The organism is Pseudonocardia sp. HH130630-07, from assembly GCF_001698125.1.
Classification (GTDB): domain Bacteria; phylum Actinomycetota; class Actinomycetes; order Mycobacteriales; family Pseudonocardiaceae; genus Pseudonocardia.
The window spans coordinates 173014-288356 of the sequence record NZ_CP013855.1 but is presented as its reverse complement, the minus strand read 5'-3'; the positions used below and the strand labels follow the sequence as shown (position 1 = coordinate 288356).

General features: G+C 72.0%; 96 protein-coding genes and 7 pseudogenes (2 of these 103 only partly in view). 45 read left to right on the top strand and 58 right to left on the bottom strand.

Annotated features, from left to right (window positions below; genetic code table 11):
- Window positions 1-80: the end of a hypothetical protein gene (locus AFB00_RS30155; RefSeq protein ID WP_068800919.1), read on the top strand. It extends 148 nt beyond the left edge of the window; the window shows 80 of its 228 coding nt (coding positions 149-228); its start codon lies beyond the left edge, outside the window; it ends in the stop codon at window positions 78-80.
- A gap of 5 nt (window positions 81-85) precedes the next feature.
- Entirely contained in the window at window positions 86-475 is a 390-nt protein-coding gene (locus AFB00_RS30150) for an NUDIX hydrolase (RefSeq protein ID WP_068800918.1), read from the top strand.
- Window positions 476-538: 63 nt separating this feature from the next.
- On the opposite strand, the gene AFB00_RS30145 is transcribed toward AFB00_RS30150, so the two are convergent.
- Both AFB00_RS30145 and AFB00_RS35320 read right to left on the bottom strand, forming a co-directional pair.
- Window positions 539-730, bottom strand: coding sequence for a hypothetical protein (locus AFB00_RS30145; protein ID WP_156819913.1), 192 nt, complete (start codon window positions 728-730; stop codon window positions 539-541).
- A 65-nt stretch (window positions 731-795) separates the two neighbouring features.
- Entirely contained in the window at window positions 796-1197 is a 402-nt protein-coding gene (locus AFB00_RS35320) for a DUF6283 family protein (RefSeq protein ID WP_231974548.1), read from the bottom strand.
- A gap of 364 nt (window positions 1198-1561) precedes the next feature.
- On the opposite strand from AFB00_RS35320, the gene AFB00_RS30135 reads away from it, so the two are divergent.
- The 6 genes from AFB00_RS30135 to AFB00_RS30120 all read left to right on the top strand — a co-directional run bounded on the left by AFB00_RS30135 (window position 1562) and on the right by AFB00_RS30120 (window position 9840).
- Window positions 1562-1909, top strand: a complete 348-nt coding sequence (locus AFB00_RS30135; protein WP_068800916.1) for a hypothetical protein — start codon at window positions 1562-1564, stop codon at window positions 1907-1909.
- Window positions 1910-3059: 1150 nt separating this feature from the next.
- Window positions 3060-4061, top strand: a complete 1002-nt coding sequence (locus tag AFB00_RS32680; RefSeq protein WP_231974546.1) for a hypothetical protein — start codon at window positions 3060-3062, stop codon at window positions 4059-4061.
- Between the two features lie 685 nt (window positions 4062-4746).
- Window positions 4747-5703, top strand: coding sequence for a ParA family protein (locus tag AFB00_RS30130; protein WP_068800976.1), 957 nt, complete (start codon window positions 4747-4749; stop codon window positions 5701-5703).
- A 131-nt stretch (window positions 5704-5834) separates the two neighbouring features.
- A complete protein-coding gene (locus AFB00_RS30125; protein ID WP_068800915.1) occupies window positions 5835-6377 on the top strand; it encodes a hypothetical protein in 543 nt (180 codons plus the stop codon).
- Window positions 6378-7565: 1188 nt separating this feature from the next.
- Complete coding sequence (locus tag AFB00_RS32675; RefSeq protein WP_197520020.1) at window positions 7566-8510, top strand: replication protein RepA; 945 nt, start codon at window positions 7566-7568, stop codon at window positions 8508-8510.
- 432 nt (window positions 8511-8942) lie between these two features.
- Window positions 8943-9840 (top strand): IS5 family transposase gene (locus AFB00_RS30120; protein WP_442965888.1). Its coding sequence is split into 2 segments (ribosomal slippage): window positions 8943-9338 and window positions 9340-9840, totalling 897 coding nucleotides; the frame shifts between segments, so codons are not numbered across the junction.
- Between the two features lie 169 nt (window positions 9841-10009).
- Here the strand turns inward: AFB00_RS30120 and AFB00_RS30115 are convergent.
- From AFB00_RS30115 to AFB00_RS30105, 3 genes are all read right to left on the bottom strand, one after another.
- Window positions 10010-11419, bottom strand: coding sequence for an IS1380 family transposase (locus tag AFB00_RS30115; protein WP_068798138.1), 1410 nt, complete (start codon window positions 11417-11419; stop codon window positions 10010-10012).
- Between the two features lie 231 nt (window positions 11420-11650).
- A complete protein-coding gene (locus AFB00_RS30110; protein WP_068796312.1) occupies window positions 11651-13084 on the bottom strand; it encodes an IS1380 family transposase in 1434 nt (477 codons plus the stop codon).
- A 199-nt stretch (window positions 13085-13283) separates the two neighbouring features.
- Window positions 13284-13490 carry a hypothetical protein gene (locus tag AFB00_RS30105; RefSeq protein ID WP_082375956.1) on the bottom strand — a complete coding sequence of 69 codons (207 nt, stop codon included), beginning with the start codon at window positions 13488-13490 and terminating at the stop codon, window positions 13284-13286.
- On the opposite strand from AFB00_RS30105, the gene AFB00_RS36510 reads away from it, so the two are divergent.
- From AFB00_RS36510 to AFB00_RS30080, 5 genes are all read left to right on the top strand, one after another.
- Window positions 13484-14116 (top strand): GntR family transcriptional regulator, encoded by a 633-nt coding sequence (locus AFB00_RS36510; RefSeq protein WP_083276226.1) that lies wholly within the window; start codon window positions 13484-13486, stop codon window positions 14114-14116. The two genes, AFB00_RS30105 and AFB00_RS36510, sit on opposite strands and share 7 nt — an antisense overlap.
- Window positions 14107-14598: an RrF2 family transcriptional regulator gene (locus AFB00_RS30095; protein ID WP_068800913.1), complete on the top strand. Its 492-nt coding sequence runs from the start codon at window positions 14107-14109 to the stop codon at window positions 14596-14598. The genes AFB00_RS36510 and AFB00_RS30095 overlap by 10 nt, the downstream gene beginning before the upstream one ends.
- A 57-nt stretch (window positions 14599-14655) precedes the next feature.
- Complete coding sequence (locus tag AFB00_RS30090; RefSeq protein ID WP_060715142.1) at window positions 14656-15879, top strand: NAD(P)/FAD-dependent oxidoreductase; 1224 nt, start codon at window positions 14656-14658, stop codon at window positions 15877-15879.
- 29 nt (window positions 15880-15908) lie between these two features.
- On the top strand, window positions 15909-16241 hold the full coding sequence (locus tag AFB00_RS32665) for a cupin domain-containing protein (protein ID WP_231974544.1): 333 nt from the start codon (window positions 15909-15911) through the stop codon (window positions 16239-16241).
- Window positions 16242-16692: 451 nt separating this feature from the next.
- Window positions 16693-17493, top strand: a complete 801-nt coding sequence (locus AFB00_RS30080) for an HARBI1 family protein (protein ID WP_197520031.1) — start codon at window positions 16693-16695, stop codon at window positions 17491-17493.
- 71 nt (window positions 17494-17564) lie between these two features.
- Here the strand turns inward: AFB00_RS30080 and AFB00_RS32660 are convergent, their stop codons facing one another.
- Window positions 17565-18104: an IS630 family transposase gene (locus tag AFB00_RS32660; RefSeq protein WP_083276202.1), complete on the bottom strand. Its 540-nt coding sequence runs from the start codon at window positions 18102-18104 to the stop codon at window positions 17565-17567.
- Entirely contained in the window at window positions 18076-18711 is a 636-nt protein-coding gene (locus AFB00_RS32655) for a winged helix-turn-helix domain-containing protein (protein ID WP_197520019.1), read from the bottom strand. Before AFB00_RS32655 ends, AFB00_RS32660 begins: the two co-directional genes overlap by 29 nt.
- An 86-nt stretch (window positions 18712-18797) precedes the next feature.
- On the opposite strand from AFB00_RS32655, the gene AFB00_RS30070 reads away from it, so the two are divergent.
- On the top strand, window positions 18798-19592 hold the full coding sequence (locus tag AFB00_RS30070; protein ID WP_083276224.1) for an ISAs1 family transposase: 795 nt from the start codon (window positions 18798-18800) through the stop codon (window positions 19590-19592).
- A gap of 28 nt (window positions 19593-19620) precedes the next feature.
- Here AFB00_RS30070 and AFB00_RS30065 read toward each other — a convergent pair whose 3' ends face one another.
- Window positions 19621-20904 (bottom strand): IS256 family transposase, encoded by a 1284-nt coding sequence (locus tag AFB00_RS30065; protein ID WP_068796251.1) that lies wholly within the window; start codon window positions 20902-20904, stop codon window positions 19621-19623.
- 93 nt (window positions 20905-20997) lie between these two features.
- Between AFB00_RS30065 and AFB00_RS30060 the strand changes: the two are divergent.
- From AFB00_RS30060 to AFB00_RS30045, 4 genes and pseudogenes are all read left to right on the top strand, one after another.
- Window positions 20998-22032 (top strand): annotated as a pseudogene (locus AFB00_RS30060) (IS1380 family transposase); the annotation flags it as partial.
- Window positions 22033-22495: 463 nt separating this feature from the next.
- On the top strand, window positions 22496-23188 hold the full coding sequence (locus AFB00_RS30055; RefSeq protein ID WP_068800975.1) for a response regulator transcription factor: 693 nt from the start codon (window positions 22496-22498) through the stop codon (window positions 23186-23188).
- A complete protein-coding gene (locus AFB00_RS30050) occupies window positions 23178-24770 on the top strand; it encodes a sensor histidine kinase (protein ID WP_068800908.1) in 1593 nt (530 codons plus the stop codon). Before AFB00_RS30055 ends, AFB00_RS30050 begins: the two co-directional genes overlap by 11 nt.
- A gap of 106 nt (window positions 24771-24876) precedes the next feature.
- On the top strand, window positions 24877-26127 hold the full coding sequence (locus tag AFB00_RS30045; RefSeq protein ID WP_083276222.1) for a DUF418 domain-containing protein: 1251 nt from the start codon (window positions 24877-24879) through the stop codon (window positions 26125-26127).
- 149 nt (window positions 26128-26276) lie between these two features.
- On the opposite strand, the gene AFB00_RS30040 is transcribed toward AFB00_RS30045, so the two are convergent.
- Window positions 26277-26483, bottom strand: coding sequence for a hypothetical protein (locus AFB00_RS30040; protein WP_083276221.1), 207 nt, complete (start codon window positions 26481-26483; stop codon window positions 26277-26279).
- Between the two features lie 282 nt (window positions 26484-26765).
- On the opposite strand from AFB00_RS30040, the gene AFB00_RS30035 reads away from it, so the two are divergent.
- Complete coding sequence (locus AFB00_RS30035) at window positions 26766-27596, top strand: HARBI1 family protein (RefSeq protein WP_068796054.1); 831 nt, start codon at window positions 26766-26768, stop codon at window positions 27594-27596.
- Between the two features lie 282 nt (window positions 27597-27878).
- Here AFB00_RS30035 and AFB00_RS30025 read toward each other — a convergent pair whose 3' ends face one another.
- Window positions 27879-28226 carry a transposase gene (locus AFB00_RS30025; RefSeq protein WP_156819911.1) on the bottom strand — a complete coding sequence of 116 codons (348 nt, stop codon included), beginning with the start codon at window positions 28224-28226 and terminating at the stop codon, window positions 27879-27881.
- On the opposite strand from AFB00_RS30025, the pseudogene AFB00_RS30020 reads away from it, so the two are divergent.
- Window positions 28207-28952, top strand: a pseudogene (locus AFB00_RS30020) (IS5 family transposase); the annotation flags it as partial. The gene AFB00_RS30025 and the pseudogene AFB00_RS30020 overlap by 20 nt on opposite strands.
- Here AFB00_RS30020 and AFB00_RS30015 read toward each other — a convergent pair.
- Window positions 28950-29570, bottom strand: a pseudogene (locus AFB00_RS30015) (ABC transporter ATP-binding protein); the annotation flags it as partial. The pseudogenes AFB00_RS30020 and AFB00_RS30015 sit on opposite strands and share 3 nt — an antisense overlap.
- Window positions 29571-29682: 112 nt before the next feature.
- Here AFB00_RS30015 and AFB00_RS30010 point away from each other — a divergent pair.
- Together AFB00_RS30010 and AFB00_RS30005 are read left to right on the top strand one after the other, a co-directional pair.
- A complete protein-coding gene (locus AFB00_RS30010) occupies window positions 29683-30378 on the top strand; it encodes a TetR/AcrR family transcriptional regulator C-terminal domain-containing protein (RefSeq protein ID WP_068800902.1) in 696 nt (231 codons plus the stop codon).
- 63 nt (window positions 30379-30441) lie between these two features.
- Window positions 30442-31035, top strand: coding sequence for a plasmid pRiA4b ORF-3 family protein (locus AFB00_RS30005; protein ID WP_060713948.1), 594 nt, complete (start codon window positions 30442-30444; stop codon window positions 31033-31035).
- 18 nt (window positions 31036-31053) lie between these two features.
- Here the strand turns inward: AFB00_RS30005 and AFB00_RS30000 are convergent, their stop codons facing one another.
- The 5 genes from AFB00_RS30000 to AFB00_RS29980 all read right to left on the bottom strand — a co-directional run bounded on the left by AFB00_RS30000 (window position 31054) and on the right by AFB00_RS29980 (window position 33982).
- Window positions 31054-31881, bottom strand: coding sequence for an IS5 family transposase (locus tag AFB00_RS30000; RefSeq protein WP_060713947.1), 828 nt, complete (start codon window positions 31879-31881; stop codon window positions 31054-31056).
- Window positions 31882-32178: 297 nt separating this feature from the next.
- Entirely contained in the window at window positions 32179-32409 is a 231-nt protein-coding gene (locus AFB00_RS29995) for a hypothetical protein (RefSeq protein ID WP_156819910.1), read from the bottom strand.
- A 104-nt stretch (window positions 32410-32513) separates the two neighbouring features.
- Window positions 32514-32906: a helix-turn-helix domain-containing protein gene (locus AFB00_RS29990; RefSeq protein WP_156819909.1), complete on the bottom strand. Its 393-nt coding sequence runs from the start codon at window positions 32904-32906 to the stop codon at window positions 32514-32516.
- A gap of 23 nt (window positions 32907-32929) precedes the next feature.
- Window positions 32930-33385, bottom strand: a complete 456-nt coding sequence (locus AFB00_RS29985) for a ChbG/HpnK family deacetylase (protein WP_231974543.1) — start codon at window positions 33383-33385, stop codon at window positions 32930-32932.
- Window positions 33386-33535: 150 nt separating this feature from the next.
- Complete coding sequence (locus AFB00_RS29980) at window positions 33536-33982, bottom strand: ChbG/HpnK family deacetylase (protein WP_068800899.1); 447 nt, start codon at window positions 33980-33982, stop codon at window positions 33536-33538.
- A 254-nt stretch (window positions 33983-34236) separates the two neighbouring features.
- On the opposite strand from AFB00_RS29980, the gene AFB00_RS29975 reads away from it, so the two are divergent.
- The gene (locus AFB00_RS29975; protein WP_060713947.1) at window positions 34237-35064 is read left to right on the top strand and encodes an IS5 family transposase; all 828 of its coding nucleotides are present in this window, start codon (window positions 34237-34239) and stop codon (window positions 35062-35064) included.
- 18 nt (window positions 35065-35082) lie between these two features.
- On the opposite strand, the gene AFB00_RS33715 is transcribed toward AFB00_RS29975, so the two are convergent.
- From AFB00_RS33715 to AFB00_RS33710, 3 genes are read right to left on the bottom strand one after another with little or no spacing between them, the layout of a single operon-like run.
- Window positions 35083-35934, bottom strand: coding sequence for a plasmid pRiA4b ORF-3 family protein (locus AFB00_RS33715; protein ID WP_197520018.1), 852 nt, complete (start codon window positions 35932-35934; stop codon window positions 35083-35085).
- The gene (locus tag AFB00_RS29965; RefSeq protein ID WP_068798736.1) at window positions 35931-37193 is read right to left on the bottom strand and encodes a cytochrome P450 family protein; all 1263 of its coding nucleotides are present in this window, start codon (window positions 37191-37193) and stop codon (window positions 35931-35933) included. The genes AFB00_RS33715 and AFB00_RS29965 overlap by 4 nt, the downstream gene beginning before the upstream one ends.
- A gap of 11 nt (window positions 37194-37204) precedes the next feature.
- Window positions 37205-37528: an asparagine synthase-related protein gene (locus AFB00_RS33710; protein WP_156819906.1), complete on the bottom strand. Its 324-nt coding sequence runs from the start codon at window positions 37526-37528 to the stop codon at window positions 37205-37207.
- Between AFB00_RS33710 and AFB00_RS29955 the strand changes: the two genes are divergently transcribed.
- Together AFB00_RS29955 and vph are read left to right on the top strand one after the other, a co-directional pair.
- Window positions 37521-38797, top strand: a protein-coding gene (locus AFB00_RS29955) for an IS3 family transposase (protein WP_156819905.1) whose coding sequence is annotated in 2 segments (ribosomal slippage) — window positions 37521-37794 and window positions 37794-38797 — 1278 coding nt in all. Because the reading frame shifts where the segments join, the coding sequence is not laid out codon by codon here. The two genes, AFB00_RS33710 and AFB00_RS29955, sit on opposite strands and share 8 nt — an antisense overlap.
- Before the next feature lie 79 nt (window positions 38798-38876).
- Window positions 38877-39728 (top strand): viomycin phosphotransferase, encoded by an 852-nt coding sequence (gene vph, locus AFB00_RS29950; RefSeq protein WP_068800897.1) that lies wholly within the window; start codon window positions 38877-38879, stop codon window positions 39726-39728.
- A 161-nt stretch (window positions 39729-39889) separates the two neighbouring features.
- Here vph and AFB00_RS29945 read toward each other — a convergent pair whose 3' ends face one another.
- From AFB00_RS29945 to AFB00_RS29900, 11 genes are all read right to left on the bottom strand, one after another.
- The gene (locus tag AFB00_RS29945; RefSeq protein WP_068800896.1) at window positions 39890-40093 is read right to left on the bottom strand and encodes a hypothetical protein; all 204 of its coding nucleotides are present in this window, start codon (window positions 40091-40093) and stop codon (window positions 39890-39892) included.
- A gap of 104 nt (window positions 40094-40197) precedes the next feature.
- Entirely contained in the window at window positions 40198-40473 is a 276-nt protein-coding gene (locus AFB00_RS35310; RefSeq protein ID WP_068800895.1) for a hypothetical protein, read from the bottom strand.
- Window positions 40365-40745, bottom strand: coding sequence for a GmrSD restriction endonuclease domain-containing protein (locus AFB00_RS32645; protein WP_083276248.1), 381 nt, complete (start codon window positions 40743-40745; stop codon window positions 40365-40367). The genes AFB00_RS35310 and AFB00_RS32645 overlap by 109 nt, the downstream gene beginning before the upstream one ends.
- A gap of 75 nt (window positions 40746-40820) precedes the next feature.
- A complete protein-coding gene (locus AFB00_RS29935) occupies window positions 40821-41477 on the bottom strand; it encodes a response regulator transcription factor (protein WP_068800894.1) in 657 nt (218 codons plus the stop codon).
- Window positions 41474-42676, bottom strand: a complete 1203-nt coding sequence (locus tag AFB00_RS29930) for a sensor histidine kinase (protein WP_156819904.1) — start codon at window positions 42674-42676, stop codon at window positions 41474-41476. Before AFB00_RS29930 ends, AFB00_RS29935 begins: the two co-directional genes overlap by 4 nt.
- Window positions 42677-42715: 39 nt before the next feature.
- Window positions 42716-43009: a hypothetical protein gene (locus AFB00_RS29925; protein WP_156819903.1), complete on the bottom strand. Its 294-nt coding sequence runs from the start codon at window positions 43007-43009 to the stop codon at window positions 42716-42718.
- Between the two features lie 274 nt (window positions 43010-43283).
- The gene (locus AFB00_RS29920; protein ID WP_068800891.1) at window positions 43284-44381 is read right to left on the bottom strand and encodes a nucleoside hydrolase; all 1098 of its coding nucleotides are present in this window, start codon (window positions 44379-44381) and stop codon (window positions 43284-43286) included.
- 100 nt (window positions 44382-44481) lie between these two features.
- Entirely contained in the window at window positions 44482-44667 is a 186-nt protein-coding gene (locus tag AFB00_RS29915) for a hypothetical protein (protein ID WP_068800890.1), read from the bottom strand.
- Between the two features lie 13 nt (window positions 44668-44680).
- Complete coding sequence (locus tag AFB00_RS29910) at window positions 44681-44977, bottom strand: hypothetical protein (protein WP_068800889.1); 297 nt, start codon at window positions 44975-44977, stop codon at window positions 44681-44683.
- Window positions 44978-45025: 48 nt separating this feature from the next.
- Window positions 45026-45349, bottom strand: a complete 324-nt coding sequence (locus tag AFB00_RS29905; RefSeq protein ID WP_068800888.1) for a ribbon-helix-helix protein, CopG family — start codon at window positions 45347-45349, stop codon at window positions 45026-45028.
- Complete coding sequence (locus AFB00_RS29900) at window positions 45346-45648, bottom strand: hypothetical protein (RefSeq protein WP_068800887.1); 303 nt, start codon at window positions 45646-45648, stop codon at window positions 45346-45348. Before AFB00_RS29900 ends, AFB00_RS29905 begins: the two co-directional genes overlap by 4 nt.
- A gap of 302 nt (window positions 45649-45950) precedes the next feature.
- Between AFB00_RS29900 and AFB00_RS29895 the strand changes: the two genes are divergently transcribed.
- Window positions 45951-47252, top strand: a complete 1302-nt coding sequence (locus AFB00_RS29895) for a tyrosine-type recombinase/integrase (protein ID WP_156819902.1) — start codon at window positions 45951-45953, stop codon at window positions 47250-47252.
- 827 nt (window positions 47253-48079) lie between these two features.
- Here the strand turns inward: AFB00_RS29895 and AFB00_RS36505 are convergent.
- Both AFB00_RS36505 and AFB00_RS36500 read right to left on the bottom strand, forming a co-directional pair.
- Window positions 48080-48880: a transposase gene (locus AFB00_RS36505; protein WP_442965887.1), complete on the bottom strand. Its 801-nt coding sequence runs from the start codon at window positions 48878-48880 to the stop codon at window positions 48080-48082.
- 86 nt (window positions 48881-48966) lie between these two features.
- Window positions 48967-49158, bottom strand: a pseudogene (locus AFB00_RS36500) (transposase); the annotation flags it as partial.
- Window positions 49159-49245: 87 nt separating this feature from the next.
- Here AFB00_RS36500 and AFB00_RS29880 point away from each other — a divergent pair.
- The 4 genes from AFB00_RS29880 (at window position 49246) to AFB00_RS29865 (ending at window position 52634) form a co-directional block, all read left to right on the top strand.
- Window positions 49246-50619, top strand: a complete 1374-nt coding sequence (locus tag AFB00_RS29880) for a hypothetical protein (RefSeq protein ID WP_068800885.1) — start codon at window positions 49246-49248, stop codon at window positions 50617-50619.
- Between the two features lie 496 nt (window positions 50620-51115).
- The gene (locus AFB00_RS29875) at window positions 51116-51340 is read left to right on the top strand and encodes a hypothetical protein (RefSeq protein ID WP_068800884.1); all 225 of its coding nucleotides are present in this window, start codon (window positions 51116-51118) and stop codon (window positions 51338-51340) included.
- A gap of 287 nt (window positions 51341-51627) precedes the next feature.
- A complete protein-coding gene (locus tag AFB00_RS29870) occupies window positions 51628-52209 on the top strand; it encodes a hypothetical protein (protein ID WP_068800883.1) in 582 nt (193 codons plus the stop codon).
- A 74-nt stretch (window positions 52210-52283) separates the two neighbouring features.
- Entirely contained in the window at window positions 52284-52634 is a 351-nt protein-coding gene (locus AFB00_RS29865) for a hypothetical protein (RefSeq protein WP_156819901.1), read from the top strand.
- A gap of 170 nt (window positions 52635-52804) precedes the next feature.
- On the opposite strand, the gene AFB00_RS33705 is transcribed toward AFB00_RS29865, so the two are convergent.
- From AFB00_RS33705 to AFB00_RS29790, 16 genes are all read right to left on the bottom strand, one after another.
- Window positions 52805-52969: a hypothetical protein gene (locus tag AFB00_RS33705; protein ID WP_156819900.1), complete on the bottom strand. Its 165-nt coding sequence runs from the start codon at window positions 52967-52969 to the stop codon at window positions 52805-52807.
- Window positions 52966-53442: a hypothetical protein gene (locus AFB00_RS29860; RefSeq protein WP_231974542.1), complete on the bottom strand. Its 477-nt coding sequence runs from the start codon at window positions 53440-53442 to the stop codon at window positions 52966-52968. Before AFB00_RS29860 ends, AFB00_RS33705 begins: the two co-directional genes overlap by 4 nt.
- 74 nt (window positions 53443-53516) lie before the next feature.
- Complete coding sequence (locus AFB00_RS29855) at window positions 53517-53720, bottom strand: hypothetical protein (protein WP_068800881.1); 204 nt, start codon at window positions 53718-53720, stop codon at window positions 53517-53519.
- Window positions 53721-53824: 104 nt separating this feature from the next.
- Window positions 53825-54748, bottom strand: a complete 924-nt coding sequence (locus AFB00_RS29850; protein ID WP_068800880.1) for an HNH endonuclease family protein — start codon at window positions 54746-54748, stop codon at window positions 53825-53827.
- Between the two features lie 90 nt (window positions 54749-54838).
- Window positions 54839-55060: a hypothetical protein gene (locus AFB00_RS29845; RefSeq protein ID WP_068800879.1), complete on the bottom strand. Its 222-nt coding sequence runs from the start codon at window positions 55058-55060 to the stop codon at window positions 54839-54841.
- On the bottom strand, window positions 55060-55533 hold the full coding sequence (locus tag AFB00_RS29840) for a hypothetical protein (protein ID WP_068800878.1): 474 nt from the start codon (window positions 55531-55533) through the stop codon (window positions 55060-55062). The genes AFB00_RS29845 and AFB00_RS29840 overlap by 1 nt, the downstream gene beginning before the upstream one ends.
- A 107-nt stretch (window positions 55534-55640) precedes the next feature.
- Entirely contained in the window at window positions 55641-56048 is a 408-nt protein-coding gene (locus tag AFB00_RS29835; protein WP_442965886.1) for an RRQRL motif-containing zinc-binding protein, read from the bottom strand.
- Window positions 56045-58207 carry a hypothetical protein gene (locus AFB00_RS29830; protein WP_068800877.1) on the bottom strand — a complete coding sequence of 721 codons (2163 nt, stop codon included), beginning with the start codon at window positions 58205-58207 and terminating at the stop codon, window positions 56045-56047. Before AFB00_RS29830 ends, AFB00_RS29835 begins: the two co-directional genes overlap by 4 nt.
- Window positions 58208-58404: 197 nt before the next feature.
- Window positions 58405-59796 (bottom strand): hypothetical protein, encoded by a 1392-nt coding sequence (locus AFB00_RS29825; protein ID WP_068800876.1) that lies wholly within the window; start codon window positions 59794-59796, stop codon window positions 58405-58407.
- A 6-nt stretch (window positions 59797-59802) separates the two neighbouring features.
- Window positions 59803-60234, bottom strand: coding sequence for a hypothetical protein (locus AFB00_RS29820; protein ID WP_068800875.1), 432 nt, complete (start codon window positions 60232-60234; stop codon window positions 59803-59805).
- Between the two features lie 27 nt (window positions 60235-60261).
- Window positions 60262-60864 carry a hypothetical protein gene (locus AFB00_RS29815; protein ID WP_068800874.1) on the bottom strand — a complete coding sequence of 201 codons (603 nt, stop codon included), beginning with the start codon at window positions 60862-60864 and terminating at the stop codon, window positions 60262-60264.
- Window positions 60861-61151: a hypothetical protein gene (locus AFB00_RS29810; protein ID WP_068800873.1), complete on the bottom strand. Its 291-nt coding sequence runs from the start codon at window positions 61149-61151 to the stop codon at window positions 60861-60863. The genes AFB00_RS29815 and AFB00_RS29810 overlap by 4 nt, the downstream gene beginning before the upstream one ends.
- Window positions 61148-62443 carry a hypothetical protein gene (locus AFB00_RS29805; RefSeq protein WP_068800872.1) on the bottom strand — a complete coding sequence of 432 codons (1296 nt, stop codon included), beginning with the start codon at window positions 62441-62443 and terminating at the stop codon, window positions 61148-61150. The genes AFB00_RS29810 and AFB00_RS29805 overlap by 4 nt, the downstream gene beginning before the upstream one ends.
- Window positions 62444-62448: 5 nt before the next feature.
- A complete protein-coding gene (locus AFB00_RS29800; protein ID WP_068800871.1) occupies window positions 62449-62820 on the bottom strand; it encodes a hypothetical protein in 372 nt (123 codons plus the stop codon).
- Complete coding sequence (locus AFB00_RS29795) at window positions 62817-63020, bottom strand: hypothetical protein (protein ID WP_068800870.1); 204 nt, start codon at window positions 63018-63020, stop codon at window positions 62817-62819. Before AFB00_RS29795 ends, AFB00_RS29800 begins: the two co-directional genes overlap by 4 nt.
- Window positions 63017-63334, bottom strand: coding sequence for a WhiB family transcriptional regulator (locus AFB00_RS29790; protein WP_083276216.1), 318 nt, complete (start codon window positions 63332-63334; stop codon window positions 63017-63019). Before AFB00_RS29790 ends, AFB00_RS29795 begins: the two co-directional genes overlap by 4 nt.
- Window positions 63335-63522: 188 nt before the next feature.
- Between AFB00_RS29790 and AFB00_RS29785 the strand changes: the two genes are divergently transcribed.
- The 4 genes from AFB00_RS29785 (at window position 63523) to AFB00_RS29760 (ending at window position 67593) form a co-directional block, all read left to right on the top strand.
- Window positions 63523-63723, top strand: a complete 201-nt coding sequence (locus AFB00_RS29785) for a hypothetical protein (RefSeq protein ID WP_068800869.1) — start codon at window positions 63523-63525, stop codon at window positions 63721-63723.
- A 111-nt stretch (window positions 63724-63834) separates the two neighbouring features.
- Window positions 63835-64887, top strand: a complete 1053-nt coding sequence (locus AFB00_RS35305; protein ID WP_068800868.1) for a helix-turn-helix domain-containing protein — start codon at window positions 63835-63837, stop codon at window positions 64885-64887.
- A 7-nt stretch (window positions 64888-64894) separates the two neighbouring features.
- Entirely contained in the window at window positions 64895-65503 is a 609-nt protein-coding gene (locus AFB00_RS29775) for an HD domain-containing protein (RefSeq protein ID WP_231974540.1), read from the top strand.
- A 1496-nt stretch (window positions 65504-66999) separates the two neighbouring features.
- A complete protein-coding gene (locus AFB00_RS29760) occupies window positions 67000-67593 on the top strand; it encodes a hypothetical protein (RefSeq protein ID WP_068800864.1) in 594 nt (197 codons plus the stop codon).
- A 394-nt stretch (window positions 67594-67987) separates the two neighbouring features.
- On the opposite strand, the gene AFB00_RS29755 is transcribed toward AFB00_RS29760, so the two are convergent.
- The 3 genes from AFB00_RS29755 to AFB00_RS29745 form a co-directional block, all read right to left on the bottom strand.
- On the bottom strand, window positions 67988-68212 hold the full coding sequence (locus AFB00_RS29755; protein ID WP_068800863.1) for a hypothetical protein: 225 nt from the start codon (window positions 68210-68212) through the stop codon (window positions 67988-67990).
- 326 nt (window positions 68213-68538) lie between these two features.
- A complete protein-coding gene (locus AFB00_RS33700) occupies window positions 68539-69093 on the bottom strand; it encodes a hypothetical protein (RefSeq protein WP_156819898.1) in 555 nt (184 codons plus the stop codon).
- Window positions 69093-70001 carry a ParA family protein gene (locus tag AFB00_RS29745; RefSeq protein WP_197520017.1) on the bottom strand — a complete coding sequence of 303 codons (909 nt, stop codon included), beginning with the start codon at window positions 69999-70001 and terminating at the stop codon, window positions 69093-69095. Before AFB00_RS29745 ends, AFB00_RS33700 begins: the two co-directional genes overlap by 1 nt.
- A 151-nt stretch (window positions 70002-70152) precedes the next feature.
- Between AFB00_RS29745 and AFB00_RS29740 the strand changes: the two genes are divergently transcribed.
- The 3 genes and pseudogenes from AFB00_RS29740 to AFB00_RS32630 form a co-directional block, all read left to right on the top strand.
- On the top strand, window positions 70153-70512 hold the full coding sequence (locus AFB00_RS29740; protein ID WP_068800860.1) for a hypothetical protein: 360 nt from the start codon (window positions 70153-70155) through the stop codon (window positions 70510-70512).
- Window positions 70513-70755: 243 nt separating this feature from the next.
- Complete coding sequence (locus AFB00_RS29735; RefSeq protein WP_060710840.1) at window positions 70756-71046, top strand: transposase; 291 nt, start codon at window positions 70756-70758, stop codon at window positions 71044-71046.
- A pseudogene (locus tag AFB00_RS32630) lies at window positions 71043-71678 on the top strand (IS3 family transposase); the annotation flags it as partial. The gene AFB00_RS29735 and the pseudogene AFB00_RS32630, both read left to right, overlap by 4 nt.
- A gap of 318 nt (window positions 71679-71996) precedes the next feature.
- Here the strand turns inward: AFB00_RS32630 and AFB00_RS36495 are convergent.
- Window positions 71997-72509: pseudogene (locus tag AFB00_RS36495) on the bottom strand (glycosyltransferase family 39 protein); the annotation flags it as partial.
- Between the two features lie 391 nt (window positions 72510-72900).
- Here AFB00_RS36495 and AFB00_RS29730 point away from each other — a divergent pair.
- Both AFB00_RS29730 and AFB00_RS29725 read left to right on the top strand, forming a co-directional pair.
- Window positions 72901-74145, top strand: coding sequence for a cytochrome P450 family protein (locus AFB00_RS29730; RefSeq protein WP_231974017.1), 1245 nt, complete (start codon window positions 72901-72903; stop codon window positions 74143-74145).
- Between the two features lie 41 nt (window positions 74146-74186).
- Complete coding sequence (locus tag AFB00_RS29725; protein WP_083275734.1) at window positions 74187-74642, top strand: SRPBCC family protein; 456 nt, start codon at window positions 74187-74189, stop codon at window positions 74640-74642.
- 85 nt (window positions 74643-74727) lie between these two features.
- Here AFB00_RS29725 and AFB00_RS29720 read toward each other — a convergent pair whose 3' ends face one another.
- The 3 genes and pseudogenes from AFB00_RS29720 to AFB00_RS29710 form a co-directional block, all read right to left on the bottom strand.
- Window positions 74728-76605 (bottom strand): VWA domain-containing protein, encoded by a 1878-nt coding sequence (locus tag AFB00_RS29720; RefSeq protein ID WP_156819675.1) that lies wholly within the window; start codon window positions 76603-76605, stop codon window positions 74728-74730.
- 79 nt (window positions 76606-76684) lie between these two features.
- Window positions 76685-77890 (bottom strand): macrolide family glycosyltransferase, encoded by a 1206-nt coding sequence (locus AFB00_RS29715; RefSeq protein ID WP_068798737.1) that lies wholly within the window; start codon window positions 77888-77890, stop codon window positions 76685-76687.
- Window positions 77891-77956: 66 nt separating this feature from the next.
- Window positions 77957-78676 (bottom strand): annotated as a pseudogene (locus AFB00_RS29710) (L-tyrosine/L-tryptophan isonitrile synthase family protein); the annotation flags it as partial.
- A gap of 68 nt (window positions 78677-78744) precedes the next feature.
- Here AFB00_RS29710 and AFB00_RS29705 point away from each other — a divergent pair.
- Complete coding sequence (locus AFB00_RS29705) at window positions 78745-79572, top strand: IS5 family transposase (protein ID WP_060713947.1); 828 nt, start codon at window positions 78745-78747, stop codon at window positions 79570-79572.
- 18 nt (window positions 79573-79590) lie between these two features.
- Here AFB00_RS29705 and AFB00_RS29700 read toward each other — a convergent pair whose 3' ends face one another.
- Together AFB00_RS29700 and AFB00_RS32620 are read right to left on the bottom strand one after the other, a co-directional pair.
- A complete protein-coding gene (locus AFB00_RS29700; RefSeq protein ID WP_060713948.1) occupies window positions 79591-80184 on the bottom strand; it encodes a plasmid pRiA4b ORF-3 family protein in 594 nt (197 codons plus the stop codon).
- Window positions 80185-80809: 625 nt separating this feature from the next.
- Window positions 80810-81707, bottom strand: a protein-coding gene (locus AFB00_RS32620) for an IS5 family transposase (RefSeq protein ID WP_156819897.1) whose coding sequence is annotated in 2 segments (ribosomal slippage) — window positions 80810-81355 and window positions 81357-81707 — 897 coding nt in all. Because the reading frame shifts where the segments join, the coding sequence is not laid out codon by codon here.
- Between the two features lie 115 nt (window positions 81708-81822).
- Between AFB00_RS32620 and AFB00_RS29685 the strand changes: the two genes are divergently transcribed.
- Window positions 81823-82692 (top strand): IS5 family transposase, encoded by an 870-nt coding sequence (locus tag AFB00_RS29685; protein ID WP_068796711.1) that lies wholly within the window; start codon window positions 81823-81825, stop codon window positions 82690-82692.
- Between the two features lie 62 nt (window positions 82693-82754).
- Here AFB00_RS29685 and AFB00_RS29680 read toward each other — a convergent pair whose 3' ends face one another.
- On the bottom strand, window positions 82755-83552 hold the full coding sequence (locus AFB00_RS29680) for a transposase family protein (protein ID WP_068796246.1): 798 nt from the start codon (window positions 83550-83552) through the stop codon (window positions 82755-82757).
- Window positions 83553-84166: 614 nt separating this feature from the next.
- Between AFB00_RS29680 and AFB00_RS29675 the strand changes: the two genes are divergently transcribed.
- The 4 genes from AFB00_RS29675 to AFB00_RS29660 form a co-directional block, all read left to right on the top strand.
- Window positions 84167-84949: a thioesterase II family protein gene (locus tag AFB00_RS29675; RefSeq protein ID WP_068800858.1), complete on the top strand. Its 783-nt coding sequence runs from the start codon at window positions 84167-84169 to the stop codon at window positions 84947-84949.
- Window positions 84950-85177: 228 nt separating this feature from the next.
- Window positions 85178-86209, top strand: a complete 1032-nt coding sequence (locus AFB00_RS29670; protein WP_068800857.1) for a GDP-mannose 4,6-dehydratase — start codon at window positions 85178-85180, stop codon at window positions 86207-86209.
- 89 nt (window positions 86210-86298) lie between these two features.
- Entirely contained in the window at window positions 86299-114609 is a 28311-nt protein-coding gene (locus tag AFB00_RS29665) for a type I polyketide synthase (protein ID WP_083276246.1), read from the top strand.
- A gap of 17 nt (window positions 114610-114626) precedes the next feature.
- Window positions 114627-115343: the 5' portion of a type I polyketide synthase gene (locus AFB00_RS29660; protein ID WP_442965895.1), read on the top strand. It continues 5700 nt past the right edge of the window; only the first 717 of its 6417 coding nucleotides appear in the window; its start codon is at window positions 114627-114629; the stop codon falls past the right edge of the window.

Genomic DNA, 115343 nt, shown 5'->3' with positions numbered 1-115343 from the left:
ACGACGTCCCCGTCGTGCACTCCGACGTCCCCAGCCCGATGTTGGCGCACTGGGTCCGTCGCCAGGGCGACGCCCGCTGACCCCGGTGGCGACACCTGCGGTCGCGGTCGCGGTGGTGCACGGCCCCGGCGGGATCCTCCTCGGCCGACGCGCTGACGGGCGGCCGCCGTGGACGTTCCCCGGCGGGAAGATCGAGCCCGGCGAGACCCCTGAGCGCGCGGCCGAGCGGGAGGCGTTCGAGGAGACCGGGATCGTGGTCGTCGCACGGTCGGAGATCGCGCGGCGGGTCCACCCGGTCACTGGCCGGGACATGATCTACCTCGACTGCCCCACCACCACCGCAGCCACAGCCGCCGCAACCGCGGCGGTGTCGGCGCGGGAACTGGTCGACGTGCGCTGGGTCGACCTCGACGAGCTCGACGAGCTGATGCCCGACCTGCACGCACCGGTCCGCACCCACCTACGGAACCGCTGACCGGCGCCGGCCCCAGACCCCCACCGATCGACCGGCCGGACCACCGGGGGAGGTGCCCGCCGATCAGCCGGCGGCGTCCTCGACCGGCGGCAGCAGCCGCAGCCCCCGCCTGGCGGTGCTCGTTTCCTGCTCCGAGGGTGGGCGGGTCAGCTGCCGGCGCCAGATCGCGTGGACGGTGGCGACGTCGGCGGCGTGGGCCGGGTCGGTCGGGTCGAGCCCGAGGGCTCGCAGCGCACCGTCGACGTCGGGAACCATCTCCCCAGCCTGCCGCCCAGCCGGCTCGGCCGTGGCCGAACCGGTCGAGCGGTTCGCGACAGCGATCACCACCCCACGTCAGGCTCGCCGGGTGGGGTCTTCGCCGCCAGTAGTTCCGCCCACGACCCGTAGAGGGCCGGGCCGTCCGGGTCCGGCTGTAGGGCCTCGGCCGGGAGCCGTCCCTGGGCGATGGCCAGCCGCGCCCCGAGGTGATCGGCACCCACCGCGGCCAACCAGCCGGCGCAGGCCTGCTCGCGGCCCTCGCCGCTCTGGTGACACGCGAACAACGGCGCCCCGACCGGCGCCTCGGCGCCGCGCTCGCCGGTGGTGGCGTGCATGTTCTGCCACTGCTCGGTGCTCCACTCGCCCGGGTCGGAGTCCCGCCGCCACGGGCAGTTCGCGCACGGCCCGCTCTCCCGGCACCGCACACGAGCAGGCCCGGCCTGAGCAGTACGAGATCGAGTCACCCGCACGATCCTAGGAACACCGAACCTGCTGCCCACTGGCCTGAACACCACCCCGCACCTCTCGCGGCCGTCCGTCCGGATCCGGCCCGCGCCGGCGGCGACTCGGAGTCCGGTGCCATGCCCGCCGCGGCAGCCGGGCGGGGACGCTAGAGGCCCAGGGGCCACTGCACGGGTCGCTGGCGCTCCCGGCTGCCGCGCGATCACTGCGCTGGCACTGCGTGATCGCTTGCCCTCGGACCCGAGCTGGGCACGCGGGCGGGCTGTACCCGGCAGGTGTGGTCCGGTCACGACGTCGGTAACTGTCGGTGGTCCGTGCGAGCCTGGGCTTTGACCTGCGAGTCGGAGCTACACCCGGAGGGCTGTCGTGGTCGCACCGCTGGAGCTGATCCCCCGCGCCCGGCTCGATCCCGCCAGCTACGCCCGCGCCCAAGCGGCCGCGTTCGCCGGGCACCGTCTGCGGATCGGACACTCCCGCGTCGTGCACGACGTGACCTGGCGCGATTGGCTCGGCGACCTACAGCTGCCCGTACCCGCCTGCCACCAGAGCTGGTCCGGGCTGGCCACCACCGGTGATCTCAGCGCCACCACCGACCCGGCGAACTGCCGCAAGTGCACCGCCCGAAACCCCGCCACCACCACCGCGGTGGCGGGCCAGACCACCCTGTTCGAGCCCCCCGCACCTCGACCGACCAGCACCTCCGAGACGCCCTAACCGCGACCGAAGAATGTCCGAGTTGCTGTCAGTGAAAATCTGACACGGGCCATGGCCCATCTGGACGCCCCGGCACATCTTCGCCCGCGGGGGTCGCGAGCGATCGCAAAACTGCAGGTCAAGCCGATGATACTGGCCGCGCGGACGGAGATGTCGGACGGGAGGTGGCCGACCGACGGCGCACAGTTGACCACGCGCTCCCGGCCGGAGGCTGCGATCTGGTTGCTCCGCGGAGCAACGGTCGACGCAGAGAAACACGTACCCGGTACGGATTCGGCGTGGCGGCCACTCGTCTGACCGGAGCATCCGGTAGAAAGTGCACATGCCGCAGCCGCACCGAGGAGATCGGGTATCGACCAACGTCCGACTTCCGCGCGTGATGCGGGACCGGGCCGAGGCCATCGCAGCTCGCGATGGCATCTCCATCGGAGACGCCGTCGTGCAGGTGTTCGGCGAGGCGACCGGTCTGCCGGTCCCGGCCTACTGCCTACCCCGGCCTGAGCTTCGCGAGCAGGCGCAGGAGGCGCTGCCTCTCGACAAAGCCTCGTAACGAGAACGAGGCGACCCCCCTGCCAGGGGGCCGCCCTCGTTCGTTCCCACACCAGCCGGATCTGCGGTTCCGCTGATGTCGTAGCCCCGGCGAACCGGGGCCCACTCCCCACCTGTCGAGAAGGGGCGCTTTCGCGTGTCCAGGATACATCCTGGACCGGAGACCAGCCAGCACGGACACGGGGCGACTTTGTCGTGCCCGGATCCAGGTCGCTCACCTGCAGCGACCACAGGATGGTGTGTCCCGTGCTACGAGCACGGTCACTTCACGCTGGCCTCGTCCTCCGGTCCCATCCACGAGCTCTGCCTGATCCACCAGACCCAGCTCACCGACCAGCCACCCGCCACCGGCGGCTTCGGTATCCGCGCCACGCACGTACGACGTCGGACGCCCCGCGGCCGCAACGCTCGAACACCCGGACCCACCAACGGACCCGGCCGCGTCATCCGCACACGCGAGCCCAGCGCCCGCGTCCTAGCTCGCGGCCGCGCCCGTGCCGCGGCACGTCTCGGGCGCGGTTTCGAGCCCCACCCCGGGTGGCGCAACTTCGTCGCCCTGGACCATCGGGTCCTCACCTCCCAGCAAGAGGCCCTGCGCCTGGTGGCCCGGCTCGTCGACAACGAGGACTGGCGCACCGACAAGCGCCACGCCTGGACCGCGATGCTGCACCGCATCATCTGGCACATGGACTGGGACACCGGCCTCATCACCGGACTCCCCCACACCCAGATCGCCGCCGCCGCCGACCGCGCGACCCGCACCGTCTCCCGCCTCATCGCCTGGGCCCGCCAAGCCGGCCTGCTCGTCGTCGTCGAACCCGGCGCCAACGCCGACTTCCTCGCCACCACCACCAACCGCACACCCACCTACGCCCTCGTCATCCACGCACCCGCACCCCTGCTCACCCCAGCCACCGCCACCCTCATCGACACCGCAGGTCACACCCCTGTGGAAGAAACTGGCGACCTCTCCCAACGTTCCGTTGGTCTTCAACCCTTGTCTGCGACAGAACGGCGACGACTCACGATCCACAGCTCGTGGCACTTCTACGACGTCCCCGACACTCCCGGTGACAGACGAGCAGCCACACGCACCTTCATTGCACTTCTCGGCCTAGGAGGCCGACAACGGAGCAAGATCGAACTCTGGCGCGCCTGCGCCATGCTCAAACCCCACTGGGACGCCGGAGCCACCATCAGCGGACTCCGCCACGCCCTCGAACACCACCCCGACCACGGACCCACCCGCCGCGGACCCGTCACCACCAACGCCCACGACCCACTCCGCATCATCGGCTGGCGCCTACGCCCCTGGACCAACCGACACCACGAAATTCGCGCCAACCAAATCGGCCAACTCCGCCGCACCACACCCACAGCAACACCACGACCGGCTGCATCCGCAGCACTCGGCTCGGCACCCGTCGTCATCCTCGACCGAGTGCTCCTTGACCGACCTGCCGGTCGCGCCGGCGCGGCAGCTGCGCGAGAAGCCCTCAGCGAGCACCTTCGGCAGCTGCGCGAGACCCGTCACCATCACCGGCCTGCCACAACATCGGCTCGACGGCTCCGGCGTATCCGCGTGCGGCGTCCCTCAATCTGATTGGGGACTCGTCTGTCAGCGTGCAGCTCGGCTTTGGCCCGCCAGCGTGACACATAAGCCCAGCTCAGATGCCTCGTAAGTGATAGTACGCCTGATAGTAGTAGCACTAGCCCGCGCAAGTGTCTGGCTTCGTACAGCTGCGCTGGCTCCGACAACAGCAGTGGCAATTACAGTTGCAGCCCTTACTGTCAAGGCGAGTGACATGCCATTGATCACCGTGGTTAGCAGTGCTCGGAAAACTAGAAGTCACCACGCGACGATCCTTGTCTCCACAAGTCTATCGCTCAGTGTCTCTAAGTATGTGTGCAAGCTGCCTCTTTAAGGCGTGTCTGACCCTGCATGTAACGCACCTAACATTGCAGCTCGCTGCAATGTGTCATCCGTTTTATCCGCGCATCCTATACTTCCAGTAGTCGTGCAGAGCCGGTCGCAGGCTTGATTTTTCGCTATGTTGTTCCATGCACCGTTCCGCTACCAGCTCACTGGTTACACCAGGTAACCATTACTCTGACGACAGAGTCGTTATCTCGTGTTACTTCGAAACAGCGGGTGCGATCCACGCGGTGTGTCACCTGGAGTGGCGTCGGAGGGGAGCGGTAGACTCCTGCAGAGAGCGGAGCCGTACTGCCGTCTCCATGGGTGGCGAAGAGAGGTCGTAGTAGTGACAACCCCAGCCGGAGTGTCGATGCCAGACCATGCCAAGCGTATCGCTCGAGACGAGGCACTAGCTCGAACTGTTGCGCTGGTCAACGACAAAGGCGGCGTGGGTAAGACTACGATCGCGGTCAACCTCGCCGGGCAGCTTGCCGGCGCAGGGTTCTCCGTCTTGCTTGTCGACCTCAACCGTCAGGCCAACGTCGCACGTGATCTCGGCTACCGAAACTCGGACGTCGACGACCACGGGCGCAACCTGTTCGACGCGATCACTGGACGCGACAGTCTGAAGCCAGCACATGGGGTACGTGACGGCCTTGACGTTGCCCCCGGCGGGATCGAGCTGGACGAGCTCCTGGCGTGGACGGTCACACAGATGAGCCGACGAGGGCCCGCCGTGAACATGGCCCTCGGTGACGCCCTGGCTCCTGTCGCCCCGAACTACGACTTCGTGCTGATCGACTCGCCGCCGGAAGCGACCTTCCTCGTCGACCTGTGTCTCTACGCCGCACGATGGATCCTCATCCCCACTCGTAGCGACGGGGCGGGCCTCGACGGCATGTCCAACGTCGCTCAGCGGTTCACCGTTGCGCAGCAATACAACCCGAGCTTGAGCCTGCTCGGGGCTGTCCTGTTCGGGACGGGTGTGCGGTCGACCAGCATCCACGACGAGGTGCGCAACCAGATCAGCGAAGCGTTCGGGGGTCAGTCACCCCTGTTCTCCGCTCTCATCCGTTTCAGCGAGAAGACTGCACAAGACGGCCGACGCCTGGGCCGGCTCGCCCACGAGCTGGAGGAGGACCTCGCCGGTCAGCCCGCGTGGTGGACAGAGCTGCGCGAGGGCAAGCGCTCAGGCCCGAGGATCTCCGCAACTGCTGCCTCTGTCGCCGGGGACTACCGAGATCTAGCCCTCGAAGTACTGGCAGTGCTTCGTCACGCAGAAGAACCCGAGCCGGCAGGCGAGGCGTCCGAAGGAGTTGCCCAGTGAATAGTCTTGCTGACTCGTTCGGTCCGTCGGCCCGCGGCCTGGTTAAGCCAGGGAAGCGCCCAAACCGGCCAGAAGCCGCTCCGGTCGAAGAGCCGACTCGCGTAGACACAGCGCACGAGCCCCAGTCCGAGGTGAAGCACGAGCCCCAGCCGGTCAAGGTCGAACAGGCGCGTCAGTCCGAGCCGGCTGCTGACAGCTCGCCGCCTCCGACCATCCCGCCCGAGCCCAGCTCACTCAAGCAACGCCCCGCTCCCCGAGTAAGCGCCGACGACGTCAAGGACGAAGCCGACACCACGGCGACCTCTCAGGCGATCGTCTACGTGTCACCCTCGGTTCGTAAGGCGCTGGAGGCAGCACGGAGGCGAGACCGGCAGACCAACGCTGAACTGGTCTTTGACGCCGTGGACCGCACGAAGGACCAACTGGCCGACCTCGTCGCCGACCAGAACCGCCAGGAGCGGCCAGCCGACAGCCTGTTCGCAAGCCGTCTCACCCGGACCCGCCGACGTGCAGCCTCACCCTCTGAACGTCTCGTGCCGTTCTCCTTCCGCGCCACCGAATCCGAGTACAACGTCCTCGACTGGCTGGTCACAGACACGAGTGCCACGTCACGAAGCGCGCTCGTCTCCGTGGCGCTCGAAGCCGTGTACGGGCAACGACGACGGCGCCGTTAGGACCCACCCCACCCAAGGGCAGTCGCGCTGCAGGTCTCGGCATCCGGAGACGGGGCCCCAACACGCTGGCGGACGAAGGTTCTCCAGTCGCCCATGTCCAAGCCCATCCGGTCCACGCTCCGGAGCGACGGCTGCGGACAGTCCACGCATACCTTGCCGACCCACGCTGTTCGTCTACGCATAACCAGCCGACTCTCGCGAGAGTGACTGCCGCCTGACAGGAACTCGTCCACGCATAACAAGCCGACCGTAGCCCGTCACGCGTCAGATCAAGCTGCATAGCGTTCCTCTAGCAGGATCTCGCTCGTCGAACTGCCACGGTGCCCAGTCCGAGATCATCTGACCAGGTCGGTGCCGGTCAGCGAGCCACGGGCACGTTGACAACACAGTTAGAAACAGCTCAACTCATATTTCGGCCGGTTGCCGACCACTGAAGTGGCGAAAGCCGCGCATACCTTGCCGACCATGAAGACGCGGCGCGGCGCATAACTTGCCGATCCGGCCCAGGCCACGCTGGGTGTGAGGCGTGTGGAGCGTCCGCCGCCGACAAGCGAGTCGCCGTGCCGTCACTCGAGACCACGGTCGTCACGACCTGCTGAAGCTATGCGTCGCCCGGCACAGCCGTCAGCCGCGACGTCGAGAGTCGTGATCGGCGGGTCGACATCCACCGCCTCGCAGTCCACGCATAGATCGCCGACCGTACGTTCAAGATCCAGGAGCCACGTTAGGGAGCAAGTATCATAAAAGTTGTCGCTGCGCATGGCTTGCCGACCGACGACACTGACACACGCATGACTTGCCGACCCTTCGCGCATATCTTGCCGACTGACACCCTGAATAACAGCTGGTAGACCCCTGATTTCCAGCAACCCTGTAGTTTCTCCTGTTGGTAAAGATCTCCTGTAGTGGCTGCCGACCATGTCGTGCGCTACGCACCTTGAACGTCCACCGCGCTCCGAGCTCGGACTGTGGTCGGCAACTTATGCGTGTGTCACGCCCTCGACGATCCTCGGTCGGACCTGCACCCCAGCTCCCACGTGACTCCTGGCTTCGTGAAAGCCAGAGGTACGTGGTGTTTGGGTCGGCAAGTTATGCGCAACAGGGGAGCGGTCGGCGATCTATGCGTGGACGACACGCCAAAGACCCCAGTCACACACCTTCGCGGGGCGCCATGGCATGCTTCGCGTCATGGCGGATGCGCCCAGTCGGGATCTGCGGCTCCTACGTGCAGCGGCGCAGCTGTGGGATCAGGACGAGCAAGAAATCGGATTCCTCGCCCGGCTGTTCACCCAGACCTCCCTACCGTACCGAGACCCAGGGGACAAGCCCCGTTGGGAACGACGCAATGGTGACCTGACTCTGAGTGTGCGACCAGGATCGACCGGCTACCCGTACGGGGCCATGCCGAGACTCTTGCTGAACTGGCTCTCCACTGAGGCGTTGCGAACCAAGAGCCGCGATCTAATTTTAGGACGCAACCTCAGTGACTTCATGAGACAGCTGGGATTGAGCCCCACCGGGGGCAAGAACGGCACCATCACTCGGCTCATGAAGCAAAGCGATCGCTTGTTCCAGGCGTCCCTGGCCGTTCGCTGGGAAGGAGAAAATCGAGTTGCGGGCGGTCAGATGAACGTGGCAAGTGAATATAATCTGTGGTCGCGACCGAGCGACGATCCCGACGCTCATACTCTGTTCCCGTCCGTCGTGCGCTTGTCAGGTGACTTCTTCGATGAAGTCACCAACCATCCCGTTCCGATTGACCTCGGAGCTCTCCGAGCTCTCAGGGGCAGTGCCCTACGTCTCGACATATACTGCTGGCTGACGTACCGCATGAGTTACCTCAGACGTCCGTCGACGGTTTCCTGGGAAATACTTCGTGCTCAGTTCGGATCCGAGCTTGCCGACACCAAGCAAGGGCGTTCCCAGTTCCGGCGCGACTTCTCGAAGCACCTCCGTGAGGTTCTTCTGGTCTACCGCGAGGCGAATGTCGAGACTACCGCAGCAGGCGTACAGCTCTCGCCCAGTCAGACTCACGTCCCCTTCAGAGGAATGAAAAGTTTGGCGCGGGCGTCGAACTCCCACTTCCCCGAATCTGTTGACTCATTGCTCATTACGAGCCGCGGAACTGGCTGATCTGGGTATCCGCTCGATTGCTGGTACTCGCCGTAAACGGGAAGAGTCTCGGCGGCAGGCGCCGCCGGCCGCTCATCGAGGAGTGCGTTTCGTGTCCCGAGCGGCGGACCGAGTGGGCCCAGCAATGTCAAGCGTGACCGCGCCACACGCGCTGCTGAGTCCCGCGCCCCGGCGGTGCTCGTCAACGCCGGCATGCTCAGCGAAACAGCCTGTGCCCTGGAGCGTGCGGCTGCGACGCCTACGACGACCCGTGGGAAGAGATGGCCGAGGAGCCGGAGACCTTCGTAGATGACCTCCCTGCCGGCTACTGGATCGCCGAACACATGTTCTGGCGCCGCTTCCCCTGATGGGGTCACCCTGGAGACCTTTTGGCCTGACAGGACTAGGGCGTGTCTCCCAGATAGGCGGAGCGGGGTGCGCGATGCTTGATCGGTGCCGCGTACCGCTGTCCTGACTGATGTCCAGTGGGCCCGTCTGGCGCCGCTGTTGCCCTCCTCCGAGGGTCGTCGCGGGTGCCCGTTCCGCGATGACCGCCGGGTGCTCGAGGGGATCATCTACCGGTATCGGTGCGGGCTTCCCTGGCGCGACGTCCCAGCCGAGTTCGGGCCGTGGCAGACGTTGTGGAAGCGGCACCGCCGCTACAGCGGCGACGGCACCTGGGACCACATCCTGGCTGCTCTTCTGGTCGAGGCCGACGCCGCCGAGGTGCTCGGGTGGGCGGTCAGCGTGGACTCCACGATCATCCGTGCCCACCAGCACGCCGCGACCCTCAAGCGCGACACAGGGGGCCGGATCGAACTACACGAATCTGCTCGCCGAACCAGCAGATCACGCGCTGGGACGGTCCCGCGGAGGGCTGTCGACGAAGATCCACCAGCTCGTTGACGGGCACGGCCGCCCGCTGGTGGTCCTCCTCGGCCCCGGCCAGGGCGGCGACTCGCCAATGTTTCCGCACCTGATGGCGCACCTGAGCATCGCCCGACCGGGCCCGGGACGACCCCGGACCCGGCCCGAACGCGTGCGCGCGGACAAGGCCTACTCCTCACGCGCGATCCGCCGGCACCTGCGCGAGCGCCGGATCATCGCTGTCATTCCGGAGCCCTCTGACCAGCAGGGACACCGCAAACGACGGGGCTCACGCGGCGGCCGACCGCCCGCATTCGATCCGGTCGACTACCGAAACCGCAACGTCGTCGAGTGCGGGTTCTGCCACGTCAAGCAGTGGCGCGGGCTGGCCACCCGTTACGACAAGCTCGCCCTGACCTTCCGCGGCGGCGCCGTCCTGAAGGCAATCGTCACCTGGCTCCGCGCATTGGGAGACACACCCTAACCCGGATCTTTCGTCGGGCAGTCCCGGCTTGATCGACACCGGTGCTCGTCGGTGTGGTGGCGCTGATTCTGCCTGGCGGGTGTGACAGTTCAGCCGAGGTCGCTCGGGTGGGCGCCGGTTTCCACTGGTCCGGTCGGGGTCCTGGGTCGTCGTGACGGCGGGGTCGGGCTCAGCCGGGGACGGCGAGTGCGCGCAGCCGGGCGAGGCCTTCGCAGAGCAGCCTGGCCCAGGGTGCGTGGGCGGGCAGGTGCAGGACGGTTCGGCGGGCGTGCCGGGCTCGCTGTGCGGGCTGGGAGAACAGCCGCAGCCGGAGTCGTTTCGGTTCCCAGCGCCGCGCCGGGTGGTCGGTGTAGGCGAGCATCTGCGCCCAGGCGGTGACCTCGCAGGCGAGCGCGACAACGGCCTGCCAGATCCGGTTCTGGTCGAGCTCGTGCAAGGGCAGGTTGGTCAGCCCGGTGTCCTTCGCCGCCCGGATGCGGTCCTCGGCGCGGGCCCGGCGGCGGTGTCGTAGCTCGAGGTCGGCGAGTTGGCGGCCCGCTCCACCGGGGTGTGTGTTGGTGGCGAATGCGGTGTAGCGCAACCCGTCCGGGTCGGTGATCCGTAGCTGCGCGCCGGGGTGCGGGCGCTCGCGGCGGACGATCACCCGCATCCCTTTCGGCCAGGAGGTCAAGTTCATCAGGCCGGTCGCCTCGATGACCCAGGCTCCGGGACGGGGCTCGCGGTCGGCATCGAGCGCGGTCTGCCAGTCCGTGGCCGGGAGCGCGGCGAGCTGGTCGACCAGAGCCTGGGACAGCCCGAAGCCGACTGAATAGGACAGACGCTGCCCGGCCAGCCAGTCGAGGAGCTCATGCGAGGCACCTGCGCCGTCGACCCGGATCAGAACTTTGCGGCCGGGACGGTTGCCCGGGCGGTGGTCGGGGAGCTGGCGCAGCGCCGCCCGGATGACGGTGACGTGGTCGGTGGCGGTGTTCGACCCGGCGTTCCCGGGGCGTAGCAGCGCCGCGAGAGGCTCACCGGTCCCGGCCGCGCCGTGGTCGCAGAACGCCCACAACGGATGGTGCCCGAAGCCCTTCTTGAACGTCGGTGCGGCGCCCTGCTTGTCCGAGTGGGCGGTGATCAGGGTGGCATCCACGTCGATGACCAGCGGGTTCGCCGCGTCCGTCTGGTGGTCGGGAGCGGCGGAACCGGCCAGCGCCCACACCTTCGCCCGAGCCGTGGCGCGGGCGGCATCGATCGCCGCCAACACCGCGGTCGAGTCGGCGGCGAGGCGATCTACCGTGCGGGAGACCGTCGGGTCTGAGGCCACCGGACCGAACAGAGCGGGCTCCGCACGCAACAGCGCGATGTCGGACAGGCAGTCCCCGCCGGCGGCCAGCGTCAACGCGAGATCGAGCAGGACCTTCGCCGGGTCGTGCACCGCCAACCGCGGCCGCCACGGTTCCAACGCCTGCGACAGAGCGTGGTCGAGCCCGACCTTGCCGATGGTCTCGGTCAGCAGCCTCGTCCCGGCATGCGACACCACCGCTGTCGCGGCCGTGTCGATGTCCGGGCACGAGTAGAACCCGATAGCCTTCTTCACCTGGAGGGTGCTCCTGATTCGCGCGGATACGGGACCTCAGCAATCCCCATCCTTGCTGGTCAGTGGCACCCTCCAGCCTTCTGACCCGAATCCGCGAGTAGGTTATGAGCTGATCTTGGTCGGCCAAAGTTGATGTTGCTTGGGTCGGGAGTTGGGTGGTGGGCAAGCGGGCGGCCCGAGTGTCGCCTCGGGTGGCGGGTTCCTGTGCTGGTCGGGGCCGGTGCGGCCGGGTCAGGACGGAGCGGGCAGGGCGCGGACGCGGGCGAGGACCTCGGCGAGTAGGTGCTCGCCGGGTGGTAGGCGCAGGGTGAGGCCGCGGGCGTGGCGCACGAGGCGGGCGGGGATGGTGATCAGCCGCCGGCGCAGGGTGGCGATCATGGCCTGGCCGCCGCGGACGCCGTGCCCGACCAGGCGCCCGTCGCGGGTGCGGGCGGTGAGGTGGTGCAGCCACCCGCTGGTGGTGGCGGCCAGGAGTGCGCCCCACATCCAGGCTCGGTTCACCGCGAGGTGTCCGGAGGGGAGGTGGCGCAGCGCGGCGCCGTGCTTGGTGTCGCGGAACAGGTTCTCCACCTTCGTGCGGTGGCGGTACCAGTACTCGGCCTGCGCGGCTGCGGCAGGTGTGGAGACGTCGAGGTTGGTCACGATGAACGAGTAGGCGAACACCCCGTCGACCTTGGCCACCGTAGCGAGGTCGTCGAGCGGGAGCGCCCGCTGGGCGGGGTGCAGGGTGCGTCGGCGCCGCGCTCGCGGGTCACCGGAGACCTGGCCGTGGTCCAGGTCGAGCCGGACCCGACGGATCAGCAGCTGGGTCGCTGCGGGCCACCAGTTCGGGCAATAGTCGGCCACCGCGACCTGCGCGCCGGTCATGTCGATCGCGTCGGTCCACCCGTCGGCCGCGACGCCGTCGAGGATGCGCCACAGCGGCGCGATGCGTCGGGCGCCGATGGCGAACTCCACGCCGACGAACAGGGCTGCGCGGGCGAGCTGCCCGGCGAAGTAGCCCGCGTCCGCACGCACGCGGACTCGCCCCGCCCGCGCCTGCGCGGGGAGCGCGGCCAGCGCCCGGTGGAACAGCTCGGCGCTGGTGGCGCGGGGGTCATCCCGGCCCGAACCGAGGTCAGCGGCCAGCACCACCGCGGTGTCGGCCCAGGTCGCGACGTGCGGGCGGGCGACCCGCTGGCCTTGGTGGTTGAACGCCACGCCCTGCTTGAGCCGGCCGTAAACCTCGACATCGGTGGTGTCCAGATCGATCGTCACGTCCGCCGTCAGCTGCTCGGCCCGGTCCGGGTCGACCTGGGCGAGCAGGTCCAGCGCGGTGGTGTGCACGTCACCGAGCCCGGTCTCCACCGCCGCCCACTGCCCCTCGATGAACTTGCGCGCGAGCCCGGCGGCGGTCGTGGACGCCAACCCCGGCACCGGCGTGAGTGCCTGCCCGGCGGTGTCGGCGCGGTGCCGGTCCAGCCCGACCAGGAAGTCCTCCCCGCACAGCTGCGCCGCCGACATGCCGACCAGCATCTGCCCGGCGCTGCACCCGCGGTCGCGGTCCTTGATGGGCCCGACCGCGGCGTCGAGCTTGTCGATGATCCCGAGCCGGTCGATCAGCTCGGTCACCGCGGCCAGCCCGGAGAACCTGGTCAGCGCCGCGTCCGGCGCGCCGAGACGCACCCGCGCACACCGCGGGCGTCGCTTGCGTACTGTTCGCACCTGATAGGTGTCCTCTCAACCCGCAATGTCGTGTCGTCGCAAACACGATCATCGCAGGTCAGCGGGCACCTATCGCCATCTCCCCAGTCCGGCCACCAGCGCAACTCGCGGATTCGGGTCTGACACGCCCCGCTCGGCGAACCGCGATGAAAGCCCCGGGTTAAGCGTGGATCACCTCCCGCGCGTACTGCGGCTTCGCCGCGTACATCGCAGCCGCCTCGGCAGCGCTGCAGCCCTGTACCGAGGCCAGCACGATCCCGGCGCGGCGCAGGCGAACACGATCGCGCGCCGTCCTAGTGATCGTGACCAGAAGCTGGGCCTCGTCAGGGTCGAGCGCGCGGGTGAACACCTCGGGCTGACGTGGCATCACCCACCTCCGCCTGCCAACTGGTCGACGAGTTCGGGGTCGGCCGCTCCTCGGCCCGCGAGGTCGTCCAGCAGCTTGCGTGTGACGGCCTGGTCGAGGTCCGGCATGGCCACGGCATCTTCGCTGCCGACCCCGGGCCCGGCCGACGAGCGGTCGCTGAGCGTCCACGACGGCATTTGCCGCGCCCGGATCACCGGGGTCTTCGAGGTCCACCGCGCGGTCGAGGCCGCCCGGCTCGCCGCGGTCCGCACCGCCCCGGAGGGGCTCGTCGCCTGCGCACGATGCTGTCCGAGCGGCGCTCGCTCCTCGGCCGGAGACGCCTGCGCCTTCGTCACCACCGACGTGCGGTTCCACCGGGCCGTCGTCGCCTCGGCCAGGACCGCCCGCAGGGCGACGTGCTCATCGAGCTCCTGGACGACCCGTCGTTGCCCGACACGACCGGCGATCACGAGGCGCTGGTCGCGGCGCTCGAGGTGCGGGACGCCGACGCCGCGGCACTGGCCACCACGCCGCACTTCGACCTGATCCTCCGCGTGCTCCGGACATGTGGTGCAGCACGCCGGTATGTCAACACCCAAACCTTGACATTAAGTATCCGGATTGTACGGTATAGGCCATGCGGATGAGCCAGGGCGTCGAGTGGACCCTTCACATCGTCCTAACATTGGCCTGGCTGGACGACGACCAGCCGGTCTCGGTCGGAAAGCTGGCCGCGGGACACGACCTGCCGGCGCCCTACCTCAACAAGCAGCTCCAGGTGCTGGCCAAGGCGGAGATCCTGGAGTCGGTCCCGGGATCGCGCGGCGGATTCCGGCTCGCCCGGGCCGCGTCCTCGATCACGCTGATGGACGTCGTCGCGGCCATCGAGGGCCCCCAGGAGGCCTTCCGCTGCGCGGAGATCCGCCAGCACGGTGTCGGCGCTGCTCTCCCGCGCTCCGCGTTCGGCGCACCGTGTGCGATCAGCATCTCGATGCGCCGAGCGGAGATGGCGTGGCGCCGCGAGCTCGCGAGCCGCACGATCGCCGACATCCGTGCCGAAGTCGACGAGAACGCACCTGACGCCCAGCGCCTCACCCGCAGCGCCTACGACCGTCAGCCCACCGGCTGACCGTCCCACCTGTTTCCCTGAAGTGCGCACCTGCGCCGGCGAGGATGGAGAATCTAGATGTCAAGTATATTGGTTATCGGCGGTGGTTTCGCCGGGGTCTGGGCCGCGGCCGGGGCGATCCGGGCCCGGCAGGAGGCCGGCGCAGCCGAGGACGCCGTGACCGTGACCCTGATCGGCGCCGCAGACGACCTGGCGATCCGCCCGCGGCTCTACGAGGACGACCCGCAGGGCAAGCGGGTGGCACTCGACCGCGTTCTCGGGCCGATCGGGGTGCGGCGGATCCCCGGCATCGTCACCGGCATCGACACCGAGGCCCGCACGGTCAGCGCGCTCGGCCGTGACGGCTCGGCGCTGGAGCTGAGCTACGACCGCCTGGTCCTGGCCTCAGGCAGCCGGGTGCTGACCCCCCTGGTCGAGGGCGCCGAGCACCTGTTCGACGTCGACACCCTGCCGGCCGCTGCCGCGCTGGAGTCGCACGTGAGCAGGCTCGGCACGGTAGCCGGCGGCGACGAGCGCTTCACCGCCGTTGTGATTGGTGCCGGGTTCACCGGCCTCGAGGTCGTGACCGAGCTGCCGGCCCGGCTCCGCGCGGTCGCCGGCGACCGGCCCGTGCGGGTCGTCCTGGTCGAGCGTGCCGACACGGTCGGCCCCGAGCTCGGCCCCGGGCCCCGCCCGGAGATCCTTGCAGCGCTGGAACACGCCGGGGTCGAGCTGGCGCTCAACGTCTCCCTACAGTCGGTCGATCGCGAGCGGGCCGTCCTGTCCGACGGCACCGTGATCCCCACCCGCACCGTGGTCTGGACCGCCGGGATGCGGGCCAGCGCACTGACCGAGCTGATCCCCGGCACCCGGGACGCGATCGGCAGGCTCGAGGTCGACGAGCACCTGCGGGTTGTCGGGGTGGACGGCGTCTACGCCGCGGGCGACACCGCCGCCGCCGTCGCCGAGGGCGGACACGTGGTGATGCAGAGCTGCCAGCACGCCGTCCCCCAGGGGAAGCTGGCCGGGGCGAACGTCGGAGCCGACGTGCTCGGGCTGCCGCTGGTCCCGTTCGCCCCCAACCCGTACGTCACCTGCCTGAGCCTCGGGCCGTACGGGGCCGTGCTCACCACCGGCTGGGACCGCACCGTGGCCCAGACCGGCGACGAGGCCAAGAAGCTCAAGCACACCATCAACAGCGAGTGGATCTACCCGCCGATCGACGACGCCGGCGCGATCCTCACCCTCGCCGACCACCGCACGACCTGGCCGACCGAGGCGGTCCAGAGCGTCTCGGCCTGACCGTCCCGTAGCGACACCCAGGAGGCACCGTGATCGAACTCAACGGCACGACGATCCAGACACTCGACGAGCACCCAATGACCGAGCTGCCCGCAGGCGGCCATCTCATGACGGTCGTCGTATCAGTCGAACCGAACAATCCCGGTACACCGGCCCACCGCCACCCCGGACCGGTCTACGGCTACGTCCTCGAAGGCGAGATGATCGTCGAACTCGAGGGCGACGCCCCGGTGCTCAAGCGGGCCGGCGACACGATCTGGAGCCGGGCGGCGACCGCATCCACTACCAGGCGGCCAATCCCGGGAACACCGAGCTCCGCTTCGTCGTGCTCATGGCCTGCAAGGACGGAGAAGACATGCTGACCTTTGCCTCCGACGAAAAACTGGAGGCCCGCAAGCACCTGCGGCACCCGGGCCCCGTCGTCGACCCGCGCGCGGCGGCCTGACCCGCTCCCCGCACCGGTGGGCGGGGCCGCGGTGGCACCAGCACACCACGGCCCCGCCCACCCGGGGCTGCTCAGCCACCGACCAACGGCCACCGGCCGCCGGGACCCCCCGGGGGATCCCGGATCCGGTGGCTGCCAGGCGAGTGAGGTGGTCGGCGGCTGCGGTGGCGGCTTTTACTGCATGGGGGATGTTGAGTTCGGTGGTACCGATGACAGCCTTTCCCAGTAGTGGGGAGCGGCTGGCGGCGACACGCCGTGACGTGGAGGTGCTCAACGAGGGGGCGGGACCCCAGTAGAAGAGGTCGGTCCGCTCAAAGATCGACTCACCACCGAGGTCCCGCGTGCCCGAACCTGTCACCTACACCGCGGTGCTCCCGATCGGGGAGCCCACCGCGTCGTTGCTGTCGCGGCTGTTGGCCGAGGAACGCTTCCGGCGCGGGACTCGCAGCGGGCGTCGGGCGCTGGACTGTGACCGCCACGCGGTGCTGGTGCTGCGCTGGTTCCTCGACGCCACCCGGGTCGCCCAGCTCGCCGCCGACAACCAGCTGAGCCTGTCGAGTACCTACCGCTACCTGCACGAAGGCATCGACGTCCTGGCCGCCGCGCCAGGGCTGCCCGGCGCGCTGCTGGCCGCCCGCACCGCCGGGCACACCCACGTTCACCTCGACGGCACCGTGATCCACACTGACCGCTCCCGCACTCCCGGACCGACCCCGGGAGTGGATCTGTGGTGGTCGGGCAAGCACCACGTCCACGGCGGGAACGTTCAGGTCCTCACCGCGCCTGACGGGTGGCCGTTGTGGACATCCCCGGTGCGCCCGGGCCGCGAGCACGACACCACCTGCGCCCGCGGCCACCCCGGCCTGCTCGACGCGATCGAGGACTGGACCGACGACACCCACGTCGTGCTCGCCGACCTCGGCTACGACGGTGAGAACACCCGCCTGACCTGCCCGTTCAAGACCCCCACCGGCAGTGGGCTGTCGGAGGACAAGCGCACCGTCAACACGCTGCACTCCGCCGTCAGGGCTGTGGCCGAACGCGGGAACTCCCTGCTCAAGACCACCTTCAAGGCGTTGCGCCGGGTCAGCTTCTGCCCCTGGCGGATCGGCGCGATCACCGCCGCCGCGCTCGTTCTCCTCCACGTCGAGCACGACCGAACCACATGATCAACCAGCACCTACTGGGAAAGGCTGTGAGACGCCTACGATACCAAAGGGAAAGTTGGCGAGCGGACTGATCATCCGCTGATGTAGGCCAGCGATGGATCACGGAAGAAGCCACGGACAACGTCGGGCAGTCTCTGGAGGCGTTCAAGTGCGCGCACCACGAGCTCGAAGAACTCCGATTGTCGGGTGACGGCTGCGCGGCCGACCTGATCGTGTTTGACGTTCTTCCATACCCACTCGTCGGGGTTGAGTTCAGGTGCGTACGGCGGGAGGAAGAACAGCTTCAATCGGCCGCGGAGCGATGCGACGTAGTCTCGGACGAGGCGGGCCTTGTGGACGGAGTGGTTGTCCAGGATCAGGAACACGGGGCCGGGGGCGTCATGCATGAGTTTCTTAAGGAACTCAACGAAGATGGTGGCGTCGAACCGGCCGGTGAATACGTCAAAATGAAGTACTCCGAGTGGGGTAACAGCCGAGATCATGTTGAACCCGGCGCGCTCGGCGGTCGCTTCCACCACCGGCGTCTGTCCGACCGGCGCCCACGTCGTACCTGCGTGATGGTCGGTTCGCACGCCGGCCTCGTCACCGAAGTACAGCTTGAGCCCCCTCACGCTGGGCTTGGGCCCGGATCGCGGGGAACTCCTCGATTCGCCACCGGCGGACCGCTTCTGGGTCCTGCTGACTGGCCCGGTACAACGGTCGCTGCGGCGACAGCCCGATACGACGCAGCAGTTGCCCGATCCCCTGCGGGGTCATCTCCACCCCGAACCGGGTCTTCATCAACTCACCGACGATCACCCGGGTCCACAACGCGAAGTCGAACTGGAACTGGCGCGGATCACGCCCGACCAGCCAACTCCGCAATTGCGATGTCTGCTGTTCAGTCAGCTTCGATTTCGCCCCCGGCAAGGGCTTCACGGCCAGCGCCTGCACCCCGCCCTCCCGGTACAGACGCCGCCATTGAAAGTACGTGGCACGCTTCAGCCGTAGCGCCGACATGATCGACTCGCGCCCGATCCCGTCATCCACCATCCGCACGAACTGCGAACGAATCTCTGGCAGCTCACGACGCGGCAGGGGGTCGGCAAAGTCGCGGTAAGTGGGCGCTGAGCTGCGACGACACGCGGCCGAGATAGAGGTGCGGGCACGACCCTTGTGGTGATCATGGCGGTTCTCACGCCAGCCTTGATCATCGGAGTGTCGTGCCCGCGCCTGCATCATTGAGCCCTTTTCAACCTGCCGTTCCGGCAGCTCAGGGGCCTGGTTGTGTGGGTGCAGACGCCGAGCTGGCGAGCCGGTGACCTGTGCAGCTGTGGTCAGAGCAGTTGCGCTGCAACCTTCGCGATCTCCTGACGCAGAAGCTCGCTGGTCAGGTTGAAAAAGGCTCATTGTCGATCGCTGCCCTCTGCGACCAGGTGGGCGGGGCGGAGCTACCTGATCCGGTCGAGTTGGCCCCGGATCTGGCCGAGGCACTGAGCAGGGTGGTCGATCCGCGTCACCGTCGCGGGGTCCGACACAGGCTGGTCGTGGTGCTGACCGTCGCGGTGTGCGCAGTTGCGGCCGGTGCCCGATCGTTCGTTGCGGTCGCCGAGTGGGTCACCGACCTGCCGGCCGACGTCGCCGCTTGCCTGAGCGTGGACCGTCGGTGTCCGTCGGAGTCCACGATCCGCCGGATCCTGGGCCGGATCGACGCCGACCGGTTCGACGCGGTGATCGGCGCGTTCGTGCAGCGCCTGTGCGCGGCCAGGGTGCCTGCCGGTCGACGTCGTGTGCTCGCGGTGGACGGCAAGACCGTGCGCGGGTCACGTCACACCGACCGTGAGGGGAACGTGGTCGCGGGCAGGCACCTGCTCTCGGTGATCGACCAGGACACCCGCGTGGTGCTCGGGCAGATCGATGTCGCGGGCAATACCAACGAGATCACCGCGTTCGCACCGCTGCTCGGCACTCTGACCAGCATGGATCTGACCGGCGTGGTCGTGACCGCGGGCGCGCTACATACCCAACGCGAGCATGTCGAGTACCTCCACGACCGTGGTGCGCACTGGGTGCTCACGGTCAAGGGCAACCAGCCCGAGCCTGTCACGGTTCCCGTGTAAGCCACGGGTGACTGATGTGGTTAAGCTATCACAGAGGAAGTCGTCCAGGGAAGAGGACGACCAGGGTGTTCAGGGCTGTTTTCCAGCCATGTGTTCCGGTTCCGGACTCACCTCCTCTCTTGCTCGGAATGTTCCGCAGGCCGAGGTAGAGTAGCTTCATCGCCGCCTCGTCCGACGGGAAGTGCCCGCGAGTCTTTGTGATTTTCCGGAGTTGGAAGTTGATGGATTCGATGGTGTTGGTGGTGTAGACGATCCGCCGTAGTTCGGGCGGGTAGTCGAGGAACGGAATGAACTCGTTCCACGCACGACGCCAGACGTCGAGCACTCCCGGGTACTGTCGTCCCCACTCGGTGTCAAGATCCTTCAGGGCGAGCTCGGCGGCCTCGACGGTGGGCGCGGTGTAGATCGTCTTCATGGACTTCACGATCTTCTTCCGGTCCTGGTAGGACACGAACCGCATCGCGTTGCGGATCACGTGCACCACGCATGTCTGGACGACGGCGTCGGGGAAGACGCTGGTGATGGCTTCAGGAAGACCACTCAGGCCATCGCAGCAGGCGATCAGGATGTCGCGCAGCCCGCGGTTGCGCAGCTGGGTGAGCACCGCGTGCCAGAACTTCGCGCCCTCGGTCTCGGCGATCCAGCAGCCCAGCGCGTGCTTGCGGCCCTCGACGTCCACGCCGATGACCAGGTGCGCGCTCTTGATCGTGACCGCGGCCTTGTCCCGGATCTTGATTCGGATACCGTCGATATAGACGATCGGGTAGACCTCGTCGACCGGCCGATTCCGCCAGATCTCGATCTCGTCGGTCACCACATCGGTGATGTTCGAGATCAGTTCCCGTGACGCCTCCACCCCGTACACTTCGAGCAGGTGCGCTTCGATGTCGCGGGTCGACATTCCGCGGGCGTAACAGGAGAGCACCAGCTCGTCGATCTGGCCGACCCGACGGGCGCGTTTCGGCACGATCTGCGGCTCGAACTCGCCATTCCGGTCCCGCGGCACGCTGATCGTCACCGGCCCGTTCGTGGTCGACACCTTCTTGGTAGCGCTGCCATTACGCGAATTGCCGGTACCGTGTCCGGCGGGGTCGTCGCGGTCATAGCCGAGGTGGTGGGTCATCTCGGTCTGCAGCGACCGTTCGAGCACGGCCTTGGTCATCTGGTTGAGCAGTCCGTCGACGCCGTCGATCGGGGTACCGGCGGCCTTCGCATCGGCCAACAGCGCGTCGATCGCCGACGGGTCGAGCGCCTCGGCAAGCCGGCGGGCAGCCGCGGTCTCACCGTCGGGATCGGGTTGGTTCTCGCTCACGTGGGTGTCCCTCCCGACCGCCGTGTTGATCACTGCGGTCGATCTTGGTCCACCCGCGGCTTACACGGCTCGCGTGACACGCCTCTCGGGGCGAAGGTGTGGGCGCTGGCCGGTTCCGCCGCTCCCGACCACCAGACGGACGCGGCGAACCCGCTGGTCATCGACGTGGATGCCACCCTGATCACCGCCCACTCGGACAAGCAGGGCGCCGCACCGACGTTCAAGAAGGGCTTCGGGCACCATCCGTTGTGGGCGTTCTGCGACCACGGCGCGGCCGGGACCGGTGAGCCTCTCGCGGCGCTGCTACGCCCCGGGAACGCCGGGTCGAACACCGCCACCGACCACGTCACCGTCATCCGGGCGGCGCTGCGCCAGCTCCCCGACCACCGCCCGGGCAACCGTCCCGGCCGCAAAGTTCTGATCCGGGTCGACGGCGCAGGTGCCTCGCATGAGCTCCTCGACTGGCTGGCCGGGCAGCGTCTGTCCTATTCAGTCGGCTTCGGGCTGTCCCAGGCTCTGGTCGACCAGCTCGCCGCGCTCCCGGCCACGGACTGGCAGACCGCGCTCGATGCCGACCGCGAGCCCCGTCCCGGAGCCTGGGTCATCGAGGCGACCGGCCTGATGAACTTGACCTCCTGGCCGAAAGGGATGCGGGTGATCGTCCGCCGCGAGCGCCCGCACCCCGGCGCGCAGCTACGGATCACCGACCCGGACGGGTTGCGCTACACCGCATTCGCCACCAACACACACCCCGGTGGAGCGGGCCGCCAACTCGCCGACCTCGAGCTACGACACCGCCGCCGGGCCCGCGCCGAGGACCGCATCCGGGCGGCGAAGGACACCGGGCTGACCAACCTGCCCTTGCACGAGCTCGACCAGAACCGGATCTGGCAGGCCGTTGTCGCGCTCGCCTGCGAGGTCACCGCCTGGGCGCAGATGCTCGCCTACACCGACCACCCGGCGCGGCGCTGGGAACCGAAACGACTCCGGCTGCGGCTGTTCTCCCAGCCCGCACAGCGAGCCCGGCACGCCCGCCGAACCGTCCTGCACCTGCCCGCCCACGCACCCTGGGCCAGGCTGCTCTGCGAAGGCCTCGCCCGGCTGCGCGCACTCGCCGTCCCCGGCTGAGCCCGACCCCGCCGTCACGACGACCCAGGACCCCGACCGGACCAGTGGAAACCGGCGCCCACCCGAGCGACCTCGGCTGAACTGTCACACCCGCCAGGCAGAATCAGCGCCACCACACCGACGAGCACCGGTGTCGATCAAGCCGGGACTGCCCGACGAAAGATCCGGGTTAACCCCCAAGGGGGTCGCGGTGCTGGACCCAAAATGGAGCGGGGGTCGTTGGACTCGGCGTGGTCACCCTGGGCGGTGCCGGACTGCGGACCGGGCGGACCATCGGACTGTTGATCGGTGCGATACTATGGATCGTCGGATTTGGTCGTGGTCAGCTGGTTGGTCGGATAGCCAGCGCATTGGCCCGCTGGCGGGGACCGAGCCGCTGGTGCGGGCCCGGCCGCACAGCTGGCGGCCGGTTGCCGACGGGGCGACACGATCACTGCAGGCCGGGTGCGTGGAGGTTCGGGCGGTGGCCAGGGTCTTGGTGGCTGAAGATGATACCAAACAAGCCCTCGTCTTGCGTGAATACCTGGTCAGGGAGGGGTACGCCGTCCTCGTTGTCGGCGACGGGCGGGCCGCGATCGACGCCATCCGCCAGCGCCGGCCCGATCTGGTCCTGCTCGACGTCATGATGCCTCACCTCGACGGTCTGGACGTGCTCCGTTCGGTCCGCGGCGAGCATCCGATGGCCGTCATGTTGATCACTGCCCGGTCGGCTGAGGAGGACCAACTGCTCGGGTTCGACTTGGGTGCTGACGACTACGTGATCAAGCCCTACAGCCCGCGCCAGCTGATGGCCAGGGTGCGGGCGGTTCTGCGGCGCGCCGGCGCCGGCGCGGCCGAGGCCGTGCTGCAGTTCGGTGAGCTACAGATCGACCTCGAGCGGTGCGCGGTCCGCGTGGCCGGGCAACCGGTGGAGCTGACCGCCCGCGAGTTCACCCTGCTGGAGACCCTGGCCCAACGCCCGGGTCGGGTGTACTCGCGACGGCAGCTTCTGGAGGCGATCGCCGGATTTGACCACCTGGTTATGGAGCGGACGGTCGACATGCACGTGTCCAACATACGACGCAAGATGGAGCCAGACCCGGCCCGGCCTCGGTACCTGCTGACGATGAAAGGCCGGGGATACCGCCTGGCCGAGGATCCGACCGGTGCTGGGTAGCGTCCGGTCGCGGATCGCCACGGCCACGGTAGTGTTGTCGGTCGTCTTGGTCGCGGTGACCGCCTGGCTGGTGACCCGCAACGTGGAGACTGCGGTACAGGACGAGGCCTCGCGTACGCTTAGCAACGACTCGATGATCCACCAGGAGCTGATCGACTACGGCGTCGGGCTCACTAGCTGGGACGGCGCGGCTGACCTAGTGCGCGGACTCGGTCAGCGCTACGACCGACGGATCACCCTGACCACTAGCGACGGGCAGGTGTTGCTGGACTCCGACCGACTGCGCGGCATGCCGGGCGCGGCGCTGCGGGCCCGACCCGATGCGATCGTGGATCCCTATACACCGACGTTCGGAGTGTACGGCACCGACGTGCTTGGGGAATACCCCACCGAGCTGGTCGATCTCAGCTGGCTGACCGATGAGCAGCGGCGCGCTGCGCAGCCCGACGCCGAGGTCGCCGCCTGTCTGGAACAGCGCGGTGTCGAGCCCCTGCTCGGCCTGGGAACCCAGGCTTTCCCGGTCGAGATCACCGGCAATGACCTCGCCGCTGTGCAAGCCTGGGCGCAGTGCCAGGAGCAGGTCGCGCGGGCCACGATGGCCCCGCCTGTGCTGCTGTTCCTCGGGTCGGCCGGGGCCGCGACACTCAACGTGACCGGGCTAGCCACCGGCGAGACGTTACTGGTCGCCTTGATTATACTGGCCGCTACGGCTGGGGCTGCTGTCCTGATCGCCCAACTAGTCACCACCCCGCTGCGCCGGCTGTCCGCGGCGGCTCACCGGATCGGCTCTGGGGACCTGGACACCAGGGTCGATCTCAGCGACCGGGGCGAGGTCGGTCAGGTCGCAGCCGCCTTCGATAGCATGGCTGCCCGGCTGGCCAGCGCGGACGCGTCGCGTCGGCGGCTGATCTCGGATGTCTCCCACGAGTTGCGCAACCCGGCGGCTACGTTGACCGGCACCCTCGAGGCGTTGCAGGACGGGATCTTCCAACCCGCACCCGAAGTAATCGAATCGATGCTGGAGGAGACCCAGCACCTGCGTCGGCTGATCAACGACCTGCAGGACCTGCATCTGGCAGAGAACGGGGTGCTGTCGCTGAATCCCACCCGGCTGGATCTCGCCGGCCTCGCCGCTGCGGTCGGCGACACCCATCAACCGCTCGCTGCGGCGGCCGGGATCACCGTGAAGATCCAGGCCCAGGAGCCGTGCCTGGCGAGGGGGGACGACACCCGGGTCCGTCAGATCATCAGCAACCTGCTCACCAACGCGGTCCGACACACCCCGCGCGGGGGCACGGTCACGGTGGCCGTGTCCACCCACGCCGATCAGGCGCTGCTCAGCGTCGCCGATACTGGCCCAGGTATTTCGGCCGAGCACGTGGACGTGGTGTTCGACCGGTTCTGGCGGGCCGACCCGGCCCGCGGCCGCGACGGCGGGGCAGGGCTGGGATTGGCCATCTCCCGCGAGCTCGCCAGGGCGCAGGGGGGAGACCTGACCGTCGAAGGCCGTGACGGTATTGGAGCCCTCGGCCGACCGGGGGCGAGGTTCGTCCTGCGGTTGCCGCGCCCTGCCCATCCCTGATCGGCCCGTCGCGACTGGCGCGGCCCGACCGGTGGCGTGGCTCGTCGCGCCGGAACCTGAATCGGCGTTGATACACCGTTGACACGGAAGGCCAAGAATCAGGGAAATGGGTGAATCAGCTGCCAACAGCGTGCCACCATCAGGGCGAGATCATGCCGTCCCGACCCACACCGCGGCCGGCAACACCGTGGTGGGTCAGGGGGTCACCAGGGCGTCGAACCGGGTGCCTGCTCTGGATGTGCTGCGCGGCATCGCCATTATCGGAACCCTGGCCTCCAATGTCTGGATCTTCACGGCGTCCGTGGGGGCCGAGGCGGGCGGCACTGCCCCTGCCTGGCTGGGCAGCGTGTCCGCCTGGCTGCCCAATGGCAAGTTCATCGGCCTGCTCACCGTCATGTTCGGCATCGGCCTAGAAATCCAACGGCAGTCGGCGCTGCGCGGCGGCCGGCGCTGGCCCGGTGCCTATCCCGTCCGGGCTGCCCTGCTGCTCGTCGCCGGTCTGCTGAACTTCATCTTCCTCGTTCGGTTCGATGTGTTGCGTGCCTACGCGGTAGCCGGCTTCCTTGTCGCTTTTCTGCTGTTGACCAGCGAGCGGGTGCAGTGGTGGCTGATCGGGCTCTTCCTAGGCGTCCATCTCGGACATGTCGGATATAGCGGATACCAGGCTTACGAACAAGCCACGACGACGGAGAGGTCTACACTGCCGGTCGACCTGAGGTCTGGCACCTGGTGGTCGGAGGTGCAAGCGAGCTTCAGCCACATCATCGAATCCAGCTTCGTGCCTGACCAGGGGTTCTTCACCGTTATGCTGATGGGATTGGTCACGTTCCTCCTCGGCGCGAAGCTCTACCGCATCGGCATCTTCGCGCCCGGGCACCATCGCCTGCGGTACTGGCTCATCGGCAGCGGATTCCTGGCCGCTCTTCCGCTTGACTATCTGCTCAGCAGAACCGAGATGTTCGGACCCTACGTCATCTTGTTCGGTCGCTACGGGGCCGCCACAGTGGTGGCCCTTGGTATCCTTGCCCTGGTCGCCGAGTTCTACGTCCGACGTACGGTCGGACGGGTGGGACGCGCGTTGGGCTTGGTGGGGCGCATGGCTCTAAGCTGCTATCTTCTGCAGAATATCCTGGGCGTGATCTTCATGTACACCATGGCCGGCTCCGGTCCGTGGCCAAAGATTGAGAACGTCTACGGGGCGTACCTGGTGTTCGCCGTCATCTCGACGATCCTGATGGGGTTCTGCTGGCTGTGGCTACGCATGTTCACCCGTGGTCCGTTCGAAATATTCTGGCACGCAATGTTCCGCACGTTGACCGGTGGTCGACGCTGCCGGACGGCAAGATCACCAGCTTGAGTTCAGAGCGAATTCAGGCAGCCGAAGCATTTGACTCGACGAGTTCAGCGAATATCTGGCTCTTCCGGGAATGGAGTGCAGGTGAGGGTGGTGACATAGCCCAGCCAGGCACCGCGCTCGGGTCAGGGCCCAGGGTCCCGGCAAAGTCGTCACGTGATCTTGTAGGTGATCAGCGGGCGGTGAGGGTTGCGGGCGTGGTGGCGTAGCGCTGCGGCGATGTTCGTGACGCCGGCCAGGCGCAACGCGGACATGACCTGCGGGGCGTGACCGCTGCGGGCGGTGGCGCGGTCCTCGTCGAAGCAGACATCGCGGACCCAGTGCAGGCGGGTCTCGATCGACCAGTGAGCCTTTTTCAACCTGCCGTTCCGGCAGCTCAGGGGCCTGGTTGTGTGGGTGCAGACGCCGAGCTGGCGAGCCGGTGACCTGTGCAGCTGTGGTCAGAGCAGTTGCGCTGCAACCTTCGCGATCTCCTGACGCAGAAGCTCGCTGGTCAGGTTAAAAAGGCTCAGTGAGGTGTTCTCAGTAGTGGTGGTCGTTCCGCTGCGACACGCCGAGGGAGTGGAGATGTCTAGGACATGGGGCAGGGCCCCGGTAGAGCAGTTGGTCGACCAAGATCAACGAACTCTCCGAGGCCCCGCATGTCCGATCCTGTCACCTACACCGCTGTCCTCCCGATCGGGGAGCACACCGTGGCCTACCTGGCTCGGCTTCTGGCCGCTCAACGCTGTCGCCGCGGTACCCGCCCCCGGCGGCGGGCGTTGACCCCGTTCGCCCAGGCAGTGCTGGTGATCCGCTGGTTCTGCGACGCCACCCGGGTCCGGCACCTGGCCCGCGACAACGCGATCAGTACCGCGACCACCTATCGCTACCTGCACGAAGGCATCGACGTCCTCGCCAGCGCCGCACCCGGGCTGCACGGTGCCCTGCTCGCCGCCCGCCTCGCCGGACACACCCACGTTCACCTGGACGGCACCCTGATCGCCACCGACCGCTGCCGCGCGCTCGGCCCCACCGCGGGGGTCGACCTGTGGTGGTCGGGTAAACACCACCGCCACGGCGGGAACGTCCAGGTCGTGTCCGCCCCGGATGGATGGCCGCTATGGACATCCCCGGGAAGACCCGGGCGCGAACACGACGTGACCTGTGCCCGAGCCCACCCCGGTCTGCTCGAAGACCTCGATCACTGGATCGATGATGACCACGCCGCGCTGGGCGATCTCGGCTACGAAGGTGAGGCCCACCGACTCACCGTGCCGATCAAACCCATCCCCGCCGGCGGCCGAACAGTCGATCAGCGCACCGTCAACAGCCTGCACTCAGCCACCCGAGCACTCGCCGAACGAGCAAACGCCCTGCTCAAGACCACCTTCGCAACGCTACAGCGAGTCACCCTCTGTCCCTGGCGCACCGGCGCGATCACCGCCGCCGCGCTCGTGTTACTCCACACCGAATACGACCGCACAACATGATCACCACGCTACTGAGAACACCTCAGTGGCCACGGATCCAACCGTCTCGGTCTTCCACCTCCCGCCGGGCCGTAGGGGGCGGCGGCGACGCACCAGCTTGATCGCTTGGGTTGCGTGCGGGAAGAACTCGCAGCCCAGGTCGGGGCAGGGGTGCAGGCTGGCCACGCTGACCGTGCGGGCCACCGCGTTATTCCCCGTCCGTGCCCTGTTATAGACACGTTCCAGACTCGGCTGCGGCCCATCGGGCCACCGCACCAATCTGACCTGAGTCGGGACATCTGGTTAGAACTCCGATTGTCGGGTGACGGCTGCGCGGCCGACCTGATCGTGTTTGACGTTCTTCCATACCCACTCGTCGGGGTTGAGTTCAGGTGCGTACGGCGGGAGGAAGAACAGCTTCAATCGGCCGCGGAGCGATGCGACGTAGTCTCGGACGAGGCGGGCCTTGTGTACGGAGTGGTTGTCCAGGATCAGGAACACGGGGCCGGGGGCGTCATGCATGAGTTTCTTAAGGAACTCAACGAAGATGGTGGCGTCGAACCGGCCGGTGAATACGTCAAAATGAAGTACTCCGAGTGGGGTAACAGCCGAGATCATGTTGAACCCGGCGCGCTCGGCCGCTGACGGCACCTGGGACACCGTGCTGGCCGCACTGTTGGCCCAGGCCGACGCCAAGGGCGAGATCGACTGGACGGTGTTGACAGGTGTCGGTGGACGCCACGATCAACCGGGCGCACCAGCACGCCACGAACACCACCCGCCCCGAGCAGGACACAGGGGGCACGGTCGAACTACACGAAATCCCCTGACGGGTTCATGCCCAGCCCGCTCGGCGGACCGCGAGAACCCGCAGGTCACGGCATCGGCCGTTCCCGTGGCGGGCTGACGACGAAGATCCATGCCGCGGTCGACCGGCGGGGCCGGCCGCTGGCGGTGGTGGTGACCGGCGGGCAGCGCAACGACGGCGCCATGCTCGAGCAGGTCCTGGCCGACATCCGCGTCCCCCGCCTCGGCGCGGGACGGTCCCGCACCCGACCCGACGCCGTGGTGGCCGACCGGGCCTACTCATCCGGGGTCAACCGGCGCGCACTGGCCCGCCGCTCGATCACCACCGTCATCCCGCAGAAACGCGACGAGATCGCCGCCCGCAAACGCCGCGGCTCCCTCGGCGGCAGACCACCCGGACTCGACGTTGAGACCTACAAGGGCCGCAACGTCGTGGAACGCCACTTCACCCTGACCAAGCAGTGGCGCGGGCTGGCCACCCGCTACGACAAACTCGCCATCACCTATCGCGCCGCCACCGTCCTCAGCGCCTGCATCACCTGGTCACGCCTATTGGGAGACATGCCCTAGCTGGTCCGCCTCCTCTAGGTACTGCGTGGTGAGGAAGACCGTGGTGCCGTCGGCGACCACGTCGCGCACGATCTGCCACAGGCCCGACCGGCTGCGCGGGTCGAGCCCGGTCGTCGGCTCGTCCAGGAACAGGATGCGCGGACGGTCGAGGAGCGTCATCGCCAGGTCGAGCTTGCGGCGCATTCCACCGGAGTAGGTGTGCAGCGGCTTGCGCGCGGCGCCCCCGAGTTCGAAGGCCTCGATCAGCTCGGTGGCCCGGCGCTCCGTCGTGGCGCGGTCCAGGTGTCGCAGCCTGCCCATCAACCGCAGGTTCTCCTCGCCGGTGAGCAGCTTGTCGACGGCCGAGAACTGCCCGGTCACGCCGATCTGCGCGCGCACCGCCCTGGCGTCCTCGACGACGTTGTGCCCGGACACCATCGCCGTACCTGCATCCGGAAGAACCAGAGTCGTCAGCACCTGCACGGTCGTCGTCTTGCCGGCTCCGTTCGGCCCGAGCAGCGCGAAGACGCTGCCCGGGCGAACTTCAAGGTCGATCCCGTCGAGGACCCGCTTGTCCCCGTACGCCTTGTGCAGGCCGCGGATATCGATGGCCAGGTCGTTGCCATCTCGTCCGTTCATGTCCACACACCTCCTCCCCTAACATCGTTCGAGACTCTCTCGAACAACGTAAGAGACGGTCGATCACCGCGTCAAGCCGGGACTCGAATGCCGTTAGAGGTAGACTCCGGCCATGGCGCGGGACACCCTCGATCAGTCACAGATCGTCACGGCCGCCATCGACCTACTGGACCGGAAGGGACTGACGGGGCTGAGCATGCGGAGGCTGGGACAGGGCCTCGGCGTATCGGCTCCGACGCTGTACTGGCACGTCCAGGACAAGGACAACTTGATCGAGCTGGCGAGCGATCGAGTGTGGCGGTCGATCCCGCTGCTCGACCCGGCCGTCGTCGGGTGGAGGCAAGCAGCGACCGACTTGGGAATGCACACCTACCACCTGGGAGTCGCTCACCACTGGCTGATCTCGGCCACGATCAGCGCCTACGCGTACGGCACCGGGATGGCCCGCTACCAGGACCACAGTTACGCCATCTTCGAGACGGCCGGCTTCTCCGACGCGCAGCTTGACTGGGCGGTCAACACGTTGTTCAACTTCGTGCTGGGAGCGATGTACCAGGACTCCGCACGCGCGGCGGCGCTCGCTGCAACGCCGGACACCGACAAGAATCGGTTACTCAGCGTATCGGAAAAGGCCGCCAAGATCATGGCCGACTTTCCGCGTCTGCAAGCGCGCGCACACGCCCAGGCCGCCCCGGATGCGCAGGTGCCGCCGAGCACCGATCCGGTGGTGTTCGGGCTCGCCGCGGTTCTCGACGGGCTCGCCGCAGCGCTCAAGCAGGACGTGCAGACTAGTCTCCGGACGGTTTAGAGGTCGTTGCAGAAGTCCGGGAGCGGGTGCTGGGGGTGCGAGGAGCGGTGGGAGCATCGCAGCATGGCGAGGCCTCGGGTGACGACGAAGACGAAGATCTTCCGGATCGAGATCGTGTTGGTCGATGTCGAGCCGACCGTGCGACGGGTGGTCGAGGTTCCGGGTGAGGCCAGCCTCGCGGTCCTGCACGAGGTCGTGCAGGACGCGATGGGCTGGACCAACTCCCACCTGCACGAATTCGAGATCGACGGTGTCCGCTACGGGCTGCCTGATCCGGATTGGGACACCGGCACGCTCGACGAGGCCAAGACGAAGTTGTTCCGGGTGCTGGCTGCCGGTGATGACGCCGGCTACGTCTACGACTTCGGCGACAACTGGCACCACGTTTTGGTCGTCGACGCGGTCACCATCCCAGAGCCTGGGGTGCGGTACCCACGCTGTGTCGAGGGTCAGGGTGCGTGTCCGCCCGAGGATGTGGGCGGGGTGTTCGGCTACTCGGAGTTCGTCGACGCGCTCGCCGATCCCGATCATGCTGAGCACGCCGAGCGGGTCGAGTGGTGGGGCTCGGACCGGTTCGACCCACACCACTTCGACCTCGTCGCCACCGACCGAGCGCTGGAGCGTTTGGCCGGGGCGAGCGCGACGGCGCGGTCCTGATCCACCGCGAGGGGTCGTTCAGGGCAGACGGCGCAAACAGATCAACGCGCACGCCAGTTTCAGCAAGGCCTCGATGCTGGTGCGGGAGCGTTCGTAGCGCAGCCCGAGCCGCCGGAACGACAGCAGCCAGGCCATCGTGCGCTCCACGACCCACCGGACCCGGCCGAGCCGGGAGGAGTCTTCGACTCCGCGGCGAGCGATCCGCACCCCGATCCCGCGCCCGGTCAGGTAGCGGCGACACCGTGGATAGTCGTAGCCCTTGTCGGCGTGCAGCTTGCCGGGACGCCGCCGCGGGCGTCCGGCCTGGCCGCGCCGTTCGCGGACGCCGGGGTTGGTGTCGAGCAGCTCGGCCAGTATCCGGCTGTCGTGGGTGTTCGCGCCGGTCACGACCGCGTGCAGCGGCAGGCCGTTGCGGTCGCATAACACGTGGTACTTCGACCCGGCCTTCCCACGATCGGTCGGCGAGGGCCCCGTCTGTTCGCCGCGGCGCTTGGCGCGCACGCTGACCGAGTCCACCGCAGCTCGCGACCAGTCCAGAACCCCGGCCTGGCCGAGCCGATCGAGCACTACTCGGTGCAGCTCATCCCAGACCCCCGCCCGCTGCCAGTCGCGTAGCCGTCGCCAGCAGGTGGTCCCTGATCCACAGCCCAACTCGGGCGGCAGGTCGTTCCAGCCGATCCCCGTGGTCAGCACGAACACGATCCCCGCCAGCGCGGCCCGGTCCGGTACTGGTGGCCGGCCGGTCCGCGCGCCTCGCCGACGTGGCCGAGGACGGGGAAGCAGCGGCTCAATCAGCTCCCACAGCTCGTCGGTGACCAGTCGTTCGACCGTCGATGCCCTTGCCATCAACTCTGAGCATCACCCGACCAGGTCCATCTACATAGGACCAACACGCCCCGACTTCTGCAACGACCTCTTAACAACTCAGGACACTAGTAGGGCTCTGCGGCGTAGTAACGGCGGTCCTCTCGGCCCATCACCACCGTCGTTAACCGGGCCCCACCCGGATCATCGAAACCACCGAAACCGTCCGCCCCGACGACGGGCAGAAGCACCGATGCCCAGCGAAGACGACGTCCCGCTCAGCCCGCGGTCGACTGCCGACGAACCAGATGCAGCGCCGCGTGTCCGGTCCCGTCCGGCTCAGCCCTGCAGGCGCTGCAGGATCTGAGTGAGCAGCTCCCGGTTCTGCTGCAGCTCGCGCTCGATCCCGTCGAAGCGGCGGGTCGTGTCGCCGTCGAGGGTGTCGAAGCGCTGAGCAGTGTCACCGGCCAGGGTGTCGATCTTGGTTTCGATGCGCTCGCTGATCTCGTAGAGCGCATCGATGTCCGCGCCCTGCTGACGCACACGTCGGCCGAGCTCAGGAGAAGACATGACCGCGATCCTATCCGGTGAGACGGGAGAAGCATCCCGCGGCGCTGACCTCGGCTTTCCTCAGACGCAACGCGACGATGAAGCACAACCAGACTCTCTCTCGGCTAGGCGGGATTCTCCTGCCGCGACGGCGGCCACCCGTCGATGTGGAGTAGCTCGCCGGGACGTGATCGCTGGTAGCGGCGGCCGCTGCGGCGTTGGCGGACCGGTGCGCCGGTGATCGGGTCGGTCGCGGCCAGCGGGCCCGCGTGGTGGCGGGCCAGAATCCGCCCGACGGTCGAGGCGACCCACCCGAGCTCGCCGGCCAGGAACATCGGCCCGCGATGACGCAGTCGGCACAGCTCGAGGACCCGGTTCTCGACCTCGGTGCTGGTGCGGGTCGGGCAGCGGCGCGGGCGGCTGGAGCGCTCGATCAGACCCGCCCAGCCCTCGGCGTGGTAGCGGCGGATCCACTTGTAGACCGTGGCCCGACTCGACCGACGACGTGATGACCACATCTCCACACCGGCGACCTGATCGCCTACGACCTGGTCGCCTCTGAGGCGGGTAGCCCACCGGCAGTGCGCCACGCGCGTTGCAGTGGCCGGTAGTCGATCAGCGTGATGTCTTCCTGGTCGAGGATCTCGGCGGCGCGGGGTGAGGTCAGGAACTCGTAGTCGCTGGTGCGCACCGCCCAGCCGTGCGGGTCACGGATGCGCGCTGCGAGATCGTCGACGGACGGGTGGACGGCCCACTCGGTGAGCCCCGGTGGTAGGTGCCGCAGCATCTGTTCGTAGTCGGTGGGCTTGCTCGTCGGGTCGAGGGCGAAGCTGTCGACGAACGGGTGATCGACAACGGGTAGGCCGGCCGCTCGGGCTCGGCGCCGGCCGGGATCGAGCCAGACCCGCACAGCGAGACCGTGCTCGGCGGCGAGACGTGCTGCGGCGTCGAAGAACTCGCGCCGGCCACCATCGGCGAGGCAGTGAGCCTTTTTCAACCTGACCAGCGAGCTTCTGCGTCAGGAGATCGCGAAGGTTGCAGCGCAACTGCTCTGACCACAGCTGCACAGGTCACCGGCTCGCTAGCTCGGCGTCTGCACCCACACAACCAGGCCCCTGAGCTGCCGGAACGGCAGGTTGAAAAAGGCTCAGTGGAAGTCCAGGTGTGTGGGGTGCAGGCCGTGCTCGAGCACGACGTGCACTTGCGCCCGGAACTCGGTCTCGATCTCCCGGGGCAGCGCCCGGGCCAGAAGCTCGTCGGCGTCGGCGTGCAGCGGTAGGAGCCCGTCGGGATCGAGCAGCGACGGAATATCGGATGCGGGTGCCCGTGGGGCCCAGGTGTCGTCGTGGTGGTCGCGTACCAGGGTGAGATGGATCCCAAACGCGATGTCGGGTCGAGAGCAGAGGGTGTCGAGGGCCGCGTCGCTCGCTGGGCACGTCGTCATCAGGCTGGTCGAGCGGGCGATGCCGTGATCGAGGGCGGCGAAGATGCCACGGTCGATCGCGGGGTGCATTCCCAGGTCATCGGCGTTGATCAGCAGAAACCGGGCACGCGGGTCGACGCCGAGCAGCTCGGGTGCCAGAAGCTCAGACATAGACCAACCCTGGCGTGAGGGGCAACCGGTTTACCGATGGATACCGCCAGCGTTGTGGCTGCTGCGGGGTCAGGGGCCGGTGACGCTGCCCGTCGGGGCGACGGCGGCGGCAGGCGAGAGGGGTGCTGCGGTGAACTCTGCCGTGGAGGGTCCGAGGTGCGCCGCACGGAGCGGCTCGTCTTAAGAGGTCGTTGCAGAAGTCGGGGCGTGTTGGTCCTATGTAGATGGACCTGGTCGGGTGATGCTCAGAGTTGATGGCAAGGGCATCGACGGTCGAACGACTGGTCACCGACGAGCTGTGGGAGCTGATTGAGCCGCTGCTTCCCCGTCCTCGGCCACGTCGGCGAGGCGCGCGGACCGGCCGGCCACCAGTACCGGACCGGGCCGCGCTGGCGGGGATCGTGTTCGTGCTGACCACGGGGATCGGCTGGAACGACCTGCCGCCCGAGTTGGGCTGTGGATCAGGGACCACCTGCTGGCGACGGCTACGCGACTGGCAGCGGGCGGGGGTCTGGGATGAGCTGCACCGAGTAGTGCTCGATCGGCTCGGCCAGGCCGGGGTTCTGGACTGGTCGCGAGCTGCGGTGGACTCGGTCAGCGTGCGCGCCAAGCGCCGCGGCGAACAGACGGGGCCCTCGCCGACCGATCGTGGGAAGGCCGGGTCGAAGTACCACGTGTTATGCGACCGCAACGGCCTGCCGCTGCACGCGGTCGTGACCGGCGCGAACACCCACGACAGCCGGATACTGGCCGAGCTGCTCGACACCAACCCCGGCGTCCGCGAACGGCGCGGCCAGGCCGGACGCCCGCGGCGGCGTCCCGGCAAGCTGCACGCCGACAAGGGCTACGACTATCCACGGTGTCGCCGCTACCTGACCGGGCGCGGGATCGGGGTGCGGATCGCTCGCCGCGGAGTCGAAGACTCCTCCCGGCTCGGCCGGGTCCGGTGGGTCGTGGAGCGCACGATGGCCTGGCTGCTGTCGTTCCGGCGGCTCGGGCTGCGCTACGAACGCTCCCGCACCAGCATCGAGGCCTTGCTGAAACTGGCGTGCGCGTTGATCTGTTTGCGCCGTCTGCCCTGAACGACCCCTCGCGGTGGATCAGGACCGCGCCGTCGCGCTCGCCCCGGCCAAACGCTCCAGCGCTCGGTCGGTGGCGACGAGGTCGAAGTGGTGTGGGTCGAACCGGTCCGAGCCCCACCACTCGACCCGCTCGGCGTGCTCAGCATGATCGGGATCGGCGAGCGCGTCGACGAACTCCGAGTAGCCGAACACCCCGCCCACATCCTCGGGCGGACACGCACCCTGACCCTCGACACAGCGTGGGTACCGCACCCCAGGCTCTGGGATGGTGACCGCGTCGACGACCAAAACGTGGTGCCAGTTGTCGCCGAAGTCGTAGACGTAGCCGGCGTCATCACCGGCAGCCAGCACCCGGAACAACTTCGTCTTGGCCTCGTCGAGCGTGCCGGTGTCCCAATCCGGATCAGGCAGCCCGTAGCGGACACCGTCGATCTCGAATTCGTGCAGGTGGGAGTTGGTCCAGCCCATCGCGTCCTGCACGACCTCGTGCAGGACCGCGAGGCTGGCCTCACCCGGAACCTCGACCACCCGTCGCACGGTCGGCTCGACATCGACCAACACGATCTCGATCCGGAAGATCTTCGTCTTCGTCGTCACCCGAGGCCTCGCCATGCTGCGATGCTCCCACCGCTCCTCGCACCCCCAGCACCCGCTCCCGGACTTCTGCAACGACCTCTTAGCCGGATTGGGCGATTTGCAGGGGAACGCGGGCAGTACCAGCCGGATCGGCCGGCCGGCCGCGACGGCGGCGCCGATCTGGGCGCGCTGGGCGTCGAACGCCCCGGGGCCGGGCGCGTCCTCGCCGCGCGGCGCCCTGCGGTGCCGGAGCAGCACCCGCAGGACGTCCTCGACGACCGGGCCGGCGTTCACCGGGCCGTCCCGCCGGATCCGGCCGGGCGGCGGCGGGGCGCCGAGACCGGCAGCGCGCGGACACCGCGGCCGAGCACGGATCCGATCCACTCCAGCTCCTCCAGGGACACGGCCGGGCGCATCCCGGGCAGCCGGGCGAGCAGGGTCCCGAGCGCCACCTGCAGCTGCACCCGGGCCAGCGCGGCCCCGGGGCAGAAGTGGATGCCGTGCCCGAACGCCAGGTGCGGGTTGGGACTGCGGTCGAGCACCAGGTCGTCGGCCCGGTCGAAGCGGCGCGGGTCCCGGTTCGCCGCGCACAACGAGACGATCACCGAGTCCCCGGCGGGCACCGGACGGCCGTGCAGGTCGTCCGGTTCGGCCAGGAACCGCCAGGTCGTGAGCTCGAAAGCGCTGTCGTAGCGCAGCAGCTCCTCGACCGCACGAGGCAGCAGCGCGGGATCCGCGGCGAGCCGGTCGAGGTCCGCCGGGCGCCGCAGCAGTGCGACGAGCGCCGTCGTGAGCTGGTTCGTGACCGGTTCCTGCCCGGCGACGAGCAGCTGGAACACCATCGAGCCGAGCTGCTCGGCGGTGACGGCGCCGTCGTCGTGCGCGGCGACCAGGCTGGTGAGCAGGCCGTCACCGGGCAGTCCGCGCACTCCGGCCACGACCTCGGCGATGTAGGTCTGCAGCCCGTGCAGCAGGCCCTCGTAGTACGCGCGGCGCGGGTCGGCCGGCCCGACCGGTGCGACGACGCCGCCCCACTCCGGGCGGAACCCGGCGGCGAGCCCGTCGGGCAGGCCGATCGCCGGCGCGAGCGCCCGGAACGGCAGGTGGGCGGCGAACCCGGCGACGAGGTCGACCGGGCCGTCGACCGGCAGCCGGTCGACCAGGTCGTCGGCGACGCGCTGGATCCGGGGGCGCGCCGCCTCGGCCGCGCGCGGGGTGAAGGCGTCGGTCACCAGCCGGCGCAGCACGGTGTGTGCCGGCGGGTCCTGGTGCAGCAGGTGCACCTGCAGCAGTGAGTGCTGCGGCTCGGGCATGATCGACGCCCTGGCCCGCCAGCCGTCGTTGCCGAGGCGGTGGTCCTTGCCGAGGCGGCGGTCGTTCAGGGTGGCGTGCGCGGCGTCGTAGCCGGTCACCAGCCAGGCGTCCACCCCGCTGGGGAACGTGACCCGGTGGATCGGGCAGCGGTCGCGCAGCTCGGTGTAGAGCGGGTAGGGATCGCGCTTGTGGTCCGGGCCGGCCAGCGGGACCGGTTCGGCCGGGTGAGGGGTCGGCACGTCGTCCTCCTTCAGATCGTCAGCTCGGGGCGGGCGTGCTCCAGCCACAGCGCGAGATCGACGACGCGTTCCAGCCGCAGCCGGGTGCCCCAGTCGAGGGCGGCGGCGGGGCCGTCGAGCAGCGGGTCGATCCGGGCACGGTCGACGACGTCGGTGACACCGTCCACGTCCAGGCAGGTGCGGGCCAGTTCCTGCAGGCCCGCGGTGTAACCGGGATCGTGCGTCGCCGGGTAGTGGTTCTTCGCCCGCCACAGGACCGGCTCGGGCAGGTGAACCGTCCCGGCTTCTCTGCCGCTCCGTTGTGAGCAGGCTGAGAGGATGGGTGTCGTGCCCAAGAAGATCGACCCAGCGGTTCGGAGCCAGGCTGTGCGTCTGGTGACCGAGCATCGTTCGGCGTACTCGACCGAGCGTGCCGTGCATGTCCAGGTCGCTGAGTCACTCGGGGTGTCGCGTGAGTCCGTGCGTCGCTGGGTGTCCCAGCACGACGTCGACACCGGCGTCGTAGCGGGCGTGACCAGCGATGACCGCGAGGAGCTGCGGCGGTTGCGGGCGGAGAACAAGCGCCTGCGCGAGGTCAACGAGGTCCTCAAGTCGGCGACGATTTTCTTCGTGGGGGAGCTCGACCCCCGAAACCGCTGATCGTCGCGTTCGTCGATCAGATGCGGGCTGCTGGTCATGCCGTCGAGTCGATCCTTGCTGCCCTCAACACCCTGGGGCTCACGATCGCGGCACGAACCTTGCGGGCCTGGTGCGCTCGGACCGGCACCAGGAACGGCGCCGCCGGCCGGGTCGCGGCCCGGACCGTCACCGACGCCCTGGTCGAAGACGCCGTCCGTGCGGCGGCGTTCACCACCAACCGCGCCGGCGAACCGGTGCTGGCCCCAGAGGGACTTTATGGGCGTCGCAAGATGCTGGCCCTGATCCGTCGAACGGTGCTGCCCGAGGCTGGGTTCGGAGCGGTCGACCGGGCGATGCGCTCGGTGGGGCTGGCCGGAGTGGTCCGCGGGAAACGGCCGCGCACGACCATCCCGGACTCGACCGCCCAGCGGGCCGCTGATCTGCTCGACCGCAACTTCACCGCCTCAGCACCCGACAGCAAGTGGGTCACCGACTTCACCTACGTGCGCACGTATCAGTCGTTCACCTACGTGGCGTTCATCGTGGACTGCTTCTCGCAGAAGATCGTGGGCTGGCACGCCGCGCTCACTCGTGACGTCGAGCTGGTGGACGTGCCGTTACGGATGGCGCTGTGGCGACGTGCCCACGAGGGCAAAGCCGTGGCCCGGGACCAGCTGATCTGCCATTCCGATGCCGGGTCGCAATATACGAGTCTGCGGTTCACCGAGCACCTGCACCTCGAGGGCATACGGCCCTCGGTCGGCAGCGTCGGCGACGCCTACGACAACGCCCTGATGGAGACCATCAACGGCCTCTACAAGGCCGAATGCATCCGCACCCGAGTCTTCCACGACGGCCCCTACCGCACGATCGCCGACGTCGAGTACGCCACCGCCAGCTGGGTCGAGTGGTACAACAACCGCCGACTGCACTCAAGTCTGGGCATGATCAGCCCCACCGAGTTCGAGGCAGCCCATGCCATCTGATAGTCCAGCTGATGCTCGTACTCAGCCGGCCTACCGATTCCTGGCAGCCGGATACTCGCAGAACGGAGATCTGTTCGGTATGGATATCATCGACACCCATCGCGACCTCCTCGGTCGCCTACTGCCCGTGGACGCACCCGATGAACTCGTCGTCCACAAAGGACAGTTTCACCACGTGGTGATCGGTTCGACGCGAGTGGTGTGCTTCGCACGCACCGCGGCGTCCGCCGTACGACTGCCCGAGCGGGCGTCCGTGCTGGACACCCTCTCCGGGATCGAGCTCGGCTTCCGTACTCCACAGCCGTTGGCCGCGGGAGGCGCTCAAGGTACGGAGGAGCCGCCGTACCTGGTGTTGACCCGTGTGCCCGGAGCGCCGTTGAGGCAGGACGCCGTCGGGCGGCCGGAGGTGGCGCGGCAGTGCGTGACCCTGCTTTCCCGACTTGCGGCCGCGGGCGCTGAGGAGAAGGTGCGTGCTGTCTTGCCGGAAGCACCTGTCGACGAGTGGAGACGGTTCGCGGCCGGGGTGCGGGCCGAGCTGTTCGGACTGATGTCCGACGGGGGCCGGGAACGGGCCGAGCGTGAGCTCGTGGCGCTGGAAGACCTGCCACATGTCACATCGGCGGTCGTGCACGGCGACCTCGGCAGCGAGAACGTCCTGTGGGAGACGTCGGACGGGGCACTGCGGCTGAGTGGTGTGGTCGATTGGGACGACGTCGGTATCGGGGACCCGGCCGAGGACCTGGCCGCAATCGGGGCCAGCTACGGCGACGAGGCGCTGGACCGGGTGCTCACTCTCGGCGGCTGGGCGGGCGACGGAATTCCGGAGCGGATCGCCACGATCCGTGGCACGTTCGCGCTCCAGCAGGCGTTGTACGCCCTGCGCGACGGGGACGACGAGCAGTTGGCCGACGGGCTCACCGGCTACCGGTAGTGCGCGCGGGGTGGTGCAGTTCACGGGGGATCCGGGATTGGCCGTGCGTGCGCAGACCGTCGAGCTTGCGAGTCTGCGCCTTGAGCAGCCGTGGTCAGAGCAGCCAGTCCTGTTCCCGCCGGTGTATCGGCTGGCGTTGTTGCTGGCGAGAATGCTGGCGGTCATCGTCGGGCCTGCGCTGCCCGCTGCAGCGCGTCGCGCTCCAGCCCCCGATACGCCTCGGTCAGCTCGGTGTCGCCGAGCTGCCCGACTCGCCGGGCCTGCGCGGCGTGCAGGCCCGCGCAGGCCTGCTCCCACCGGTCGCGCACGCCGGCGCGGTCGGCGTCGCCCTGCGGCATGGCCATGATCTCGTCGTCGCTCACCATCGGATCTCCCAGGTCGGGGCGTGCATGCGGGGCCGCTGGCGTTTCTGCAGGCGGAAACGCTGGCGGGACCACGTGCGTGATCTCGGGGGTCGTAGCGGACATGGTCAGGCTCCCGGGGTGGTCAGGGCCGGGACGCCGTCCGGGCCGACGGTGACGACGATCCGGCCAACCAGCGGCATGTCCAGTTCGACGTGGGTCCCCGGGCGCAGCCCGCCGGCGGCCGGGCCGCTGATCTCGGTGTCCCGGTCGGCGGCCGGGGTGGTGCAGCTGGTCAGCGCGGCGGCGAGAGCGTCGTGCTCGGGGCGGGTGACCGAGAGCTGGTAGTCGGTCTTGATCTCGATCTGGGTGGTCGCGTAGGTGCAGCGGCCGGTGGGAGCCACCGCTCGGCGGTGCGGTCCGCCTTGCGGTTGTTGGTGGGGCCGTCGACGGCGACCAGGTTGTGCTCGTCGTTGGCGAGGACCAGGCGTTCGTCGTCGGTGAGCCGGTCGGCGCCGGCGCGCCAGGCGTCGGCGAGCGCGACGACGTGGTCGATCTGGACGTCGTCGCTGGTGTCGCGGCCGCGGGTGAACGCGATCGTGTCGCCGGTGTAGGGGTCGTCGAGGGTGCCGGACAGGACGGTGCAGTCGTCGCGGTCGAGTTCGACGTCGGTCAGGTCGCGGGCGAGGACCTCGTCGCGGGTGGCGCAGCCGTCGCCGTCGAGGTCACCCCAACTGTCGGCTCGATGTGGTCAGGGCGTGGCGAGGCCCGCCCGGAACGCGTATCGGGAGGCCTCGGTCCGGCTGGTCGCACCGATCTTCGCGAACGCGTTGTTGATGTGTGTCTTGACGGTGGCCGGTGAGACGACGAGGCGTGCGGCGATCTCGGCGTTGGACAGGCCGTCGCCGATGTGGCCGAGTACTTCCTGCTCGCGGGTGGTCAGTCCGTCCCTGGCGGGGTCGGCGGCGCGGGTCGGAGGGGCGGCGGCGAGTGCCGAGAGCAGGCGGCAGGATACCGCGGCGTCGAATGTGGACTGTCCGGAGGCGGCGGAGCGGATGGCTGCGGCGATCTCGGCACGGCCGGTGTCCTTGGTCAGGTAGCCGCGGGCCCCGGCGGCGAGTGCGCCCGTCACCGAGTCGCCGTCGGCGTAGGTGGTGAGTACCAGCACCGCCACCTCGGGGTGGTTGGCGGTGATGCGCGCGGTGGCTGCGACCCCGTCGAGCACGGGCATGCGCAGATCCATGAGGACGACGTCGCACGGGACGTGTTCGAGGAGTTCGAGGACCTCGCCACCGTGTGCCGCCGAGCCGGTCACGGTGATGTCGTCGGCCAGGTCCAGCAGGGCTGTCAGGCCTTCGCGGACGACCGCTTGGTCGTCGGCCACGATGATCTGGAGGGCGGGGCTCATGCGTCGGGTACCTCCGCGAGGACGGTCCAGCCCGATCCGTCGGGGCCGGCGGTGAGGCGTCCGCCGACCAGCGCGAGCCGCTCACGCATTCCGGTCAGGCCGTGTCCGGGTGTCCCGCGGGTGGTCGGCGCCGCGACCGGGCCACCGTTGTGGACGGTCACACGGATCTCGTCGGGGCGGAACGTCAGGACCACCCCCGTCGTGGCGTTCGGGGCGTGCCGGGCGGCGTTGACGAGTGCTTCCCGCACGGTGTCGACCAGGGCCACCTCTGCCGCCGTGCTGAGCGGACGGGGTGTGCCGACGACCTCGATCTCGGGGTGGTCGCCGAGCCGGTCCCTGGCGTGCTCGACGGCGAGTTCGGCGAGAGCGTCGGGCAGTGGGCGGGCGTCGCGGCGGAGGGCGGCGACGGCGGCCCGTGCCTCGGTGAGGCCCTCGGCGGCCAGGCTGCGGGCGCGGGACACCCGTTCCAGCGCCGCGTCGGGGTCGTCGTGTTCGGCCAGTAGCGCCTCGGCGACCTCGAGCTGGATGCCGAGGGCACCCAGGCTGTGTGCAAGGACGTCGTGCAGGTCACGGGCGATGCGGGTGCGCTCCTCCAGTGCCGCTGCGCGCGTCCGTTCGTCCTGGGCGGCGCGGGTCTGTTCGAGCAGTACCGCGGTCTCGGCCGCTCGCTGCTGATGGGCGCGGCGCAGGAGCCCCGACAGCAGCGCGATCGTGGCGACGACCGCGATCAGCGCGGCCCGTTCCAGCCCGTCGTCCGGCGACCCGGGCGAGGGGAGGAGTGTTCCTGCGATCAACATGGCGGCGACCGCGACGGTGATCGTGACCGCGGCCGGTGGCCGGATGTCGGGGTGTACGGCCGCCATGGCGAGGCATGCCAGGGCGAGGGCGAGACCGGAGGCGTCGATCGGGGAGAACCCGGTGGTGGCGAACCCGGTGAGGGCCGCAGCGCCCGCGCCGGTGACCAGTGCGGCGGCGGGCCAGCCGCGGACCCGCGCGTCGGCCAGTACGAAGAACAGCCAGCACGCCGTCGCCAGGCCAAGCGGCAGCCAGGCCCACTCCGCTCCCGGTGGCGTCTCGGAGGTGACGAGCGTGGCCAGCACGACGACCGTGCCGAGCAGCTTCCCGAACCACCCGTACTCAGGATCTCCCGCGAGGAGTCGGGACCACACCCGGCGTGGAGGCGGGGTCGTCGTCGGCACGGGGCCCACAGTATGCCGGGGCGGTCGCGGGACGGCCGGTCACCGCCGGTCCTGACGGCGAGGGCCGCCCCCGCGGGCGTCGTCGTCCAGATAGCGGTTGGCGTGCCAGCTCACGGCGCCGACCGCACCGGTGCGGTTGCCCATGGCCCGGGCGACCGGCCGGACCAACTGCTTGGCCTCGCGCAGGCGCCCGGCGCGTCGGACCAGCAGGAATGCGATCACCAGCAGGGTGATGAGCCCGAGCACCGCCGCAGCGATGATCAGGCCCCGGACCAGTAGGAACGTGATGATCGTCTGGACGTCGTCGGTCCCGGCGGCAAGAGTCATATCCATGGCGCCGACGGTAGGAACCGTGGTGGGCGAAGTGACACATCCCGGAGGTGGAGACCCGGGTGGAGATCCGATCCCCGCGATCTCCACCCGGGTCTCCACCGCGTCGCCGAGTCACTCCACCCACCCTCCTTCCTAGCGTCGCCGCCATGAGAGCCATCCGGAGGTCAGCTCCGTCCGCACACAGCCTCCTGCTCGTCGGTGGAGCGGAGTTCATAGGTACGGTGGATCGCGGCAAGATCGGCGGGGCCGCCGGGGCTGCCGGGGCGTGGAGTGCTCAGGCCGGCCGCCGCACGCCGGACGAAGCTGCGGCGGTGGCCGGCGCGGCCGCGGGCTCCACGGTCGGGTCGAGGGCCTCGGCCAGCCAGGTCATGAACGCCGGGTAGTCGGCGCTGCGGCTCAGCCTCAGCGCGGTCCCGTCCTCGTCCCGGGTCCAGCGGCCGCTCTCGTCCATCGCGATGCGGGTCGTGGCCGCGCGCACGAACGGCAGCCCCAGCGCGGCCGACAGGGTCAGCGCGTCGTGCTGCAGCGTCGAGGCGTGGTGCGCGGCATACCAGCGATCGAGGTGATCGGCCAGCAGCCGGGCCCACGGCTCGCTGGCCGCGGCCAGGCGCTGGTGCAGCGGGTGCGCGGCGTGGACAGCTATCTGGTCGGTGAAGGTGACATCGGAGATGACGAACCGCGGCTTCGCCAGGCGCCCGTCGCCCACGGCGGTCAGGACGCGGCGTGCGGCGTCGACGTCGAGCCGGATGTTGTGCTCGGCGCGCTCAGGGCGCCGGTAGTCGATCGCGCCGCCCATCTGGGTCACCTGCAGCCGGGCGGCGATCTCAGGCAGGTGGTCACACACCTCGGCCAGGTTCGACAGGGGCGCCATCCCGACCCAGCGGATCGGCCCCTCCGACTGCCCAGCGACCTCGGCCACGGCGGCCAGGACCGCGTCACGGCCGCCGTGCACCGCCGGGACGGAGGCGGGGATGAGGTCGGCGACGCAGAAGTAGTCAGTGCGCCCCGCGGTCGCGCCGGCGGCGACCGCGACATCGCGGCGGCCGACGGTGTCGAGCAGGTGGCGGGCGAACCGCGCCCGCTGTCCGTAGCCCTGCTCGGGCCCGGTCTCGTCCGCGGTCAGCACCAACGCCAGGTCGGGCTGGTGCCGGGCGGCCGCGACCAGCGCCAGGGCGTCGTCGGCGTCCCCGCCCAGATCGGTGTCGACGATGATCGGGGCCCTGGTGAGCGGCTCGGCTAGCCCGGCCGCGCGTAGCTGGGCCGCGGTCTCGGCCAGCGGACTCCCGGGCAATCTCCGCCCTACGTCGATCATGGTCTTGCGGTGCGCGCGTACCTGGTCGATCGACAGGTCGCCCTCCGGGCGGCTGGTCATCGGTCCCACCTCCTGAGCACCTCGTAGGTTACCGGCTCACCCCGACGAATCGGGGCGTCACCATATGTTTCGGCAGGTCACCGGCGGCCGGGGTGGTGGTCTACTGCCCGCCGAAGTTCACCCGGGACGTCCCCACTGGTGCCGGGGTGTCCAGGTCTGCCACTAGGACCCCGTTGAGCAGGACCGCTCCGCGGTCGAAGTGCTTCTGGAGCCGTTCCTCGGTGATCCCGGCAGCGAGGGCGCGGGACCGAACCGTCGGAGTAGAGGCCTGCTGGTCGTCGGACATGTCGTTCCTCTCCTCAGTGGCCGTCCCCGGCGGAGAGCGGCTCCACGTGCCCCGCCTTCTCCAGGTCATCGTCGAGCAGCTCCCGCACCGCGGCGAGCGCGGCGCGCCCGGTCTGCGACGGCAACCGGTCCATCTCGAATGCGCAGGCTTCGAGCATCGCGGCGAGGACGTAGAGCTCATCCGGGTGCCGGAGCCCGGCGTAACGACCGACGTTGATGCGGTGGCGAAGCTTCTGCGCTGCCTCGTGTGTGCGGTCGCGGTTCTCCCGGAGCTGGGACGCGCGCCGCTGAGCGGGCGGCTCATTCACCACCCCAACAGCATCGCACATCTGTTCGATTTCAAGCTGACGCCAGACTGGTCAGCTGTTGGCGGTGTCGGCGAGTACTCGGCGGGCGATGGCTTCGACCTGTTCCACGGTGAGCACCGGGGCGGCGTGCTCGTGCACGGCGGCGCGCAGCAGGCGTCGCACCAGCGCCGAGGTGGGGATCTGCGCGGCGGCGGCCCGTTGCCTGAGTTGCGCGTCGAGGTCGCGGTCGATGCGCAGGTTCAGAGGCACGTCCAGGGCTGCGGTGCGCTCGGCGATCTCGGTCTCCGCGGCCTCGGCTTCCTCTTCGGCGTAGTCGGCGCGGACAGCGGCCACCTCTGCGTCGATGTGGGAGTGGCGATCGTCGTTGGTGGTCATGGGCCCTCCTGTCGTTGGTAGGAGCGCAGGTCGGCTCCGCTGGTCTTCCACGCGGTGACGCCGGCGTGGTGGGCCCGGGTGGCGATCACCGTGAGCACGAATCCCGCGGTCGGTGAGTAGCCGATGATCCGCAGTGCGGCGCTGCGGCTTCTCGGATCCGGGTCGCGCACGATCCGTCGGGGGTCCTGCGCGGCTTCGAGCGTCCAGCCCGGTTCGATCCCCGTCGCTCCCGGGTAGCGCTCGCCGCGTCGCCGGATGTAGTCGGCGTCCTGATCCCGCCACCAGAGATCGCCCACCATGTATCGCATTGTATCGCAACGTGAGCAGGGCGGCTACAGACGTCAGATCCCGGCCAGGGGCGGCGCGTCAGGTCGCCCGAGGCGTCGCTCACGCGAACGCCGACCGCCCTCGAACTGCATAGAACCACAGGTCAGGGCCGTTGCAGGAGCCCGGATCCGAGGCCATCGAGCCCCCGCTGCGCGGGTGCCGGAACACGCCCCCTGGTCGCTTCCGCCCCGTGGATTGAGACCTACGATAATCTCCGGTTATCTGACCTATCCCGTAGACGCGGGTGCAGGTCCATGTCCAGGAGGGGGCCCGGATGAGCGTGGGGAAGGCCGCCGACACCCGCCCGGACCCTGAACTGGGCCCTGTAGCGGGCGCCACGACCGAGCCCGACACCCAGCCCGACACCCAGCCCGACACCGCGGTGCTGCCCAGTGGGGTCGCGGCCGCCGCGGCCCGGGCCGCCTCCCTCGCGGCGCTGGCCGCCCGCGCCGACGCCCACGCCACCGCCGCGCGGGCACCGCGCACCCGGCACGCCTACGCCGGGGACCGGGCGCACTTCGCCCGCTGGTGCGCCGCAGCGGGTCTGGAAGCCCTGCCGGCGGCGGTGGACACCGTGCGGCTCTACCTGGCCGACCTCGAAGCCACCCGCACCCCCGCCGGACAGGCGGTGTACTCCCCGGCCACGATGGGCCGGCGCCTGGCCGCGATCGCCGCCGCCCACCACGACGCCGGCCACCCGTCCCCGACCCGCGACCCAGCGGTCGGTGCCGTGCTGACCGGCATCAAACGAGCCCGCGCCCACACCACCCACCAGATGCGCCCACTCCTCCTGGACGACCTGCGCACCGTGCTCGCAGACATGGAGTTCGGGACCTGGCCCGGTGGGCTGATCGCCGCCCGCGACGCCGCCGCACTGCTGATCGGCCTCACCGGCGCGCTACGTCGCAGCGAGCTCGCCGCCCTCACCGCCGCCGACGTGACCTTCCACCCGGTCGACGGGCTGCACGTGCACATCACCCGGTCCAAGACCGACCAGACCGGTCGCGGAGCCACCGTGGTGCTGCCCTACGGGACCCGGGCCGGGACCTGCCCGCCCTGCGCGGTACTGCGCTGGATGCAGCTACTCGCCGCCGGCCCGCACGGGCGCCCAGCCCTGATGCGCACCGTCCTGGCCACCCCAGCCTGGCCCGACCTGGCGCACCTGTTCGACCACCCCGACCCCACCGCCGCTGCCGACACGGCTGCACCGATCGAAAGCGTCACCGCGGATGATCCCGGCCAGAGACCCCTGTCGTTGCGCGCACCGGTGCCCGCGCTGGTCGGCGACGCGCCGCTGCTGCGGGCGATCCGCCGCGGCGGCACCCTCACCGACACCTCGATGACCGGAGATGCCCTGCACGCCATGGTCCGTCGCCGCGCCGAGGCCGCGGGCCTGCCAGGCCCGACGGGGTTCCACTCGCTGCGCGCCGGGTTCGTCACCACCGCCCGCCGCAACGGCGCCGACCACCGCTCCGTGCGCCGCCAGACACGTCACAGCAGCGACGCCATGGTCGAGACCTACGATCGCGACCACGCCCCACTCCTCGGGAACGCCGTCACCCGGCTGGGGTTGTGAGTCCGATGACCACGGCCCCTGACGACGCTGATCGACCAGTTGCCGATCGGGTCAGCCCGGCGACCGACGCAGAACCGACCCGGCAGACCGCCGGTGCCGGCTACAGCCGGGAATGGACGCTGTTCTGTGACTACGCCGCGGCGACCGGGCAGCCAGCCTTGCCGGCCACGGTGACCGCGCTGGCCGGGTTCTTCGCCGCGCTGCCGGCACGCCCGGCCACCCAGGCGCGGCGGGTGCGTGCGATCGCTGCCGCTCACCGCCAGGCCGGGCACCTGCTCCCACGCCCGGAGGCCAGACCCGCGGCGCTACCGGTCTCGATACCGCGCCCGCGGACTGCTCGCGCCGACAGCCCCGACCCGAGCGAGATGATCGCCGCCTGCGCGACCCGCGGCTGGCCACACGGGCTACACGGCCGGCGAGATGCGTTTCTTGTCGTCACCACCTTGATCCTGAACCTGCCGCAGGCACGCGCCCGCGAGCTGGGACCCGAGGTGGTCGCCATCGGCGCAGATCGTGTGCGGGTCTGTGAGCAGGCAGTGCCCGTCGATGTCGACCCGCGACGCTGCCCGGCCTGCGCAGTTGTGCGCTGGCTGGAGATCCTCGGCATCCTCGACGGGCTGGGGCGCGGATCGGCACGCATGGACCTCACCAACGCCCGCGCCCCGAACACCACTGACCCGCACCGCCATGAATGCCGAGGGCCGCAGCGATGGCGCGCCGCCTCCACTCTCCTGCCAGCGATTGACCGTTACGGCTGGCACGACGACTACCGCGCCATCACCGCGCGCTCCATCCGTACCCGGCTCGCGCTCGCCGCCGCTCGCGCATCACGGCCATACGAGCACGACACGCCGAGTCGTCACGCTCAGGCGTGGAGTGTAGCCGCTCTCGCGCCGACTACCGCGGTCCGAGAAGCACCCAGCCTGGATGAGGCTCGCACCCTCCTCGATGACGTCGCCGACAGCGCCGACGCACTCAACGAACAGATCATCGCCCTGCTTGAGGGAAGCCCGTGATCGCCGTGAAGAACCTGCCCGAGCAACAGCCTTAGAGCGTGTTTGAGAAGATCGGGTTGTAGGCGTGAACCTGCGTCGTTGCTGCCGGGTGGCGGGTCCGCCGCGGGCGAGGCGGCGGGTCATGGTGTTGATCGCGGCCCAGCGGATCATGGCTTCGGAGGTGGCCGGGTGGCGTTCGTAGTCGCGGGCCAGCCGGCGGTGGGCGGTCAGCCACGCCAGGCTGCGTTCGACCGCCCACCGGCGCGGGATGACCACGAAACCTCGCTGGCCTGCGGGTTTACGCACGATCTCGATCGTTGTGCGCAGGAAGGTCTGTGCCCAGTCGACCAGGCGTCCGGCGAAGCCGGCGTCGGCGAAGATGAACCGCACCGCGGTGGCCAGGTAGGCGCCGAGCAGCGCGGTCTTCGCGCCGTCACGGTCCTGGCGCCCGGCCGAGCAGACCATCACCGTCAGCAGCAACCCGAGTGTGTCGGTGACGATGAACCGCTTCCGGCCGTTGACCTTCTTCCCGGCATCGTAGCCGCGCGACTGGGTGCCGACGGTGTCGGACCCTTTGACGCTCTGGGAGTCGATGATCCCCGCGCTCGGCTCGGGATCACGCCCTTCGGCCACCCGACCTGCCCGCGCACGATGGGCAGGATCTTCTCGGTGACCCGCTGCCGCTCCCACCGGTTGAAGTACCAGTACACCCTCTGCCAGGGCGGGAAGTCCGCCGGTAGCGCCCGCCACGCGCATCCGGCCCGGACCACGTAGAGGATCGCATCCACCACGTCACGACGCGGATGCTTCTCCGGGCGCCCTCCGGTCTCCGGCGCGGGCAACAAAAGCTCGACCACCGCCCACTGCTCGTCACTGGTGTCCGACGGGTACCGCCTACGACGTCGAGTCATCACCACCCACAGTGGATCACCACGGGCCTGTGGTCACGCAGACACGCCAACCCTTCTCAAACACACTCTAAGCCCAGCGGGGTACTCGTGCTGGCCAACCGCTACGACGGGCTCGACCTGCCCGACGCTGAGTGCCGGGTGACCGTCCTGGACGGGATGCCGCGCGGCGCGCACCTGCAGGAGCGGTTTCTGTCCGAGACTCTGCTCGCCGGGCGGGTGCTGCGGGAGCGCCAGCGCACCCGGGTGGTGCAGGGCGCCGGGCGCTGCACACGGGGTATGTCGGACTACAGCGTGGTCGTGGTGCTCGGAGATCTGCTGACGCGCTTCCTGGCCAGCCCGGACGTCCGCACCGCGCTGCACCCGGACTTGCAGGCCGAGATCGGGTTCGGCCGCCAGAACAGCTCCGTGGAGCCGGACGAGCTGCGCGAGTTCATCGGCTCGTTCCTCGGCCAGGACACAGCATGGCTGGAGCAGGCTGAGCCGGACCTACTCGACGCGCGCCGCTCGGCCAGGGTCGCCGACCCGGCGGAGAACACCGAGCTCGCCACGGCCGCCCGCCACGAGGTACGTGCACTCGACGCGCTGTGGGCGGGCGACCTGCCCACAGCGAGCCGCAAGGCGCTCGACGTTGCGGCCGCGTTGCGGTCACCGGAACTTGCCGGGTACCGGGCGTTCTGGACCTACCTGGCCGCCGCATGGCTCGGACAGCACGCCGAGGACGCTGACGACGCCACGCTGCGCAGCTCGGCACTGGACCTGCTGCGCAAGGCTCACGCTGCGGCCCGTTCCACTCTTTGGCTGCGCGAAGCGCACGCCCTGCCCTCGGACGAGCGTGTCCTCGACGAGTTCGACGAGGCCGCGGTCGACGCCGCCGTGCAGATCGGACCGCGCACCGCGACCGGCGCCGCGTGGGCCGCGCAGCACTCCGAGCTGCTCGCGGCTCTCGACCAGACCGAGGCTCGCCGCTACGAGCGAGGACTGTCTACCCTCGGCGCGCTGCTCGGCGCCGAGTCGTACAAACCCGCCGGGCACGGACGCACCGACAGCGCCTGGATCTGGCCGCGAAGGTGGTGGCTCGCTCTAGAAGCCAAGAGCGAACAGAAACCGCAGACCCTGATCTCCCACGACACGGTCCGCCAGGTCAACGACCAGCTCAAGACGATCGCCCTCGACCGCGGCGAGCCAACCCCCGAGGCCAGTGCAGTCCTGCTGATCAGCCCCCGCCCGCTGGCCGAACCCACCGCCGCGGCGGTGGCCGAACCGTTCGTCCGGATCACCACTCCCGAGGTCGTCCTGGACCTGGCCCGCGATGCCGTCGCCGCCTGGAAGGGAATCCGAGCTCAGGACCAGGGCCTGGCTCAGCCCGACTACCGCGATCTCGTGCGGCGGGTCTTCGCCGAACACGGCCTACTGCCCGGCGATCTGACGGGACGGCTGCTGAACGATCCGCTACAGGGTTGACGCGTCCGTGTCGACGGCGGTCGCGGTCAAGGTTCTGATCGGGGTCGAGCAAGACCCGTCGGCAGCGGAGCACCTGGTCGTCCCGCTCTCTCCAGCGCACGCCGCGCCACCGACGCTGAGCCGGCTCGCGCACTCGACCTGCTCACCGCCGACTACTGACCGGCCCGCCGACCGAACGAGCCGCCCCACCACCCCCGCGATCACACGCCGCTACTTTGCCCCTGGTGACACGTTCCTTAACGGCACCCCTACCAGCTCGCCGTGCGTGGTGCGCTGCCGAGCCCGTGCATGAGCTATCCGGCATCGGCCGCGAAACTGTCGGTACCTCGTGCCAAGCTGCGGCTGTGAGCTGGACCCAGCGGCGGTATCACGCCGTGACCTGCACAGACCACTGGTGCGATCCGAGCTGCGTCATCGCCGACCCTGCCTGCACCGGTGGGCAGCTCTGCCCGCGCGTCGCCGCCGGAATCGGCACCGCCCGGCCCACACTGGCGCCATGAGCACGGAAGCCGACCAGCAGGTCGTCGCCCGCTCGTTGTGCGCGGGCCGACCCGTCCTGTCCCGCCTGCGCCGCCACGACCTGGCCGACGACGTCACCTGGGTCCTACCGCCCGACCTTCTCCCCGATCTCGACGAACTCGACGGAGTCCCGATCGTGCACGCCGACGTGCCCAGCCCGCTGCTCGCTCACTGGGTGCGCCGCCAGGGCGACGCTCACTGAGCCGCAGCGCCGCCACGGCGAGCGGCCGGTGCGAGCGCGGCCCACGTACGAGCCACCTGACGAGTGTGCTGCGTTTACAGGGGCGCCTACAGGGACGTCTACGAGGGCGCCTACGGGGACGCCTTAAACCGTCTCGGCTGTGTCTCCATCTTCGCTGGTAGCGAGCTTTTCGTGAGGGTCGATCGTGCCCCGACTCCCCGTGGGAGGTACCTGTCCTCCCTCGGAGCCCGAGGGGAAATCTGCGCAATCGGGCGTGCTCGTCGCCGCTGAGCGTCACCCTCAGCGGCATGGCTGAACCCGGCGGGTCCCGCGATCACGAGCACCTCGACGACAACCTGCGTGAGGCATGGGAATTCTGGAGCGACGACCACAGCCGGGCCAGTGTCAGCGAGAACGGCCGGATGACGGTGGCGCCGCAGAAAGTCCTGACCAACATCGAACAGGCGCTTGAGCGCATCGACCTCGACATCACCGTCCCGTTCGCGCTGGAAGACGTCGCGTCCGCGGAGGAGCTGTGGGTGATCGTCGACCAGCTGTCGTTGGGATCGATGCTGCTCACACACGCAGCGAACACCGCGTTCGGGATCCTGCTGGCCCGCTACCCCGAGGACCTCGTCCGGGCCCCCATCCCGCCGGAACTCGATGTACGCACGATGACCCCGTTCCGGGGCACCGATCGCGAGCACGAGCTGGCCCGGCAGGTGTTCAACCGTCGAGCCGGCTCCAGAACCGATCTCGACGAGGTGGAGGAACTCCTGCCCGAACTCGACAGCCACACGTCCTCAGAGGTGATCACCGCCCTGTTGCTGCTCATCGTGATGTACGGGCTCAAGGTCAACGCACTGCAGCGCCGGGCGGGTAAGCAGTAGCTGTCGCGGCGGGCCCGGGACCGGCATGCTGGATGGTCGAGATCAGTCCGAGAGCCGGGAAGGGCGCGACGACGATGACGATCCCCGTCGGTACGACCACGATGTGGCTGGTGACGCGCAACTCCCAGCCGCACCTGGTGTTCCCCAGCGAGGCGGCGGCCCGGGAGTGGGCCCGCGCTCAGCGCGGCGCGTACTGGACGGTCTCGGCCATCCCGGCGGCCGCCGGCGTGATGCTGGCGGGCGTCTCAGGCGGCGCTGAGCAGCTCCCTGACGGGTGGCAGCCCCCGGCGCGGCTCCCGGAGCTGCAGCGCCGTCACGCCAACGTCAGCGGCCGGTGCGCGGGTGCGGGCTGGTACCCGGAGGCGCGCCCGAACGGAGTCGCGCCGCGGATCCGGTGCTCGACCTGCTCGGGGATCCTCGACTGAGTCGTCTGCAGGTCTACGGCAGGTGCTGCCGCGGCGATCTGCCGATCGCCTTGCCCTCGGATCGTGCTGGTCACGTCTCGGAACTCTGGGTTTGAACGTGGATCGGCCCCGCTCCCGTGCGTGGGAGCGGGGCCGGCTTTCGGGATGCTCAGCTCTGGCGGTGGTCGTGGTTAGTGGCGGTGCGAGGTGCGGCCGAAGGTCTTCGCGTTCTCAGCACGCCGGGCCCGGGCAGCGTCGAAGTTCGCCTGCTCCTCCGGGGTGATGTTCAGCTTGACCAGCCAGGCGGCGTACTCGGCGGCCTCGCGCTCGGCCTCGGTGGGGTTATCGGTACTCATCGCTGGTGGCTTCCTCCGGTAGGGGTGGGGCGGCTGCCCCTGGCGAGTAGCAGCGCGGAGATGGTGAGTGCGGCGTGGTGCAGGGCCTGGTCGGCGAGGTAGCCGCCGCAGATCGGCGACGTCAGCGCCGCGAACCGCGGCGCCCCGACGCGCCGTAGGACCGCGGTGACCGGGGTGCGCCGGTCGAGGATGGCGTGGGTGGCTGCGGACCAGGTGACCGCGGCGACGGTCGAGCCGAGGGTGGGCCGGATCCCGACGGCGCGTAGCGCGACGAGGCCGGCGACCTGCACGGCGGTGTAGCCGCCGACGTGCCCGGCCATCGCCTGGATCCATCCCGGCCGCCGGGCGCCGTCCTCGTCGACGTACGGGCCCGGTCGGGTGTCGGCCTTGTTCGCCGCCTGGACGTCGGTCTGGACGACGTGGTCCCCGGAGTTGTGGGTGGCCCACAGCATCGCCAGGACGGCCCCGAACACCGCGGCGGGATGCGGGTCGCCTGCGTTCCTGCCTGTGTATCGGCTGGCGTTGTTGCTGGCGAGAATGGTGGCGGTCATCGTCGGGCCTGCGCTGCCCGCTGCAGCGCGTCGCGCTCCAGCTCCCGGTAGGCCTCGGTGAGCTCGGTGTCGCCGAGCGGCTCGACCCGCCGGGCCTGCGCGGCGTGCAGGCTCGCGCAGGCCTGCTCCCGCCGGTCGCGTACGCCGGCGCGGTCGGCGTCGCCCTGCGACATGGCCATGATCTCGTCGTCGCTCACCATCGGCTCTCCCAGGTCGGGGCGTGCATGCGGGGCTGCTGGCGTTTCTGCAGGCGAAAATGCTGGCGGGATGACGTGCGTGATGCCGGCGGTCGGGGTGGGCATGGTCAGGCTCCCGGGGTGGTCAGGGCCGGGACGCCGTCCGGGCCGACAGTGACCACGATCCGGCCGACCAGCGGCATGTCCAGCTCGACGTGGGTCCCCGGGCGCAGCCCGCCGTCGGCCGGGCCGCTGATCTCGGTGTCCTGGTCGGGGGCCGGGGCGGCCGGTGCTGCGTCTGGGATGGCCGGGGTGGTGCAGCTGCTCAGCGCGGCGGCCAGCGCGTCGTGCTCGGGGCGGGTGACCGAGAGCTGGTAGTCGGTCTTGATCTCGATCTGGGTGGTTGCGTAGGTGCAGTGCGCGGCCGCGGCCGGCGGGAGCCACCGCTCGGCAGTGCGGTCGCCCTTGGCGTTGTTGGTGGGGCCGTCGACGGCGGCCAGGTTGGCGGGGTCGTTGGCGAGGGCCAGCCGTTCGTCGTCGGTGAGCCGGTCGGCGCCGGCGCGCCAGGCGTCGGCGAGCGCGACGACGTGGTCGATCTGGACGTCGTCGCTGGTGTCGCGGCCGCGGGTGAACGCGATCGTGTCGCCGGTGTAGGGGTCGTCGAGGGTGCCGGACAGGACGGTGCAGTCGTCGCGGTCGAGTTCGACGTCGGTCAGGTCGCGGGCGAGGACCTCGTCGCGGGTGGCGCAGCCGTCGCCGTCGAGGTCACCCCACCCCGAGGCGCCGAAGGCGTCGCGGTCGTAGCCGGGGGCGCCGGCGGCGTCGTCGCGCACGACCAGCTCGGCGAGCAGCTCGGTCGCCGGCACCCCGCGCCCAGCGCCCGCCGGAACGTCGGTGGTGTGGGTGATGAGCTCGGCCGCGGGCGGGGCGCCGGGGGCGGTGGTGGTGGCGCCGGTCTCGGTGTGGGGCGCGGTCAGCAGGGCCGCGGCCAGGACGGCGGTGGTGAGGGTGACCGACGCGGTGATGCGTGCGGAGGGTCGAGCGGTGACCATGACGGATGTCCTTTCGCTTCAGGTGAGGGGGTTGGGCAGGCGGGGCGCCGGAGGTGTCTTGGTCGGCGTCGTCGACGCCCCGCCTGCGCTTCAGGGGCTGGGTGCGTGGCGCGCCGCGGCTGCGCCGGCGCAGGTGATGAAGGCGTAGGCGCCAGGCCCGTCGGACGGGCTGGTCACCATTCCCATGTCGTGCAGCTCGGCGAGTACGGCGGCGTCGGCGCGCACCGCGAAGTCCCGCCGGTCCACGGCCCGCGTCAGCGCCGTGAACTGCTCCGGGGTCAGGTCCGTGGTCTCGATGGCCGTCTTCTGCATCAGTTCTGGCCCCAGCCGGCCGGGCCGTCGTCCACCGCGCCGAAGGTTTCGGTCGTCTCGCGGGACCAGGCCGGTGCAGGCTCGGAGATGGCGATCTGGCTGATGTGGTCGATCCAGGCGCGGGCGTGCGCGCTGTCCGGGCCGGTGTAGCGGGCCAGGACGGCGTCGGGGTGGGCCAGGACGGCCAGGCAGCGCTGGGCCGCGACCCGGGCGGCCGGGTCGCCCAGGCGCCACCGCCACGCGCTGGCCAGCGAGTGCACGATGCTCGCTGCCTCGATCAGGGCCTGGCCCAGCGCGGTCGTCGCGCCGTAGGAGGGGACAGCGTCGAGTAGCTGGAAGTGGATGTTCTCCAGGTCCTGGGTGGTGCGGACGTGGAGCAGGTCGTCCGGGCTGACGACGTCGGCGACCGGGTTGAAGGCGACGTCGCGGCGCCGGCGACCGAACAGTCGGCTGGCGGTGAAGAAGGTGGTCACGATGGGGCTCCTTGTCCAGTTTCTGCAGGTGAGAGAGGTGGAACCGGGCGGGGCGCAGGAGGTGTGCGTGGTCGGCGTCGTCCACGCCCCGCCCGGAGATCAAGGGGTCAGGCGGCGGTCGGCAGTGCGACCGGAGGCGCGGCGTGGCAGTCGAGGCAGACGCCGAGTGAGCGGGGGATGCAGTAGCCGGCGTCGCGGCGGCAGAGCGGGCACCGCCGGCGTGCGGCCAGCGCCCGGTCGAGCGCGGCGAGCTGGGCGGAGGTCGGGACCCGCTTGGGGCCGAGGTCGGCGGGGTCCCACAGCAGCGCCCAGCGGCGGCCGCGCCGGCACACGACCTGGGCGACCGGTGCGGCTCCGCAGGGGGCGAGGCCGGCGGCGCGCATCTGCCGGCGGGTGATCAGCCCGGCGGGGGCGGCGCGCCACCGCCAGGTCGGCAGGCCGTCCTGGATCCAGGCGGTGGGCTGCCATCCCCACCGGTCGGTCATCAGCCCGCCGGTAGCGGCGACGGCGCTCACCGCGACGTCCCGGCGGGGGTGGCGGCCGGGTAGTACAGGCCGTGCTCGGCCTTGTCGAGCAGTCCCAGGTCGACCAGCGCGGACAGCGCCTTGGACGTGTTGGACGAGCTGAACCCCATGGCCTTGGCGATCGCGCCGGTGGCGTTGTGGCCGTCCCGGACAGCGCCGAGTACGGCTCGTTGAGTGGTGGGCAGAGCATCTTCGTCGGCCGGCAGCGCGTCGAGGGCGGGCAGCGCCTGGCGCGGGGTCAGAGGGACGACGTTGTCCCCGGTCAGCGCGGCCGGGACGGCGAGGGCCGTCGGGTCACCGAACACGTCCACACCCCGTGCGGCCGGCTCGGTCGGGGTGAGCTCGGCGGAGGGCCGGGTTCCGGCGCCGCTGCGCCAGGCCCGCAGCCGGGCGAGCTTCTCCTCGAACGCGGTGTCGTCGTCGACAAGAGCCGGGCGGTGCGGCGCCATGGCCAGCTCGGAGTCCTGATCGAGGATGGCGGAGCTGAGGTTCTCGGCGTGGCGGGCCATGTCAGGCGACCAGGCCACGCGCAGCATCGCGAGTCGCCCGGCCCCGGCGGAGAAGGCGTAGCCGCCGCCGGGTGGCAGCAGCGACGGGCTGATCTCCAGGCCGGAGACCACGGCGCGCTCGGACTTGTTGTGGTTGCGAAAGGCGAACAGGTTCCGGCTGGACAGGTAGCCGCGCAGCGGGGAGGAGCCGCCGAAGTCGGGCAGCAGCATCGACTGGGTGCCGACGAGTAGCCCGCCGCCGTACTTGCGCAGGATCCGCGACAGGCGCTCCAGGCGGGCGATGAACTTCGCGTCACGCATCATCGGGTCGCCGGCCAGGCGGTGGAGCTCGTCGAGGATCCACATGACCCCCGGGAAGGCCTGACAGGGGTGGATCTCGCGTGCCGAGGGCTGACTCGGGTCGGTCCTCTCGACGGGGAGCCCGTCGGGGCCGATGGTCAGGGTCGCCTTGAGCATCGACCGGACCTCCAGCATCGACTCCAGCGCCGCGAGCTGGGCGAGGACCTGCTCGGGGCCGGCGGCGGCCCAATCCGAGATCTGGTTGAGCAGCGGCGAGCTGCCGCCCTCGGGGTCGCCGTCGCCGAACATCAGGTGCCAGTGCCCGGAGGCGAGCAGCCCCATCCCGACGGCCTCGAGGAACGCGGACTTCCCGGAACCGGGCTCGCCGGTGGCCAGGCCGTTGCGGGCCCCGACCTTGTCCGCGGCGACGAAGACGGCGTCGCCGGCGCCGTCGGCGAACTCGCCGATCCGGATCTGGCCGCTCTGGTAGTTCGGGCCGGTGTAGGCGACGCCCTCGGCGAGCAGGTCGCGGGTGATGACGGTCAGCGAGAACTCCGACTCGCTTCGGTCGGAGGGCTCCAGCACGACCCGGGAACCGGGGCGCTGCAGCCCGGAGGCGATTCGGCCCCGTACGGCGTGCACGGTGTCGAACGAGGTCGTGCCGGGCTCGGTCTCGACGGTGAAGCGGATCGCAGCGGGCAGGACCTGCGCGTCGATGAGCGCGGAACCGGGAACCGCGCCGCGGGCGACGGCGATGCGGCTGTCCCACCGCTCGATCACCTCGGCGACCTCGGCGGCGTCGTCGTTGTCCTGACGACGGTCGCGCGCGGTCGCCTGCACCGGGGTGCGGGTGGCGTCGGCGGGGTCGGGCTGGGCGACGGCGTGCGCGGCCTGCCAGCGCGAGCAGAGCGCGATCGCGCCGAGGACCAGTACCGCGGTCGCGGTCCAGGACATCGGCGAGACCATCGAGACGACACCGGCCCAGGTCGCGGCGGCGGCCGTGGCGAGCGCGAGCCGGCCGCGGTGCCCGGCCAGCTGACGGCGCCAGGCGACCGCGGCCGCCGCGCCGGCGAGCACGACCAGGCTCATCGCGACCGGCAGCGCGAGGACCGCGGCCGCGGGGCCAGCACCCAGGCGCAGCAGCTCGTGCAGCCCCCACCCGGCCCAGCCCAGCACCGCGACAACCGCGGCCGCGGCGAACGGCGCCAGCCGGGCCTTCGCACCCCGCTCGATCCGAGCCTCACGCGCCAGGTGCGCGCGCAGCTCGGCCTCCGCGGCCGGGGAGCGCTTGACCAGCGCTGCTTCGGGGCGGCGCACCAGTTCGGTGCCTGGCTTCGGTGGGGTCTCGCTGGTCTGGCTCATGGTGAGGCGCTCCCGATGTCGATGAGCAGAGCCTTGCAAAGCTGATAAACCTTGCACGACGACGCTAGGCGATGAGAGGAAAACCTTGCAAGTCTGGCAAGGAAGATTCTTTGTGCCCCTGCTCCGCCACGACGCGGATGCCCACCAACGAGCTGGGGGCAGGGGCTGTCCGGCTGGTCGCCGGACGGTCTCCCTCCTTAGGAAGCGCTGCCGACGTAGGTGTCGCGGACGGTGCCGGCGATCGTGTCGTCGCTGAGCAGCTGATCCTGGTGGCCGATGTGGCGGTCGAAGTGCTCGGCGACGTTCTCGGCGGTGGTGACCGCGGTCGTGAAGCTCTCCTGCATCTGGCGGAGCAGGTCGATCGGCTCGCCGGACACGCCGCGCTGCTCCAGGTTGGAGATGCTCAGCTCGATCTGCTGGACGGCGTTCTCGGCGACGGTCTGCATCGAGGCGGAGAAGTTCTTCGCCGCGGTCGGGTCGAGGGTCTCGCCGCTGGCCATCTCGGTGGTGCTGGTGGCGTGGGTCATGGTGGGTGCCTCCGTGGCGGTGGTGTCTCCCCGGCCGGTGCCGGCCGGGGTGGTCTGGGGGGTGCGCTCGCCGGCGCCGGTGCCCTGCGCGGGGTCGTCGACGATCTCGGCGTCGGTGACGCCGTCGTCGGGACCCGGGCCGGGCTCGCCTGCAGCGGCGGCGGGCTCCGTCGTGGCGGGCGGGTAGTGGTGGTGGTGGACGTGGCGCTCCTCGTACACGCGCTGGACCGGCGGCTCCTGCGCCGCAGCGGCGGCGTGGTCCTGCGTGGGCGGGTCCTCGACGATCTCGGCGTCGATGATCTCGTCGTCGGGGTCGTCGACGACCTGCGTCGACGTGCCGGCCTGCGGCGTGGTCGGAGCGGTCGGGAAGTGGTGGAAGACGTGCAGCGGCTCCGGCCCGATGGGCGAGGCCAGACCGGTCCCCGGCGGCACGGACCCCATCGCCCCGGGGCCCGGCGCCCCACCGGTGGCGGCGCTGCCTGCTGCCGGGGCTTCCGCGTGACCGTCCGGGGTCGACGCCGGCGCCGGGGACTCGTCGCCGGTCCCCGGCGTCGTGCTCGCGCCCGGCGCGGTGCGCTCCCCGATGTCGGAGTCGGTGTCGGAGTCGGCGGTCCCGTCGGTGGGCTCGTGGTCGACGATGCGGACCTTCTGCTCGTGGGTGTCCGGGCCGGTGGGCTCGGTGGCCGGGTCCTTCGTCCCGGTCTCGGTCGTGGTGGCGTCGGCGTCCTGGCCGCCGCGGCGCTGCTCGGTGCGCTCGCGGTGCTTCTCGGCGGCCCGGTCCCACGAGTCGGCCCACAGCCCGGCGAAGTAGTTCCGGGCCGGGCCGCGCTGCTTGTCCTTGCGCGGGTGGGGGTTGGCGATCCGGTCAGCGATCCGGGACCCGATCGCCGAACCGACGGTCTGCCCACCGCGGGCCATCGCGCGCTCGTGGGCCTGAGCGGAGCGCTGGCGCCGCTCGGCGATGCGCGGGGACTCGGTCCCGCGCGCCGTCGCGACCAGGTCGGTGACGCCGTAGCGGGTTAAGCCCCACGCCATGAGCAGGGAGAACAGCACGATCTCCATCGCCGATCACCCGAGCCCGTTGAAGGCCTGACCGACCGACGCCGCGCCGGTGGAGAGCATGTCCATGGCGGCGGTGACCACCGGCAGGCCGCTGGCGACGACGATCGTGGGCAGGGCCAGGGCGAGCCAGGCGTGCCAGCGCTTGGTGCGGGCCTTGCGCGGGTGCATGCCCTTGATGACGACCTCCAGGGTCGCGACCAGCGCGAGCCCGGTGACCAGGGTCGAGGTGCCGATCCCGATCAGGTTCCCGGTGGCGGTGCCGACGGTGCCCATCGCGGCGTTGATCAGCTGCCCGATCGCGCTGCCGAGCAGGCCGCCGATGCCGATCCCGGCGATGAGGAAGAAGAAGACCGTGGTCTTCGGGGCGTCCTTGTGGAACCACAGCCAGAAGCCGACGATCAGCGCGAGCCCGGCGATGGTGAGCAGAGAACCAGTCATGATCTTGTCCTTTCGGGTTTCGGCTGGTCAGATGCCGAGCCAGTAGGGGATGGTCAGCCAGTCCGGGATGAACCAGCCCAGGACGGGCAGTGCGTTGAGCGCGGACGCGGTGGTCGACACCGCGGCGACGGCGGCCGCGGCGCGGCCGGGGCGGGCCACGGCCCACACCGACAGGTAGGCGACGGTCGAGACCGGGATGGCCGCGGTGTAGGTCCAGGCCAGCGCGGCCCGGCGCTGCCAGCCGTCCTTGCGGTTGGTCCACTCGCCGTGCCGGGCGTAGGCGATGTGGTCGATCAGGCTGTTCGGGCGCTCCCGGACGAACCGCAGCTCCGCGACGAAGTCCTTCCCGGCCTCGTGCAGGCCGGTGTGGATCCGGTCGTGCAGCGACGGCGCCGACGGAGCGACCTCACCCTCACCCGGCCACACCGCCGGCTCCGCCGACGTCGTGGGCGCCGGCGACGCCGTCGACGTGGCGGGCGGTCCGGCGGGTGCCCGCTGCGGCTCCGGCGTAGCCGGGGTGGTGGCGGTGCGGGTGTCGGTGGGCTGCTGCTCGGCGACGACCCGCAGGTCGGGTCGGGCGGGCTGGGGCTCGGCCTCGGGGGTGTCCCAGGGCAGGGGGCGGGGGCTCATCGGGCGCTCCTCTCCACCGCGCCGGGCTGGCTGCGCCGGCGCTGCTCGATCAAGGTCTCTGCGGCCCGCCAGATCCGTTCCGACAGGTCGAGCAGGGTCAGGTCCACGCCTTGGGGGTCGTGGACCATCTGGGCGGCCGCGGCCGACCGCAGGAAGTCCACCGAGGCGGCGAGACGGTCGTGGCCGGTGACCGCGGTCGCGGCGCGGCCCCGGGCCTTGGCCTCGATCCGGTCGGCGAGGGTCGCCTCGGCGTGCGTGCGGCGCCGGCGCCGGTCCCGGGTGCTCATGCCGCCTCGCTCTCGTCGGTCGTCTCGGTGGACTCCTCCTCGCGCAGCAGCGCGAGCAGAACGTTCGCCCGGTCGGTGCCGATCCCGTGGTCATCGGCACGCAGACCGGCGATCAGCGCCGCCCGGCTCAGCCGCTTGTCCTGCTCGGCCAGGCGCTGGGCGACCACGCGGCCGGCGGCGATCAGCTCCGGCTCCAGCACGATCCCGGGCTGCTCGTCCTCGTCCCCGTCGTCGTCGGGCCCCTCGTCGACGACCTCGGCAGCCGCGGCGGCCGCGGCGTGCAGGTCGGCGTTGTCGGCGAGGACCTGGTCGTGCTCGGCCCGCAACCGGGTCAGCTCGGCGCGCAGCTGCGCGGCCGCGACCCGGGCCTGCTCGGCGGCGGCGCTGCTGACATCCGTTCGGGTCTGCTCGGCGGCCAGGGCGTCGTCGCGCTCGATCAGGGCGTCGCGCAGGGCCTCGGCGTCGGTGCGGGCCTGGTCGCGCTCGGCCGCGGTGTCGTCGGCCTCGCGGCGCAGCGCGTCGACGGTCTCGATGGTGAGGGTCTCGTCGTGGGTCAGGGTCCAGGCGTGGCGCCACGCGCTATCGGCGTCGGCGATCGGGTCCGCGCTGATCGGGCCCAGCTCCAGGCGCCGCGACCACGCCCGCCAGGACGCGACCGGGAACCGCAGCGTGCGGGCCAGACCGGCCAGCCGGCGGCGGCGCCGGAATCCGTCGGCCAAGGCGGTCCGTTCGTGCTGAGCGAGCAGCTCGACCAGCGCGAATCCGACCAGCGAAGCAACACCGAACACGGCGCCGACGTGCCAGTTCGGCAGGTAGTGGCTCAGGTTCAGTCCGGCTGCGGTCAGCGCGATCGTCCACATACCCGCGGCCAGGCGTCCGGAGGGCTCACCGGTGCGGACGGCCTGGTGACGGCGCCAGGCCAGCAGCCACGCCGCGCCCTCGAGCATCAGCGGCACGAGCGCGGGCAGCGGAGCCGGTAGCCCCATGACGCTCTCGCCGAACTTGTACTGGCCGTGCACCGCGATCGCCGTCGGTGCGGCGCACGCGACCAGACCGGCGACCCTCGGCCCCGCGGCCGCCAGAGCGGCACGACGTGCCGCCCACCGGTCCCGGCGGGCGTCCCGGTCGAGCTGGTCCTGCGCACGCTGAGCAGCAGCCGCGGCGGCCTCACGCTCGGCGCGCGCCGCCTCGACCCGCTCCCGGGTCAGGGAAGCGGCGGCCTGGCGCTCGGCGGTCTCGGCCGCGAGGCGCTGGCGCTCGGCGCGCATGGTTGCCCAGTCGGTGGTGCTCACCGGGATCAGTCCTCCTGCTCCGTCGACTCAGCGGTGGGGCGGTCCTGGCGCTCGCGGCGGACCTGGTGCTCGGTCTCCTGGCGGCGGACCTGGTGCTCGGCCTCGTCGAGCTGGGCGTGCTGCTCGCCGAGTGCGTCGGCAAGCAGCTGCAGGCCCTTGATGCGGCGGCGGTGCCGGCGGCGCAGGCTCGCGACCTCGGCGTCGTGCTGCAGGTTCTGCTCGGCGATCGCGGCCTCGACGATCCGAGCCAGGTCGTCGGCGTGGCGCATCGACAGCCCGACCAGGTCGGCGGCCGAGGTCCCGGCCGTCTCATCGACCTCGCGGGCCGCCGGGACCAGACCCAGCAGGTCCTCGACGGAGATCCGGTCGCCGCTCATCGCCGCGCCTCCCCCAACGAGGCCGAGACGGCGCGGCGACGGAGCGCCCGGCCCATGACGGCACCGAAGATCTCGCTGACGACCACGGCTGCGACCACCGACAGCACCGCGACCTCCCAGCCGTGCAGGCCCAGAGCGAGCAGCGCGACGAAGGCGAGGAACGCGAAGTCGAGCAGCCGATCGAAGATGCTGGTGATCACGCCGCCACCTCCGCCGGCGAGGCCTCGGCGGCCGCGGCCTCGCGAGCACGGCGCCGGTCGGCGCGACGCTCGTCGGTCGTGGACCCGGCCCAGATGCCCCACTCGCCGGCGTCGGTCGCCCACTGCCGGCACTGCTCGGCCAGCGGGCAGCCCGCGCACACAGCCTGCGCCGCCCGCAACGCCGGCCCGGTCTCGCTGACCGGGAAGAACAGCTCGGTGTCGACGTCGACGCAGTGCCGCGCCGGGTCGCTGAGGTGCGGGACCGGGCCGCGGGCCCAGAAGTACTCGCCGGCGTTGGTCGTACCGTGCTCCATGGGTCGTCTCCTCTGCTCAGGGGTTCTGGCGACCTGCAGGGCCTCGGCGGGGTGCCACCCGTCGAGGCCGTGGCTCAGGGTCTTGCATCACTCGTAACTCTTGCATCCATGACCGTAGACGCCTCAGTCGAACTCTTGCAAGAGTCGCTTTACTGGTATCTGATGCGTCGACGTGCGATCGTGGGCGCGTGACTACGGGAAGTGGGCGGCTCGTCGGCACCGGCAAGGCCGCGGTCGCGGTCGGTGTTGACCCGGCGACCTTGTGGCGTTGGGAGAAGGACGGACGTGTCCAGGCCGAGCTCCGGACCGCCGGCGGCCAGCTGCGCTGGGACGTCGACCGCCTTCGAGCCCAGCTGCGGGCGCTGAGCGAGCCGAGCGGCGAAACCTGATCGTCGGCAAACGGCGGATCGGAGCATGAAAAGACCGTACGAGCAGGTCAGACCGTGTACCCCTGACTGCGAGTACGGAGAATCAGCCCGAACGAGCGTGAGAGGCAGCCTGTGGCGACTCGAAGCCTGACTCCCGGTGCGGAAGGCATCGCGGGCAAGCTCGGCGGCTCTGTGCTCGCCGCTATCCGCTCGGGCGTGGGTATGACACAGGAGAGCCTCGCCGAGCTCGTACGACAGGCCCCCAGCACTGTCCAGGCATGGGAGTCCGGACGGCGCCCACTGGCGCGACAGAGCGTTCAGGACCAGCAACGACTGCTACGGCATCTGCGCCACCAGGGCGCCTCGCCAGCCCTGATCAACGTTCTCGTCCAGGCGGTCTTCGTGGACTCGATCTACACGGACATGCTCGCGCAGGAGGGCGATCCGCATCCGCTCTCCTTGGTCGTCCCCGACCGGACGACAACGGAGCTGCTGGCGTGGCCACTCACCGGAGTGGTCCCTCGTGAACTGCGCACCGCGGCACCGCGTCTGCACGTGCCAGCGGGAGTCCGATCGTCGGTTGCCCGGGAGCTACGACAGGCGGCTGATGCCGTCCCCTCCAACGACCGCGGCGCGATGATGCGTCGTCAGGTGAAGTTCCTGGTCGCCCATGACGAGGAGAGCCGGGGCTGGGTGGCGGAGCAGGTTCGGTCTGAAACCCGGGTAGGAGTCGATCTCCGTTCGTGGACTCCGGCCTGGGCTGTCGCACGGTCTCAGGCTGTGGCCAGCAGCCACCAGGGGGATCTGGAGCCACTCCGCCGCTTCATCGCTCAGGCGCTCTCCAACGAGCAGGGAATCGAGGCGAACCTCAACTACTGGGCCTACTGGGTGGGGGAGTCACCCGAGGTCTGGACCGAGGACTCGGACATGACGCATGGCCGAAGCGATTGGCTCGGCGATCGTCTCCTGGAGTCACTCCTGGACGGCGTGGCGCACGCTCCGTACCGCGAGCTCTGCATCCATGCGCTCTGGTCGCTCCTGCGGTGGCGTCGGCATCTCGCAGGGCCCGCAGCGACGAAGCACCGGATCGGTGAAGCGGCCAGACTGGGTATGGAGAGCGATCAGCTCAGCCCCGAGGCCCGGAGCAGGCTGGAACAGGTCCTCTACCTCGCAGAAAGTGGATGATGCAGACGTGGAAGCACGAGGGATCGCCCAGTTCGCGTACGAGGTCGGTCAGCTCAAGCAGCTCAGACGAGCCGGCTGGCTGCTCGCTGGGGTGCACAACCCGGAGACCGTCGCCGAGCACAGCTTCCGAGTCGGGGTTCTCGCCTACGTGATCGCAGTCCTCGAGGGAGCCAACGCAGATCGCGCGGCCACCCTGGGGCTGTTCCACGACCTCCCCGAGACCCGAATCGGGGACGTACCGAATGTCGGCCGCCCGTACATCACGACAGCGGCCCCGCACGACGTCGCTGCCGACCAGGTTGCTGAGCTGCCTGAGATCCTGGGGCGCCACATCGTCGAGCTGATCGACGAGCACGAGGCCGCCAAGACTCCGGCGGCCACACCAGAGGCGAAGTGCTCCCGCGACGCGGACAAGCTCGACTGCCTACTCCAAGCTCGGGAGTACCAGGCCCAGGGCAATCAGCAGGTCCAGCGGTTTGTCGACAGCATGGTGACCGCCGTGCACACCGAGACCGGGAAGCGCCTCGCCGCAGCGGCGCTGGAGACAGAGCCCAGTGCGTGGTGGGCGGAGTTCGCCGCGGCCTTCACCAGCAGGGTCGCTGCACCAACCTCGTGACGAGACCTACGAGGCCGCCGAACTCGCTGACTGTGTGTGGCCCGCAGCGCACAGTCGCCAAGAGGAGACGCATAGTATGAGCCGCTGAACGACGTTCGGGGCGGCCCCGTGAGGGACCGCCCCGAAGAAGTCATTCGGACGAAGCGCCAACTTCGTCCGAGTGGCACCCGGCACGCCCGCCGGATCCCGGAAGCCACCCATTTCCCAAGGTGAGACGACGTGACCCAAGTAGCACCCCAGGCCCGAGAGCCTGATGAACCACCGGAGCTGAGTCGTATCTGCGGCTCCAAACGATCCCCAACAAGGGGGGTCGTTCGTGTCTGAAGATACGCGGCCTCACGAGAAGTTGCGAGCCTGCCCCAGGTCCGGACCTCCGACGGACCTGCCCTCACTGAGGTCCGGACCTCCGACGGACCTGCCTTCTCCCAGGTCCGGACCTCCAACGGACCTCGGACCTGACCACATATGTAGACAGGTTCACTCCTCCGCAGGTCAGGCTGGACCGCTCCCCGGCGGTCCGGACCTGGCCGATGCGCTGCTGGACCTGTCCGACCTCCCCCCTGCCGCCGAGCTGATGCCGTGGCGTGCCGCCGGACCGCAGCCGTGCGGTCCGGACGACGGCCCGGTCCCGGTCCGGACCGCGGTCGGTCCCGGTCCGGACCGCGCGCAGGAGGTCCTGGACCTCGACCCGGCCCCGGCCGCGGTCCGCCAGCGTGGGGTCCGGACCGCTCGGGTGCTGACGTCGTGTGGTCGTCGCGGTCCGGACCCGGACGTGCTGCCCCCGCATCGGGCGAAGGGATTGCGGCAGGCCCGCTGGGAGGGCCGTCAGCGGGCCCGTGCCGCGATCGACAGCGGCCGGTGGGAGCGCGGGGACCTGGTGGCGCTGGTCCGTGCTGAGGGCGGCTGTGTCGTCGACCAGGTCCAGGCGTTCGCCGTGATCGAGCGGTTCGTGACCGGGCAAGGCTGGACCAGCCCCCGGGTTCAGGGCACCCGGGCGATCCTGACTCGGCTCGTGGTGGCGATGGACTGGGAGCACGGCCTGGTCCAGGGCGTCTCCCGGGCCGCGATGGCCGAACACGCGGGCTGCTCGGAGCGCACGGTCTCCCGGGCACTCGCCGAGGCCGCCGAAGCCGGCGTGCTGCTCGTGGTCGAGGAAGGCGCCAGCGCAGCGTTCCTGGGCACGAAGACCGGCCGGGGCCGCACCCCCACCTACGCCATCCTCGACCCGTTCGCCCAGGTCACAGCGGCGAATTACAAGAGTGTCACCCTCCCTGCAGTTACAGAAGAGATCAAAAACCCAACAGCCCAAGGGCTAGATCAAAACCTGGCCAAGAGCAAGGCGGCAGCGCAGAAGCGGGCTCTGAGAGGTCCGTGGCCGTTGTTCGGGGTGCCGACAGACCCGATCACCCGTACCCGGGCCCGGAACAGGCTCCTGGAGCGTCTGGGGCGGCCCTACGGTCGCCTGTCGCAGCGGCAGCGATCCCAGCTCTCGGGGGTTGCTGGCGTCCTGGTGGAAGGCCGGTGTGTGCCCGGCCGGGCTGCTGCACGCCCTGGACCGCCACCCCGACCAGCCCGACGTCGCCCGCGGCGACGCCCTGGCCGGGGCCCGGAACCCCGCCGCGGTCCTCGCCGCCCGCCTGGCCCCCTGGCGGGGCCGGCTCGCCGAGCTACCCACCGCGGTCTGGGGGCGCCCCGTCCTGGCCGAACGCACCGAACCGGGCGGCCGCCACCGCTACGGCCCACTCATCGACCCGCGGACTGGACCCGCGGACCGGACCCGCGGACCGGACCGCCCGGACCGCCCGGACCGGACCGGACCGGACCCGGCGGACCGGACCACCAGGACTCCGAACCCGGCGCCGAGGGCGGTCGCCGTCTCGCCGTCGCCCCGCTCGGTGCTCGCCGGCGCAGAGGTCCGGACCGCGGGCCCGGACCGCCCGGACCGCCCGGACCGCCCGGACCGGACCGTCCCCGCGGTCCGCGAGGTCCGGTCCGGTGCGCCCCGGTGGCTGTCCAGTCCGGCCCGCGGCCGGATGAGCCGCGCGCAGCAGCTGGCCCTGCAGCGCGCCCGCGCCGAACGGCGCCGGTGAGCCGGACACCGGAAGACCAGGCCCGCCGTGCACCGGGCCCGCGGCACCGGGATCGGTCACCGGCGGCGCCGCACGAGTCCGGGGAGCCGGCCGGCCGCCGGGCGGGCCGTGGAGCTGATCGGTCGAGCGGCTGGACGGCCGTCGAGCACGGGCCGTACGACGCCGGGCGGACGCGTACGAGCGGGGGCAGAGGGCCGGGGCGGAAATTTCCGCGGGCCCGGGCGTTGCGGGTCAAGGCGCGCGCGTGTACGCGCGCATGCACACGCGCGCGAGCCGGAAATTTCCCGCCGGAACCCGGAAATTTCCACCCTCGCCAAGATCAAATTTCCTCGGCGGATCAGGCCCCAGCCAGCCTCCGCCACAGGCCAAGTCCCGCCCGAGCCCGAGCCTGTGGTCAGCGGGTCCGGCGGCGGTCCTGCTTCCAGTGCGCGGGTGGACGCCACTGGCCGGTCAAGCCCCGGGGCCGGTCAGCCTCGGCAGCGTCGGCGGCAGCCTGCCGGTCCGCGGCGCGGTAGAGCTCCCGCTCGGCAGGGGTGAGCTCGTCCGGCTCCGGCTCCGGCTCCCGCTCCGGGAACGGCTCCGGGCTCGGGCGCCTGCTCTTCCAGCTCAGCAATCCCACCGTCGTCCTCCACGTCCGCCCGAGAGGGCCGCGAGCGTCCCGGACACCCGGGCGATGAGCTGATTGACCCACGCCGCCACCCACGATGACAACCGATCAACGGGAGGCGGGAGAGGCCCACGAGGGCGACCCGGGGCCACCGATGTGGGCGGCCACGGTCCGCCCGGTCCGGACCCCGGTCCAGGCCGGACCAGACCGCACGGACCGCGGCCGAGACACCAAGGGGTCTCGATCCGGCCGGTGGAACCCCGGGCTGCACCGGCTGTCTCGCCCGGTCCGGCTTGGCCCGCACAGCGACGAGAACCGCCGGTCCGGGTCCGGACCTCTCAGCGGTCGGTCCGGACCTGTCCCTCGGCGGTCCGGACCGGGTCGGACCCGTCCAGGTAGCCGCGAGCGACGAACCACTCCCGCAGAGCCTCCTCGATGATGGGCTGCGGAGACAGCCCACTGGTCTCGACCGCCGCGTCCATCGCACGGTCGAGGTCCACGAGGATCCGGGTCGAGAACGGCACTCGTTCCGGCCCGCGGGGCCGGCCGACCCGCCGCGGCTTCTTCTTCTCGCGCCCACGCCCCTCGGTACTCCGGCTCGCCGACCCGCCGGATCGCCCCGTCTTCACACGCGCCGCGGGCGGCGGCTTCGACTCGCCGGCCTCGACAGCGGTCCCGGCGCTCGAAACCGAGGACGCTGCGGCATCGCCAGCGTCATCACTGTCATTTTCGCTTGCCGAATTGATGTCGGAATTGTCTGCACTGGTGCGTGCGGGATGTTGTTGCTGGTCGAGCCGCAGCGGGGGGCCGTCGATATCGGCGGGATCGCGGTCGGCATCGGCAGCGCGACGCAGCCGCGGCCGCTCGGCGGCCTTATTGATGAGCCCGGCCATCAGCGCACCTCGGCAATCGCGTTGAGCACCAGCGTGTAGGCGTTGGTGAGGTCCTGGGCGTCTCGGGTTGTCGCGGTGGTGATCGGCACGCACGCGGTGCGGGCCTCCCTGCGCACGATGCGTTTGGGCACGACGACGTCGAGGACGTCGTCGAAGCCGTCGACGAAGCGCTGGTCGCTCAGCTCAGCCAGCCGGGTCCGGGGCTCGATGATGTTCCGCAGGACCCCGACCGGGCGCAGCGTCGCAGGATGCGCGCGTGCGATCCGCTGTGCGGTCTTGCGTGCGTCCTGCACGCCGATCAAGCCGTCCTCGTCGAGGGTGCCGGGGAACAGCACGTGGGTGGCGGCGAGCAGGCCCGCGCCCACGAGCTTGCCGCCGGCCCGCGGCGGCAGGTCGATGACCACCAGCCGGAACCGCTTCTTGAAGCCCTCCAGCGACAGGGCCAGGCGGTGCTCGAGGTTGGGCGTCGTCAGGTCGGACTCGCGATGGGCCAGGGCTCGCTCGGCGGCCAGGACCTGGACCTGCTCGCCCCACTGGGGTCCGGCCGGACGTACGGCCTGCTCGGCCAGGCCACGCAGCTCAGGCAGCTCGCCCGGGTCGATGTTCTGGTCCTCGTAGAGCAGGTCGTTGACCCCGGGGAGTCCTGCGTCGCCCTCGGGTGTCGCCGCGTCGAGCTCGGCGGTCAGGGTCGCGCGCGGGTCGAGGTCCACGGCCAGGACGTCATGGCCTGCGGCCGCCATGACAGCGACCAAGCCGCCGGCGAGTGAGGACTTTCCGACCCCGCCCTTCTCGCTGTCGATCGCCAGCACCACGGTGCCGAGGTCCTCCGGCCAGCGCAGCTGGACCGGTCCGCCCTGCTGCTGGCGTTCCAGCGCCTCCCAGGCGCTCCGTGTCGATGCTGCAGTCACGAACGAGAGCATGAACGCCTGCAAAACCGGTGGCAATACCGACTGCATTACGACTTGCGGAAAAGACTGCATTTTCGCGTGATCGGTGCGATCTGGTGGGCTGGGGCGACGGCAGCGCAGCGTGTCGGTACCCGGTGGCACAGTCCACGCCGTGGACGTCCCGGAGCTGATCTACGGCACCAACCTCGGGTGCGTGGCGAGGCGGACATCCGGGGCCACCACCGCGTCCGCGCAGTGCGGCCGCGGGGAGGCCTACGCAGTCCCGCACACCTACACCTACCCGCGCCGGCGGGTGGTCCGGCTCTACGTGTGCGACCGGTGCGGGCCGCGGCACCCGGATGCCGAGCCGCTCACCCGTCGCGACGCGGCGGTCATCCTGGCCCGCCGCGCCGATGCTGCCGCGCAGTTGCACCGAGCCGGACGTCGCGCACCGGACTGGCCCGAGCTCGTCGTCGACGTCCCCGTCCGCGGACAGCCCGGCCCCGGGCCGGGGATAGCGTCGGGGCCGTGAGAGGGCCCCGACTGTCCGATCCCGCGTCGTAACCGCAGCGGCTCCACAGGACCGCCTGGACAACCACCTCGCGAACCGAGCGTTGTACCTCGACGACGAGCCCGTGGCCGACCTCGACCAGCCGGTCCCGCCCGGGACCCGGGTCACCGTTATGGGCACCGTCCGGTAAGCCTGGGCTATCAGCGACGAGATGGCGCTGCGGTTCCCCCATGATCGGGGAGGCATCAGCTATAAGGGGTAGCGATGCCAGAGGTACGGAAGCGCTACGACCGGGAGTTCCGTGACGGAGCGGTCCGGGTCGTGGAGGAGACGGGCAAGCCGATCGCCCAGGTCGCCCGTGACCTGGGGGTCAACGAGGGCACGCTGGGCAACTGGGTGGCCCGTGCACGAGAGGCCCGCGAGGACACCGAGGGCCTGTCTCGCGGCGGCGTCGAGGAGCTCAAGCGGCTGCGCGCGGAGAACGCCGAGCTGCGGATGGAGCGTGATGTCCTCAAGCGATCCGTGGTCCTGTGGGTCAAGGAGGCGACGAAGTGAGCGTGGCCCGTTTCATCGCCGACCAGAGGACCTTCCACCGGGTGCCGCACACGCTGGCCTGCGCCCTGTTGGGGGTGTCGATCTCCTGGTTGTACAAGTGGCTCGACCGCGCCGCGCGTTCCGACGGTGGTGCCACCGCGACCGAGAAGCGCCGCTGCGCGTTGGACGCCGCCGTGGCCGTGGCGTTCGACGACGCCCAGCGGCTACACGGCTCACCCCGTCTGCACGCCGACCTGTGTGAGGCCGGATGGCGGGTGTCGGAGAAGACCGTGGCGGACTCGATGCGCCGCCAGGGCCTGGTCGCCCGCCGGATCAAGCGGCACAACGGGCTGACCCGCCAGGACCGCACGGCGCCGAAGTTCCCGGACCTGCTTCGTCGGGGTTTCACTGCGGCCGAGCCGAACCGCAGATGGGTCGGGGACATGACCGAGATCCCCACCGCGGCCGGGAAGTTGTATCTGGCCACGGTGATCGACCTGTACTCGCGGCGGCTGCTCGGCGCGGCCACGGGGCTGCACCCGAACGCCGAGCTGGCGTGTGCGGCGATCCGGATGGCGGTGGCGGCCCGCGGCGGGGCGGACCGAATCGCCGGGGTGATCTTCCACACCGACCGCGGGTCGACCTACCCGGCGGTGCTGCAGCGCGACGACGCCCAGCGCCACCAGCACCGGGTACATCGGCAGCATGTAGTAGTGCCGCCCGGAGCTGACCGCGACGGCCGCGAACAGCAGCACGAACGCCACCCCGACGACGCGGTACGGGTGCAGCCGCGGGTCGCGCACCAGCCCGGCGAGCCCGCAGACGGCCAGGCCGAGCGCCATCGGACCGACCACGGCCAACCCGTGCAGCACGACGAGGACCGGGCCGCCGTAGATCGCCGCGTTCTCGTCGGCGACGGCACCGGCCATCGCGAGCTGCGGCCAGCCGTTGGCCATCTGCCAGGCCAGGGCCGGGCTCGCCACCAGCAGCGCGAGCACGGCGCCCAGCCACAGCGCCGGCCGGCGCAGCAGCTCGCGCGGACCGGTCACGGCGAGCGCGACGAGCAGGACGATGCCCAGCGCACCGATCTGGAACCGGGTCTGCGCGGTCACCCCCGCGACGAGACCGAGGACGACGAGCAACCGGTCGTCGCGGATCCGGACCCAGCGCAGCAGCAGCCAGAACAGCACCGACCACAGCGCGGGTTCCAGCGTGTACGGCGTCAGCCAGTGCCCGAACTGGGCGGCGGCGATCCCGGTGCCCTGGGCGAGCGCGCCGAGCGTCTGGGCCCGCCGGTCACCGCCGAGCTCGCGGGCCATGAGCGCGGTGAGCAGTACCGCCGCGACGGTGGCGACGACGGCCGGCACGGCGAGCACCACCTGCGATCCCGGGGCGACGGCGTCGGCCAGCCGAGCGAGCAACGGGGTGAGCGGTGGCTGGTCGACCGCACCCGTGTCGAGGTGGTGGCGGCCGATCGCGAGCATGAGGTCCTCGTCGAACCAGCGGCGGGGCACCGCGGCCAGCCCGAGGTGCACCACGCCGACGACACCCGCGACGACCCACACCGGCCGTCCCGCGAACCGCGGGAGAGCCGTCGGGTGTCCGGCACTCGGATCCGGCACGGTCGTTCGTCTCCTCCGCGGTGGCCGGTGCCCGCCCCGGGACGGCGGGCGGACGTCGATCAGCCTGCCGCACACCGGACGCCGGGCTGCGGCGGGCCCGGCCGCCGGGCCCGTGTTCCCGGTCACCCGGGTGGACGACACGCGCGATCCACATCCGCGCACGCCTTGACCATGCCGCGACGGCACGGTGTCGGCTGGAGCCATCCCGCGGGGCGGCCGCCCCGGCCCCGGCGACCGACCGAGGAGACGACGCGTGGACACCACCACCGGCCCGACCAGTACCGACGACACCCCGGCACCGCCCGACGGCGGGGCCGGCTGCCCGATGACCGCGTTCGGCCGGCTCCGGGAGCAGGGCCCGGTGGCGGACGGGCCCGGCTTCACCAGCCAGGGCTCGCGCATCGTCACCCGCTACGAGGACGCCCGCGACATGCTCACCGACCCGCGGTTCCGCTCCGACGCGAGTGCCGTCGACGGTGCGGAGAACGGGCTCGGGGGCATCCTCGAGACGATGGGTGTGCCCGAGGACCTGAGCTTCCTCAGCGGCAGCCTGGCGAGCCGCGACGGCGCCGACCACGCCCGGCTGCGCAAGCTCGTCTCCCGCACGTTCACCGTGCGGCGGGTGAACGCGCTCCGCCCGCGGGTCGCGCAGATCACCGGACAACTGCTCGACGACATCGCCCTGGCGGGTGCGGACGGGAAGCCGGTCGACCTCATCCCGACCCTCGCCTACCCGGTGCCGATCACGGTGATCTGCGAGCTGGTCGGCGTCCCCGAGCAGGACCGGGGACTGTGGCGGGAGTTCGCCGGCCTGTTCACCGCGCCCGATCCGCAGCGCATGCCGGAGCTGAGCCGCGCGATCGTCGCCCAGATCCGGGCGCTGATCGCCGCCCGGCGGGCCGAACCCGCCGACGACCTGGTCACCGGCCTGGTCGAGGTGCACGACGAGGACGGCGACCGGCTCACCGAGACCGAGATGATCACCATGCTGTTCGATCTCGTCACGGCGGGCTTCGAGACCACCGCGCACCTCATCCCCAAGTCGGCCCAGGCCCTGCTGAGCCGCCCCGACCAGCTCGCGGCCCTGCGCGCGGAACCCGATCTGTGGCCGCGGGCGGTGCACGAGCTGGTGCGGACCTGCGGCCCCATCCCGGTCAGCCTGCCGCGCTACGCCGCCGAGGACGTCGAGGTCGACGGGGTGCGGATCCCCGCGGGGTCGACCGTGCTGGCCGGGCTGACCTCGGGGAACTTCGACCCGCGGGTCCGGGAGCACCCCGAGGAGCTGGACGTGCGCCGCGAGACCGGCCGCGGCGAGGGGCACATCGGCTTCGGCCACGGTGCGCACTACTGCCTCGGGGCGGCACTCGCCCGGCAGGAGACCGAGGTGACGCTGCGGGCGTTGTTCGACCGGTTCCCGCAGCTGCGGCTCGCCGAGGACGACGGCCCGAGCCGGCTGGGCTTCGAACGGCTGCCCGAGCTGCGAGTACTGGTGTCCTGACGACCCTGGACGCCCCGCGTACCATGCGGTACACCTAGGTCGTGTACCGCGCGGTACAGGACGGGGGTGCGGCGATGCGGGTGGTCGCCGAACGTGAGGTGGCCGCGGACCCCGCTCGGCTCTGGGAGGTGCTCGCCGATCCGGCCGGCTGGCCACGCTGGACCCGCTCGATCCGCGAGATCCGGGTGCTCGACGGAGACCTGTCCGCCGGGAGCCGGGGCCGGATCGTGCAGCCCCGGCTCCCGCCCATGGTCTGGACCGTCACCGAGTTCGTGCCGGGGCGGGAGCTGACCTGGATCGCGGCCTCGGCCGGGGTCCGGACGACCGGTACCCACTCCGTCCGTCCCGGGCCGGTCGGCTCCCGGCTGCGCCTCGGACTGGCACAGGACGGCGCGCTGGCGCCGCTCGTGGCCGCCCTGCTCGGCGGCCGCACCCGCCGCTACGTCGAGTGGGAGGCCGACGGCCTGCGCCGGGCCGCCGAGAGCCCTGCCCGCTGATCCCGCACCTCCGGGCCCGGGACCTGTTCACCGACGCAACGGGCACGCCGATGCCCTGCGTCGTCGTGGGACCGGCCCGCTCCGCTCAGCCCCGCCGGCGGCGCCGCAGCAGGACGAGGAGGACACCGGCGACCAGGACCACCGCGGCCCCGGCGAGCAGCGCCGGGACCAGCAGGGACGGGCCCGCGGCCGCCGGATCCGCGGACGCGACCGGAGCGGCCGGATCCGCCGGAGCGGCCGGGTCGAACGGGGACGCCGTCGCGGGTCCCGCGTAGACCGGCCCCGGCTCGGCGAGGCCGCCGACGGTGAGGTCCAGCCGGATCGGCACCGGACCGGCGGTCGGGCTGTCCTCGTCGTGCGTCGGGGACACCGCGACGCCGATGTAGTACCACCCCGGAACGCCCTGCGTCCGTACCGCGGCGTCGCCGGCGTCCCGGTTCAGGTAGCGGACCGGCGCGGTGGCGATCGCCGGTGCCGAGCCCGGCAGCGTCTGCGGCTCGCCGTTGTAGGATGTGAAGTCCTGCTCGATCTCCTCGCGGCCGGGACCGTAGAGCACGGTGCGGGCCACCGACAGGTCCGCCAGCCCCCGCCCGGGAGCCTCGCCGAGCTGCACCCGGTAGGCCAGCGCCCGGCCCCAGTCGAGCCGGACCCGGTAGAAGACGAACTCCCCGCGCTGCACGACGTCGGTGTAACCGCCCGAGCCGTCCAGCGGTGCCGCGGTCGCGAACGACGCCCCCGCCACCACCGGGACGGGTGCCCCGGCCGGATCGGCAGGGCCGGCCGCGGGCAGCACCTCCGGCGGCCCCGGGTCGCTCACCCCCGGCTCGACACCGATCGACAGCTCCACCGGCAACCGCGCCGGGACCCCGGCCGACACCCCGTCCCACTGCAGCGCGAACGTGTAGCGCCCCGCACCGGTGCAGCCGCCGTCGCCGGTCTCCGCCGCGCCGGTCCAGGTCGTGGCCACCGTCAGCGGGACCCCGTCGCTGGAACGGTTCTGCTGCTCGGTCTCGAACCCGTGGCAGTCCTCCCCCGCGCGCCCGTGGGTACGCAGGGTCAGGCTGTTGAAGTCGTCGAGGACGTTCACACCCGGGACGCGCGGATAGGCGACCGTCGCGCTCAGGTAGACGGTGGCACCGGCCGGCACGTCCACTCCGTAGTGCCGGGTCTCGGACTGCCCGATCGTGTCCAGGTACTGCCCCGGACCGGCGACCGGGGCCCCGGCGACGTCCGGCGCACCGGCGATCGCGGTCCCGGTCGCGGAGTAGGTGCGCAGCGCGGTCGCGGTGATCCGGGGCAGCACCCGGTTCAGGGCCGCCCCGTCGAGCGCCTCGGTGTAGGTGCCGCCGGTGACCTGGGCGATGCAGCTCAGCTGCGCCCGCGCCGGGTCCTCGACACCGAACCCGACGGCGTGCACGACGAGATCGACCCCGTCCGCGGCCAGCTCCCGGGCGATCTCGCACGGCTCGGGCGGGGCGCAGGTGTCCTCGCCGTCGGAGACCAGCACCACCGGCCGCGGGCCGTCGCCCGGCAGCTGCTCGGCCGCCACCTGCAACGACCGGCCGATCGGGGTGTAGCCGCTCGGCACGAGCGCGTCGACCGCGCCGGTCAGGCCCGCCCGGTCCAGTGCCGTCGGCCCCCGCACGACCGACACGTCCTGGCAGCCCCGCTCGCGCTCGGCCGGGGAGTTGCCGGTGCCGGTGCCGTAGACGGCCAGCCCGACCGGGGCACCGTCCGGCGTGGCGTCCACCAGCGCGTGCACCGCGCGCTGCGCCGCGGCGATCCGGGTGCCACCGGACGGGTCCGGCCCGGTCATCGAGCCCGAGCCGTCCAGCACCACCATCGTCGGCGCGAACCCCGCCGGCGGGGCCGACGGCTGCGCAGCGGCGAGCGGGGCGCTCACCGCGATCCCGAGCGCCGCGGCCAGGCCGACGACCAGCACCCGGAACAAACCACGGGCCACGCCGCCCGATCCTGCAGACACCACGTTCCGCCTCCACCCCACCCACCGGACACGCCACCCACGGCTCGCCGACAGCAGATCACACGCCCGGGTGACGCTCGTCGATCGCGCCCGGGGACCCGGCCCCGGCCAGGAGATCCTCGACGGCGTCGGCCCCCGCCCGGGCGCCGCCCGCCCCCCCCCGGGCCCGCTCACCCAGGTCGTCGAGCCGCCGGCGGATCCCCGCGTCGGTGGCGACGGTCTCGACCGTCCGGCGCAGTTCGGCCGCACTCGTCGTCACCGGGTCGATCCTGCGGCCCAGCCCGAGTTCGACGACGCGGTCGGCGTTGACCGCCTGTTCCGGCATCTGCGGCACGGTGACCATCGGGACACCGTGGTGGACCGCCTCCATCGTCGACCCCATCCCGGAGTGGGTGACGAAGGCCGACGCGCGGGCGAGCACGTCGAGCTGCGGGAACCACGGACGGACCTGGAACTCGTCGGGCAGCGGACCGAGGGCCGCGGGATCGAGGCCCCCGATCGTCATGGCCACCTGCCAGCCGGATCCGGCGAACGCCTCGACGCAACGCCGGTAGAAGCCGGGGTGGTCGGTGAAAATCGAGCCGAGCGAGACGTAGAGCAGCGGCCGGTCCGGATCCGACGGAGCCCAGGCCGGACCCGCACGACGGCCGAGCACGGGACCGAGGAACCGGAAGCGGGGGTCGAAGGTGTCCCCGGCGGGCTGGAACCCGCGCGGTACGAACACCAGGTTCAGGTCCTCGATCGCGTCGAACGTGGCGTCGACGTCGAGCTCGGAGTCGTGCCGGGCCGCGAACGCCGCCACCTCGGCGGCGAACGCCGCCATCGCGGCGGTCCCCTCGACACCAGCGCGCAGTGCACGGTCGACCCCGGTGTAGACGTCGTTCTCCGCGAGGTTGGGGACCGTGCGGACCGCGGGGATCCCGTGCCGCCGCGCGATGAGCCGAGCCGGCCAGTTCGTCGCGTCGTAGACGACCACGTCCGGGCGGTGTGCCCGGCAGTGCCGGTCGAGGACCGGGTAGGTCGCGGCCAGCCCGGCGAAGAAGTGCCGGAACCACCGCACCAGCACGTCCGGCCCCACCTCGGCCGGCGGGACGAACGGCGCCAGTGCCGGCAGCCCGACCCGGGCCGCACCGGCGGCCTCGACGGCGTCGGCGAACTCGGGACCGGTGGCATAACCGATCCGGTGCCCGCGCGCGGCCAGCTCCGACACCAGCGGCAGGGTCGGGGTGACGTGACCGTGCCCGGCCAGTGCGACGAACAGCATGCGCGACACGAGCGCCGACCGTACGGAGGGGCGCCCACCTGCACGAACCCGTTTCCGCCCGGCCGCTCACAGCCGCACGTGGTCGGGACGGTCGCCCCGCAGGACCAGTCTCCCCACCTCCCGGACGGCGTCCGCGCGGTCGAGCGACCACCGGCCGTCGCGGTCGCGCACGGCGCAGGAGTGCCACGGTGTCGTCCAGCTGTCCTCGGTCCGGACCAGGCGGATGCCGAGCTTCGGCGAGCCCGCCGGGTGCGGGTGGATGGACAGCCGGACCGCGTCGGGGAACCGGTCGGCCACCAGCGCGCTCCAGCCGTTGCTGCGCGCGAGCACCCGGTAGGCCCGCTCCCGGCTCCGGCGTTGCCGGGCGGCCCGGCTGCCGCCCTGGCCCGCGGCGTCCTCGACGAGGAAGCGCACGATGCCCAGGTAGAGCGCCCGCTCCGCAGGGTCGGCCCGGCACCGCTCCCGCACCCCGTCCACCGACGGTGCCCACCGGCCGTCGAGCAGTGCCCGGCGGGCCACGTGATCGTGGTCCGGGTAGGCGTGGGAGAGATCGAAGAAGTCGAACCCCGGCAGCCCCTCGGCCGCGACGAGGGTGCGCAGCGCGGCCCCGTAGTCGTCGACGTGGGTGTCCGGGACGCCGATGAGATCGGCGAAGACGTGACCGTCGGAGCAGATCAGCACCCGGGCACCGGGCTCGTACCGGCCGGCGATCTCGGCCCGGACCCGGTCGAGGTGGTGCAGCGACAGGCGCTCACCGGCGTCCGGCAGCCGGCCGATCACCTTAGAGGTCGTTGCAGAAGTCGGGGCGTGTTGGTCCTATGTAGATGGACCTGGTCGGGTGATGCTCAGAGTTGATGGCAAGGGCATCGACGGTCGAACGACTGGTCACCGACGAGCTGTGGGAGCTGATTGAGCCGCTGCTTCCCCGTCCTCGGCCACGTCGGCGAGGCGCGCGGACCGGCCGGCCACCAGTACCGGACCGGGCCGCGCTGGCGGGGATCGTGTTCGTGCTGACCACGGGGATCGGCTGGAACGACCTGCCGCCCGAGTTGGGCTGTGGATCAGGGACCACCTGCTGGCGACGGCTACGCGACTGGCAGCGGGCGGGGGTCTGGGATGAGCTGCACCGAGTAGTGCTCGATCGGCTCGGCCAGGCCGGGGTTCTGGACTGGTCGCGAGCTGCGGTGGACTCGGTCAGCGTGCGCGCCAAGCGCCGCGGCGAACAGACGGGGCCCTCGCCGACCGATCGTGGGAAGGCCGGGTCGAAGTACCACGTGTTATGCGACCGCAACGGCCTGCCGCTGCACGCGGTCGTGACCGGCGCGAACACCCACGACAGCCGGATACTGGCCGAGCTGCTCGACACCAACCCCGGCGTCCGCGAACGGCGCGGCCAGGCCGGACGCCCGCGGCGGCGTCCCGGCAAGCTGCACGCCGACAAGGGCTACGACTATCCACGGTGTCGCCGCTACCTGACCGGGCGCGGGATCGGGGTGCGGATCGCTCGCCGCGGAGTCGAAGACTCCTCCCGGCTCGGCCGGGTCCGGTGGGTCGTGGAGCGCACGATGGCCTGGCTGCTGTCGTTCCGGCGGCTCGGGCTGCGCTACGAACGCTCCCGCACCAGCATCGAGGCCTTGCTGAAACTGGCGTGCGCGTTGATCTGTTTGCGCCGTCTGCCCTGAACGACCCCTCGCGGTGGATCAGGACCGCGCCGTCGCGCTCGCCCCGGCCAAACGCTCCAGCGCTCGGTCGGTGGCGACGAGGTCGAAGTGGTGTGGGTCGAACCGGTCCGAGCCCCACCACTCGACCCGCTCGGCGTGCTCAGCATGATCGGGATCGGCGAGCGCGTCGACGAACTCCGAGTAGCCGAACACCCCGCCCACATCCTCGGGCGGACACGCACCCTGACCCTCGACACAGCGTGGGTACCGCACCCCAGGCTCTGGGATGGTGACCGCGTCGACGACCAAAACGTGGTGCCAGTTGTCGCCGAAGTCGTAGACGTAGCCGGCGTCATCACCGGCAGCCAGCACCCGGAACAACTTCGTCTTGGCCTCGTCGAGCGTGCCGGTGTCCCAATCCGGATCAGGCAGCCCGTAGCGGACACCGTCGATCTCGAATTCGTGCAGGTGGGAGTTGGTCCAGCCCATCGCGTCCTGCACGACCTCGTGCAGGACCGCGAGGCTGGCCTCACCCGGAACCTCGACCACCCGTCGCACGGTCGGCTCGACATCGACCAACACGATCTCGATCCGGAAGATCTTCGTCTTCGTCGTCACCCGAGGCCTCGCCATGCTGCGATGCTCCCACCGCTCCTCGCACCCCCAGCACCCGCTCCCGGACTTCTGCAACGACCTCTTAGCGTCGGTGCCTGTGATGACGAGCAGCACAGACCGTGTTTTGACCACGCACACGGGCAGCCTTCCGCGTCCGCCGGAACTGGCCGAACTGATGGTGGCCCGAGAGACCGGTAGCGCCGATCCCGAGGCGTTGACCCGGCTCCCGCAGATGGTGCGTGAGGCGACTCGGCTGGTGTTGCAGCGCCAGGGCGAGACCGGGATCGACATCAGCAGCGACGGTGAGCAGGGCAAGATCGGCTACGCGACGTATGTGAAGGAGCGGATGTCGGGCTTCGACGGTGAGGCCGGTGCGTTGTCGCTGGCCGATCTCGAGGACTATCCGGAGATCACCGCGCAGGCTCTGGACGGGTTGGTCACCGCGACGCCGTCGTGCACGGGGCCGGTGCGCTACACCGGTGTCGAGGACCTGTCCCAGGAGCTGAAGGAACTGCGTGCGGCGGTCGACGCCGCCGGGGACGGGGCGCCGGGCGAGGTCGTGGTGACCGCGGCCTCTCCGGGGGTCATCGCGATCTACCTGGCCGACCAGTACTACGGCTCGCACGAGGCCTACCTGGGGGCCCTAGGGTGTGTCTCCCAATGCGCGGAGCCAGGTGACGATCGCCTTCAGGACGGCGCCGCCGCGGAAGGTCAGGGCGAGCTTGTCGTAACGGGTGGCCAGCCCGCGCCACTGCTTGACGTGGCAGAACCCGCACTCGACGACGTTGCGGTTTCGGTAGTCGACCGGATCGAATGCGGGCGGTCGGCCACCGCGTGAGCCCCGTCGTTTGCGGTGTCCCTGCTGGTCAGAGGGCTCCGGAATGACAGCGATGATCCGGCGCTCGCGCAGGTGCCGGCGGATCGCGCGTGAGGAGTAGGCCTTGTCCGCGCGCACGCGTTCGGGCCGGGTCCGGGGTCGTCCCGGGCCCGGTCGGGCGATGCTCAGGTGCGCCATCAGGTGCGGAAACATTGGCGAGTCGCCGCCCTGGCCGGGGCCGAGGAGGACCACCAGCGGGCGGCCGTGCCCGTCAACGAGCTGGTGGATCTTCGTCGACAGCCCTCCGCGGGACCGTCCCAGCGCGTGATCTGCTGGTTCGGCGAGCAGATTCGTGTAGTTCGATCCGGCCCCCTGTGTCGCGCTTGAGGGTCGCGGCGTGCTGGTGGGCACGGATGATCGTGGAGTCCACGCTGACCGCCCACCCGAGCACCTCGGCGGCGTCGGCCTCGACCAGAAGAGCAGCCAGGATGTGGTCCCAGGTGCCGTCGCCGCTGTAGCGGCGGTGCCGCTTCCACAACGTCTGCCACGGCCCGAACTCGGCTGGGACGTCGCGCCAGGGAAGCCCGCACCGATACCGGTAGATGATCCCCTCGATCACCCGGCGGTCATCGCGGAACGGGCGCCCGCGACGACCCTCGGAGGAGGGCAACAGCGGCGCCAGACGGGCCCACTGGGCATCAGTCAGGACAGCGGTACGCGGCACCGATCAAGCATCGCGCACCCCGGTCCGCCTATCTGGGAGACACGCCCTAGTGCCAGCGGCCATAACGCTAGATCCCTTAGAGCGTGTTTGAGAAGGGTCGGCGTGTCTGCGCTGGATGCGTCCGGGTGTGGTCCATCGTGGAGGAGTGGCTCGGCGTAGGCGGCGGTACCCCTCGGACACCAGCGATGAGCAGTGGGCGTTGATCGAGCCGCTGCTGCCAGCGGCGGGGGCGGGAGGCCGGCCGGAGAAGCACGCGCGCCGTGATGTGGTGGATGCGATCCTCTACGTCGTGCGCGCCGGGTGCGCGTGGCGGGCTCTACCAGTGGATTTCCCGCCGTGGCAGACGGTGTACTGGTACTTCAACCGGTGGGAGCAGCAGAGGGTCACCGAGCAGATCCTCCCGATCGTGCGCCGTCAGCTACGCGCTGATGAGGGCCGCGACCCCGAACCCAGCGCGGGGATCATCGACTCGCAGTCGGTGAGGGGCGCTGACACGGTCGGGCGGGACACCCGCGGCTATGACGCCGGGAAGAAGATCAACGGTCGGAAGCGGTTCATCGTGACCGACACCCTCGGCCTGCTGCTGACCACGATGGTGTGCTCGGCGTCGGTGCAGGACCGCGATGGCGCCAAGTCGATCCTGCTCGACCTCTACCTGCGCACGAGGGTGCGGTTCGTCTACGCCGACGCCGGGTTCGCCGGGCGCCTGCTGGACTGGGCGACCACGATCCTGCACACCAGCGTCGAGATCGTGCGCAAACCGCCTGAGCAGCGCGGATTCGCCGTCCTCCCGCGGCGGTGGGTGGTCGAGCGGACCCTGGCCTGGGTCACCGCACACCGCCGCCTGGCCCGCGACTACGAACGCCACCCCGCAGTGTCCGAGGCCATGATCCGCTGGGCGGCGATCAACACCATCACCCGCCGCATCGCCCGTGGCGAACCCGCCCGACGCCAGCAGAAGTACGTAGTCACACCCTCAACATGATCTTCTCAAACACTCTCTTAGGTTCTTGTAGAGCTGCATCCACTGAGCCTTTGCCAACCTGGTCAGGTGTTGACGATCATGAGGGTCTGAACTGCGGCGATGAGTTGTCCGGCCCGGTTCGGGCTGGAGCGGATCTTGCGGAGGATCTTCCAGTTCTTCAGCTCGGCGTTGACCCGCTCACCGGGTCCGCGGCGGCGTGAGTGAGCGGCGTTGACCTCGCGCTGGTTGTGCGACAGCGGGCGGAACCGGCCGGTGTCGGGGTCCTTGCGTCGCCGCCGGTGCGGGACCGCGACCGTCGGGCCGGCGCCCTGATATGCGGTGTCGGCAGCCGCCCGGATCCGGTGCTCGGTCAGGGCGTCGATGATGCCGTGCTCGCGGGCGGCGCCTATGTCGTGGCGGGCTCCGGGAAGCGGCGGGGAGATCCACACCAGCCGGCCGGCGGGGTCGGCGATGACCTGGACGTTGAGTCCGTGGCACTTGTGCTTGCCGGAGTAGAACCCGCGGTCATAGCCCGAGGCCATCCCGACGCGGTCGATGCGCAGCAGGGTGCCGTCGAGGATGACGAACGCTTTCCCGATGGCGACGTCGATCGCCTGCTCCAGGGTCGGGGCCATCGCCGCGAGCAGCTCGATCGCCTCGCGCAGGTAGCGGTAGACCGTCGAGGTCCCGACCCGGAAACCGCAGGCGAGGTCGGTGTAGGTCTCGCCCTTGCGCAGGTGGGCGACCACGAGCAGGGCCTGGCGGCCGCACGTCAGCTTCCGCCAGCGGGTCGCCCGCTGGTTGCGGTGCGCGCGCAGCGCGTCAGAGAGTACGTGCAGGGCACGGCTGGACACGGTCATCCCGGACGGGTAGGACAGCACCTTGAAGCTCCTGGTTGGACGGTTTCGATCTCAGCAATCGCCCGTCTACCAGGAGCTTCACCCATCCGGGGGCACGCCACGCCGCACAGGCTCTGACCAGCCCCAACACCAGGTTGGCAAAGGCTGATCCACTCTCCCGTGGGTTCAGAGCCTCCACCGAACCCGGGGCGGTTCACTACGCCTCGACGGAGTCACCAACATCGCCGCCGCACTGCGCCACCACGCCCGCCGGGCCCTGCACACCTACAAGATCACGTGACTTTGCCGGGACCCTGGGCGGCGGGCGACCCTGTGGAACGAGCGGCGGACGTTGTGGGCGTCCATCGCCGATCCGGTTTGGGTGGCGACGACCGGCGAGTCCGACCGGAAACTGGGGTTCTTCCGGTCCGGGGCGCGGTCGGATGGGGCATGCACACGCGCAGGAGTCCGAAGGAGTGGTGGGGACAGTGAGCCTTTTTCAACCTGACCAGCGAGCTTCTGCGTCAGGAGATCGCGAAGGTTGCAGCGCAACTGCTCTGACCACAGCTGCACAGGTCACCGGCTCGCCAGCTCGGCGTCTGCACCCACACAACCAGGCCCCTGAGCTGCCGGAACGGCAGGTTGAAAAGGGCTCAGTGACGGCACCGGGCACGACGACCGATTGGCTGCGCCGGCTCCACCCGCCCGGGAGGGGCGAGGCCCGCCTCGTGTGCTTCCCGCACGCGGGGGGCTCGGCGACCTTCTTTCACCCGGTGTCGGCGCGGTTCGCCCCCGCCGCCGAGGTGCTGGCCGTCCAGTACCCGGGCCGCCAGGACCGCCACCGTGAGCCGTGTCTGACGTCGGTGGGGGAGCTGGCCGACCGGCTCGCCGTCGAGCTCGCCCCGCTCCCGCCCCGGCCGACGGTGTTCTTCGGCCACAGCATGGGTGCGCTGGTCGGGTTCGAGACCGTGCGCAGGCTCGAGCGGAACGCGCCGGAGTCCGCCCCGCGGTCGCTCGTGGTGTCCGGTCGTCGGGCCCCGAGCACCCGGCGCCCGGAACGGGTGCACGAGCTCGACGACGCGGGCCTGCTGGCCGAGGTACGAGCCCTCGACGGGCCGGACATGAGTGCCCTCGACGACGACTTCCTCGCCCTGATCCTCCCCGCGCTCCGCAACGACTACCGGGCGGTCGAGACCTACCGCGCCGCCGACGCCGCCGTCGTCGGATGCCCGGTGCTCGCGCTGACCGGCCGGGACGACCCCCGCACCACCCCGGAGGAGGCCGACGCCTGGCGTCGGCACACCGACGGCGGCTTCGAGCTCGAGGTCATGCCCGGCCACCACTTCTTCCTGGTCGACCAGGCACAGGCGGTCTGCGACCGGCTGGGTGAGCAGCTGGCCCTCGCGCACGGGGGCCGTGCGCGACCGCCCCGGGGCTGACCCGGGGCCGACGATTCCCGGGAATTCCCCACTCTTGGATGCGCCAGCTTTCCATCGGGTGCGCAGAAAAATGGGTCGCGCGCCCAGGTCCGGCATTTCAACTGGTATTAGCCGTAGCTCTCCCGGTCTTTCTTGACCCTCCCCCGGGTCCTGCGAGCGTCCATTCCGTTATCGGTCGAGCATATTCCTCGTGCCGCTTCGTACTCGGGTCCACGAAAGGAAAGGCACATGGCCAGGCGTGCACTGATCACCGGAATCACCGGCCAGGACGGGTCCTATCTGGCGGAGCACCTGCTCTCGCGCGGGTACCAGGTGTGGGGGCTGACCCGTGGCCAGGCCAACCCGCACAAGATGCGGGTGCAGAAGCTGGCCTCGGAGCTCTCCTTCGTCGACGGCGACCTCATGGACCAGGGGAGCCTGGTCTCGGCGGTCGACCTGGTGCAGCCGGACGAGGTCTACAACCTCGGCGCGATCTCGTTCGTGGCGATGTCGTGGCAGCAGGCCGAGCTCGTGACCGAGGTCAACGCCGTGGGCGTGCTGCGGATGCTGGAGGCGATCCGCATGGTCAGCGGGCTCACCACGTCCAGGCAGGCTGCCGACGGGCAGATCCGCTTCTACCAGGCGTCGTCGTCGGAGATGTTCGGCAAGGTCACCGAGAGCCCGCAGAACGAGCAGACGGTGCTGCACCCGCGCAGCCCCTACGGTGTGTCGAAGGCCTACGGCCACCTGATGACCCGCAACTACCGTGAGTCCTACGGCATGTTCGGGGTCTCCGGGATCCTGTTCAACCACGAGTCTCCCCGGCGCGGGCCCGAGTTCGTCACCCGTAAGATCTCGCTCGCGGTGGCCCAGATCAAGCTCGGTCTCCAGAAGGAGCTGCGGCTGGGCAACCTCGACGCGGTCCGCGACTGGGGCTTCGCCGGCGACTACGTCCGGGCCATGCGTCTGATGCTGGCCCAGGACGAGCCGGTCGACCACGTGGTCGGGACCGGCCGGGTGCACTCGGTGCGCGACGCGGTCCGGATCGCGTTCGAGTGCGCGGGCCTGAACTGGGAGGACCACGTCGTGGTCGACCCGGCCCTGGTACGCCCGGCCGAGGTCGAGCTGCTCTGCGCGGACTCGACCCGTGCCCGGGAGAACCTGGGCTGGGAGCCGAGCATCGACTTCCCGGAACTGATGCAGATGATGGTCGAATCCGACCTGCGCCGGGCCGGGCGCGAACGGGACTACGCAGAGGTCCTCTCCGCCGGCAGTTGGTGACCCCGCGGGCCTTCTCGGCCCCGGTTTCCCGACGCACATTCCGCCAGTAATGCATTCGGGTCGGTCGCGGCCCTGTGAACGGGGAGCACATGGACAACGAGCAGAAGCTCCGGGACTACCTCAAGCGCGCCAGCGCGGACCTGCAGCGCACGCGCCAGCGCGTGCAGGAGCTGGAGGAGGCGTCCCGCGAACCGATCGCGATCGTCGGCATGAGCTGCCGCTACCCCGGTGGGGTGGCCGGCCCGGACGACCTGTGGCAGATGGTGGCCACCGGCTCCGACGGGATCTCCGGTCTGCCCACCGACCGGGGCTGGGACCTCGACGGCGAGCTGGCCGCCGCGGCGACGTCGGGCGGGTTCCTGCACGACGCCGCCGAGTTCGACGCGGACTTCTTCGGCATCTCCCCACGCGAGGCCCTGGCGATGGACCCGCAGCAGCGGATCCTGCTGGAGGCCGCGTGGGAGGCGTTCGAGCGGGCCGGGGTGGACCCGGCATCGGTGCGAGGTAGCCGGACCGGCATGTTCATCGGTGCGATGGCCCAGGACTACCGGGTCGGGCCCGACGACGGCGTCGAGGGCTTCGTGCTCACCGGTAGCAGCGGCTCCGTGGTGTCCGGGCGCCTGGCCTACTCCTTCGGCACCGTCGGACCGGCGGTCACGGTCGACACCGCCTGCTCCTCGTCGCTGGTGTCGCTGCACCTGGCCGCACACGCCTTGCGTGCCGGCGAGTGCTCGATGGCGCTGGCCGGTGGCATCACCGTGATGTCCACCCCGGCGACGTTCCTGGAGTTCGCCCGGCAGGGCGGGCTGGCCACCGACGGGCGCTGCCGCTCCTTCGCCGACTCCGCGGCCGGCACCGGCTGGGCCGAGGGAGTCGGCGTACTGGTGCTCGAGCGGCTGTCCGACGCGCAGCGCAACGGACACGAGGTGCTCGCCGTCGTCCGTGGGTCGGCGGTGAACCAGGACGGTGCGTCGAACGGGCTGACCGCCCCCAACGGGCCCTCGCAGCAGCGGGTGATCACCGAGGCGCTGACCCACTCCGGGCTGTCCGCCGACCAGGTCGACGTGGTCGAGGCGCACGGGACCGGCACCACACTCGGCGACCCGGTGGAGGCCCAGGCACTGCTGGCCACCTACGGGCAGCGCCGCGAGCGGCCGCTCTGGCTGGGCTCGGTGAAGTCCAACATCAGCCACACCCAGGCCGCGGCCGGTGTCGCCGGCGTGATCAAGATGGTGGAGGCGATCCGGCACGGTGTCCTGCCGGCGACGCTGCACGTCGACACCCCGTCGTCGAAGGTGGACTGGGACTCCGGGCAGGTCCGGCTGCTCAGCGAGTCGATGCCCTGGCCCGCGACCGGTGCGCCGCGGCGCGCCGCCGTCTCGTCGTTCGGGATCAGCGGGACGAACGCGCACACGATCCTGGAGCAGGCCCCGGACGCCCCCGTCGTCGAGTCGGCCCACGACGCCGACGGGACCGGTCCGGCCCCGCTGCTGCTCTCCGGACGCACCGCCGAGGCGCTGTCTGCGCAGGCGGAGCGCCTGCTCGACCGGCTCGATGCTGCGGACGCCCCGGATCTGCGTGACGTGGCGTTCTCGCTGGCCACCGGCCGGGCGTCGCTGGAGCACCGGGCCGTAGTCCCCGCCGACGACGCCGGGCAGGCTCGTGCCGGGCTGCGGGAACTCGCGGAGGGCACCACCGCGCCCGGGTCGGTCCGCGGCACGAGCCGCCGGCGTCCGGCGACGGCGTTTCTGTTCGCCGGCCAGGGCTCGCAGCGGCTCGGGATGGGCCGGGAGCTCCACCGGCGCTTCCCGGTGTTCGCCGAGGCGTTCGACGCGGTGTGCGCGCACCTGGACCCGTCAGTGCGCGAGGTCGTGTGGGGCACCGACGCCGACGCGCTGGACGACACCGGGGTGGCGCAGCCCGCGCTGTTCGCGCTGGAGGTGGCGCTCCACCGGCTCGTCTCCTCCTACGGGGTCCGGCCCACCCAGCTGATCGGGCACTCGATCGGCGAGATCGCGGCCGCACACGTGGCCGGGGTGTTCTCGCTGCCCGACGCGTGCGCGCTGGTTACCGCCCGCGGACGCCTGATGCGCTCGCTGCCGGCCGGTGGCGCGATGGTCGCGATCGCCGCGTCCGAGGAGGAGGTCGCTCCGCACCTGACCGACGGGGTGTCGCTGGCGGCGGTGAACGGGCCGTCGTCGGTGGTCGTCTCCGGGACGGAGCCCGAGGTCCACGACGTGGTCGAGCACTTCGCCGACCGCCGGACCCGGCGGCTGCGGGTGAGCCACGCGTTCCACTCGCCGCTGATGGAGCCGATGCTCGCCGAGTTCCGTGCGGTCGTCGCCGGGCTCGACGCGTGCGCCCCGACGCTGCCGATCGTGTCCACCCTGACTGGGCGGCCGGCGACCGCCGAGGAGCTCGGCTCGGCCGAGTACTGGGCCGCCCACGCGCGCGGCACCGTCCGCTTCGTCGACGCCGTCGCCACGGCCCGCACGCTCGGCGTCACCGACCTGCTGGAGCTGGGACCGGACGCCACCCTGTGCGGCGCCGCCCGCAGCTGCCTGGACGCGGCCGGAGCCGAGGACGCAGCGACGCTGCCGGTGCTGCGCGCCGACCGGGACGAGGCCGCCACGCTGGCCGAGGCGATGGCCGGGCTGTACGTGCGCGGCGTCGCCGTCCACCGGAACTCGCTGGTCGACGGCACCGGCGCACACCGCGTGGACTTGCCCACCTACGCGTTCCGGCATCGCCGGTTCTGGCCGAAGGGGCCGGCCGCGGCCGGCGGGGACGTGCGCGCTGCCGGGCTCGGAGCCGCGCACCACCCGCTGCTGGCCGCCGCCGTCGCGCTCGCCGACTCCGACGGGGTCCTGCTCACCGGCAGGCTCTCGATCGCCGCCCAGCCGTGGCTGGCCGACCATGCCGTGTACGGCCGCGTGCTGCTGCCCGGCACCGCGTTCCTGGAGCTGGCCATCCGGGCCGGCGACGAGGTCGGCGCCGACCACGTCGAGGAGCTCACCGTGGCCGCGCCGCTGGTGTTGCCCGGGAGCGGTGGCGTCGGCGTGCAGGTGTGGCTGGGCAGCCCGGACGCGTCCGGGCGGCGCGTGGTCACCGTCTACTCCCGCCCCGATGACGCCGACGACGAGCCGTGGACCCGGCACGCCACCGGTGTGCTCGGCCGCGGCGGCCCCGCCGCGGTCACCGCGTCCGCGACCACCGGCCCCGAGTGGCCGCCCGCCGGCGCCGAGGCCCTCGACGTGACCGGCGCCTACGACAGCCTGGCCGCCGCCGGCCTGGAGTACGGGGCCACCTTCCAGGGGTTGCGTGCGGCGTGGCGCCGCGACGACGAGGTGTTCGCCGAGGTCGCCCTGCCGCAGTCGGCAGGTACGGAGGGCTTCGGGGTGCACCCGGCCCTGCTCGACGCTGCCCTGCACGCACTCGCCATCGCCGGGAGCGGCGAGGACACCGGTACGTCGCTGCCGTTCTCCTGGGGGGGCGCCCGGCTGCACGCCGGCGGCGCGTCCGCGGTCCGAGTACGGATCACCGGCGCCGGGACCGACACGGTCTCGCTGGTCGTGAGCGACCCGGCCGGGGACCCGGTCGCCACCGTCGCGTCCCTGGTACTGCGGCCCCTGCCGGACGGGGGCGTCGCCAGCGACATCGGCCGGACGCCGCTGTTCGCCGTCGAGCCGACCTCGGTCCGGCTCGGCGAGGCACCCGCTTCGTTCGCCCTGCTCGACCCGGGCGGGCTGCTCGGCTCCACCTTCGCCCCGGCTCCGCTGTACGACTCGCTGGCCGAGCTCGCCGAGGCCGGGGTCCCCGAGGTCGTCGCCGCCCCGGTCCCGGCGGTCGAGGGCGATGTGCCCGGTGCCGTGCGGGCCGTCACCGCGTGGGCGCTGGACCTGCTGCAGCGCTGGCTCGCCGACGAGCGGTTCGCCGGGTCCCGGCTGGTGCTGCTGACCCGCGGTGCCGACCTCGACCCGGTGCACGCCTCCGTCGTCGGCCTCGCCCGGACCGCCCAGGCCGAACAACCGGGCCGGGTCGCCGTACTCGACCTCGGCCCCGACGGCTCCGCCGCGGACACGCCGTCGCCCGCCACCGTCGTCGCCGCGCTGGGCACCGCCGACGAGCCGGAGCTCGCGCTGCGCGGCGAGGACGCGGTCGCGCCCCGCCTGACCCGCCTGCTCCCGCCCGGGGCCGCCGGCACGCCCGCCCCGTTCGACGCCGACTCCACCGTGCTGATCACCGGCGGGACCGGGGGACTCGGTGCGGTCATCGCCCGCCACCTGGTCGCCGGACACGGTGTCCGGTCGCTGGTGCTGGCCGGACGCCGCGGGCCGGAGGCCCCCGGTGCCGCCGAGCTGGCCGCCGAGCTGACCGAGGCCGGGGCCGAGGTCGCCGTCGTGGCCTGCGACGCCGCCGACCGCGACCAGCTGGCCGCGCTGCTGGCGCAGCACCCGGTCACCGCCGTCGTGCACTCCGCCGGGGTCCTCGACGACGCGACCATCACCTCCCTGACCCCGGCCGCGTTCGAGACCGTGCTGGCGCCCAAGGTCGACGCCGCCCAGAACCTGCACGAGCTGGCCGGGGACCTCACGGCGTTCGTGCTGTTCTCCTCGGTCGCCGGCACCGCCGGTGCGGCCGGGCAGGGGAACTACGCCGCGGCGAACGCGGCCCTGGACTCGCTCGCCGCGCGCCGTCGCGCCGCGGGTCTGCCGGCGACGTCGCTGGCCTGGGGCCCGTGGTCGGCCACGGGCGGCATGACCGGCGAGCTCACCGACGCCGACCTGGCACGCCTGGCCCGCGCCGGAACCCCCGCGCTGGAGCCGGAGCAGGGTCGCGAGCTCTTCGACGCCGCGCTGGCGGCCGACCGCGCCACGGTCGTCCCCGTGCGGCTCGACCTGCCGCTGCTGCGCGCCCGCGGCGAGGTCCCGGCGTTCCTGCGCGGTCTGGTGCGTGGGCCCGCCCGCCGCACCGCCGCCGCGGACACCGCAGGCCCCGGGTCCGGCGTGGCCGGTCTCTGGCGGGGCCTGGACGCCGCCGACCGCGACGCCGCCGTGCTCGCCCTGGTCCGCGACGAGGTCGCCGCCGTGCTGGGGCACGGTTCCGGCGCCGAGATCGACCCGGACCGGGCGTTCACCGACCTCGGCTTCGACTCGCTCACCGCGGTCGAGCTGCGCAACCGGATCGCCTCGACGACCGGGTTGCGGCTGCCCACGACGCTGGTCTTCGACTACCCGACCACGTCCGCGCTGGCCGGGCACCTGATCTCCGCCACCGTCGGCGGGGACGGCCCCGCCCGGCCGGTGACGCCGGTGCTCGCCACCGGCGACGACCCCGTCGTGATCGTCGGCATGGCGTGCCGCTACCCGGGAGGCGTGTCCTCGCCGGAGGACCTGTGGCGCCTGGTCACCGACGGCGGCGACGCGATCTCCGGGTTCCCGACCGACCGCGGCTGGGACCTGGAGACGCTGCATGACCCGGACCCGGACCGTCGCGGCACCACCTACGCCAGTGGCGGCGGTTTCCTGCACTCCGCGCCCGAGTTCGACCCCGGGTTCTTCGGGATGAGCCCCCGCGAGGCGCTGGCCACCGACGCCCAGCAGCGGCTGCTGCTGGAGTCGTCGTGGGAGGCGTTCGAGCGGGCCGGGATCGACCCGCGGACCCTGCGCGGCAGCGCGACCGGCGTGTTCGCCGGGCTGATGTACAACGACTACGGATCGATCCTGGCCCGCGGCGACTTCGAGGGGCTGCAGGGCAGCGGCACCGCGCCCAGTGTCGCGTCCGGCCGGGTCGCCTACGCGCTCGGGCTCGAGGGCCCGGCCGTCACGATCGACACCGCGTGCTCGTCGTCGCTGGTGGCGATGCACTGGGCCGCGCAGGCGCTGCGCTCCGGTGAGTGCTCGCTGGCCCTGGCCGGCGGCGTCACCGTGATGTCCACCCCGGCCGCGATCCTGGAGTTCTCCCGCCAGCGCGGGCTGTCCCCGGACGGGCGGTGCCGGGCGTTCTCCGACGACGCCGACGGTGTCGGCTGGTCCGAGGGCGTCGGCATGCTGGTGCTGGAGCGCCGGTCCGACGCACTGCGCAACGGCCACCAGATCCTAGCCGTGCTGCGCGGCTCCGCGGTCAACTCCGACGGCGCCTCCAACGGTCTGACCGCGCCGAACGGGCCCTCGCAGCAGCGCGTCATCCGGGCCGCGCTGGCCGGTGCGGGCCTCGGCACCGCCGACGTCGACGTCGTCGAGGCGCACGGCACCGGCACCACCCTGGGCGACCCGATCGAGGCCCAGGCCCTGCTGGCCGCCTACGGGCAGGACCGGGAGACCCCGCTCTACCTGGGCTCGGTGAAGTCGAACATCGGCCACACCCAGGCTGCGGCCGGGGTGGCCGGTGTGATCAAGATGGTGGAGGCGATGCGGCACGGGGTGTTGCCGGTGACGTTGCACGCGTCGACGCCGTCGTCGCACGTGGACTGGGACGCGGGTGAGGTGGAGCTGCTCACCGAGCCGCTGCCGTGGGTCACCGACGGGCGTGCGCGTCGTGCGGGTGTGTCGTCGTTCGGGATCAGCGGGACCAACGCCCACCTGATCCTGGAGGCCCCCGAGCCCGCGCAGCTCCCCGCGCCGGGCACCGCGCTGCCGGACACCGCGCTGCCGGCCGCCCCGCTGCCGATCGTGGTCTCCGGGCGCACCCCGGCGGCCCTGCGCGACCAGGCGGCGCGGCTGTCCCGCCACCTCGACGCGCACCCCGACACCGACCTCGGTGACGTCGCGGCGTCGCTACTGGGCACCCGCACCGCCTTCGAGCACCGCGCCGCCGTGGCCGCCGAGGACCACGACGGGCTGCGCCGGGCGCTGGACGCGCTCGCCACCGGCGCCGCGGCGACGGGTCTGGTCGAGGGCACCCCCACCGGCGGACGCACCGCGTTCCTGTTCGCCGGCCAGGGCTCCCAACGCCCCGGGATGGGCCGCGAGCTGTACGCGCGGTTCCAGGCCTACGCGGCGGCGTTCGACGCGGTGGCCGCGCACCTGCCCGCCGAGGTGCTCGACGCCGCGCTCGGCGACGACGCCGACGCCCTGACCCGCACCGGTCACGCCCAGCCCGGCCTGTTCGCGCTGGAGGTCGCCCTCTACCGGCTGGTCGAGTCGTGGGGGATCGTCCCGGACCGCCTGGCCGGGCACTCGATCGGGGAGATCGCGGCCGCCCACGTGGCCGGGATCCTGTCCCTGCCGGACGCCTGCGCGCTGGTGTCGGCGCGGGCGCGGCTGATGCAGGCCCTCCCCGCCGGTGGCGCGATGGTCGCGGTCGCGGCGTCGGAGGACGAGGTCGTCCCGCACCTGAGCGACGGGGTCGCGATCGCGGCGGTGAACGGGCCGTCGTCGGTCGTGGTGTCGGGGGCCGAGGCTGAGGTCGAGGCCGTGGTGGCCCGGTTCGCCGACCGCCGCACGAAGCGGCTGCGGACCTCGCACGCGTTCCACTCGCCGCTGATGGCGCCGATGCTCGACGAGTTCCGCACCGTCGTGGAGGGACTGAGCTTCGCCGCACCGCGGATCCCGGTCGTCTCGACCGTCGCCCGGGGCGCCGACCTCACCGACCCCGGCTACTGGGTCGAGCACGTCCGCGCGACCGTGCGCTTCGCCGACGCCGCGGCCGCCCTCGCCGACGACGGCGTCACCACCGCCCTGGAGCTCGGTCCGGACGGCGTGCTGTGCGCGCTGGTCGAGTCCGCGGCACCGGACCGGATCGCGGCCGCCCCGGTACTGCGCCCGGACCAGCCGGAGACGCGCACTGTCGTCGCGGCGCTGGGGCACCTGTGGGTGCACGGGGTGGACCTGCCCGCCACCCCGGGCGGCGCCGCCGGACCCGCCCGCCGGGTGGACCTGCCCACCTACGCGTTCCAGCACGAGCACTTCTGGCCGGACGTCCCCGCCGCGGGCGCCGCCACCGACGGCGACGGCAGCGCCGACCAGGCGCTGTGGGGAGCCGTCGAACGCCAGGACGACACCGAGGTCGCGGCCCTGCTCGGACTCACCGACGACCGGCACGCCGCGTTGTCCGCGTTGCTGCCCGCCCTGTCGTCGTGGCGCCAGGGCCGCCACGAGAAGGCGCGCCTGGACCGGTGGCGCTACCGGACCGGATGGACCTCCCGCCGCGTCACCGCCGGCGCCCGCCTGGACGGGACGTGGCTGCTGGTCCGCGCCGACGACCCGGCGGGACAGGCCCGCGCGACCGAGGTCGCCGACGCGCTGCGCGCCGCCGGGGCCGAGGTCGCCGACCTCGTCCTCGACGCCGCCTGCACCGACTCCGCCGAGACGGCGGCCCGGCTGTCGGCCCGCCCCGCCGAGCTGACCGGGATCGTCTCCCTGCTCCCGCTCGCCGAGCGCCCCGCGGCACACCGCCCGCAGGTCCCGCTGGGGCTCGCCCTGACCGGCGCGCTGGTGCAGGCACTGGCCGCGATCGAGTCCGCGACACCGCTCTGGACGCTGACAGCGGGCGCCGTGCGCACCGGGCCCGCCGATCCCGCGCCGCACACCGACCAGGCCGCCGTCTGGGGTCTGGGCCGGGTCGCCGCGCTGGAGCACCCCCGGCTCTGGGGCGGGCTCGTCGACCTGCCCGCCGAGCCCCACCCGAACGCACTCGACCGGCTGGCCGCCGTGCTCACCGGCCCGGCGGGTGAGGACCAGGTCGCGCTGCGGGCCGGCACCGCCTGGGGACGCCGGCTGTACCGGCACCCGGTCGACGCGCTGCCGCCGGAGACCGCGTTCACCGTGTCCGGCAGCGTGCTCGTCACCGGTGGCACCGGAGCGCTGGGCGGCGAGGTCGCCCGGCTGCTGGCCCGTTCCGGCGCCCGGCACCTGGTGCTCACCGGGCGTCGCGGACCGGACGCTCCCGGCGCCGCGGACCTGGCGGCCGAGCTGGAAGGACTCGGCGCGAGCGTGCACGTCGCGGCCTGCGACGTCACCGACGCCGACGCCGTCGCGGACCTGCTCGCCGCGGTCCCGGCCGAACACCCCCTGACCGGTGTCGTGCACGTCGCCGGCATCGGTCAGGCGTCCACGCTGGAGGACACCGGCCCGGCCGAGTTCGATCGGGTCTACGCGGCCAAGGTCACCGGCGCGCGCGTGCTCGACGACCTGCTCGGCGACCGCGAGCTGGACCTGTTCGTGCTGTTCTCCTCGATCGCGGGGGTCTGGGGCAGCCGCGGCCAGGCCGCCTACGCCGCCGGCAACGCCGCCCTGGACGCGCTCGCGGAGGAACGTCGTGCCCGCGGTCTGGTCGCGACGTCGGTCGCGTGGGGCCCGTGGGCCGACGCCGGCATGGCCACCGACGACGCGGTCGCCGCCGACCTGGCCCGCGCCGGGCTGCGCGCTCTGCCGCCCGCCCCGGCCGTCACCGAGCTGCGCCGCGCCCTGGTCCAGGACGACACCTGCGTCACCGTCGCCGACGTCGACTGGCAGCGCTACGCCCCGGTGTTCACAGCCGCCCGCGCCTCGGCACTGTTCGACCCGATCGACGACGTCGCCGCCCTGGACCGGGCGCCCGACGACGCCGCGGGCGGGGAGCTCGCCCGTCGCCTGCGCGACCTCGACGGGGCCGCCCAGCAGCGCCTGCTGCTCGACCTGGTCCGCGCCGAGGCCGCCGCGGTGCTCGGACACGGCACCGCCGACGCCGTGGCGGCGACCCGCTCGTTCCGGGACGCGGGACTCGACTCGCTGACCGCGGTGGAGCTGCGCAAGCGCCTGGTCGGGCTGACCGGGCTGGCGCTGCCGGCCACCCTGGCCTTCGACCACCCGAGCCCGTCCGCACTGGCCGAGCACCTGCGCGAGCAGCTGCTCGGGCTCACCGACGCGGGTGGCCCGGTCGCGGCCACGACCGCGGTCGACGACGAGCCGATCGCGATCATCGGGATGGGCCTGCGGTTCCCCGGCGGCGTCGCCACACCCGAGCAGTTCTGGGACCTGATCTCCGGTGGCGTCGACGCCACCGGCGAGTTCCCGACCGACCGCGGCTGGGACGCCGACGGCCTGCACGACCCGGACCCGGACCGGCCCGGGCGCACCTACACCACCCGCGGCGGGTTCCTGCACGACGCCGCCGAGTTCGACCCCGCCTTCTTCGGCATCTCCCCACGCGAGGCGCTGTCGATGGACCCGCAGCAGCGGCTGCTGCTGCAGACCGGCTGGGAGGCGTTCGAGAGGGCCGGGATCGACCCGGCGACCCTGCGCGGCTCCCGCACCGGCACGTTCGTCGGATCCAGCTTCCAGGACTACGGCGCCGGCGCCGCGGCCGGCAACGGCGCCTCCGAGGGGCACATGGTCACCGGGACCATCCCCAGCGTGCTGTCCGGGCGGCTGTCCTACCTGTTCGGGCTGGAGGGCCCCGCGGTCACCGTCGACACGGCGTGCTCGTCGTCGATGGTGGCACTGCACCTGGCCTGCCAGTCGCTGCGCAGCGGGGAGAGCACGCTCGCCCTGGTCGGCGGCGCGACCGTGATGGCCACCCCGGCGCCGTTCGTGGCGTTCAGCCGCCAGCGCGCACTGGCCGCCGACGGGCGGTGCAAGGCCTTCGGCTCCGGCGCGGACGGGATGAGCCTGGGCGAGGGCGTCGCGGTGCTGCTCGTGGAGAAGCTGTCCGACGCGCGCGCCCACGGGCACGAGGTGCTCGCCGTGGTGCGGGGGTCGGCGGTGAACCAGGACGGCGCCTCGAACGGGCTGACCGCGCCGAACGGGCCGTCCCAGCAGCGGGTCATCCGGCAGGCGCTGGCCAACGCCGGGGTGGAGCCGGGCGAGGTGACCGCGCTGGAGGCGCACGGCACCGGGACACCGCTCGGCGACCCGATCGAGGCCCAGGCCCTGATGGCCACCTACGGCCTCGACCGCGACCCGCAGCGCCCGCTGCTGCTCGGTTCGGTCAAGTCCAACATCGGGCACACCCAGTCCGCCGCCGGTGTCGCCGGCGTCATCAAGATGGTGCTGGCCATGCGGTACGGCCTGCTGCCGCCGACGCTGCACGCCGGCGAGCCGTCGGCACAGATCGACTGGTCGCCGGGCGGGGTCGCGCTCGTCGACGAGCCCACCGAGTGGCCCGAGGGCAGCCGCCGGGCCGGGGTGTCGTCGTTCGGGATCAGCGGCACCAACGCGCACGTGATCCTGGAGGAGGGCGACCGGGTCCCCGCCCGCGCCGAGCAGGTCACGGTGGACGCCCAGGACGCGTCCGCCGACGGCCTGGAGCCGGATGCGCCGGCGCCGGCGACACCCGCAGCCCTGCCGTTCCTGATCTCCGCCCGCGGCGCGGAGCCGCTGCGCGATCGCGCCGCTGCGATCGCCTCCCTGCTGGGCGTCGCCGACGCCCCAGCCCCGGCCGATGTGGCGTTCTCGCTGGCCACCACCCGCGCGCAGATGGTCGACCGGGCCGTCGTCGTGGGCACCGGCACGGACGAGCCCGCCGAGCGGGCCCGTGCACTGGCCGCGGGGGAGCCCGCCGCCGGGATCGTCACCGGCACCGCCGACGTCGACGGCCGGACCGTGTTCGTGTTCCCCGGGCAGGGCGCGCAGTGGGCGGGGATGGGCGCCGAGCTGGCGGCCGCGTCGCCGGTGTTCGCCGCCCGCCTCGACGAGTGCGCGGCCGCGCTGTCCCCGCACGTCGACTGGGTGCTGCGGGACGTGCTGACCGGCGCCGAGGGGACACCGACGCTGGAGCGCGTCGACGTGGTGCAGCCCGCGTCGTTCGCGGTGATGGTGTCGCTGGCGGCGGTGTGGGCCGCCCACGGCGTCACCCCGGACGCGGTGCTGGGGCACTCGCAGGGCGAGATCGCCGCCGCGGTCGTGTCCGGTGCGCTGTCGCTCGACGACGGTGCCCGGGTGGTCGCGCTGCGCAGCCGCGCGATCGCCGAGCACCTGTCCGGGGCCGGCGCGATGATGTCGGTCGCGCTGCCCGCCGACGAGGTCAGGGCCCTGCTGGCGGAGCACCCGGGCGAGCTGTCGGTGGCCGCGGTCAACGGGCCGCGCTCGGTCGTGGTCTGCGGCGAGCCGGACGCGGTGACCGCGCTCGGCGAGCAGCTGCAGGCGCGCGAGGTGCGGGCCCGCCGGATCGCGGTGGACTACGCATCGCACTCGGCCTACGTCGAGGCCGTCGAGGAGCCGGTGCGCGCCGCCCTCGCCCCGATCACCCCGGTGGCCTCGAGCGTGCCGTTCCTGTCCACGGTGACCGGTGACTGGCTCGACACCACGACGATGGACACCGGGTACTGGTACGAGAACCTGCGCCGCGAGGTCCGGTTCGCCCCGGCCGTGCGCGCCCTGCTCGAGCAGGGCCACCGGAGGTTCCTGGAGATCAGCCCGCACCCGGTGCTGACGATCGGCATCTCCGAGACCGTCGAGGAGCTCGGCGCGGACCTGGGCGGCCCGGCACTAGTGTCAGGCACTCTGCGCCGCGACGAGGGCGGCCCGGACCGCGTCCTGACCGCGCTGGCCCAGGCCTGGGTGCGCGGCGTCGACGTCGACTGGACCCCCGCCGTCGACGGTGGGCGCCGCGTCGCGCTGCCCACCTACCCGTTCCGCCGCGAGCACCTGTGGGCGATCGCCGAGCCGGTGGCGACGCTGCGCGAGTCCGACGCGGCCGAGGTCGCGTTCTGGGACGCCGTCGACGCCCAGGACCTCGACACCCTGAGCTCGGACCTGGACCTGGACGCGGGGACCGACGGTGCCTCGCTGGCCGCGGTGCTGCCCGCACTCGCCGACTGGCGTCGCCGGCACCGCGAGCGGGACACCCTCGACGCCTGGCGTTACCGCACGGTGTGGAAGCCGCTGCCGAACACCGCGCCGGGGGTGCTGGAAGGCACCTGGCTGCTCGTCGGCACCGGGGGCACCGGGGCCGACGGGGCCGTGGCGCGGACGCTGCGTGAGCACGGTGCCGAGGTCCGGTACGTGGAGCTCGACCCCACCGGCACCGACCGGGCCGAGGTCGCCGCCCGTCTGGGCAGCGGCCCGGTCGCCGGGGTGCTCTCCCTGCTCGCCGCCGACGAGCGGCCCCTGGCCGAGGGGACGGCGGACGAGCAGCCGTCGCTGACCCGCGGCGTCGCGCTCATCGTGGCGCTGATCCAGGCACTCGGGGACGCGGGCGTCACCGCGCCGCTGTGGAGCGTGACCACGGGCGCGGTCAGCACCGGGCGCGCCGACCCGGTCACCGCTCCGCTGCAGGCGCTCGTGCAGGGCGTCGTGTGGACCGCGGCGCTGGAGCACCCGGAGCGGGTCGGCGGCACCGTCGACCTCCCCGCAGAGCTCGACCAGCGGGCCGCCGCCCGCCTGGCCGGCGTGCTGGCCGGGCATACCGGCGAGGACCAGGTCGCGCTCCGCGACTCCGGTGTGTTCGCCCGGCGTGTCGTGCGGGCCGCCCCCGGCGCCGCGCCCGGCGGTCCCGGCTGGACCCCGCGCGGCACCACACTGCTCACCGGCGGCACCGGCACCCTGGCCCCGCATATCGCCCGCTGGCTGGCCCGCCGCGGCGCCGAGCACCTGGTCCTGACCAGCCGCCGCGGCCCGGACGCCCCGGGCGCCGCACAGCTGCTCGCCGAGCTGGCCGAGCTGGGCACCGAGGCCGAGATGGTCGCCTGCGACCTCGGTGACCGGGAGTCGGTCGTCGGGCTGCTGGAGGGCCTGCGCGCCGGGGGCCGCACCGTGCGCACGGTGCTGCACACCGCGGTCTCGATCACTCTGGCCGCGATCGACGAGACCGGCCCGGAACAGGTCGCCGATGTACTGCGGGCCAAGGTCGACGGTGCCCGGCACCTCGACGAGCTGCTCGACGACGACGAGCTCGACGCGTTCGTGCTGTTCTCCTCGACCGCCGGGATGTGGGGCAGCGGGGCGCACGCCGCCTACGTGGCCGGCAACGCCTACCTGGCCGCGCTCGCCGAGCAGCGCCGTGCCCGCGGGGTGCCCGCGACCGCGATCTCCTGGGGGATCTGGGCCGACGACCGCGACCTCGGCCGGGTCGACGCCGACCAGATCCTGCGCAGCGGCCTGGTGTTCATGGACCCGGCCACGGCGCTGGCCGGACTGGCCCGCGCGCTCGACGAGCGGGACACCGTGCTCGCCGTCGCCGACATCGACTGGGAGCGCTACCACCCGGTCTTCACCGCGGTCCGGGAGAGCACCCTGTTCTCCGAGCTGCCCGAGATGCGCCGCCCCGCCGCCGCACCGGAGCCCGCCGCGGCCGCCGCGGGCGGAGCACTGGCGACCCGGCTGGCCGGGCTCAGCCCGGCCGACACCGACCGCGTCCTGGTCGACATCGTGCGCGCCGAGGCCGCCACCGCGCTCGGCCTGTCCGGACCGTCCGAGCTCGGCGAGCGGACCGCGTTCCGCGACGTCGGGTTCGACTCGCTGACCGCGGTCGAGCTGCGCAACCGGCTGGCCGCCGCGACCGGACTGACGCTGCCCACCACGACGGTGTTCGACCACCCGAACCCGGTCGCGCTCGCGGCGTTCCTGCGCTCGATGGTCACCGGCGACACGGCCACGCCCCCGACCGGCCCGGTGCCGGCCGCCGCCGTGGACGACGAGCCGGTCGCGATCGTCGCGATGAGCTGCCGCTACCCGGGCGGGGTCGGCTCGCCCGAGCAGCTGTGGGACCTGGTCACCGGAGGTGTGGACGCGGTCTCCGGGTTCCCCGCGGACCGCGGATGGGACGCCGAGGCGATCTTCGACCCGGACCCCGACCACCCCGGGACGACCTACTCCACCCAGGGCGGCTTCCTGCACGACGTCGCCGACTTCGACGCCGACTTCTTCGGCATCTCGCCCCGCGAGGCGCTGTCGATGGACCCGCAGCAGCGGCTGCTGCTCGAGACGGCCTGGGAGGCGTTCGAGCGCGCCGGGGTGGACCCGGCGACCCTGCGCGGCAGCACCACTGGCACCTTCGTCGGTGCCAGCTACCAGGACTACTCGGCGGGCGCCGGCGAGGGCGGGTCCGAGGGCCACATGGTCACCGGCGCGCTGTCGTCGATCCTCTCCGGGCGGGTGGCCTACCTGCTCGGGCTGGAGGGGCCGGCGATCACGCTGGACACTGCGTGCTCGTCGTCGCTGGTGGCGCTGCACCTGGCGTGCCGCTCGGTGCGCAGTGGTGAGAGCTCCCTCGCGCTGGCCGGCGGTGTGTCGGTGATGTCCACCCCGGACGCGTTCATCGGCTTCAGCCGGCAGCGGGCGATGGCGGTCGACGGCCGTTGCAAGGCCTACTCCGACTCCGCCGACGGGATGACCCTCGCCGAGGGCGTCGGGCTCGTGCTGGTCGAGCGGCTGTCCGAGGCCCGGCGGCTGGGCCACCCGGTGCTGGCCGTGATCCGCGGCTCGGCGATCAACTCCGACGGCGCGTCGAACGGCCTGACCGCCCCGAACGGGCCCGCGCAGCAGCGGGTGATCGGTGCCGCGCTGGCCGACGCCGGGCTGACCCCGGCCGAGATCGACGTCGTCGAGGGCCACGGCACCGGCACCGCCCTCGGCGACCCGATCGAAGCACAGGCGCTGCTGGCCACCTACGGCCAGGACCGGGAGCACCCGCTGCTGTTGGGCTCGGTGAAGTCCAACATCGGCCACACCCAGATGGCGTCCGGCATCGCCGGCGTGATCAAGACGGTGCTGGCGATGCGGCACGGCGTCGTGCCGCGCACGCTGCACGTCGACCGGCCGTCCACCCACGTGGACTGGAGCGCCGGCGAGATCACGCTGGCCCGGGACGAGTTCTCCTGGCCACGGACCGGGCGTCCGCGCCGGGCCGCGGTGTCCTCGTTCGGGCTGAGCGGCACGAACGCCCACACCGTGCTCGAGCAGGCCCCCGACGAGGCCGAGGACGTGACCGAGCCGGCGCAGGTCTGCGTGCCGGTGATCGTCTCCGGCCGCTCGCGGGAGGCGCTGAAGGCGCAGGCTGCGGCGCTGCGGGAGCGTCTCGCCGAAGGGGTGCACCCCACCGATCTGGCCTACTCGCTGGCCACCTCCCGCGGGCTGTTCTCCCACCGCGCCGCGGTCGTGACCGGGGGCCCCGACAGCGACCCGGACGCACTCGACCGCGCGTTGTCCGCGATCGCCGACGACCGGCCCGACCCGGCCCTGATCCGCAACGACACCGCGGGCGCCGGCCCGGCACGCGGCGGCCTCGCCGTGGTGTTCACCGGGCAGGGCAGCCAGCGGCCCGGCGCCGGACGTGAGCTCTACCGCGCGTTCCCGGCGTTCGCCGACGCGCTCGACGAGATCCTCGCCCGATTCGACACCGAGCTGGACCGTCCACTGCGCGAGGTGATGTTCGCCGAGGACGGCAGTCCCGACGCCGCCCTGCTCGACCGCACCGGCTACACCCAGCCCGCGCTGTTCGCGATCGAGGTCGCGCTGTTCCGCCTGGTCGAGTCCTGGGGCGTGCACCCGGACCAGGTCGCCGGGCACTCGATCGGTGAGCTGGCCGCCGCGCACGTCGCGGGCGTGCTGTCCCTGGACGACGCGTGCACTCTGGTCGCTGCCCGCGGTCGCCTGATGGAGGCGCTTCCCCCGTCCGGCACGATGATCGCCGTCGAGGCCTCCGAGGACGAGGTGACCCCGCTGCTCACCGACGGCGTCGCGATCGCCGCGGTGAACGGGCCGCGCGCGGTCGTGGTCTCCGGGGACGCCGACGGGACGCGTGCGGTCGCCGCACAGCTGGCCGCGGGCGGTCGCCGCACCCGCGAGCTGACCGTCAGCCACGCGTTCCACTCGCCGCTGATGGACCCGATGCTCGCGGAGTTCACCGCGATCGCCTCCCGGCTCCGGTTCCACGCCCCGCGGATCCCGCTGGTCTCCGACCTGACCGGGGAGCCGGTCGACGCGGAGGCGGTCACCACGGCGCAGTACTGGGCCGACCACGTCCGCGGCGCCGTCCGGTTCGCCGACGTCGTCCGCGGCCTGGTCGCGGCCGGAGCCGGCGCCGTGCTGGAACTGGGCCCGGACGCGGTGCTCACCGCGATGGCCCGGGACACCCTCGACGCCGACGGCCTCGGCGCGGACGTCGCGCTGGTGCCGAGCCTGCGCCGGGACCGCCCGGAGGCGGCCGCGCTGACCGCGGCCCTGGCCGGGCTGGTCGTGCACGGCGCGCAGACCGAGCTCGGCGCGTTCTTCGCCGGCACCGGCGCCCGCCGGGTCGACCTCCCGACCTACGCCTTCCGGCGTCGCCGGTTCTGGCCGGAGCCGACCGCTGCCGGCGCCACGCCCACCGGCACGACCGACCCGGTGGACGCCGAGTTCTGGGCCGCGATCGAGCACGCCGACCTGGACACACTCGCCACCGAACTCGAACTCGACGGTACAACGCTCGGCACGGTGGTCCCGGCGCTGTCGTCGTGGCGACGTCGCCGGACCGAACGCAACGCCGTCGACGGATGGCGCCACCGCGTCACCTGGGCGCCGCTGCAGTCCTCCCGCGACGCCGTCGTCGACGGGACCTGGCTGCTGGTCGGCACCCCCGACACCGCGCCGCTCGCCGACGCGCTGGCCGGCGTGCTGGGGCAGCGGACCGTGCGGTTCGAGACCACCACCGCCGAACGCTCCGACCTGGCCGCTGGGCTGACCGCGCGGCTGGCCGAGGCGGCCGCGCCGGTGACCGGCGTGGTCTCGCTGCTGGCGACGACCCCCGGCGAGGTGACCACCGCGGCCGGGCCGGTCCCGGCCGGGCTGGTCGCCACCACCACGCTGCTGCAGGCACTCGGCGATGCCGGGATCACCGCGCCGCTGTGGGCGCTGACCCGCGGCGCGGTGTCCACCGGACGCTCGGACCCGCTGCGCTCGCCCGAGCAGGCGGCCGTGTGGGGCCTGGGCCGGGTCGCGGCGCTGGAACACCCCGACCGCTGGGGCGGCCTGGCCGACCTGCCCGGCGACGCGTCGGCGTCCGACCCGTCGGTGCTGCGCCGCCTGGCCGGAGCGCTGGCGGCCACCCCGGGCTCCGGGGAGGACCAGATCGCCGTCCGTACGTCCGGGGTACTGGGCCGGCGGCTGAGCACCGCGCCGGACACGACACGCGCTGCCGACGGCGTCGACCTCGCCGACCTGGCCGGTTCCACCGTGCTGGTCACCGGCGGCACCGGCGGGATCGGTGCCCGGCTGGCCCGGCAGCTGGCCGGGGCCGGTGTCGCGCACCTGCTGCTGGTCAGCCGGCGCGGACCGGACGCGCCCGGCGCGGACCCGCTGCGTGCCGAGCTCACCGCGCTCGGCGCCGGGGTCACCCTCGTCGCGGCCGACGTCGCCGACCGCGACGCGATGGCCCAGGTCCTGGCCGGGGCACCGGCGGACGCGCCGCTGCGCGCGGTGTTCCACACCGCGGGCGTCGTCGACGACGGCGTCCTGGACGGGCTCACCCCCGAGCGGCTCGGGACCGTGCTGCGGGCCAAGGCGGGCGCCGTCGCGGTGCTCGACGAGCTCACCGCGGACCACGACCTGGCCGCGTTCGTCCTGTTCTCCTCGGTCGCCGGCACCATCGGCGCCGCAGGGCAGGGCAACTACGCCGCCGCGAACGCCGTGCTCGACGCCGCCGCCGTGGTGCGGCGTGCCGCAGGGCGCCCGGCCACCTCGGTGGCATGGGGCCCGTGGGACGAGACCGGCATGGTCGCCGACGGGGACGGTGTCGCGCGTCGCGTCGCCCGCGGGGGCCTGCACCCGATGGCACCCGAGCGGGCGCTGGGCGCGCTGTGGACCGCGCTGGCCCACGGCGACACCACTGTCGTCGTCGCCGATGTCGACTGGAGCCGGTTCGCCCCGGTGCTCTCGGCGTCCCGCCCGGCCCCCCTGGTCGCCGACCTGCCGCAGGTGCGGGCGCTGGCGCCCACCGCGGTCGAGGCCGGTCCGGCGGCACCGGACCTGGTGCGCACGCTCGCCGCGCGGCCGGACGCGGAACGGGCCGGTGTGGTCGCCGAGCTGGTCACCGCCACGGTGGCCGGTGTACTCGGCCACGGTGACCCGTCCGCGATCACCGCGGACCGGGCGTTCACCGACCTGGGCATGGACTCGCTGACCACGGTCGAGCTGCGCAACGCCCTCGGCGCCGCGACCGGCCTGACCCTGCCCACGACCGTCGTGTTCGACCACCCGACCCCCGGTGCGCTCGCCGCGCACCTGCTCTCCGAGCTGCGTCTCGGCGAGCCCGCGGCGGCGGTCCCGGCCCACCGGGCCGCCTCTGCCGGGACGGGCCACGACCCGGACGACCCGGTCGTGATCGTCGGCATCGGCTGCCGCTACCCCGGCGGGGTCACCTCGCCGGAGGAGCTGTGGGACCTCGTCGACGCTGGTCGTGACGCCATCACCGGCTTCCCGGCCGACCGCGGCTGGGACCTGGAGTCCCTGGCCGCGGGCGGCTCGGACACCGGCCACGGCGGGTTCTTGCACGACGTCGCCGACTTCGACGCCGGCTTCTTCGGCATCTCCCCGCGTGAGGCGCTCGCGATGGACCCGCAGCAGCGACTGCTGCTGGAGACCGCGTGGGAGGCGTGCGAGCGGGCCGGGATCGACCCGCGCAGCCTGCGCGGCGCCGACGCCGGCGTGTTCGTCGGCACCAACGGGCAGGACTACCCGCAGATGCTGCGCCGCGCCCGCGCCGACGTCGCCGGGCACGTCGCCACCGGCAACACCGCGAGCGTCCTGTCCGGGCGGCTGTCCTACGTCCTCGGGCTCGAGGGGCCCGCGGTCACCGTCGACACCGCCTGCTCGGCATCGCTGGTCGCGCTGCAGTGGGGCGCGGCGGCACTGCGCTCCGGCGAGTGCTCGCTGGTGTTCGCGGGCGGGGTCTCGGTGATGGCCGGGCCGGACTCGTTCCGCGAGTTCTCCACCCAGTCCGGGCTCGCCCCGGACGGCCGGTGCAAGGCCTTCGGTGACGGCGCCGACGGGACCGCCTGGTCCGAGGGCGCCGGCGTGCTGGTCCTGGAACGCCTGTCCGACGCCCGCCGCCACGGCCACCCGGTGTGGGCGGTCGTCCGCGGCGGAGCGATCAACCAGGACGGCGCGTCGAACGGGCTGACCGCGCCGAGCGGGCCCGCCCAGCAACGGGTGATCCGCACCGCGCTGGCCGACGCCAGGCTCGGCCCGGCCGACGTCGACGCCGTCGAGGCACACGGCACGGGCACCACGCTGGGCGACCCGATCGAGGCCGGTGCCCTGATCGCCACGTACGGGGCCGACCGCAGCGAGCCGCTGCGCCTCGGCGCGCTCAAGTCCAACATCGGGCACAGCCAGGCCGCCGCCGGTGTCGGCGGCGTGATCAAGATGGTGATGGCGATGCGGCACGCCACGCTGCCGCGCACCCTGCACGCCGAGACCCCGTCGTCGCACGTGGACTGGGCCGCGGGCGCGGTCTCGCTGCTCGCCGAGGCGGCGCCGTGGCCGGAGCGCGGCCGCCCGCGCCGGGCCGGCGTCTCGGCGTTCGGCGTCAGCGGTACCAACGCGCACGTCATCGTCGAGCAGGCCCCGGCCGAGGCCGAGGCTCCCGCTGCGGAACCGGTCGGGCACGTGCCGTGGGTCGTCTCCGGCGCCGGCCGGGCCGCACTCGACGACCAGATCGCCCGCCTGGACGGGCACCCCGGCTCCACCGTGGACGTCGGATGGTCGCTCGCGACCGGCCGCACCGCGTTCCGGTACCGGGCCGTCCTGCTGGCCGACGGCAGCACCACCACCGAGGTGGCCCGCGGCACCGCCGTGACCGGTGGCCGGCTGGCCGCGCTGTTCACCGGGCAGGGCTCGCAGCGCCCGGGCATGGGGCGGGACCTGTACGCCCGCTTCCCGGTCTTCGCCGACGCGTTCGACGCCGTCTGCGCGCACCTGGACACCGAGCTGGACCGCCCGCTGCGCGACGTCGTCTGGGGGGAGGAGCCCGGCGAGCTGACCCACACCGGCTACGCCCAGCCCGCGCTGTTCGCGATCGAGGTGGCGCTGCACCGGCTGCTCGAGTCCTGGGGCGTCGTCCCGGACGTGCTGGCCGGGCACTCGGTCGGCGAGATCGCGGCCGCGCACGTGGCCGGGGTGTTCTCGCTGGCCGACGCGTGCACGCTGGTCGCCGCGCGCGGCCGGCTGATGCAGGCGCTGCCCACCGGCGGCGCGATGGTGGCGCTGGGTGCCTCCGAGGACGAGGTGACCCCGCACCTGACCGGCGGTGTCGCGATCGCCGCGGTGAACGGCCCGACCTCGGTCGTGGTCTCCGGCACCGAGGCCGAGGTCGAGGCCGTGGTCGCGCGGTTCGCCGACCGCCGGACCACGCGCCTGCGGGTGAGCCATGCCTTCCACTCGCCGCTGATGGACCCGATGCTCGACGACTTCCGCCGGGTCGTGCAGGGTCTGGAACTCGCGGAGCCCACCCGGCCGGTGATCACCGCCCTGGCCGGCACGACCGGCGCGGACATGGCCGGGCCCGACTACTGGGTCCGCCACGTCCGGGAGCCGGTGCGCTTCGCCGACGCCGTCGCCGGGCTCGTCGCGGCCGGCGCCACGGGCTACCTGGAGATCGGCCCGGACGGCCCGCTGTCCGCGATGGCCGCGCCGATGATCGACGACCCGGACGTGGTCTGCGTGCCGGCACTGCGCCGTGACCGCGACGAGGTCGCCACCCTGACCACCGCGGTGGCCCGGCTGCACGTCACCGGGGTGCCGGTGGACTGGGCGCGCTGGTTCGACGGCACCGGCGCCCGCCGCGTCGACCTGCCGACCTACGCGTTCCAGCGGTCCCGCTTCTGGCCCGAGCCCGCACCCGCAGACGCCGCCGGCACGGACCCGGTGGACGCCGCGTTCTGGGACGCCGTGGAACGCGGGGACCTGGAGTCGCTGGCCGGCACGCTGCACGTCGGCGACGACACCCTCTCCGCGATGGTGCCGGCGCTCTCGGCGTGGCGCCGGGACCGTCGCGAGCGCACCGCCGCCGACGGGCTCCTCTACGCCACGACCTGGCGGCAGATCACCGACCGCGAGATCACCGACCGGGCGACGCCGGAGCAGGCACCGCGGGTGCTGCTGCTCGTCCCGTCCGGCACCGGCTCCCATGATCACCTGGAGCACCTGGACGCGATCCGGGTCGAGGTCGGCCCGGACGGCGACCTGACCGGAGCGGAGACCGACGTCGACGTCGTGCTCTCGCTGCTCGACACCGCCCCGGCGGAGCTGCTCGCGGCCCTGGACCGGGCCGGGGTGGACGCACCGCTGTGGTGCGCCACCCGCGGAGCCGTCGCGGTCGACCACACCGAGTCGCCCACCGACCTGGACGCGGCCGCCCGCTGGGGTGCCGCCCGGACCACCGCCCGCACCGCTCCCGAGCGCTGGGGCGGGATGGTCGACCTCGACCTCGACCCCGACCTCGACGCCGCGGGTGCCGCGGCGCTCGCCGAGGTTCTGACCGGCCGCCACGGCGACGAGATCGCGGTCCGTGGCGGGCGTGTCCTGGCCCGCCGGCTGGTCCGCGCGGACGGCGCGACCCGGCCCTGGACGCCGAACGGGACGGTGCTGGTCACCGGCCCCGCCGACGGTCTGGGCGGGCGGATCGCCCGCCGGGTCGCCGCCCGCGGCGCGGAACGCGTGCTGCTGCTCGACCCGGCCGGCCCGGACACCCCCGCGGCCGTGACGTTGCACGAGGAGATCGGAGTGACCGTCGTCGCCACCCGCGCCGCCGACTACTCCGCCGACCGCGCCCCCGCCTTCGACGGCGACACCCCGACGGCCGTCGTGCACGCCGAACCCGCTGGCCGCAGCGCCGTCGACGGGGCGCTCGCCCTGGACGCGGCACTGCCCGACGTGGACGCGTTCGTCCTGTGCACCACGATCGCCGCGACCTGGGGCGTGCGCGGGCAGGACGCCGACGCCGAGACCGGCGCCGCCTACACCGCCATCGCCGAGCGCCGCGCCGCACGCGGCGCGTCCGGCACGGCCCTGGCCTTCGCGGCCTGGAGCGGCCTGGTCGAGAACTCGATGGCCGCGCACCTGCGGCTCAACGGCCTGCCCACCCTCGACCCGGACCGGGCACTGTCCGCGCTCGGCGCGGCGGTGGCCGCGGGCACGTCGGTCACCGTGGCCGACGTCGACTGGGCGACGTTCGCGCCGTCGTTCGCCCCCGGGCGGATCGCGGCCCTACTCGACGAGCTGCCCGAGGCCCGGCGCGCGATCACCGACACCAGCACCGCCCCCGCGGGCGACGCCGAGCTGTCCGCCCGCCTGGCCGGCCTGACCGCCGAGCAGGGCGCCGAGGTGGTGCTCGACCTGGTCCGGGCCGAGGCGGCCCACGTACTGGGCCACGACGGCCCGGCGGCCGTCGAACCGGACCTGCCGTTCACCGACCTCGGGTTCGACTCGCTCACCGCGGTCGACCTGCGCAACCGGCTCACCGCGGCGACCGGGCTGACGCTGCCGGCGACCCTGGTGTTCGACCACCCGACCCCGGACGCGCTGGCGGAGCAGCTGCGCAGCGAGCTGACCGGGCAGCGCAGCGCGGTCGCCGACACCTCGGTGACCGTGGCCGACGCCGACGATCCGGTCGTGATCGTCGGGATGAGCTGCCGCTACCCCGGCGGGGTCCGTTCCCCGGAGGACCTGTGGCGGCTGCTGACCGAGGAGACCGACGCCGTCGGCGGGCTGCCCGTCGACCGCGGCTGGGACCTCGACCGGCTCGCCGCCGGGCGGGGCGTGTCCCGCGCAGGCGGGTTCCTGCACGACGTCGCCGACTTCGACCCCGGCTTCTTCGGCATCTCACCACGCGAGGCGATGGTGATGGACCCGCAGCAGCGGATCGTCCTCGAAGCCGCACAGGAGGCGTTCGAACGGGCCGGGATCGACCCGTCCACGCTGCGCGGCAGCGACACCGGCGTGTTCGTCGGCGGCGGCACCGGTGACTACCGGCCGCCGTCGGGCCAGGAGGGGCACTCGGCCACCGCACAGTCGGCCAGCCTGATCTCCGGCCGGCTATCCTACACCTTCGGGCTGCAGGGCCCGGCCGTCACCGTGGACACGGCCTGCTCGTCGTCGCTGGTGGCGCTGCACCTGGCCGCGCAGGCGGTGCGGGCGGGGGAGTGCTCGATCGCCCTCGCCGGCGGTGTCACGGTGATGTCCACCCCCGTCGGGCTCGTCGAGTTCGGCGAGATGGGCGCGCTGTCCCCGGACGGGCGGTGCAAGGCGTTCTCCGACTCCGCCGACGGCACCGGCTGGTCCGAGGGTGTCGGCCTGCTCGTCGTCGAGCGCCTGTCGCAGGCCCGCCTGCGCGGCCACGAGGTACTCGCGGTGCTGCGCGGCTCGGCCACCAACCAGGACGGGGCGTCGAACGGGCTCACCGCGCCGAACGGCGGCGCCCAGCAGCGCGTCATCCGCCGCGGGCTCGCCGTGGCGGGGCTCTCCCCGGCCGAGGTCGACGCCGTGGAGGCACACGGCACCGGCACCACGCTCGGTGACCCGATCGAGGCCCAGGCCCTGCTCGCGACCTACGGGCAGGACCGGACCGAGCCGCTGCTGCTCGGGTCGGTGAAGTCCAACATCGGCCACACCCAGTCCGCCTCCGGTGTCGCCGGCGTGATCAAGATGGTGCTGGCGATGCAGCACGGAACCCTCCCGGCGACCCTGCACGTGGACCGGCCGTCCTCGCACGTCGACTGGTCGGCCGGCTCGGTGTCGCTGCTGACCCGGGCGCGGCCGTGGCCGGAGACCGGCCGACCGCGCCGGGCCGCGGTGTCCTCCTTCGGCGCCAGCGGCACCAACGCCCACGCGATCCTGGAGCAGGCACCGGCCGTCGAGGCACCGGCGGCACCGCGGACCTCCCGGACGGTCGTGCCGGTACCGGTGTCCGGCCGCAGCGCGGCGGCACTGCGCGCACAGGCACAGCGGCTGCGCGAGCACGTCGCCCGCACCGGCGACGGCGTCGCCGACATCGCGTTCTCCGCGGCCACCACCCGGGCCGCCTTCGAGCACCGCGGCGCGGTCGTCGCCGCGACCCACGACGAGCTGCTCGACGGGCTGGCCGCACTCGCCGAGGGCCGTCGCGGACCGGGCGTCGTCGACGACCGGGCCGTGCGGCGGGGCAGGACCGCGTTCCTGTTCGCCGGGCAGGGCTCGCAGCGCCTCGGGATGGGCCGGCAGCTCCACGAGCGCCTCCCGGCGTTCGCGGCCGCGTTCGACGAGGTCTGCGACCGGCTCGCCGGCCACACGGACGTGGACGTGCGTGCGGTCGTCCACGGCACCGACGCCGACGCGCTCGACCGCACCGGCAATGCTCAGCCAGCGTTGTTCGCACTCGAGGTGGCGCTCTACCGGCTGCTCGAGTCGTGGGGCGTGACGCCGGCGTTCGTGGCCGGGCACTCGGTCGGTGAGATCGCCGCCGCGCACGTCGCGGGCGTGCTGTCGCTCGACGACGCGTGCGCCCTGGTCGCGGCGCGCGGCCGGCTGATGCAGGCGCTGCCGACCGGCGGCGCGATGGTCGCGGTCTCGGCCACCGAGGAGGAGGTCACGCCGCTGCTCACCGCGGGGGTGGCGATCGCCGCGGTGAACGGGCCCACCTCGATCGTCGTGTCCGGGGACGCGGACCAGGTCGAGGCCGTGGTCGCGCCGCTGCGCGAGCAGGGCAGGCGTACCCGGCGGCTGCCGGTCAGCCACGCGTTCCACTCGCCGCTGATGGACCCGATCACCGAGGACTTCCGGGCGGTCTGCGCCTCGCTGACCTTCCACGCGCCGTCGATCCCGGTGGTGTCCACGCTGACCGGCCGGATCGCCGAGGACGGGGAGCTGGGCGACCCGGAGTACTGGGTGCGGCACGCCCGCCACGCGGTGCGCTTCGCCGACGCGGTGACCACCCTGGCCGGGCGCGGCGTGACCGTGTTCGGCGAGCTCGGCCCGGACAGCACGCTGGCCGCCCTGGCCCGGGAATCGCTCCCCGGGGGCGACACCGTGACCGTCGCCGGGCTGCTGCGGCGCGACCGCGACGAGGAGACCACCCTGGTCTCCGGGCTGGCGACGCTGGCCGCGGGCGGGGCGGGCGGGGCGGGCGTGGACTGGCCCGCGTTCTTCGCCGGTACCGGGGCCCGCCGGGTCGCGCTCCCGACCTACGCCTTCCAGCACGCCCGCTTCTGGCCGAAGCCCGTCGCCCCGGCCGCACCCGCCGGCGCGGCCGGTGACGACTCGGCCTTCTGGGACGTCGTCGAGCGCGGCGATCTCGCCGGGTTGGCCGGCACGCTGGGCGTCGAACACGGGGAGCTGTCCGCGGTGCTGCCCGCGCTGGGGGAATGGCGCCGCCGGCACCGCGAACGTTCGGTCACCGACGGGTGGCGTCAGCGCATCACCTGGACCCCGCTGACCGGCCTGCCGCAGGCCCGGCCGTCCGGGACCTGGCTGGCCGTGCTGCCCGCCGGTCTGGCCGGCGACGCCTGGGTGCGCGCCACGCTGGACGCGCTCGGCACCGGCGTCGTCCCGCTCGAGGTCGGGGCCGGTACGTCGCGCGCCGAGCTGGCGGCGCAGCTGAGCCCGCACGTCGGCGCCGTGTCCGGCGTGCTGAGCCTGCTGGCACTGGCCGACCCGGAGCCGGACGCCGTGGTACCGGCCGGCACCACGGCCACCGCCACGCTGGTGCAGGCGCTCGGCGACGCCGGGCTGCCCGCACCACTGTGGGCGGTCACCCGCGGGGCCGTCTCGGTCGCCGCGACCGAGGCACCGGCGCGACCGGAGCAGGCCGGGGTGTGGGGCCTGGGCCGGGTGGCCGCGCTCGAGCACCCGGACCGCTGGGGTGGTCTGGTCGACCTCCCGGAGGCAGCGGGTGACATCGACGACGCCGTCGCCGCGCGGCTGGCCGCGATCCTGGCCGGCCACGAGCACGAGGACCAGGTCGCGATCCGGGCGTCGGCGGCGTTCGGCCGCCGGCTCGTCGCGGCCGGGGACAGCGACGACGACACGGCCTGGGAGCCGACCGGCACCGTGCTGATCACCGGCGGCACCGGTGCACTCGGTGCGCAGGTCGCGCGGCACCTGGCCACGACCCGCAGCGACGACGGACGGGCCCCGCACCTGCTGCTCGCCGGGCGCCGCGGGCCGGACGCACCGGGTGCGGACGATCTGGTCGCGGAGCTCACCGGGCTGGGCGCACAGGTCACGGTCGCGGCGTGCGACGTCGCCGACCGCACGCAGCTCACCGCGCTGCTCGACGGTGTCGGTGACGAGCGGCCGCTCACCGCCGTCGTGCACACCGCGGGCGTGCTCGACGACGGCGTCCTCGACGGCCTCACCCCCGAACGGTTCGCCGCGGTGTTCCGGTCGAAGGTCACCTCGGCGCTGCTGCTCGACGAGCTGACCGGCGACCTGGACGCGTTCGTCCTGTTCGCCTCGGCCTCGGCCGCGGTCGGCAACGCCGGGCAGGCCAACTACGCCGCGGCCAACGCCGTGCTGGACGCGCTGGCCGAGCGTCGCCGCGCCAACGGCCGGGCCGCGACGTCGATCTCCTGGGGGGCCTGGGGCGGTGCCGGGATGGCGGCCGGTGCCGACGCCGAGGAGGTGTCGCGGCGCACCGGCGTCACACCGATGGACCCGGACCGCGCGGTGGCGACGCTGCGCCGGCTGGCCGGGGGACATCAGGCCACCGCGGTAGTGTCCGACGTCGACCTGGCGCGGTTCGTGCGAACGTTCACCGCGGCCCGCCCGAGCCCGCTGCTGCGCGAGCTGCCCGGCTACGCCGATCTGGCGGCCACGACACCGGAGCCCGCGGGCACCGACAGTGGCCCGTCGCTGCGGGAGAAGCTGGCCGGACTGTCCCCGGCGCGGCGCCGGCGGACGCTGCTGGAGCTCGTGTGCGGCCGTACCGCCGACATCCTCGGCTACGGCGGTGCCGACGAGATCGGGCCGGACCGCGCGTTCCGCGATCTGGGCTTCGACTCCCTCGCCTCGGTGGAGCTGCGCAACCAGCTCGGCGCGGCGACCGGGCTGAGCCTGTCGGCGACGCTGGTCTTCGACCACGCGACGCCCGGTGAGCTCGCCGACCACATCGGCACCGAGCTCGGAAGCGGGTCCGGCAGCGGACCCGACAGCGGATCGGACCCGGGGCCGGACGCGCAGGAGGCCGAGGAGGCCGGGATCCGGGCACTGCTGGCGAGCGTGCCGCTGGAGCTGTTGCGTGAGTCCGGGTTGCTGGACCCGGTGCTCGCACTCGCCGGCAGCCCCACCCACGGCCACGCGGGCGGCAACGGGCACGCAGCCGCCGACGGCCACACGGCCGGCAACGGCAACGGCAACGGGCACGCGGGTGGCAACGGGCACGCGGGTGGCAACGGGCACGCGGGTGGCAACGGGCACGCCGCCGCTCACGGCCCGGACGGCGACGACGGCGCGATCGACGACATGGCGATCGACGACCTCGTCCGCGCTGCCCTGGACAACGAGCACGACGAGGACCGGAGCGCACGATGACCACGTCCCAGGACAAGCTGGCCGATGCCCTGCGCGCCTCCATGAAGGAGGGCGAGCGTCTGCGCCGGGAGAACCGGCGCCTCGCCGGGGCCGCCTCCGAACCGATCGCGGTGATCGGCATGGGCTGCCGCTACCCGGGCGGGGTGAACTCCCCGGAGGACCTCGCCGACCTCGTCGAGTCCGGGCGGGACGCGGTCACCGGGTTCCCCACCGACCGCGGCTGGGACCTGTCGGCACTGCAGGACGGCGGCGTCGACGAGCGCGGCACCAGCGTCAGCCAACAGGGCGGCTTCCTGGACGGCGTCGCCGACTTCGACCCGGGCTTCTTCGGCATCTCGCCCCGCGAGGCCCGCACGATGGACCCGCAGCAGCGGCTGCTGCTGGAGGTGTCGTGGGAGGCGATCGAACGGGCCGGGATCGACCCGACGTCGCTGCGCGGCACCCCGACCGGCGTCTACACCGGCACGAACGGCCAGGACTACGCCTACCTGGTGGTCCGCTCCCTGGCCGACGCGGACGGCGACGTCGGCACCGGTATCGCCGCCAGCGCCACCTCCGGACGGCTGTCCTACACCTTCGGGCTGGAGGGCCCGGCCGTCACCGTGGACACGGCGTGCTCGTCGTCGCTGGTGGCGCTGCACCTGGCCGCGCACGCGCTGCGGGCGGGGGAGTGCTCGCTGGCGCTGGCCGGCGGCGTGAACGTGATGTCCACGCCCGGCTCGCTGCTGGAGTTC

Excerpts from the sequence above, each read along its gene's own strand:
- AFB00_RS30105 (WP_082375956.1), bottom strand. The coding sequence starts at position 13,490 with ATGCCACGTCAGCCCGAGGTGTTCACCCGCGCGCTCGACCCTGACGAG.
- AFB00_RS29790 (WP_083276216.1), bottom strand. The coding sequence starts at position 63,334 with ATGGAGCACGGTACGACCAACGCCGGCGAGTACTTCTGGGCCCGCGGC.
- AFB00_RS29990 (WP_156819909.1), bottom strand. The coding sequence starts at position 32,906 with ATGTGGTCATCACGTCGTCGGTCGAGTCGGGCCACGGTCTACAAGTGG.
- AFB00_RS29705 (WP_060713947.1), top strand. The coding sequence starts at position 78,745 with ATGGCAAGGGCATCGACGGTCGAACGACTGGTCACCGACGAGCTGTGG.
- AFB00_RS29905 (WP_068800888.1), bottom strand. The coding sequence starts at position 45,349 with ATGACCACCAACGACGATCGCCACTCCCACATCGACGCAGAGGTGGCC.
- AFB00_RS29975 (WP_060713947.1), top strand. The coding sequence starts at position 34,237 with ATGGCAAGGGCATCGACGGTCGAACGACTGGTCACCGACGAGCTGTGG.
- AFB00_RS29670 (WP_068800857.1), top strand. The coding sequence starts at position 85,178 with ATGGCCAGGCGTGCACTGATCACCGGAATCACCGGCCAGGACGGGTCC.
- AFB00_RS29700 (WP_060713948.1), bottom strand. The coding sequence starts at position 80,184 with ATGGCGAGGCCTCGGGTGACGACGAAGACGAAGATCTTCCGGATCGAG.
- AFB00_RS29915 (WP_068800890.1), bottom strand. The coding sequence starts at position 44,667 with ATGTCCGACGACCAGCAGGCCTCTACTCCGACGGTTCGGTCCCGCGCC.
- AFB00_RS29920 (WP_068800891.1), bottom strand. The coding sequence starts at position 44,381 with ATGACCAGCCGCCCGGAGGGCGACCTGTCGATCGACCAGGTACGCGCG.
- AFB00_RS29685 (WP_068796711.1), top strand. The coding sequence starts at position 81,823 with ATGCGTCCGGGTGTGGTCCATCGTGGAGGAGTGGCTCGGCGTAGGCGG.
- AFB00_RS29945 (WP_068800896.1), bottom strand. The coding sequence starts at position 40,093 with ATGGTGAGCGACGACGAGATCATGGCCATGCCGCAGGGCGACGCCGAC.
- AFB00_RS29815 (WP_068800874.1), bottom strand. The coding sequence starts at position 60,864 with ATGAGCCCCCGCCCCCTGCCCTGGGACACCCCCGAGGCCGAGCCCCAG.
- AFB00_RS30095 (WP_068800913.1), top strand. The coding sequence starts at position 14,107 with ATGCGGATGAGCCAGGGCGTCGAGTGGACCCTTCACATCGTCCTAACA.
- AFB00_RS29825 (WP_068800876.1), bottom strand. The coding sequence starts at position 59,796 with ATGGAGATCGTGCTGTTCTCCCTGCTCATGGCGTGGGGCTTAACCCGC.
- AFB00_RS30130 (WP_068800976.1), top strand. The coding sequence starts at position 4,747 with ATGCCAGACCATGCCAAGCGTATCGCTCGAGACGAGGCACTAGCTCGA.
- AFB00_RS29895 (WP_156819902.1), top strand. The coding sequence starts at position 45,951 with ATGAGCGTGGGGAAGGCCGCCGACACCCGCCCGGACCCTGAACTGGGC.
- AFB00_RS29875 (WP_068800884.1), top strand. The coding sequence starts at position 51,116 with ATGAGCACGGAAGCCGACCAGCAGGTCGTCGCCCGCTCGTTGTGCGCG.
- AFB00_RS29735 (WP_060710840.1), top strand. The coding sequence starts at position 70,756 with ATGCCAGAGGTACGGAAGCGCTACGACCGGGAGTTCCGTGACGGAGCG.
- AFB00_RS32675 (WP_197520020.1), top strand. The coding sequence starts at position 7,566 with ATGGCGGATGCGCCCAGTCGGGATCTGCGGCTCCTACGTGCAGCGGCG.
- AFB00_RS30000 (WP_060713947.1), bottom strand. The coding sequence starts at position 31,881 with ATGGCAAGGGCATCGACGGTCGAACGACTGGTCACCGACGAGCTGTGG.
- AFB00_RS32655 (WP_197520019.1), bottom strand. The coding sequence starts at position 18,711 with ATGCAGGCGCGGGCACGACACTCCGATGATCAAGGCTGGCGTGAGAAC.
- AFB00_RS30045 (WP_083276222.1), top strand. The coding sequence starts at position 24,877 with ATGGGTGAATCAGCTGCCAACAGCGTGCCACCATCAGGGCGAGATCAT.
- AFB00_RS29810 (WP_068800873.1), bottom strand. The coding sequence starts at position 61,151 with ATGAGCACCCGGGACCGGCGCCGGCGCCGCACGCACGCCGAGGCGACC.
- AFB00_RS30145 (WP_156819913.1), bottom strand. The coding sequence starts at position 730 with ATGGTTCCCGACGTCGACGGTGCGCTGCGAGCCCTCGGGCTCGACCCG.
- AFB00_RS29665 (WP_083276246.1), top strand. The coding sequence starts at position 86,299 with ATGGACAACGAGCAGAAGCTCCGGGACTACCTCAAGCGCGCCAGCGCG.
- AFB00_RS29715 (WP_068798737.1), bottom strand. The coding sequence starts at position 77,890 with ATGCTGTTCGTCGCACTGGCCGGGCACGGTCACGTCACCCCGACCCTG.
- AFB00_RS29845 (WP_068800879.1), bottom strand. The coding sequence starts at position 55,060 with ATGCAGAAGACGGCCATCGAGACCACGGACCTGACCCCGGAGCAGTTC.
- AFB00_RS30010 (WP_068800902.1), top strand. The coding sequence starts at position 29,683 with ATGGCGCGGGACACCCTCGATCAGTCACAGATCGTCACGGCCGCCATC.
- AFB00_RS29995 (WP_156819910.1), bottom strand. The coding sequence starts at position 32,409 with ATGTCTTCTCCTGAGCTCGGCCGACGTGTGCGTCAGCAGGGCGCGGAC.
- AFB00_RS29865 (WP_156819901.1), top strand. The coding sequence starts at position 52,284 with ATGACGATCCCCGTCGGTACGACCACGATGTGGCTGGTGACGCGCAAC.
- AFB00_RS29855 (WP_068800881.1), bottom strand. The coding sequence starts at position 53,720 with ATGGTGAGCGACGACGAGATCATGGCCATGTCGCAGGGCGACGCCGAC.
- AFB00_RS29830 (WP_068800877.1), bottom strand. The coding sequence starts at position 58,207 with ATGAGCCAGACCAGCGAGACCCCACCGAAGCCAGGCACCGAACTGGTG.
- AFB00_RS33700 (WP_156819898.1), bottom strand. The coding sequence starts at position 69,093 with ATGGCCGGGCTCATCAATAAGGCCGCCGAGCGGCCGCGGCTGCGTCGC.
- AFB00_RS30005 (WP_060713948.1), top strand. The coding sequence starts at position 30,442 with ATGGCGAGGCCTCGGGTGACGACGAAGACGAAGATCTTCCGGATCGAG.
- AFB00_RS29925 (WP_156819903.1), bottom strand. The coding sequence starts at position 43,009 with ATGGATATGACTCTTGCCGCCGGGACCGACGACGTCCAGACGATCATC.
- AFB00_RS29935 (WP_068800894.1), bottom strand. The coding sequence starts at position 41,477 with ATGAGCCCCGCCCTCCAGATCATCGTGGCCGACGACCAAGCGGTCGTC.
- AFB00_RS29870 (WP_068800883.1), top strand. The coding sequence starts at position 51,628 with ATGGCTGAACCCGGCGGGTCCCGCGATCACGAGCACCTCGACGACAAC.
- AFB00_RS29800 (WP_068800871.1), bottom strand. The coding sequence starts at position 62,820 with ATGAGCGGCGACCGGATCTCCGTCGAGGACCTGCTGGGTCTGGTCCCG.
- AFB00_RS29980 (WP_068800899.1), bottom strand. The coding sequence starts at position 33,982 with ATGTCTGAGCTTCTGGCACCCGAGCTGCTCGGCGTCGACCCGCGTGCC.
- AFB00_RS29900 (WP_068800887.1), bottom strand. The coding sequence starts at position 45,648 with ATGGTGGGCGATCTCTGGTGGCGGGATCAGGACGCCGACTACATCCGG.
- AFB00_RS30035 (WP_068796054.1), top strand. The coding sequence starts at position 26,766 with ATGTCCGATCCTGTCACCTACACCGCTGTCCTCCCGATCGGGGAGCAC.
- AFB00_RS29850 (WP_068800880.1), bottom strand. The coding sequence starts at position 54,748 with ATGGTCACCGCTCGACCCTCCGCACGCATCACCGCGTCGGTCACCCTC.
- AFB00_RS30090 (WP_060715142.1), top strand. The coding sequence starts at position 14,656 with ATGTCAAGTATATTGGTTATCGGCGGTGGTTTCGCCGGGGTCTGGGCC.
- AFB00_RS33705 (WP_156819900.1), bottom strand. The coding sequence starts at position 52,969 with ATGAGTACCGATAACCCCACCGAGGCCGAGCGCGAGGCCGCCGAGTAC.
- vph (WP_068800897.1), top strand. The coding sequence starts at position 38,877 with ATGGATATCATCGACACCCATCGCGACCTCCTCGGTCGCCTACTGCCC.
- AFB00_RS29820 (WP_068800875.1), bottom strand. The coding sequence starts at position 60,234 with ATGACTGGTTCTCTGCTCACCATCGCCGGGCTCGCGCTGATCGTCGGC.